Genomic DNA, 111,209 nt, shown 5'->3' on the forward strand with positions numbered 1-111,209 from the left:
GTAACTAACCCAAGGACTCTGGTCGCCGCTGGATGAAAACTCAGAGGCACGTCAGTGGATGGCCGACATTGTGGTGTCAGGCATAAATTCCGAACTCATCGTTCAGTGCGTCACGGCCCTTGGAGGCCTTGCCCTTGCTCTATGGACTTACAGTAAAACAAAAAAGTCCGAAGCGATGGCGCGCCATTTCCCAGAAAAAGCAAAAATATATGAAGGCCTTCTCGATCAGTTGAAACGCCTTCAAATCGCCGGCAAGCCCGAAATTGGTGGTCTTGCAATTGATGAGAATGAGATGGCGAAAACAATGCTCGACATCAAATTCAAAGCGATAATTTGGGGCGATCAAGGGCTTCTAGATGCACTTGCAGAGATAGAAAATGTCTCTGAGGACGACGATCTAGTGACGATGTTCGATCGCTGGGCGCGCCTATACGAACAGATGCGAAGAGAACTTGGTCACAAAGACCGGAATGGGTTTGGCTGGGACCTGATAGCACTCAACATACTTCGAGAAGAACGCGACCAATTCTACATGATGAAAAAGGTCGCGCTCTCCAGGCGGACGACTTCAGCCTAAATTATATGTGGATCACGCGTCCGTAGGCGTCCAGAGCCGCCTCATGCATGGCTTCAGACATGGTCGGGTGCGGATAGACGATGCCGTGGATGTCTTCTTCCGTCGCTTCCATGGTGATGGCGGTGACGTAGCCCTGGATCATCTCGGTCACTTCGTGGCCGATCATGTGAGCGCCTATCAGGGCGCCGGTCTGGGCGTCGAAGATGACCTTGACGAAGCCGTCGACCTCGCCCGCCGCCACGGCCTTGCCGTTCACGCGGAACGGGAAGCGGCCGATCTTGACCTCGCGCTTTTCGGCGCGTGCGCCCTGCTCGGTGATGCCGACCGAGGCGACCTGCGGCTGGGCGTAGGTGCAGCCGGCGATGGGCGAATGGACGTTCGGCGTCTTGTAGGTGGCGATATGCTCGGCGGCGTGGATGCCTTCGTGCGACGCCTTGTGCGCCAGCCAGGGCGCGCCGGCGCAGTCGCCGATGGCGTAGAGGCCCTTGACGTTGGTCTGGCAGTGGCTGTCGGTCTTGATGTGGCCGCGGTCCAGTTCGACGCCCAGCGCCTCCAGGCCGATGCCGTCGGTGTTGGCGGTGATGCCGACGGCCGAGATGCAGACCTCGGCTTCCAGCGTCTCGGCCTTGCCGTTCACTTCAACAGCGACCTTCACGCCCTTGGAAGCCTTGGATACCTTCGTGACCTTGGCGCCGATCTTGAACTTGATCCCGCGCTTCTCGAACGACTTCTGCGCGGCCTTGGAGACCTCTTCGTCCTCGACCGGCATGATGCGGTCGACGGCTTCGACGACCGTCACCTCGGCGCCGAGGGCGCGATAGAAGCTGGCGAACTCGATGCCGATGGCACCCGAGCCGATGACGACGAAGGTCTTGGGCAACTTCTTGGGAGCCAGGGCGTCGCGGTAAGCCCAGATCTTGTCGCCGTCCGCTTCCAGCCCGATCTGCGGCAGGGCGCGGGCGCGGGCACCGACGGCCAGCATGACGGTCTTGGCTTCGATGGCGCGCGTGCCGCCGGCCTTCAAAGCGACGACGACCTTGGGCGCAGCGGCGCCCTTTTCGAGCGTGGCAGACCCTTCGATCACCTCGATCTTGTTCTTCTTCATCAGATAGGCGACGCCCTTGTTCATCGTCGCCGCGACCCCGCGCGAGCGCTGGATGATGGCGTCGAAGTCGAAGGACGCGCCCGAAGCGGACAGGCCGTATTCTTTGAGGTGCGACAGGCTCTCGAACTTCTCCCCCGACTTCAGCAGGGCCTTGGTGGGGATACAGCCCCAGTTCAGGCAGATGCCGCCCAGGCTCTCGCGCTCGACGATGGCGACCTTCAGGCCCAGTTGGCTGGCGCGGATCGCCGCGACGTAACCGCCGGGGCCCGAACCGATGACGACGAGATCGAATTCAGCAGCCATGGTCAGATCAACTTCTCGATGTCGGCCTTGATGGCCGCGGGTTCAGTCTGGGGCGAATAGCGCGCGACGACGCGGCCTTCGCGGTCGGTCAGGAACTTGGTGAAGTTCCACTTGATGGCCTGGGAGCCGAGGAAGCCGCGCTTCTGCTGGGTCAGCCAGGCATAGAGCGGGTGCCGGTTCGGCCCGTTGACCTCCACCTTGTCGAACAGGGGAAAGGTCACGTCGAAGCTGGTGGCGCAGAAGGCGGCGATTTCCGCCGCCCTGCCCGGCTCCTGCTGGCCGAACTGGTTGCAGGGAAAGCCCAGCACCTCGAACGGCGCGTCGGCGAAGTCCCGATGCAGCTTCTCCAGCCCGTCATATTGACCGGTGAAGCCGCACTTGGACGCCGTATTGACGATCAGCAGCGCCTGACCGCGATAGCGGTCCAGGGCTACGTCCGTGCCGTCGATGGCGCGGGCGGAGAAGTCATAGACCGAGGTCATGACTTCCGCTCCACTAGGCCAGCATCGCCACGGGGTCTTCGATCAGCGGTTTGAACGCTTGCAGGAAGCGAGCGCCCGTCGCGCCGTCGACCACGCGGTGATCGCAGGTCAGGGTCACGGTCATGACGGTGGCCACGGCCAGTTGCCCGTCCTTGACGACCGGACGTTGCTCACCGGCGCCCACGCTCATGATGCAGCCCTGCGGCTCATTGATGATCGAGGTGAACTGCTTGATGCCGAACATGCCCAGGTTGGACACCGAGAAGGTGCCGCCCTGGAACTCTTCCGGCTTCAGCTTGCGTTCGCGGGCGCGCTTGGCCAGGTCCTTGGACTCGGTCGCGATCTGCGCCAGGCCCTTGGTCTCGGCCTTCTTGATGATCGGGGTGATCAGGCCGCCGTCAATCGCCACCGCCATCGAGACATCGGCGTTGTGGTGCATGGCGATGCCTTCCGGCGTGTAGGAGGCGTTCGCCTCCGGCACCATCTTCAGCGCCAGGGCGGCGGCCTTGATGACGAAGTCGTTGACCGAAACCTTGATGCCCTGCGGCTCCAGCATCTTGTTCACTTTCGCGCGGACGGCCATTAGCTGGTCGATCTCGACATCGATGAAGAGCGGGAAGTGCGGGACGTTCTGGATGCTGTCGACCATGCGACGCGCCACGGCCTTCTTCATCCCGTCCAGCGGGATCAGGTCGTAGCTGCCGTCCGGGATGCCCATCTGGGCCAGCGACGGGGCCTGACGCGGGGCGATGCCCGAGATCGCAGCGGCGGGCGCCGTCGAGGCTGCGGGTTGAACAGCCCCCTTCGGAGCCGCTTCAACGTCGCGCCTGACGATGCGGCCGTGCGGCCCGGTGCCCTTGATCGACTTCAGATCGACGCCGTTCTGGGCGGCGATGCGACGCGCCAGGGGCGACGAGAAGATGCGCTCGCCGCTGTCCGACTTCGGCGCAGCCGAGGCCGGAGTGGCAGGCGCTGCAGCCTTGGGCGCCTCAGCCTTGGCCGGTGCGGCTTCGGCCTTGGGGGCTTCTTCCGTCTTGGCCGTAGGCGCGGGAGCGGCAGCGCCGCCCTCGTCCTTCAGACGAGCGATCGGGGTGTTGACCTTCACGCCTTCCGTGCCTTCGGCGACCAGGATGTCGGTGACTTCGCCTTCATCGACGGCCTCGACTTCCATCGTGGCCTTGTCGGTCTCGATCTCGGCGATGACGTCGCCGGCGGAGACGATGTCCCCGACCTTGACGTGCCACTTGGCCAGGACGCCCTCTTCCATCGTGGGCGACAGGGCGGGCATCAGGATGTCGGTCATGCCATCACCTGCTTCACAGCCGCGATGATCTTGTCCACGCCCGGAAGCGACAGGACTTCCAGGTTGGCGGCGTAGGGCAGCGGCACGTCTTCCTGGTGCACGCGCAGCGGCGGGGCGTCCAGATAGTCGAAGGCGTGTTCGATCACGCGGGCCACGACCTCGGCGCCGACGCCCATCGGGCCCCAGCCTTCTTCGGCCGAGACCAGGCGGCTGGTTTTCTTGACGCTTTCGACGATGGTCTCGTGGTCGAGCGGACGTAGGGTGCGCAGGTCGATGACCTCGGCCTCGATGCCTTCCTCGGCCAGCTTCTCAGCGGCCTGGAGGGCGAAGCCGACCATGCGAGCGTGAGCCGTGATGGTGACGTCCTTGCCTTCGCGGCGGATCTTGGCCTTGCCGATCGGCAGGACGTAGTCATCGCCTTCCGGCACGTCGAACTCGGTGCCGTAGAGCATTTCGTGTTCGAGGAAGACGACCGGGTTCGGGTCGCGGATGGCGGCTTTCAGCAGGCCCTTGGCGTCAGCGGCGTCGTAGGGCGCGATGACCTTCAGGCCCGGAATCTGGGCGTACCAGGCCGAATAGTCCTGGCTGTGCTGGGCGCCGACGCGGCTGGCCGCGCCGTTGGGACCACGGAAGACGATGTCGGCGCGGATCTGACCGCCCGACATATAGAGGGTCTTGGCCGCCGAGTTGATGATGTGGTCGATCGCCTGCATGGCGAAGTTGAACGTCATGAACTCGACGATGGGCTTCAGGCCCGCCATGGCGGCGCCGACGCCAAGACCGGCGAAGCCGTGCTCGGTGATCGGGGTGTCGATGACGCGACGCTCGCCGAACTCCTGCAGCAGGTCGCGGCTGACCTTGTAGGCGCCCTGGTACTGGGCGACTTCCTCGCCGATCAGGAAGACGCGGTCATCACGGCGCATTTCCTCGGCCATGGCGTCGCGCAGGGCGTCGCGCACGGTCGTCTTGACCAGCTTGGCGTCAGCCGGGATTTCCGGGTCGCGCAGTTCGACCTTGGGCGCAGCCGGAGCGGCGGCGGCGGCGGGAGCCGCCTCGGCCTTGGCGGTTTCAGCCTTAAGCGCTTCGGTCTTGGACGCGGGCGCAGGGGCGCTGTCTTCACCGGCCAGACGCGCGATGGGCGTGTTGACCTTCACGTTCTCGGAGCCTTCCGGCACCAGGATTTCCAGCACTTCGCCTTCATCGACGGCTTCGACTTCCATCGTCGCCTTGTCGGTTTCGATCTCGGCGATCACCTGGCCGGCCGACACGGTGTCGCCCGCCTTGATGTGCCACTTGGTCAGCGTGCCCTCTTCCATCGTGGGGGACAGCGCCGGCATCAGAATGTCGGTCACGGTTCAGGCCTCCACGTAGACGTCAGTATAGAGCTCGGACGGGTCCGGCTCAGGGCTTTCGTGTGCGAACTGCACGGCTTCGGCGACGATGGCTTTCACCTCGTTGTCGATGGCCTTCAGTTCTTCCTCGGTCGCCTTGGCGGCGGCGAGCAGCATTTTCAGATGGTCGATGGGGTCGCGGGTCTTCTTGACCTCGTCGACCTCTTCCTTGGTGCGGTACTTGGCCGGGTCCGACATGGAGTGGCCGCGATAGCGGTAGGTCTTCACCTCAAGGATATAGGGACCTTCACCGGCGCGGGCGCGGGCCACGGCGCGGGCGGTGGCGTCACGGACGGCCAAAACGTCCATGCCGTCGACCTGCTCGCCCGGAATGCCGAAGCTGGCGCCGCGCATGTAGAGCTCGGTCGTGGACGACGAGCGTTCAATGCTCGTGCCCATGGCGTACTGGTTGTTCTCGATGATGTAGATGGCCGGCAGCTTCCACAGCTGGGCCATGTTGAAGCTCTCGTACACCTGACCCTGGTTCGAGGCGCCGTCGCCGAAATAGACGAACGAGACGCTGTCGTCACCACGGTACTTGCCCGCGAAGGCCAGGCCGGTGCCCAGCGCCACCTGGGCGCCGACGATGCCGTGACCGCCGTAGAAGCCGGTCGCGGTGTCGAACATGTGCATCGAACCGCCCTTGCCCTTGGACGAGCCGCCGATACGGCCGGTCAGCTCGGCCATGACAGCGTTGGGGTCCATGCCCGCGGCCAGCATGTGGCCGTGGTCGCGGTAGCCGGTGATGATCTTGTCGTGGCCCTGCTTGACGCTCTCCTGAACGCCCACCGCCACGGCCTCCTGGCCGATGTAGAGGTGGCAGAAGCCGCCGATCAGGCCCATGCCGTAAAGCTGGCCCGCGCGCTCCTCGAAGCGGCGGATGAGGACCATCTCGCGGTAGAAGCGCAGCAGGTCTTCTTTCGAAGCCTGGGGCGTGTTCGGAATCTTGGTGTCGTCCGCGCTGGACGAGGATTTATGAGCGGCGGCTTTCGCCATCCGGCATCTCCCGGCTGCGCCCCCAGTTTCAGGGACTCTTATCGTTACGGAAAGGGGCTTTAGCAGCCTTCGTTCCCGAAACGCAAAGCGCGCCGGCCTGGCTGTAACAATAGTTCAGGAGGTCTGGATCGCGTCAGGATTGTGCGCGACCGGGGCGCTCAGGCGAACCACGTAGTCGCGCGGATCGGCAAAGCCGAGCACCGCCCTCGCCCGCTCTTCCAGCAGATCCTTGGACAGGCTCTCGGTCCGCAGGTAGCGCACGCGCACTTCCAGATCGCGGCGTTGCTCCGTCAGGTGGGCCAGTTGAGCCTCGCGTTTGGCGAGAAGCGCGTCCCGCTCGCCGCCGCTCAACAGGCCGCGCTGCCCCGTCAGGGCCTGGACCCCCAGGTAAAGGATCAGGAACAGCAGGAAGGCGGACGGAAGGTAGGGCTTCATCTGCTCGGGCACGACGGACGCTCCTTCTGAGCGTGAACACAGTTTCCCGATCCTGACCGAAAATGCCTAACGAACCGTAGCTTGGCCGTAATTGCGAACGCCGCCTCCGAGGTTCGGAGACGGCGCTGCGCACATCTTTGTGAGGCGGTTTATTTCAGCAGCATGCCGTCGCCGAAATAGGCGGCCTGGTCGCCCAGCATCTCTTCAATGCGCAGCAACTGGTTGTACTTGGCCGTCCGGTCCGAACGAGCCAGCGAGCCGGTCTTGATCTGACCGCAGTTGGTGGCGACCGCCAGGTCGGCGATGGTCGAGTCCTCGGTTTCGCCTGAACGGTGGCTCATCACCGAGGTGTAGCCGGCGCGGTGCGCCATATCGACGGCGTCCAGGGTCTCGGACAGGGTGCCGATCTGGTTGACCTTGATCAGGATGGAGTTGGCCAGGCCTTCGCCGATACCGGCGGCCAGACGACGCGGGTTGGTCACGAACAAGTCATCGCCGACCAGCTGAACGCGGTCGCCCAGACGGTCCGTCAGCAGCTTCCAACCGTCAAAGTCGTCCTCGGCGCAGCCGTCCTCGATGGAGACGATCGGGAAGCGCTCGACCAGATCGGCCAGATAACCGACCATGCCGTCGGCGTCGAAGGCCTTGCCCTCGCCCGTCAGGTTGTACTTGCCGTTCTTGAAGAACTCGGTCGAGGCGACGTCGAGCCCCAGGTGGAAGTCCTCGCCCGCCAGATAGCCGGCGGCCTGACCGGCCTTGGTGATGAAGGCCAGGGCTTCTTCGGCCGAGGCCAGGTTCGGGGCGAAGCCGCCCTCGTCGCCGACGTTGGTGTTGTGACCGGCGTCTTTCAGCGCCTTCTTCAGGGCGTGGAAAATTTCAGCGCCCATGCGTAGGGCGTCCGAGAAGCTGTCGGCGCCGGTCGGCAGGATCATGAACTCCTGGATGTCGATCGGATTATCGGCGTGGGCGCCGCCGTTGATGATGTTCATCATCGGGGTCGGCAGGACGCGGGCCGAGACGCCGCCGATGTAGCGGTGCAGCGGCAGGTTGGCGCTGATGGCGCTGGCCTTGGCCGCAGCCAGCGACACGCCGAGGATGGCGTTGGCGCCGAGGCGCGCCTTGTTGTCGGTGCCGTCCAGTTCGATCAGGGCTTCGTCCAGACGGCGCTGGTCCTCGGCGTCCATACCGGACAGGGCGTCGAAGATCTCGCCGTTGACGGCGTCGACCGCCTTCTGGACGCCCTTGCCGCCCCACATGTCCATGTCGCCATCGCGCAGTTCGACGGCTTCGTGCGCGCCGGTCGAGGCGCCCGAGGGCACGGCGGCGCGGCCAAAGCTGCCGTCTTCCAGGGTCACATCCACTTCAACCGTCGGATTGCCTCGGCTGTCGAGAATCTGGCGGGCGACGATGTCGGCGATGTCAGTCATGAGGAAGGCGCTCTGTCAGGAGAAGAAGGTGCGACGGCCGGTTTAGACCAGCCGCCGCCGAATCGCCACCGGGCGCCGCGCCTTCCCTGATTTCGGCGTCAGCTGCAGCCTTCAACGTTCTGAATGCTGGGTCCGCCCGCATGGATGAAGGCGACCTTGCCGTCGTCACCGATCTCGAACACCAGACCGCGCGCGGTCGGGTCGGTGACATAGGCGCCCTGCAGCTGAGGCTTGCCCGGCCAGAGGGTCACATAGGCCGACGGCGCGCCCTGATACTTGTGCGGCGTCACGGTGGCGGCAGCGTAGCGGGCCTTCAACTGCTCGCCGTCATCGCCGACGCCGACGCCGTCCTCGGTCTTGATGGTCGAGTCCCTGGTGGCGGTCAGCCGCGTCAGGACCCCGTTCTCCACCATGACCAGCAGGCCCTCGGGGGCGCGGGGCGGATGGTAGTAGCGACACTCGGAAGGTTCGGCTTCGGCCGCATTGGCGGGCGGCGGTCCGACCGCAGCGTCCGCCTCGGCCTGGGTCATGCCGATCTTCATCGGGCCATAGCCTAGCGGCGTCAGGACGTTGGCCGAGGCCGCGTCGGCGGGGGCTACGGGCGTGGCGGCTTCCGGGGCCTTCGCTTCGGGCGTCTTGGCGGTTTCGGGGGCGTTGCAGGCGGCCAGGGCCAGCAGGGCGACGGAACAGAGGACGGCGTTACGGATCATGCGGAGCGCTCCAGAGGTTTAGCTTCACCGCACACAACGCACGAAAACGGCGCGCGATATCATCGCGCGCCGTTAAATCTATCGTCCGGCCGAAGCCGAGGCCGTAATGAAGACTAGTCTTCCTTCGGCGTGATGACCTGACGGCCGCGATAGGTGCCGGTCTTCAGGTCGATGTGGTGCGGACGCTTCAGCTCGCCCGTGTCCTTGTCTTCGACATAGGAGTTGGCGCCGAGGGCGTCGTGTGCGCGACGCATGTTGCGACGCGAGGGGGATACTTTGCGTTTCGGAACGGCCATGTCCGTCTCAATCTCTAAGTCGGTGCGCCGTGAAGACGCGAAAACATACAGTGGCGGCCCCCCGATAAGAGCCGCCACGCGAGGGCGGGCTTATGCATGAAGATGTCGCCGATTTCAAGAGCGCCCGACGGATGAGCGCCGCTTGAAGGCGTGGGCCCGATTTCCGTAGCGAATACGGCCGTTTCCGCACCGATTATGGGTCATGCGGACCAGTTCAGGTGGCCAAGACCGCAACGCGTCTCGCCCTTCGCTGGCCCAGGTGATTCGCTCAGGTCCTGGTCAGCGCCTCCGCCACGGCTTCGCCGATGGCCAGGGAACTGGTCAGGCCCGGGCTCTCGATGCCGAACAGGGCCATCAGGCCGTCGATGCCGTGATGCTCGTGCCCATGCAGTTGGAAGTCCGGCTGCGGCTCCCCCGGCCCGTGCAGCTTGGGCCGGATGCCGGCGTAGTCGGGCGTCAGCCGCTCGACCGTCACGCCCGGCCAGAAGCGGCGGATATAGCCCGCGAACCCCTCGGCCTTGGCCGGATCGACGGAATAGTCCTCGGTCTCGACATAGGCCAGGTCGGGGCCAAACACCCCCTGCCCGCCCAGATCCTTGCGGTAGTGGGTGCCCAGCGCCCCCGGAATGGGCGGCGGGTAGATCAGTCGGTTGAACGGCGCCGGGCCTGTCAGGCGGAAATAGACGCCCTTGCCCAGATGGCGCGCCGGAATGTCGGCGGCGGGATAGCCGTCGATGGCGGCGGCGACGGTCTGTGCCGACAGGCCGGGAGCCGTGACCAGCAGGCGGGTCGTCAGTACCGCCCCGCCTTCCCCCGAATCTGGGCCGCCCGCCGTGATCCTGAAACCGCCGTCGGACAGAGGTTCGGCGCGCTCGAACGGCGTGGAGACCACGACCGATCCGCCCGCGTCCTCGATCTCGCCTTGCAGGGCCAGCATATAGCCGTGGCTGTCGAACAGGCCGCTTTCGGGCGACAGGACGGCGGCGTGGGCGTTCAGTTCCGGTTCCAGCGCCCGCGCCTGGGCGCCGGTCAGATGTTCCAGCCCCTCGACGCCGTTGGTCGTGGCCTGCTGAAAGATGGCCTCGATGCGCTCGACCTCGGCCTCCTCGGTCGCCACGACCAGCTTGCCGCACTTCCAGTGGTCAATCTTGTGGCTGCTCAGAAAGTCATAGAGGCCGCGACGCCCCTCGACGCAGAACTTCGCCTTCAGCGAGCCGGTCGGATAGTAAAGCCCGCCGTGGATGACCTCGGAATTGCGCGAGGACACCCCCTGGCCGATGTGGGGTTCCTTCTCCAGCACCAGAACCGACAGACCGCGTTTCGCCAGCGCCCGCCCGCAGGCCAGCCCCACAGCCCCCGCCCCCACGACCGTCGCATCGAAGTCGAAAGGCGCAGTCATGGGCCTACCTCTTGCCGTAAAGGGCCTTCGCCCGCGTTTCGAAACAGTGGATCAGCTTGTCGACCGCACGATCAAAGTTGGCGTGCAGCATCATGTCCAGCATCCGCGATTTGAAGGCGAAGTCGATGAAGAACTCCAGCCGCGTCCCTTCGGGATGGGGGTGAAACTCCCAGCGGTTCTTCAGATGCTTGAACGGGCCGCGGATCAGACCGACCTCGACCTTGGGCGCGTGGATGTCATGCCGGACCCAGGTCGAGAACCGCTCGCTCAGGAAGGCGAAGCCCACGCCCGCCTCGGCGTCAAGCAGGCGGACGCCCGGCGCCTCCTCGCGCTTGTTCCACACGCGCATGGATGTGATCCACGGCACGAAGGCCGGATAGGACTCTACGTCCGCGACCAGGCTCGCCAGTTGCTCGGGCGCATAGGGAAGAATGCGCGTAACGCGATGGACCGCCATTCAGGGCTTAGCGGGCCGAACGGCCTGCCTGGGCCTGACGCGCAGCCTTCAGGCGGGCGAAGTCGTCCCCGGCGTGGTGCGACGACCGCGTCAACGGCGACGACGACACCATCAGGAAGCCCTTGGCGCGAGCGATGGCCTCATAGGCCTTGAACTCTTCCGGCGTGACGAAGCGGTCGATGGCGGCGTGCTTGCGCGTCGGCTGGAGGTACTGGCCGATGGTGATGAAGTCGACGCCGGCGGAACGCATGTCGTCCATCACCTGCATGACCTCTTCCTTGGTCTCGCCCAGGCCGACCATGATGCCGGACTTGGTGAACTGGTTCGGGTCGCGCTCCTTGACCATCTGCAACAGGCGCAAGGAGTGGAAGTAGCGGGCGCCGGGGCGGATCTTCAGATAGAGGCGCGGAACAGTCTCGAGGTTGTGATTGAAGACGTCGGGCGTGGCGTCGATCATCACCTCGGCCGCGCCGTCCTTGCGCAGGAAGTCGGGCGTCAGAATCTCGATGGTGGTGTTGGGCGCCTGAATGCGGATCTGGCGCACCACCTCGGCGAAGTGGGCGGCGCCGCCGTCGGCCACGTCGTCACGGTCCACCGAGGTGATGACCACGTGGTTCAGACCCATCTGCTGCACGGCCAGGCCGACCTTGGCCGGCTCTTCCGGGTCCAGGGCCTGCGGCAAGCCGGTCTTGACGTTGCAGAAGGCACAGGCCCGCGTGCAGGTGTCGCCCATGATCATCAGGGTGGCGTGCTTCTGGCTCCAGCACTCGCCGATGTTGGGACAGGCCGCCTCTTCGCAGACCGTCACCAGACCCTTGGAGCGAACAATCTCCCGGGTCGCATTATATTGGCCCGAGCCGGGCGCCTTGACGCGCAGCCAGTCAGGCTTCTTCAGCACCGCCGATTCCGGGCGGTTCTGTTTTTCCGGGTGACGCAGCTCTGAAGGCTTCTTCGTCAGGGTGTCGATCAGCGTGACCATAGCCGGCGGTCGGGCTCCTGTGCAGAAGGGCGGTATGTCGGCTTTCCGACCGCCGATGGCAAGCCACAGACGGTTTCAGTGATGGAGATGCGACGTTCACGCGACGTTACGCATCTTTTCAAGGCGACCTTACGTCACTAGGTTCCGGCCTCTTGTAACCGAGAGAGCCGTCTCAGAGCTCTCCGAAGGAGGACGTGCTTGCGGGCTGCCCTGGACCCCAAGGTCTATGACGAATCCCTGTTCGACGCGCTGATCGATGCGCGCGCCCGCTATGGCGACAAGGAGATCCTGGAAGACCAGGATCGTCATCCCCTGACCTATACCGGCCTGATCCGCGCCGCCTTCGTGCTGGGGCGCAAGATCGCCGCCATGACCCAGCCGGGCGAGCGCGTCGGCGTTCTGCTGCCGTCCAGCGCGGGCGTGGTCGTGACCTTCTTCGGCCTGCACGCCTTTGGGCGGGTGCCGGTCATGCTGAACTTCACCTCGGGCGAAGCCAATCTGAAGGCGGCGCTGAAGACGGCGGGCGTCACCAAGATCCTGTCGGCCAAGCGGTTCGTCACCCAGGCCAAGCTGGACGACCTGATGACGGCCCTGGGCGAAGTCGCCGAGATCATCTGGCTGGACGACGTGCGCAAGACCATCGGCCTGGCTGACAAGCTGTACGGTCTCAGCGCCGGCATGGCCCCGCGCCGCTTCCGCGTGAAGACCGATCCCGATTCGCCGGGCGTGGTCCTGTTCACCTCCGGCAGCTTCGGCGCGCCCAAGGGCGTGGTGTTGAGCCAGCGCAATCTGGTCGCCAACGCCCGCCAGGTCGCTGCCCATATCGAACTGAAGCCCGAATGGGTGATGTTCAACCCGCTGCCGACCTTCCACTCCCTGGGCCTGACGGGCGGGGTTCTGCTGCCGCTGCTGCAAGGGATGAAGGCGTTCGAATACCCCTCGCCCCTGCACGCCAAGCAGATCACCGACCTGCTGCCCCAGGTGAAGGCCTCGATCCTGTTCGCGACCGACACCTTCCTGAACCAGTACGCGCGTGTGGCCGAGCCGGACGATTTCACCACCCTGCAATTCGTCGTCGCCGGCGCCGAAAAGGTCCGCGACGAGACGCGTCAGATGTTCAACACCAAGTTCGGCGGCGTGGAACTGCTGGAAGGCTATGGCGCGACCGAGGCGGCGCCCGTCGTCGCCGTGAACCACCCCGACCGCAACCGCCCCGGCACGGTCGGCCAGATCATGCCCGGCATGGAATATCGCCTGGACACGGTTCCGGGCATCGAGGGCGGCGGCCAGCTGTTCCTGCGCGGGCCCAATGTCATGGCCGGCTATATCTCGCCGAACGATCCCAAGGGCATAGAGCCGCTGGCGGGCGGCTGGCATGACACCGGCGACATCGTCGACATCGACGACGAGGGCTACATCACCATCCTCGGACGGGTGAAGCGCTTCGCCAAGCTCGGCGGCGAGATGGTGTCCTTGCTGGCGGTCGAGGACATGGCCGGCGCCGTCTGGCCCGACAACCGCCACGCGGCGGTCTCGGTGCCGGACAGCAAGAGGGGCGAACGTCTGATCCTGGTCACAGACCACGAAGGTGCGGCCTCGGCCGAGCTGTCGGAGTGGGCGCGCGACAACGGCGCACCCGAACTGGCGGTGCCGAAAAAGATCATCAAGATCGCCGTCATTCCGGTCCTGGGCACTGGCAAGACCGACTATGTCGCCATCCAGAAGCTGGTCGAGGACGCCCTGAAAGCCGTCTGATCAGGACGGCTTGCAGAGCGCACAGCTTCGCCTAACCTCCGCCTTTGCGCGCTGCGTCGGTCCAGTCCCTGGACCTGACGGACAGGCGTGATCGGGAGGAAAAAAGAATGGCGAGTGCAGCGTCGCTTTCGAGCTGGGCCCCGCGTTTCCAGAGCATTCTGCGGATCGTGGCCGGTCTGCTGATCCTGCAGCATGGCGCGCAGAAGATCCTGGGCTTCCCGCCCGGCGGCCAGGGCGGCGGCTTTGACGTCTCCAGCCTGTCCACGCTGGCCGGTTGGTCCGGCCCGATCGAACTGGTCGGCGGCGTCCTGATCGTGCTGGGTCTGTTCAGCCGCCCGACCGCCTTCATCCTGTCCGGCTTCACCGCCGTGGCCTACTGGATGGTGCACGCGCCGCAGAGCCCATATCCGATCAACAATGGGGGCGAGCTGGCGGCGCTCTACTGCTTTGTCTTCCTGTATCTGTTCTTCGCGGGCCCCGGTCCGATCGCCCTGGACAGCATGATGCGCGGCGGTCGTCGCCGCTGACCGATCAGATCGGCGCCTGGATCAGCCGATCCGGGCGCCGGTCATCGAGATCGAACCGCCCTCGATGGCGTCGGTAAAGAAGCTGACCGCCTCGCCCGGCGCCTGCTGGGCCGCGACGTAGAGCAGCGGCAGATAGTGCTCGTCGGTCGGCACGCTGAGCTGGGCCTCCTCGGCCAGGTTCACCCAGTCGATAAGAGCGTCGTGGTTCCCGGCGACAAAGGCCCGCTTCACCGCCTCGTTGAAATCTACGGCCCAGGCATAGGGCTCGCCGCCCGCACGCTTCCACGTTCGCAGATTGTGCACGAAGTCGCCCGACCCGGCGATGAGGACGCCTTCGTCCCGCAGAGGCCGCAGCGCCTTCGCCAGCTCATAATGACCGCGCGCATCCAGCGTCCGATCCAGCGACAGCTGGACGATGGGCACATCGGCCTCGGGCCAGACATGGGCCAGAACCGACCATGTGCCATGATCCAACCCCCATTGAGTCGTCGCTTGCGCGCCGGTCAGTTCCGCCACCCGAGCCGCCAGCGAGGGCGACCCGGGCGCGGGATACTGCATGGCGTGAAGTTCAGGCGGGAAGCCCCCGAAATCATGAATGGTTTCCGGCTGCTCCTGCGCCGTCACCGCCAGCCCGCGCGTCTCCCAGTGGGCCGAGATCATGACCACGCCCCTGGGCTTGCCGATCTGCTCTCCCAGCGCGCGCCAGGCGTCGGCATAGGGTCCGCCCAGAGCGTTCATCGGAGAACCGTGGCCAAAAAAGACGGCGGGCTGGCGCATGATCCTAACCGTGCAGCTTCTTGGCGATTTCCGCCACATGCTGACCCTGGAAGCGGGCTCCGTCCAGTTCGTTCGGGCTGGGCATGCGCGAGCCGTCGCCCTTGGTCAGGGTGGTGGCGCCATAGGGGGTGCCGCCGGTGATCTCGTCCATGTTCATCTGACCGGCGAAGGAATACGGCAGACCGACCACCACCATGCCCTGGTGCATGAAGTAGTTGTGCAGGCCGGCGAAGGTGGTTTCCTGACCGCCGTGCTGGGTCGCCGAGGCGCTGAACGCGCTGCCGACCTTGCCGATCAACTTGCCCTGCCCCCACAGACCGCCGGTCTGGTCGAGGAAGGCGCGCATCTGCGACGCGGCGGTGCCGAAGCGGGTTCCGGCGCCCAGGATGATGGCGTCGTAGTCGGCCAGTTGGTTCACCTCGGCGATCGGCGCGACCTGATCCATCTTGTAGCCTGACGCCTTGGCCAGCTCGGCAGGCACGGTTTCCGGCACGCGCTTGATGTCCACGACAGCGCCTTCGACGCTGCGCGCGCCCTCGGCGACAGCTTCGGCCATCTGCTCGATGTGGCCATAGGTCGAGTGATAGAGGACGAGAATCTTGGGCATCAAACGCTCCGCTAAATCTGACTGATACAAAAGCAACTGCATCAGTGTCTGATTTAGCGAGATGTTGCGACGCCGCAAGCCCCGGCGGTCAAATTTCCATGCGATGCGCCAAGGGGCAGACCCGGTCGTAGAAGGCCTGCGTCGCGGGCGCGCGCCCCCCGTGCGACAGGATGAAGCGATGCTCGACCACCATGGCCTGCTGTTCGATGTTCAGACCGCTCCAGGCGCACAGGTCGTCCAGCGGATAGGCGTAGGCGGCGGGGCCGTCGCCCGCCCGAAGCTTGCTCATCAGCAGGTTCAGACCGTTCTGCGCCTGCCAGACATGGACCAGTTCATGAACGAAGACGGCCTGGGTACGCAGCGCCGTGCGCGACAGATCCGGCTCCAGCGTCTTTTTCGGCCAGACGATCCAGTCGCGACCGAACCAGCGCCCCGGCACAAAGGCCCGGTCGAACGGCCAGGGCGAGGCCAGGAAGCGTATGTCGTCCAGCCTCAGCGCTGCGCCGAACACCTCGCGCGCCAGCGCCGCCTCACCGTCCGCCAGCGGCCGTATCATCGCCAATCCATTCCCAATGCCAGGGTTCGAACACATAGGGGGTGAAGCCGAAACGGGAAGCATTGGCCACCAGCCAGCGGTAGGCCGGGCCTTCCGCCATGTGGCGGCGGCTCAAAGGATCGGTCGAATCCACCCCCATGCCCTCGACATGGCCGACGTGGATATCAATGGCGGTTCCGGTCCGGTGCGGCGAACAGACGGCGCGGCGCAGGCCGTCGCAGTTCCCTTGTGCGGCGCATCGTGCGGCGTCGGCCTCTGGGTCACGGAAGCCCGAGAAGATCTGCATCAGTTCGGGATCGGCGGCGATGGCGGGAACCTCGGCGCGGGCGGCGGCGGCCATGCGACGATAGGCGTCCAGCACGTCGCGGCGCAGCAGACGCGTCATCCGCTCGGCATGCTCTTCCTGCGGCGACAGATAGGCCAGCAGGCTGATGGGCGGCGGCTCGGGGCACTCCCCCCTTACCCGCGCCATGACGAAGGGGCGCCGTTCCTGCCACAGACCCCGAAACACCTGAAAGGTCGGTTGGTCGAACCGGCCCGTCGCCATCAGCCCATAGCGCGCCTGAAACCCGGCCAGGGCCTCGGCGAAGGCGGGCGACGCCGGATCACACGGCGACCCGATCTCCCGCTGAATCAGGGGCGTATAGGTCTCCCATCCCCACTCCGCCGATCCGAACGGCGACCATTCCAGGGTATAGAGCGAAATGCCGTTGGCCTGGGCCGCATTGTCCCAGGCGTTGGTGGGCCGGTCGCAAATCTGGGCATCGGCCTTCGCCACTCCGGCGCCGCCGAGCGCTGCAAGAACCACTGCAGCAAGGATCGCAAATCGCACTGACATGGCGCCAGCAGGCCTCAGCTTGCCGGGAACCGCAAGGGCGTCTTCGCCTGTTCGCAGAAAACCGGCATGGTGAAGCTGCGGCCGACTCAGGCCGACCATGTTCGGACGCCTGATGTCATCTGTTGCCGCCGCTGACGCACCTCGCCGTTCCAATGCTGTTCTGGCCGCCTTTTCCGGGCCATGCCTGCCGCTGGCGGCTTTCGGCGTGGCCCTGCCCGTCACCCTGCCGGAGTTCTACGCCACGCACGTCGGGCTGGAGCTGGGCGTGGTGGCCGCCGTCTTCATGGCCGTGCGGCTGATCGACATCGTCTTCGACCCCTTCATCGGCTGGGGCATGGACAAGACCAAGACGCGGTTCGGCCGCTATCGTCCGTGGATGATCGTCTCGACGCCCATTCTGATGCTGTCGGCGCTGATGATGTTCGTCCTGGTCCAGCCGGGCGCCGGACCCGCCTATCTGTTCGCCTGGTTGCTGGTCCTCTACCTCGGCTTCTCCATCGGCACCCTGGGCCAGCTGGGCTGGGCGGCGGTTCTGGCGCCGCAATACGACCAGCGTAGTCGCGTCTATGGCTGGTGGCAGGTGTTCAACATCATCGGCGTCATCCTGATCCTGATCCTGCCGACCCTGGTGGTGAAGACCGGCATCGGCGACTACGCCGACGGTGTGCGGATCATGGGCTGGGCCATCCTGATCGCCCTGCCCGTCACCATCGGCCTGGCCATGGTGGCCGTGCCCGAACCGATGAACGTCGGCGCCCCGCCACACGGTGGCCCCAAGGCCTATCTGGCCCTGTTCGGCATGAAGACGGTGCGCAAGCTGCTGATCGCCGACCTGCTTCTGGGCATTGCGCCGGGCATCACCGGCTCGCTGCTGTTCTTCTTCTTCGGCCAGATCAAGGGCTACGACCACACCCAGGCCTCGCTGTTCATGCTGTTCTATTTCGTGGCGGGGCTGGTCGGGGCGCCGATCTGGGCCTGGCTGGCGACCAGGATCGGCAAGGACAAGGCCCTGGCCGTCGCCAGCCTGATCTTCGCCGGCCTCTATATCGCCGCCACCCTGGTCCCCGGCGGCAACTTCGCCCTGACCGCCGTGGTCATGTTCATCGCCGGTCTACCCTATGCAGCGGGCCTGTTCCTGCTGCGAGCCATGATGGCGGACGCGGGCGACGAGGTTCGCCTGGAGACAGGCGTGGACCGCACCGGCCTGATGTTCTCCATCCTGTCGGCCACGACCAAGATCGGCCACGTCGTGGCGCTGATCCCTTACCTGATCCTGCAATGGGTGGGGTTCAAGGCCCTGCCGGGACCTGAGGGCAACAGCGAGTTTTCGCTGCTGGCGCTGCAAATCCTGTTCATCGCCGTCCCGGGCCTGCTATTGGCCGCGACCGCCTGGGTGCTGAAGGGCTATCCTCTGACGCCCAAGCGCCACGATGAAATCCGCGAGGCCTTGGCTGCCCGCGACGCCGGGACCGCCTGAATGACCCACTCCGTCGACCGCCTGAAAGAGATCATGGTTCGCCTGCGCGATCCGAACGGCGGTTGCCCCTGGGACGTCGAGCAGACCTTCGCGACCATCGCCCCCTACACGATCGAGGAGGCCTACGAGGTCGCGGACGCCATCGAGCGCGCCGACATGGAGGAGTTGAAGGTCGAACTGGGCGACCTGCTGTTTCAGGTCGTCTTCCACGCCCGCATGGCCGAGGAGGCTGGGCATTTCGCCTTTGACGACGTGGCCGACGCCATGGCGGACAAGCTGGTCCGCCGTCATCCTCACGTCTTTGGCGAGGAAGCCGCCAAGCCCAGCGGCTCGGCCCAGAAAGCCCGCTGGGAGGACATCAAGGCCGCCGAGCGTCAGGCCAAGGCGCAGCACGGCGTGCTGGACGATGTTCCGGTCGGCCTGCCCGCCCTGACCCGCGCCGCCAAACTGACCAAGCGCGCGGGCCGCGTCGGCTTCGACTGGCCCTCGACCGACGAGGTCTTCGACAAGCTGGCCGAAGAGGTCGAGGAACTGCGTGTCGAGATCGCCGCCGGCGACAAGGACAAGGCGCGCGAGGAACTGGGCGACCTGCTGTTCGTCGTCGCCAATCTGGCCCGCAAGCTGGAGGTGGAACCCGAAGACGCCCTGCGCGCCGCCAACGCCAAATTCATCCGCCGCTTCGGCTTTATCGAAGCCGAACTGGCCAAGGACGGCCGCACCCCGGAACAGTCGAACCTGGCCGAGATGGACGCCCTGTGGGACGCCGCCAAGGCGGCGGAGAAGAGCTGATTCACCTGCCGTGCTGTCATCCCGGAAGCGGCGTAGCCGCTATCCGGGACCGCTAAAAACGCAAACGGCCGTATCTTGAGCGGTCCCGGCTCTCCGCCTGCGGCTGCGGCCGGGATGACGGGGCAGGATCACACGTAGCGCAGTTCCTGCAGATCGATCTCGCGGATCAGGCGGCGCGCGGTTTCTTCATCCACTAGTCTCTGTCGCCCCAGACGGACAAGTTCGTCGCGTTCGGCGGCCAGCCCGGCCAGCCGCAGCTGGCGCTCGATCTCGTCGCCGCGCTGGGCGCGGGCCAGATCATCGCCCTCGCTGTGGCTGCGGCTCTCGATTCGGCGACGATAGACCTCCATCAGACGGGCGGCGGTCTCGGCATAGAGATCAGGGTCCGACTTGCCTTCCGCCATGAAGTGCTGTCGGTCCTCGATGGCGCGCATGGCCGCCGTGGCCGCAGCAACCCTCGACCGATCTTCTTCCTCGAGGTGTGACGGCTCGGGCGGCAGTTCGACGTTCTTCAGTAGACGCGGCAAGGCGATGGTGGCCAGCACCAGGGAGACAATGATGACCCCCGCCGCCAGGAAGATGGCCAGGTTGCGCGCCGGCATGGGCGTGCCGTCGCTCAGAACGAAAGGCAGAGTCAGGATGCCAGCCAGGGTGATGGCCCCGCGCACGCCCGCCAGAGACATGACGGCGACGAGGCGCAATCCCACCCGAGGCGGCGCGCTACGCCCCCGCCTGCGGTACAGGGTCAGCTTCAGCGAGGTCCACACCCAGACGAAGCGCAGCGTCGCCAGCGCCGCCACGATGGCGAAGACATAGACCGCCAGCCACCAGACCTCCTTGTGCTGGGTCGTCTGGATGACCTCGGCGGCGCGGGCCATGATTGACGGCATCTGCTCGCCGAGGATGACGAAGATCAGGCCGTTGGCGACGAACTGCACCGTGTCCCAGACCACGGCCCGGCGAATGCGGGTGGCCGCCTGGGCCATGCCGCTACGCTCGGTGAAGCTCATGGTCACACCTGCGGCCACCGCCGCCAGAATGCCCGATCCATGCACGGCTTCGGCGGCCAGATAGGCCGCAAAGGGGATCAGGAGGCTGATCAGGATCTGCCCGCCGACATCCTCGCCCCAACGGCGGCTGATCCAGCCCTTGAGCAGGCCGATGGCCAGGGTCACGACGACCCCGACCGCGATCCCTGACACGGCCAGCCAGGCGAAGGTGCCGACGGCGTTGGTCAGGGAAAACGCCCCGGTCGTCGCCGCGACCACGGCGATCCGCATACAGGTCAGGCCGGTCGCATCGTTGAGCAGCGATTCGCCCTCGAGGATGTGCATCAGGCGCTTGGGGATCGGCGCGCGGGCCGCCACCGCCGACACTGCGATGGGATCGGTCGGCGACAGGATGGCTGCCAGAGCGAACGCCACCGCCAGCGGCATGGCCGGGATCATCCAGTGGATCAGGAAGCCCACCCCCAGAACGGTGAAGACCACCAGCCCCAGCGCCAGCTCCAGAATCACGACCCGATCTCGGAACAAGGCCTCGTTGGGAATGCGCCAGCCGTCCACGAACAGCAGGGGCGGCAGGAAAAGCAGGAAGAAGATGTCCGGCTTCAGATCGACCGATTGCCCTGTGATCAGGACCACGCCCGCCCCTAGACCGATCTGCACCAGAGGCAGGGCGATCCGGGTCATCCGCGCCACCCAGCCCGAGACCACGACGGCCAGGAGCAGGAAGAGGATGGTCTCGATCAGGTGCATGGAACTAGTTGATGATGTCCGGGTAGAGGCGCTCCAGTCGTCCCAATGCCGAGGGATGCAGTCGCACCACCATATGCGTCCGACCGTCAGCGTCCGTGTCCCGGAAGGTCACGCGGCCGTTCTCGTACAGCCAGGCCAGAGCTTCGCCCTGGTCCGGTTGCAGCGTCAGGCGCGTCTCGGGATCGTCGTCGATCAGGCCGGCGATGGCTTCGCGCAAGGCCTCGATCCCCTCGCCCGTCCAGGCCGAAACCGCGACAGCCTTGCCCTCGCGCGCCAGACGTTCAGCCTGGCCCGTAACCGCTTCACGCACGTCGGGGTCCAGCAGGTCGATCTTGTTCCAGACTTCGAGGATGCGACGCGGCTTCTTTTCGCCATTGGGGCCCTCCGGCGTCGGGATCTGCTCCAGCACCGCCTCGACGTCCTTGGCCTGGGCGTCGCTGTCGGGCGAGGCGATGTCGCGGACGTGCAGGATCAGGTCGGCCTCGCCCACCTCTTCCAGCGTGGCGCGGAAGCTCTCGACCAGTTCATGCGGCAGGTCAGAGATGAAGCCCACGGTGTCGGCGATGATGGCCGGACGGCCCTGCGGCAGACGAATGGTGCGCTGGGTCGTGTCCAGGGTAGCGAACAGCAGGTCCTTGGCGAAGACCTCGGACCCCGTCAGACGGTTGAACAGGGTCGACTTGCCCGCATTGGTGTAGCCAACCAGGGCCACCGAGGGGAAAGGCACCTTCTTGCGGGCCTTGCGGTGCAGACCGCGCGTGCGGCGCACCTCTTCCAGTTCGGCCTTCAGGCGCACGATGCGGTCGGCGATCAGGCGTCGGTCCAGTTCGATCTGGGTTTCGCCGGGGCCGCCGGTTGAGCCGGTGCCGCCGCGCTGGCGCTCCAGGTGGGTCCATGTGCGGACCAGACGCGAGCGTTCATAGTCCAGCCGGGCCAGTTCGACCTGCAACCGCCCCTCCTTGGTGCGCGCACGGCGACCAAAGATTTCCAAGATCAGGCCGGTGCGGTCGATGACCTTCACCTCCCACGCCTTTTCCAGATTGCGCTGCTGCACCGGCGACAGGTCGTCGTCGATGACCACGGCCTCGGCGTCGGCGGCGCGAACCAGGGCGGCCAGTTCCTCGACCTTGCCCGAACCGAACAGGGTCGCGGGCGTGGTGGAGCGCAGACGCACGATCTCTTCGGCGCGCACGTCGAGGTCCAGCGCGCGGGCCAGGCCCGCGGCTTCCTCAAGACGCTCTGAGGCCAGCCTTGGGCTGTCCGAGCGGCGGTCGGGGTGGATGACAACCGCCCGGATCAGCGGAACGGTGTGGTCGATGTGTTTGGAGGTCAATCAGTCTTCTTCGGCGTCCGGCTCGTACAGCTGCACGGGCGCGGACGGCATGATGGTCGAGATGGCGTGCTTATAGACGAGCTGCGACTGGCCATCGCGACGCAGCAGCACACAGAAGTTGTCGAACCAGGTCACGATGCCCTGCAACTTGACGCCATTGACCAGGAAGATGGTCAGCGGAGTCTTGGTCTTGCGGACGCTGTTGAGGAAGGTGTCCTGAAGGTTCTGGCGTTTGTCTTGCGACATGGCAGGTTTGTCCTGTTCTTGGTTCTTTTTCGCCGGCCAAGGCAGCCGGTGCGGACTCGACGGCCCGCACACAACCTTAGACGCCCCTTCGCCGTCGCGGCAACGCCCTAAATGGCCTCGCGGCGCGCCTGTTCAAGATAGACCTCTCGCAGTCGGGTCGCGACCGGACCAGGCTTGCCGTCGGCGATCTTCGCGCCGTCCAGAGACACGATGGGCATAACGAAGGAACTGGCGGCGGTGACGAAGACTTCCTTCGCGCGCTTGGCCTCGTCCACGCTGAACGGACGTTCGTCCAGCTCAATGCCCTCGGCCTCGGCCAGCTTGAGGATGGCCGTGCGGGTGATGCCCCGCAGGATATTGGCCTGGGTGTCGCGCGTGCGCAGCTTGCCGTTCTCATCGACAATCCAGGCGTTGGTGGACGAACCTTCCGTCACCAGTCCCATCTCATCGACCATCAGGCATTCATAGGCGCCCTTTTCGCGCGCGGCCTGCTTGGCCAGGACGTTGGGCAGCAGGCCCACGGTCTTGATGTCGCAACGGCCCCAGCGGATGTCGGGCATGGTCACGCCCGCGGCGCCCCTGGCGGCCAGGGCATCGCCCTTGGCCAGGTCGATGGTCTTGGAGGTGACGATGACGCTGGGCGGCGTGTCCTGCGGGAAGGCGTGGTCGCGCGGCGAGGTCCCGCGCGTGACCTGCAGATAGACGATGCCGTTGCGCACCCGGTTACGCCGGATGGTTTCCTTGAGCACGCGCTCCAGCGCCTGGGCGGTCATCGGAATCGGGATGCGAAGCTCGGTCAGGCTGCGCGCCAGACGGCTCATGTGGCCATCGAAATCGGCCAGCCGGCCGTCGAACACCGACCAGACCTCATAGACGCCGTCGGCGAACTGGAAGCCGCGATCCTCGATGTGAACCGTGGCGCCGCTATGGGCCTGATAGGTTCCGTTGACATAGGCGATCCTGGACATCAGGCCCCCTCTCCCTCTTCGTCGTCTCCGCCGCGAGCGGGCGAAACGCCCAGCGACTTCAGTTTGCGGTGCAGCGCGGATCTTTCCATGCCGATGAAGGCGGCCGTGCGCGAGATATTTCCACCAAAACGCATGATCTGCGCCGCCAGATAGTCCCGCTCGAACACTTCGCGCGCCTCGCGCAACGGCAGGGCGATGATTCGATCGGCGCCCAGCGACGAGGCCCCGCCCGACGAGGCCACCTCCTGCGGCAGCATGTCGGCCGTGATCGGCTCGTCTGCATCGCCCGTCGCCAGGATCAGCAGGCGCTCGACGTTGTTGCGCAGTTGGCGGACATTCCCCGGCCAGGGGTGGACCTGCAGTACGGCCAGGGCGTCGTCGGCGATGCGGCGATGCGGCAAGCCCTGAGACGACGAAAGATTATCGACGAAATACTCGATCAGTTCGGCGATATCCTCGCGACGCTCGGAAAGAGGCGGCACGCGGATCGGCACCACGTTTAGGCGATGGAACAGATCCTCGCGGAAGCGCCCTTCTGCGATCTCGACCTTCAGGTCGCGGGCGGTCGAGGTGACGACCCGGACATCGACCTGAACATCCTGTTCGCCCCCGACCCGGCGGAATCGCTGCTCGACCAGGACGCGCAGGATGCGGCTCTGGCTCTCGCGCGGCATGTCGCCGACGTCGTCCAGGTAGAGAGTGCCGTTGTGAGCGCGTTCAAAGACGCCGATCTTGCGCGGACGGCCGTCGCCGCCTTCCTCGCCGAACAGTTCGACGTCCAGGCGTTCCGGGGTCATGCCGGCGGCCGAGATGGCGACGAACTCGGATCGGGCGCGCGGACTGGCGTCGTGGATCTGACGCGCCACCAGCTCCTTGCCCGAGCCCGGCGGACCCGAGATCAGCACGCGGCTGTTGGCCGGGGCGACCTTGGCGATGGTGCCCCGCAGCAGTTGCGCCGCCGCCGACTTCCCGATCAGGCCGGTCGGGGCCATGGTCTGCGCCCGCAGGCGACGGTTTTCGCGCTTCAGCGACGCGGATTCCAGCGCGCGCTCGACCACGACCACCAGTCGGTCCGACTTGAACGGCTTCTCGATAAAGTCATAGGCGCCGCGCTTCAGGGCGCTGACGGCGGTTTCGATATTGCCGTGCCCCGAGATCATGACGACCGGCAGGTCCTGGTCCAGTTCTTTGACCACGTCCAGCAGTTCCAGCCCGTCCAGACCGCCGCCCTGCATCCAGATGTCAAGCACGGCCAGCGACGGCTTGCGCGCCCGGATCGCGGCCAGGGCCTCGTCCGAGTTGGCGGCCGTGCGGACCGAGTGGCCCTCGTCCTCGAGCAGGCCAGAGACCAGTTCGCGGATATCCGCCTCGTCGTCCACGACCAGAATGTCGGCACCTGTATTGCGCATGACGCCTCTCTTACTCCGCCGCTCGCGCCGCGCCGGTGGCACGGTGAGCAGCCTTGCTGTCTTGGGTCAGGGGGAAGGTCAGGCACACGCGTGCGCCCGACAAGGTTTCGGCGTCGGCCAGCTTCAGCTCACCGCCGTGGTCTTCACAGATACGCTTGACGATGGCCAGGCCGAGGCCCGTGCCCTTCTCGCGCGTGGTGACATAGGGTTCCGTCAGCCGGTCGCGATCCTTGATCGGCAGGCCGATCCCGTCGTCCTCGATGACGAAGGTGGCGATGCCGCCCTCGACCGTCAGCCGGGTGATGATGCCGGTCGCGCCCGCCGGCACAGGCTCGCGCACGCGCTTGGCGGACACGGCTTCGCCAGCGTTCTTCAGGATATTGGCCAGGGCCTGCCCGACCATGCGCCCGTCGCACTGCAGGACCACGTCCGGCAGGGGTTCGATCAGTTCGACGCCGATGTCCGCCGCCGCGACGCGCTGAGCGAAGACGGCTTCGCGCAGCATCTCGGCCGGGTTCTCGCGGGTGAACCGCGGCGCCGGCATCCGGGCGAAGGAGGAAAACTCGTCCACCATGCGGCCAATATCGCCGACCTGACGGATGATGGTCTCAGTGCAGCGGTCGAAGACCTCGACATCGTCGCCGATCTGAGCGCGGTATTTGCGACGTAGACGTTCCGCCGACAGCTGGATCGGCGTCAGGGGGTTCTTGATCTCATGGGCGATGCGGCGCGCCACGTCGCGCCAGGCGGCGTTGCGCTGTGCCGTGACCAGGCGGGTGATGTCGTCGAAGGTCAGCACCATCTCGCCGCCCTGCCCGCCCTCGATACGAACCCGGAGACGACGCGTATCGCCATCCCGACTGACGTCGATGTCTTCCTCGATATGGGCCTCGGCGCGTTCGGACAGCTCGGCCAGTTCCGGCGCGACCTCGGCCAGCAGCCGCCCCTGCACATCCGCCTCTTCGATCGCCAGAAGCTGGCTGGCGCTGTCGTTGATGGCCGAAATCCGGCCCACGCGGTCCAGACCGATAACCCCGGCGCTGACGCCCGACAGCACAGTCTCGATGAAGCGGCTGCGCCCCAGGGCGTCGTCGCTGGCGGCCTTCAGCGCCGCCTGCTGGGTCATGATGTCGCCCGTCATCCGATTGAAGGCCTCGGACAGGACAACCAGTTCGGCCGGTGCGCCCGCATTGTCGACGCGCGCGCTCAGGTCGCCGCCAGCCACCTGATCCGCCGCCTTCACCAGCCGCCCGATGGGGGCCGAAATCGAACTGGCCGCCGACATGGCCAGCCAGACGGCGCCGACCAGCACCAGCAGGGCCGTCTCCAGATAGCTCAGTGCAAAGGCCGCCTGAATCCGCGCCCGGCTTTCCTCAGCCGCGCGATAGGCGGCGATGGATTCCTCGCCGTTGCGCATCCGCTGGATCAGACCCGGCGCCAGGGGGCGCACGACATAGAGATAGGCGTCGCCATAGTCGGGCAGCGGATACAGGGCCCGAACCATGTCCGGGTTCTCGGTCACGGTCGTCGGCGCCACCTCGCCGCCGGCCACCGTCTCGAACGCCTCACGCGGCGGGGCGACATAGGGCGGCGCGCCGGGCTGTTCGCCGCTGGCCAGAACCTCGCCGTCGCCGTTCAGGATATAGAGGGCGGGATAGCCAAAGAAATCGCCGATCTGCGCCAGAGCCCGCGAGAACTGAATCCGGTTGTCGAACAGGCTCCGAACGCCGCCCAACTCGGTCGACATGGTCTCCAGATCGACTTCCAGCCCCGCCCCGACATCGGCGACATAGGCGCGGCCGATCTCAGCGCCGTTCTCGACCGCCGAACGCACATTGGTGCTGAACCACTGATCCACGCCCCGGTTGACCAGTACCCCGAACACCAGGGCGATCAGCACCGCCGGCACGACCGCCACCAGCGAGAACAGGGTGACGAAACGAAGATGCAGCCGTGCGCCCGGATCATTGCGGTTCCGCGCCAGGCGCAGCACCCGCCCGCCGATCACCGTCGCCAAGCCCCCGATCAACACCAGATTGGCCAGCAGAATGAAGAGAACGACCTGGCTCGCCGCCGTGCGCGCGTCGCCGCCCGCCGTGGTGCCCGGCGCGATGGCCACCAGCCAGATGGCGGCGGCTGTAATCAGGAAAGCGATGGCGTAGGCCGTCACGAACAAGGCCCGGGCGCGACCGCTGGCCAAACGCCCCCAGAGCGAACGCTCGGGGCCGTGGCCTTCAGTCTGCTCGGCAGGGAGGTCCGTCATTACCTCGCAGCTTTGACCAGCTGTGGCGTGTTTTCAACACCAGAGTTGCTGAATTGATCCACCGCAGGCGACCAAAGCGCCGAAAGCGCCTGTTCGACCTCGTTGGGCGTCTCCAGCCGACAGAGCCGCGCCTTGGCGGCGCGCCGTTCCAGCGGGTCTTCGGGCCAGGGCGCCTGCTCGACGTACCAACCCAGATGCTTGCGGAACATCTTCAGCCCCAGCGGCAATCCGTAGAAATCGACCGAGGCCCGCAGGTGCTCGACGACGATGTCCAGCCGCTCTTCCCGGCCCGGCTCCTGCAACCGCGTCCCGTCGGCCAAGGCCCGCTCCAGATGCGCCGCCAGCCAGGGACGGCCATAGACGCCGCGTCCCAGCATAAGGGCGTCCGCGCCCGATTGGCTCAAGGCTTCGCGCGCCTGTTCCGCGGTGATGATGTCGCCGTTGACGATGACCGGGATGGCCGACACCGCCGCCTTGACCTCGCCCACCGCGCCCCAGTCGGCCTGGCCGGTGTAGAACTGTTTGCGGGTGCGGCCGTGGACCGTGACCGCCTGGACGCCCAGGTCCTCGGCCCGGCGCGCCAGCTCGGCGGCGTTACGGCAGTCGTCGTCCCAGCCCAGCCGCATCTTGACCGTCACCGGGCGGCTGACGGCCTTGACCGCCGCCTCCATCAGGCGACAGGCCAGATCCGGCGTTCGCATCAGGGCCGAGCCGCAGGCCGAGCCTGTGACTTCCTTGGCCGGGCAGCCGAAATTCAGGTCGATGATGTCCGCGCCCGCCGCCTCGGCCATGCGCGCGCCCTGGGCCATGATCTCGGGATCGCGCCCGACCAACTGGATCACCGTCAGCGGCAGACCGCCGCCGACCGCCGCCCGTCGCACCACGTCGGGACGTCCCCGCGCCAGTTCAGCCGAAGCCACCATCTCGGTCGCGACATAGGCCGCGCCCAGCTTCGAGGCGAGCAGCCGAAACGGCAGGTCCGTGATCCCGGTCATCGGGGCCATCAGCACCCGCCCGGCGATCCGCACGTCTCCGATTTGCAATCCTGCGTTCATGCCGCCCTTACCGCCGACTGTTGAGCCTCTCGTCAAGCGGAACTGGGGCGCTTAGAAGGCCGCAATGGGATTTGCAGCAATCGTAGTGGCAGCCGGTTCAGGCTCTCGGGCCGGTGGAGACAAGCAGTGGCGGGTCGTCGGCGACCGACCGATGGTGCGCTGGTCGGTGGACGCCCTGCTCACGGCGGGCGCCGATTCGGTCGTCGTCGTGGTCGCGCCCGGGGCCGAGGCGCGCGCGGCTGAGGCCCTCGCCGGTCTTTCAGGCTGGCGTACGGTCGCGGGCGGCGCCGCGCGCGCAGATTCGGTGCGCGCCGGCCTCGCCGCGCTGGAGGTCGCTGACGATACGCCGGTCCTGATCCACGACGCGGCTCGCCCCTTCCTCAACTCAGCCGTGATCAACCGTCTGCTGGCGGCGCTGAATGACGCCGACGGCGCCCTGCCCGCCCTCCCAGTGGCCGACAGCCTGCGCCGCGGCGTGGAGGGCCTGGTGGTCGGCGGAATCGACCGCGACGGCCTGTGGCGCGCCCAGACGCCGCAAGCCTTCCGCCTGAAGACCATCCGCGACGCCTACGTCGCCTGGACCGAATCCGAGGCCCCCACCGACGAAGCCGCCGTCGTGGAACGCGCCGGGGGACGTGTGCGCCTAGTCGAAGGCGACGCCCACCTCATGAAACTCACCTATCCCGAGGATTTCGCCATGGCCGAGGCCCTGCTGCCCAAGACCACCCGCATAGGCCAGGGCTATGATGTCCATCGCTGGGGACCGGGCGCATCCGTCTGGCTTTGCGGCGTCGAGATCCCGCACGACCAGACCCTGATCGGTCATTCCGACGCCGACGCGGGCCTGCACGCCCTGACCGACGCCATCCTGGGGGCTATCGCCGACGGCGACATCGGCGACCATTTCCCGCCTAGCGATCCGCAGTGGAAAGGCGCCTCGTCCGACCGTTTCCTCGTCTACGCGGCTGATCGCGTGACGGCGCGCGGCGGGCGCATCGTCAATGTGGACGTCACCCTGATCTGCGAACAGCCCAAGGTGAAGCCGCATCGCCAGGCCATGCGCGAACGCCTCGCGGACCTGCTGAAGCTTCCGCTGGACGCTGTCAGCGTCAAGGCGACCACGACCGAAGGCCTGGGCTTCACCGGGCGCGGCGAGGGCCTGGCGGCCCAGGCTGTCGTGCTGGTCGAACTGCCCGCCTAGCGACCGTCTTTCACCCGCCAGATCGAAATCCAGATGCCCTAAGGTCAAGATCCTTATCGACCCGCTTTGCGTCTGGCTCGACCTGAGCTACAACGCCCGACCGAATCCGCGCGGTCGTGAGCGCCAGTTTTCCGAGCGAATGCCCGAAGCCCCTGTCCTCTACGTCCTGAACGGCCCCAACCTGAACCTTCTCGGGGTTCGGGAACCGGACATCTATGGCCACGAGACCCTGGCCGACGTCCAGGCGCTGTGTGAGGCCGCCGCCGGCGACACGCGTGTCGTGTTCCGCCAATCGAATCACGAAGGCCAGTTGGTCGACTGGATCCATGAGGCGCGCCATGAAGCCTGCGCCCTGGTGATCAATCCCGCCGCCTTCACCCATACTTCGGTGGCTTTGCTGGATGCGTTGAAGACGCTCAGCGTCCCCGTCGTCGAATGCCACCTGTCGAACCCCGCCGCGCGCGAGGATTTCCGGCGTCATTCCTATGTTTCGCTGGTCGCGACCGGCGTCATTTCGGGCTTCGGCCCCCACAGCTACGAACTGGCCGTCAAGGCCGCCCTTCGGCTGGCGCAAGACCGTTCCAAGGAACGCGCCGAGGCCGGGGCTCGTTCGCCCAAGATCTGAAGAGAGACGCACCATGTCCGACGACAAGCACAAGAACGACGCCATCGACGCCGGCCTGATCCGCAGCCTGGCCGACATCCTGAACGACACCGACCTGACCGAGATCGAAGTCGAGCGCGGCGATCTGAAGATCAAGGTTAAGCGCGAAGTCACCGTCGCCGCCGCCCCGATCCATTACGCCGCCGCCCCGGCCCCGGTCGCTCACGCCGCGCCCGCCGCCGCACAGGCTTCCATGCCGTCGGACCCGGCCACCATCGTCTCGCGCAAGGGCGAAGAGGTGAAGTCGCCGATGGTCGGCACCGCCTATCTCCAGCCCTCGCCGGAGGCTCCGGCCTTCATCAAGCCCGGCGACAAGGTCAAGAAGGGTCAGACTCTGCTGATCGTCGAGGCCATGAAGACCATGAACCCGATTCAAGCGCCGCGTGACGGCGTCGTGTCGGAAATCCTCGTCGGCGACGCCCAGCCCGTCGAATACGGCGAAGCTCTGGTTCTGCTGGAAGCCTGAGACCCGTCATGTTCACCAAGGTCCTGATCGCCAACCGCGGCGAAATCGCCCTGCGCATCCACCGGGCGTGCAAGGAGATGGGCATCTCCACCGTCGCCGTGCACTCCGAGGCCGACCGCGGCGCCATGTGGGTGCGCCTGGCCGACGAAAGCGTCTGCATCGGCCCCGCGCCGGCGGCCAAGTCCTACCTGAACATCCCGCAGATCATCGCGGCGGCGGAAATCACCGGCGCCCAGGCGATCCACCCGGGCTATGGCTTCCTGTCGGAAAACGCCCGCTTCGCCGAGATCATCGAGGCCCACGGCCTGACCTTCATCGGTCCCAAGCCCGAGCATATCCGGGTCATGGGCGACAAGATCACCGCCAAGAAGACCGTGATGGAGGCGGGCATCCCCTGCGTCCCCGGGTCTGACGGCGAGGTCGAAACCGTCGAAGCCGCCATCGAGGCGTCCAAGACCATCGGCTTCCCGCTGATCGTCAAGGCCGCCGCCGGCGGCGGCGGGCGCGGCATGAAGGTCGCCCTGACCGCCGATGATCTGGTCGAGGCCGTGCAGACGGCCCAAACCGAGGCCAAGGCCGCCTTCGGCAACGGCGCCGTCTATATGGAGCGCTACCTCCAGAAGCCGCGCCACATCGAGATCCAGGTCATCGCCGACAGCCACGGCAACGTCGTCCACCTGGGCGAACGCGACTGCTCGCTGCAACGCCGCCACCAGAAGGTGCTGGAAGAAGCCCCCTCTCCCGCCCTGTCGGCCGAGGGTCGCAAGCAGATCGGCGAGACGGTCAACAAGGCCATCGCCGCCATCGGCTACCTGGGCGTCGGCACCATCGAGTTCCTGTGGGAGGACGGCGAGTTCTTCTTCATCGAGATGAACACCCGCCTGCAGGTCGAGCACCCGGTCACGGAAATGATCACGGGCGTCGATCTGGTCCGCGAACAGATCCGCATCGCCGCGGGTCTTCCGCTGTCCTTCACGCAAGAGGATATCCATTTCGACGGCCATGCCATCGAGGTGCGGATCAACGCCGAGAACGCCGAGACCTTCACCCCGTCGCCGGGCACGATCACCGACTTCCACGCGCCGGGCGGCCTGGGCGTGCGTCTGGATAGCGCCATCTACGCCGGCTATTCGATCCCGCCCTACTACGACAGCCTGATCGGCAAGCTGATCGTCCACGGCCGCGACCGCGAGGAAGCCCTGGCTCGCCTGAAGCGCAGCCTGGGCGAGATGGTCATCGGCGGCGTCGACACCACCATCCCCCTGTTCCAGAAACTGTTGCAGGAGCCCGACATCCTGTCCGGCGACTACGACATCCACTGGCTGGAAAAATGGGCCGCCGCCCAGAAGGCCAAGGCCTAACCCCTCTTGGACGACCCCGAGTTCAGCGCCAGCAGCCCCTCCAGCGTCTTCGGGCCTGAAGAGCTGCTGGCCTGCTACGCTCGGGGCGTCTTTCCCATGGCCGAGGCGCGCGACGATCCGCGCGTCTTTCTGGTCGAGCCGGATCAGCGGGGCGTTGTGCCGCTGGATCGCTTCCACATTCCCACGCGACTGCGCCGCACCGTTCGTGGCGAGCCGTTTCAGGTGCGGGTCGATACGGCCTTCGCCGCCGTGTTAGACGCCTGCGCCGCCTCCATGCCGGGACGCGAGGACACCTGGATCAATGATCCGATCCGCCGCCTCTATCTGGAACTGCACGAGCGCGGCCACGCCCACAGTATCGAGTGCTGGCAGGACGAGGTTCTGGTCGGGGGCCTCTACGGCGTCACGCTAGGCGGCGCCTTCTTCGGCGAGAGCATGTTCAGCCGGGCGCGCGACGCGTCAAAGGTCGCCCTGGTGCATCTGGTGGCGCGCCTGCGTCAAGGCGGATGGGGCCTGCTGGACGCCCAGTTCCTGACCGAGCATCTCAGCCAATTCGGCGCCGTGGAAACGCCGCAGGCGGCCTATCTGCGCCTTTTGAAGCCTGCTCTGCGCCTGACGCCGGACAAGTCGGCCCTGACCGCGCCCCTGACAGGCGCGGAGGCCGTGACCTATGCCTTACAGCCGACCACCCAGGCGTCGTAAATCGGGTGTTGCAGGCCGCTGATGGCGGGCGATGAGGCGAACATCCAGCCCTTGAAGATCTGGCGCGCCTCGGTCGGCACGGCGATACCGCGCGGCTGAACCCCGACTTCCAGGTAGGCGATGGCGTCTTCGGTCAACTCATCCGGCGCCGAGACCTCGCAGGCGCGGACGCTGAAGATCAGGGTCTTGTTGAAGCGGACGGGACGACCGCCGACCTCGACCTCGAACAGCATGGATTCGGCCGTGACCTTGTCGATGGCGTGGATGACGGCGACCGGGCGACGCTGACGGCGACCCGGCGCAGCCACGGGCGCGGCCTCGACCTTGGGCGCTTCGGCAGCGGCCTCGGGCGGCGCCTCCTCCTGAACGGCGGCAATCTCGGCCTCAGGCGTCACGATAACGACAGGCGCGCCGGGCGCCGCCGTCGGAACGGTCGAAGGCGATCCCGACGCCGGCGTCGCCGGGGCCTGGGATGAAGGGGACGCAGGGGTCTGAACAGGCGCCCGGTTGGCCTCGCGCAGGGCGTCGCCGACCGGGTCTTGAACCGGAACAGCGTCCTGCGGCAGGTCCATCAGGACGCTGGTCATGCCGGCGCCCGCGACCGCCAGTCCCGCCACGGCCACGCCGATCAGCAGGACGCGTCGGTTCATTCCGGGCTCCAGGCCTGATAATCGCCGGTAGCGGCGGGGCGCTTGCCTTCATTGGCCAGCGAGCCCTGCGGACGCCAGGCCATCGGCGTGCCGGTCATGTTCGGCAGGTGATCCTTTTCCCAGGCGCGGCGCGGCAGCGGCTTCTCGACCGGGGTCTCGTCATAGGTGTAGCGCAGCCAGCCCTGCCATTCCGGCGGAACCTTGGTGGCTTCGGCGTAACCGTCATAGATGACCCAGCGGCGCTTGCGCCCGTCATAGCTGACGTTATCGCGCGACTGGTAATAGCGGTTGCCGAACTCGTCCGTGCCGACCAGTTGGCCGCGCTTGCCGATGGTGAACAGGGTGCCGATCGTGGCGCCGTTCCACCAGGTGAAGATCTTGCTCAGCACGTCGTCGTACTCACTTGTATCCCGCCGCTCGGGGAGGTCCGACGACGCAGCGCGATCATAGAAACCACAGCCGCCCGCGTCCAGCCCGCCAGCCCAACAGAGCGCCGCCGCTCAACATCAACATCTTGGGGGTAACATGCCCCACAGGCCCAAGATTTATTGAAACGCCTTCAGAGGCGTCGTTAATGTCGCGATCAGGACACGCGCGGAGACGTCTGATGCGCATCAAGCCCCGTTTTGCCCCCCTCGCCGCGACCGTGGCGATGGACCTCCGCCAGATCGAACGCCCCGGCGCCATGACGGCGACGCTGGCGCCCGCTGACTGGTCCGATGCGCGCGTGGAGGCCTGGCTGGACTGGGCTGAAAGCCTGCCGACCGACCTGCCGGAAGACGCCGCGCCTCTGGACCAAGATCACGCCGCCTGGCTGCGCGGCGCCGCCGACCGCTGGGCCCATCGGCTCGGGGCCTGGGGCCGCGACCTGGGCCTGTTCGACAATGCCGACGAAGCCGAGATCTTCGCCGACGAACTCTGGGCGTCTCTGCTGCTCGGCCTGGCCGCGCCCGAGACAGAGCGGACCACGCCCGCCGTCCCGACCTGTCTATCATTCAGCGAACCCGGCGCCGCCCGGCGTCTGGCCGATCTGACCGCAGCCCGACGCGGCGAGCGTCTGGCCGGACGCGCCGCCGAGGCCCTGTCCGACGCCCTGCGGGCCGTCGCAGACGCGGTCGACCGCTGCGAAGGCCCGCGCGAGGCCTGCGCCGATCCCGCCGCCAATCCGGCCCTGGCCCGCGCCGCCCTGATCGCCCGCCGCTGCGGGGCGAGCGACGCGGACATCATTCGCGCCGTCGAGGGCGAAACCCAGACCGTCGCCCTGGCCGCGCCCGCCGTCCGCATCCTGACGCCCGTCCTGGCCCCGCGCGACGCCATCGCCTCGGGCGGCCCTGAGGCTCTGGCTGTGGCCGAGGCCATGCTGGAAGGCGATCTGGCCCTGACCTTCACCCCTCGCGACGCCGAGACCCTGACCGACGCCGCGTTCGAGGCCCGCGCCGCCTTCCACTTGCCGAGTCTGGCCGCCTTCACCGGCGAAGCCTTCGACGAGGCTCTGGACGACCTGACCCGGCTCTGGGTCATGGCGCTGGAGATCGAGACGGCCATCGGCGTCTCTGCGACGCGACGCGAAGCGGCCAGGCCCGTCGCCCTCGGCCTTTCTGGTCTGGCCGACTGGACCGTCGCGACCGACGCCGCAAAATCCCTTCCTCTCGCCGCCACGGTCGGCGCGCGGGTTTCGGCGGCGGCCGGCGCCGCCTCTGTCGAACTCGCCGCCCTGCTCGGCCCCTGCTCTGAGTGGGACGCCGTCGCCGACGAGGTCGTGGACGCCGCCGTCTTGCGTGGTCAGGAGACCAAGGCCCTGAAACGCAGCGGCCGTCGCCACGCCGCCATCAACCTGTTCGTCCGCGACGCGGAGCTTGAACTGCGCCTCGGCGCCTCGCCCTTCGGCGCGACCGACCTGTTCCAGACCGAGGACGGGGAGACCCAGCGGCGCCTGCGCCCCTCGCTGGCCCGCGCCATCGCCCGCGCGGGCGGCGACGCCGAGGACGCCGAGCGCCGCCTGTTCGGCCGTCGCACCCTGATCGGCGCGCCCGGCGTCAACCACTCCGCCCTACGCGACCTGGGTTTCACCGACGTGGAGCTGGAGGCCGTCGAGCTCGCATTGGGACAAACAGACCAACTCGCGGCCGTCTTCGCCCCGCCCGTACTGGACGCGGGCTTCATCGACGACGTTCTGGGCCTGTCGTGCGAGGACGGCGCCGATATGTTGCCGCGACTCGGCTTTGACGCCACCGCCATCGAGGCCGCCCGCGCCGCCGCCTTCGGCTACGCTGATCTGTCCAGCTGGGAGGCCGCGCCTGAGGCCCTGCGCGGTCTGCTGGCCGCTGATCCCGCCACCTACGAGGCCGAGCTGCGCCGCGCGATCGAGCCGTTCAGCGATGTCCCCGACGTCACGCCCGACCTGATCGACTGGCGCGCCGGATCGCTTCAGGTCGCCCGCGCCCTGGGCGAGGCCGCGCGCGAGGGCCGCCGCGCCGTCGTCCTGCGTCGCGCCGCGCCGCCCGCCGACTTCCGCCTGGACCTGCCCGAGGCAGACGCCCCCGGTCAGCGCCGCGCGGAACCTGAGGCCCCGCCCGTCGAGCGCGTCGTCGAGAAGGTCATCGAGCGCGATCGCACCCGTCGCAAACTGCCCGACCGCCGCAAGGGCTATATCCAGAAGGCGGCCGTCGGCGGCCACAAGGTCTATATCCACACCGGCGAATACGAAGACGGCGAACTGGGCGAGATCTTCATCGACATGCACAAGGAAGGCGCCGCCTTCCGCAGCCTGATGAACAACTTCGCCATCGCCATCTCGATCGGCCTGCAATACGGCGTGCCGCTGGACGAATTCGTCGACGCCTTCGTCTTCACCCGGTTCGAACCCGCCGGGCGCGTCACCGGAAATGATTCGATCCGCTCCGCGACCTCGATCCTCGACTACATATTCCGCGAACTAGGCGTCTCCTATCTGGAGCGTCAGGAGTTGGCCAACGCCGAGCCCGAGGGCAATCCAGACGGTCTGGGCGCGGCGACGAACGACGCCGAGCCGGTTCCCGCCGCCCGCTTCATCTCCAAGGGCTTCGCGCGCGGGGCCGCCCCCGACAACCTCGTCGTCGTCCCATTTGGGCGCAAGGCCGAGACGCCGCGCGACGCCGCCCCGACCGAAGCCGTCGCCTGTCCGGCCTGTGGCGATCTCAGCCTGCAAAATCGCGGCGGCGGCTGGATTTGCGACACCTGCGGCGCGGCCCCGCAGATGCAGGGCTGACAGCGGCGCGGTTGCGGCCCGCTTCTTGCTGTGAAGGGGTCAAATCCCGGAGCTTTCGCATGAACCGTCTCGCAATCGCACTCGTCGCCTCGCTGATCGCCGCCACGGCCTTGCCGGCGGTCGCCCAGAACGCCTCGCAGATCAGCCGCGTGCGCGGCGGCGCCAGCTGCCCCGGCTGCAACCTGTTCCAGGGCGATTTCTCGGGCATGGAGGTGCGCGGCCTCAACCTGGCGGGCGCCCGTCTGCGCCAGGCCGACCTCAGCCTGACCGTCATGAACCGCACTCGCTTCTCGCGCGCCGACATGCGCGATGTCGAGGCCTATGGCGGCGTCTTCTCCAGTTCGAACTTCGCCGGCGCCGACCTGACCAACGCCAGCTTTGTTGGCGCCTATCTGGACGGCTCGGTCATGTCGGGCGCCAAGCTCAGCGGGACCAATCTGTCGGGCGCCCGACTGGCGCGCGCGGTCGGCCTGACCCAGAGCCAGCTCAACCAGGCCTGCGGCGACGACGCCACCGTCCTGCCGTCGGGCCTGCGCATTCCGGCCTGCTGAAGGTCGCCATCGTTACCACGATTTAAGTAGGGTTTTGCAGGCGACAGGCGCATCTAGACAGCGTGATGAAACGCCCGCTCGCCCTCCTCCGTCGCTTGGCCCCCGCCGCCGCCCTCACCGGCGGACTGGCCGGCGTGCTGGTCGCCGCCCCCGCCTTCGCCGGGGTGGTGAACCTGTCGCAGATGCAGGATCGTGACGTGGCCCGCATGGTTTCGCTGGGCGGCAGCTGCAATCGCTGCGAGCTGTCCGGTCGCGACCTGTCGGGCGCCACCTTCACCGGCGCCAGTTTCACCAACGCCACCTTGGTCGGCGCCACCCTGCGCGGAGCCGAACTGCTCGGCTCGAACTTCGCCGGCAGCGACTTCAGCCGCGCCGACATGCGCGGCGTCGAAATGATGGGCGCCAACTTCACCGGCAGCACCTTCATCAGCGCCAATCTGACCGGCGCCGAGGCCACCGGCGCCAACCTGATCAACACGAACTTCCAGGACGCCAACCTGTCCTCGGCCGAGCTGAACGGCGCCAACTTCAATCGAGCGGTCCTGACCCGCACCAGATTCAACAGCAGCGAGATGTTCGGCGCCACCCTGGCCAATGTTCGCGCGACGGGCGCCGACTTCTCCAACGCCGAGATCAACGCCTCCAACCTGACCAATGGCGTTTTCGACAGCGCCAAGTTCAACAACGCCTCGCTGGACAGCGCCCGCCTGACCGGCGCCAGCTTCGACCGCGCCAACTTCTCGGGCGCCTCGATGAACCGGACCGACATTCGCGGCGCCGACCTGTCCGGCGCGCGCGGCCTGACCCAGGATCAGGTGCATGACGCCTGCGGTGACGGCGCGACCCGCCTGCCTAACGGCCTGACCGTGCGTTCGTGCGGCGGCGCCCGCATCCGCGTCATCCGCACGCCCCCGGCCCCGCCCTCGCCGCCCATTCCGCCGCGTCAGCGCAATCTGGTCGTCGCCTCGGGCCACTAGGTCCTCCGGCCACACCTACACCCTCGTCATCCTCGCCCTTGTGGCGAGGATCCAGACACGCTGCCGAAGCCACTTTGAACGACCTGCATAATCAGGCCCACGTCGAGGTTCTGGATCCTCGCCACAAGGGCGAGGATGACGCGGAAAGAAAGTGACGCAAATGAAGCCGTCGGTTCAGCCTACAAAAAAGGCGGCTCGCGAGAGCCGCCCTTTCCATTTCAACGCCGCAAGGCCGCCTATTTGAGCGGCAGGGCCGTGCGGATCGACAGTTCCTTCAGCTGCCTGTCAGCGGCCTCGGCGGGCGCGCTCATCAGCAGGTCCTGGCCCTGCTGGTTGAGCGGGAAGGCGATGACCTCGCGGATGGCCGTCTGGTTGGCCAGCAGCATGACGATGCGGTCGATGCCGGGGGCCAGACCGCCGTGCGGCGGGGCGCCGAAGCGGAAGGCGTTCAGCATGCCGCCGAACTGCTCCTCGACCACCGAGGCGTCGTAACCGGCGATCTCGAAGGCCTTGAGCATGATCTCGGCCTTGTGGTTACGGATCGCGCCCGAGCACAGCTCATAGCCGTTGCAGACGATGTCGTACTGATAGGCGCGGATGGTGAGCGGGTCCTGCGTCTCCAGCGCCTCCATCCCGCCTTGCGGCATCGAGAAGGGGTTGTGGCTGAAGTCGACCTTCTTCTCTTCTTCCGACCATTCGAACATCGGGAAGTCGACGATCCAGCAGAACTTGAACTGCGCCTCGTCGACCAGCTTCAGCTCCGTGCCGACGCGGGTGCGGGCCAGACCGGCGAACTTGGCGAAGACGGCGGGGTCGCCGGCGGTGAAGAAGGCGGCGTCGCCCTTGCCCAGACCCAGCGCGGTCATCAGGGCCTCAGTCGGCTCCTGACCCAGGTTCTTGGCGATGGGACCGCCCCAGGCCTGCTGATCGTCCGACCAGAAGATGTAGCCCAGGCCCGGCTGGCCCTCGCCCTGCGCCCACGAGTTCATGCGGTCGCAGAAGGCGCGCGAACCGCCCGTCGGGGCCGGGATCGCCCAGACGGCGTTCTTGGCGTCCGCGCCCAGGATCTTGGCGAACAGACCGAAACCGCCGTCGCGGAAGTGGTCCGACACGTCCTGCATCTTGATCGGGTTGCGCAGGTCCGGCTTGTCCGAACCGTACCACTTCATCGACTGGGCATAGGTCAGACGCTCAAAGCCCTTGTGCTCGAACGTCTCGCCGAAGTCGTTGGTGAAGGTGTGGACGCCGTCGATCGGCGAAACCGGCTTGCCCTCGCCGAACTCGTTGAAGACGCCGTTCATCAGCGGCTCGATGGCGGCGAAGACGTCTTCTTGCGTCACGAAGCTCATCTCGACGTCGAGCTGGTAGAATTCCAGCGAACGGTCGGCGCGCAGGTCTTCGTCGCGGAAGCAGGGCGCGATCTGGAAATAGCGGTCAAAGCCCGAGACCATCAGCAGCTGCTTGAACTGCTGCGGGGCCTGCGGCAGGGCGTAGAACTTGCCCGGATGCATACGCGACGGGACCAGGAAGTCGCGCGCGCCTTCCGGCGACGAGGCCGTCAGGATTGGGGTCTGGTACTCAAGGAAGCCCTGCTCGACCATGCGCTGGCGGATTGAGTGGATCACCTTGGAGCGCAGGACGATGTTCTTGTGCAGGGTTTCGCGGCGCAGGTCGAGGAAGCGGTTCTTGAGGCGGATTTCCTCAGGATACTCCGGCTCGCCAAAGACCGGCAGCGGCAGTTCGGCGGCTTCCGACAGCACTTCAATGGCCAGGACGCGGACTTCGATCTCGCCGGTGGGCAGGTTGGCGTTGGTGGTTTCGGCCGAGCGGCTGACCACTTCGCCGTCGATCTTGATGACGCTTTCGGCGCGCAGACGCTCGACGGCTTCAAAGCCCGGCGTCTCCGGGTGCAGCACCAACTGGGTCAGGCCGTAGTGGTCGCGCAGGTCGATAAACAGCAGACCGCCGTGGTCGCGCTTGCGGTGAACCCAGCCCGACAGACGAACATTCGCGCCCGCATCCGTCGAACGGAGGGCGCCGCAGGTATGGGTGCGATAGGCGTGCATGATCGGATATCGTCTGAAAACGGCTGTAGAACAGCGTGAATTAGGAGGGGCGAAAGGCCCATCATCGCCCCGGAAAGTCAAGGCTGGCGGCTAAATCCACAGCGCTGCGCGGTTGTCCACCGCCCCAGGGAACCTGCCCACAGCGCTTCCGGCGGCCTCTGCTATGGTTCACGGCATGACGGCCCTGGGTTCGGACATTCAGCAACTGCGCCTGCCCCTGCGGCAGGAGGCGTCGCAACGCGCGACGGATTTCGTCGTGTCCGAATCCAATTCTAGAGCCGCCGCGGTGCTGGCGACCTGGCCCGAGATGGCCGGTTCGATCCTGTCGATCTTCGGCCCGCCCGGCAGCGGCAAGAGCCATCTGGCCGCCGCCTGGGTCGAGCGCACCGGCGCCGTCGCCCTGCACGGCGCCGAGGCCGCCCTGGTCGATCCGCTGGAGCTTGAAGGCCAGTTCGTCCTGCTGGACCGCGCCCAGGACGCCGACGACGAGAGCCTGTTCCACCTGATCAACCTGACCCAGTCGGGCGGCGGCGCCCTGTTGCTGGTGTCGCGCGATCCGCCGGCAGCCTGGGCGTGCAGCCTTCCCGACTTGCGCTCGCGCCTGAACGCCATTCGCACCGTGGGCGTCGAGGCGCCCGACGACGCCGTCTTGGGGGCCATGCTGAAGCGCGCCTTCGCCACGCGCAACATCACGCCGAGCGACGAAGTGATCGACTATCTGGCCCGGCGCATCGACCGTTCAGCCGCCGCCGTCGAGAACATCGTGGACAGGTTGGACGCCTACCACCGCCCGGTCACGCGCGTTCTGGCCCGTCAGGTTCTGGGCGACAGCGACGAACTGTCTGACTGATCCGGCCAGATCACGGTTGCAGCCGTCACAGGCCCGCGCGACAACAGTCAAATGACTGAAATCGCGCCCATCGCCGTCGACACCACCGGCGAGGAAGTCCCCTCGTCGCGCGCCCCGCAGCTGGAGCTGTCGGAGGCGCTGATGAACTCGCCCGAACGCTTCATCAATCGCGAGCTGTCCTGGCTGGCCTTCAACGGGCGCGTGCTGGAAGAAGCCGCCAACGAGGGCCACCCGCTGCTGGAGCGGGTTCGCTTCCTGTCGATCTCGGCCAACAACCTGGATGAGTTCTTCATGACCCGCGTGGCGGGCCTGAAGGGTCAGGTGCGCGAGCGCGTCCGCGTCGTCTCGCCCGACGGCCTGACTCCCGCCGAACAGTTGGAACAGGTCAACGCTGCCGCCGGGGGCCTGATGGCCGAGCAGCAACGCCGCTGGCGCGTCCTGCGCAAGGAAATGGCCGCCGCAGGGATCGAGGTCGTCGAAAGCTCCAAGATCACCCGCACCGAGCGCGAACGACTGGAACCCGAGTTCCTCAATCAACTGTTCGCCGTCCTGACCCCGATGGCGATTGATCCGGCCCACCCCTTCCCCTTCCTGCCCAACCTTGGCTTCTCGCTGGCGCTGAAGCTGCGCCGCAACAGCGACCACCGCATCCTCTACGCCATGGTGCCCGTGCCGACCCAGGTGAAGCGCTTCTGGCCTCTGGCGACGGACGGACGCTCGGCGCCGGGCCGCAAGCGTTTCGTCTCGCTGGAAAACCTGCTTCTGCTGTTTATCGACCACCTCTTCCCAGGCTGTGAAATCCTGGAAAAGGGCCTGTTCCGCCTGATCCGCGACTCGGACATCGAGATCGAGGAAGAGGCCGAAGACCTGGTCATGGAGTTCGAGGAGGCGTTGAAGCAGCGCCGCATGGGCTCGGTCGTCAGGATCAAGATCCAGGCCTCCATGCCCGAGGACCTGCGCAACTTCATCATCGCCGAACTGCACGCCCAACCTCAGGACGTGGTTCTGGTCGAGGGGATGCTGGGGCTGGCGCAACTGGCCGAACTGATTACCGGCGGCCACCCTGACCTGAAGTTCAAGGGCTATGAACCACGCTATCCCGAGCGGGTGCGCGATAACGGCGGCGACATCTTCGCCGCGGTGCGCGAAAAGGACATGCTGATCCACCACCCGTTCGAGAGCTTCGACGTAGTGGTCCAGTTCCTGCGACAGGCCGCGCGCGATCCCAACGTCATCGCCATCAAGCAGACCCTGTACCGCACCTCCAAGGACAGCCCCATCGTCGCCGCCCTGATCGAGGCGGCCGAGAACGGCAAGAACGTCACCGCCCTGATCGAGCTGAAGGCGCGCTTTGACGAAGAAGCCAACCTGCGCTGGGCGCGGCAGATGGAACGGGCCGGCGTCCACGTCGTCTTCGGCTTCGTGGAGTGGAAGACCCACGCCAAGCTGAGCGTGGTGGTCCGACGCGAGGGCGAGGCCTTGCGCACCTACTGTCACTTCGGCACCGGCAACTATCACCCGACGACGGCCAAGATTTACACCGACCTCAGCCTGTTCACCTGCGAGCCCGTGCTGGGCCGCGACGCCACGCGGGTGTTCAACTACATCACCGGCTATGCCGCACCCGACGAGTTGGAGGCCCTGGTCGTCTCGCCGCTGAACATGAAGACCAGCCTGATCGAGATGATCGGCAAGGAGATGTCCGCCGCCGCCAAGGGCAAGCCCGCCGCCATCTGGGCCAAGATGAACGCCCTGGTCGATCCCGAGATTATCGACGCCCTTTACCGGGCCAGCCAACAGGGCGTGCGGATCGAACTGGTCATCCGGGGCATCTGCTGCCTGCGCCCCGGCGTGCCGGGCCTGTCCGAGAATATCCGGGTCAAGTCCATCGTCGGCCGCTTCCTGGAGCACAGCCGCATCATCGCCTTCGCCAACGGCCACGACCTGCCCAGCAACAAGGCCCGCCTCTACATCTCGTCCGCCGACTGGATGCCGCGCAATCTGGATCGCCGGGTCGAACTGATGACGCCGATTCTGAACGCGACCGTCCACGATCAGGTGCTGGATCAGATCATGGTCGCCAACCTGAAGGACGACGCCCAGAGCTGGGTGCTGGAGGCTGACGGAACCTATCGTCGCGTCACGCCCTCCGGTCCTGAACGTCCCTTCTCGGCCCACAAGTATTTCATGACCAATCCCAGCCTTTCGGGACGCGGCCGCAAGGTGAAGACCCTGCCCGGCGCCCTGTCCTATTCGGGTCTCAAGCCCCGGAAGCAGCGCTGATGGGCGTCGAGGCCGAATACCCGTCGCGTCAGATCGCGGTCATCGACATCGGCTCCAACTCGGTCCGTCTGGTGCTCTACCGGCTGGAAGGCCGGGCGGTCTGGACCATGTTCAACGAAAAGGTCCTGGCCGGCCTGGGCCGTGATCTGGCCGCCACCCGACGCCTGTCCGTCCCCGGCGTGGTCTCGGCCATGACGGCGCTGCGCCGCTTCGCCGCCGTGATCGAGGGCGTCCAGCCGGATCAGACCATCATCGCCGCCACCGCCGCCGTGCGCGAGGCCGAGGACGGACCCGACTTCTGCGCCCGCGTGGCCGCCGAGACAGGTCTGCAGGTCCGCGTCCTCAGCGGCGAGGAAGAAGCCCGCTATTCCGCGCTCGGCGTCCTGGCCGGCGCGCCCGGTTCAAGCGGCGTGGCCGCCGACATGGGCGGCGCCAGCCTGGAACTGACCCGAATCGGCAACGGCGGCCGCAACCGTCCGCTGGACAAGGGCGTGACCCTGCCGCTGGGGCCGTTCTCCCTGGCCGACCCCAAGGGGTTCGATGTCGAGCGTCTGCGCGCCCGCATCGCCAGGCGCCTGGCCCCGGTCGCCGACGTCTATGCCACGACCGACCTGCACGCTGTCGGCGGGGCCTGGCGCAGCCTGGCCCAGATGCACATGGCCATGACCGAGCATCCGCTACGGATCGTCCACGAATACGCAATGACCGCCGCCGACGTGCGCGATCTGACCCGTCTGGTGGCGCGTCAGTCCAGGGCCTCGCTGGAGAAACTGCCGGGCGTGTCCAAGCGCCGGGCCGAGACCCTGCCTTACGCCGCCCTGGTGCTGGACGGCCTGATCGACGCGCTTGGTCTGAAGTCCGTAACATTCTCGGCCTGGGGCGTGCGCGAGGGTCTGCTCTACGCCGGTCTGTCGCCCGAGATGGCGGCGGTCGATCCCTTGCTGGCCGGTTGCTCCGCCTGGGGCGGTCGGCAAGGCGTGGACCCGGCCCTGCCGCGCGCTCTGGACGGCTGGCTGCAACCCGTCGTCTCGGCCATGCCCGAGGCCTTTGGCGAGGAACGCGACGCGGTTCTGACCTCGTCGGTCTGCCGCCTGGCCGACCTCGGCGCGCGCCTGCATCCTGACCATCGGGTCGATCTGGTCTTTAATCAAGTGCTGCGCTCGCCCATTCCGGGTCAGACCCACGCCGAACGCGCCTTCCTGGCCGTGGCCATGAACGCCCGCTATGGCGGCGAGGCCAAGACGCCCTCGCCGGGCGCTATCGATCGCCTGCTGTCGGAAACGGGCCAGAAGCGCGCCCGCGCCCTGGGCCTGGCCATGCGCCTGGCCTGCGATCTGTCGGGCCGCTCGCCGCAGCTCCTGGCCAACGCCGCCGCCACGGTCGAGAAAGGCGCGCTGCGCATCACCGCAGCCGACGGCTATGCCGACATGCTGCTGGGCGAGCAGACCCGCCGCCGCGCCAAGGCCCTGGCCGAGGCCATGGGACTGGGGCTGAAGATGCAGGAAGCGACGCCGCACTGACGTCCAAACGAAAGAGGCCGGCGTTTCCGCCGGCCTCTTCTTCGCTGGTTCCGAAACTCAGCCTTCGATTTCGACGACTTCGACCCGCGAGCCGTTCAGCACCAGGGCGATCTCGCCCTTCTTGAGCTTCAGCGCGTCTTCGCCGAACAGCTGACGACGCCAGCCCTTCATGGCCTCGACGTCGGCGTTGTCGTCGTTGGCGATCTTTTCCAGATCGGCGACGTTGGCGATCAGCTTGGTGGCCACGCCGGCGTTGTCGCTCTTGGCCTTCAGCAGCACCTTCAGCAGTTCGACCACCGAGGGCGGCGCCGGCTGGCTGTGCGCCGGACGCTCCAGCTTGGGCGCATGAGCTTCCGGGTCGGCCAGAACACGTTTCAGTTCGGCGGCCAGTTCGATGCCCAGGCGCGAACCGCCAAAGCCCTTGGGCACCGAACGCAGACGGTTGAAAGCCTCGGGATCGGTCGGGGCCTGGGTCGCGATCTCATCGATGCCCTCATCCTTCAGGATGCGGCCGCGCGGCTGGTCGCGTTCCTGCGCCGCGCGTTCGCGCCAGACAGCCGTGGCGACAAAGGCGGACAGATACTTGGCGCTGAACTTCTTGGGCTTCAGTCGCTTCCACGCATTCTCGGGCGTGGTGTCATAGAGGGCCGGATCGGTCAGGGCGCCCATTTCGGACATGACCCAGTCCAGACGACCTTCCTTCTGCAGTCGATCACGCAGCTTGGGATAGAGGGCGGCCAGATGGGTCACGTCGCCCAGGGCATAGACCAGTTGCGCGTCCGACAGCGGGCGGCGCGCCCAGTCGGTGAAGCGGCTGCCCTTGTCCAGTTCCTGGCGCAGCATCTGGCGGACCAGCTGTTCATAGCTGACCTGATCGCCGAAACCGGCGGCCATGGCGGCGACCTGGGTGTCGAACATCGGCTTGGGCATCGCGCCCAGGCGGTTGAAGATCTCCACGTCCTGGCGGGCGGCGTGGAAGACCTTGAGGATCGATTCGTCGCGCAGCAGGGCGAGGAAGGGCTCCAGGTCCAGATCCTCGGCCAAGGGGTCGATGATCGCGGCGTCCGTCGGCGAAGCGGCCTGGATCAGGCAAAGCTTGGGCCAGTAGGTCGTTTCGCGCATGAACTCAGTGTCGACCGTGACGAACGGGGCCTTGGCCAGCCGTTCACAGAACTCGATTAGCGCGTCATTGGTGGTGATTGGCGTCATTCCGATGCTATAGCCCCGCGCGACGCCGTTGTGGCAAGAGCGCCGCGACAGATTTTCGCCCCCGATATCGAGCCGTGACCGATGAGCGACACCCCCGAAGCCCTGAAAAACGGCCTCACCTACGCCGATGCAGGCGTGGATATCGACGCCGGAGAAATGTTGGTCGACGCGATCAAACCCCTGGCCAAGTCGACTCGCCGCCCCGGCGCCGAGGCTTCGCTGGGCGGATTCGGCGCCCTGTTCGACCTTAAGGCCGCCGGTTTTGAAGACCCGCTGATCGTCACCACCACGGACGGCGTCGGCACCAAGCTGAAAATCGCCATCGAGACCGGCCGTCATGACGGCGTGGGCGTCGACCTGGTCGCCATGTGCGTCAACGACCTGCTGGCGCAAGGCGCCGAGCCGCTGATGTTCCTGGACTACTACGCCACGGGCAAGCTGGACGTGGACGCCGCGCGTCGCGTCGTCGCTGGGATCGCCGAGGGCTGCCGCCAGTCGGGCAGCGCCCTGGTCGGCGGCGAGACGGCCGAAATGCCGGGCATGTATTCGGGCGGCGACTATGATCTGGCCGGCTTCTCGGTCGGCGCGGTCGAGCGCGGCCAGGTCCTGCCCTATCTGGACCAGCAGAAGGCCGGCGACATCATCATCGGCCTGGCTTCGTCCGGTCCGCACTCGAACGGCTATTCGCTGATCCGCAAGGTGGTCGAGAAGTCCGGTCTGGCCTGGGGCGACGACGCCCCCTTCGCCAAGGACCGCACCCTGGCTCAGGCCCTGATGGAGCCGACCCGCATCTATGTGAAGCCGGTCCTGCCGCTGATGAAGGCCGGTCTGATCAAGGGCGCGGCCCACATCACCGGCGGCGGCCTGATCGAAAACCCGCCGCGCTGCATCGCCGAGGGCCTGCAAGCCGCGTTCGACTGGAACGCCTGGGCCCTGCCCCCGGTCTTTGAATGGCTGGGTCAGGTCGGCGGCATTTCCGACCACGAACTGCGCCGCACCTTCAACTGCGGCGTCGGCTTCATGCTGATCGTCTCGCCTGAAAACGCCGAGCCGGTCCTCGCCGCCCTGCTGAACGCCGGCGAAGAAGCCTTCATCTGCGGACAACTGGAAGCCGCGTGATACGATCTGGCCCCGGTCGCACGCCGGGGCCGTTCGCTCTTGTCTCGCCAGAGCCGCCCCATGCCGACTGAAACCGCCAAATCCAAGACCCGCGTGGCCGTGCTGATCTCCGGCTCAGGCACCAACATGGCCTCGCTGATCGCGGCGGGTCAGGCGGCGGACGCCCCCTATGAAGTCGTGGTGGTCATTTCCAACGTCGCCGACGTGGCGGGACTGGAAAAGGCCCGCGCCGCAGGCGTCGAGGCCCTGACCGTCGAGCACAAGCCGTTCGGCAAGGACCGCGAGGCGCATGAGCGCGCCATCGACGCCCTGCTGGTCGAACGAAACGTCGAGGTCATCGCCCTGGCCGGCTACATGCGCCTGCTGACGCCCTGGCTGGTGCAGAAATGGGCGGGGCGCATGGTCAACATCCACCCCTCGCTGCTGCCCCTCTATCCCGGCCTGAACACCCACGCCCGCGCCATCGAGGCGGGCGACGCTGAGGCGGGCTGCACCGTCCACGTCGTCACTGAAGGCGTCGATGAGGGCCCGGCCCTTGGTCAGGCCCGCGTGGCTATCCTGCCCGGCGATGACGCCGACACCCTGGCTGAACGGGTCAAGGCGGCGGAGCACGCCCTGTATCCGCAGACGCTGGCCGCATTCGTCGCCCGTCAGGTCCAAGCCCAACCTTAACGATTTTTAATGCGACAGCCGGTCGCAGGCGGGAGCAGTTTCCCCGTCAAGATCGGCCCGGCCAAACCTGACATGGTCGGCGACCGCTCGCCTGTTTCCACATGGGAAGACCCGATGTCCAAGACCCGCCTGATGGGCGCCGCCGGCCTGGCGCTCGCCTTCGCGCTCTCCGCCCAAGCCGCTTCCGCCCAGAACGCCCACGCCGGCCACGCCGCGCCAGCCGCCGCCGCTGACGCGCCGCAGATCCATCCCTGGGGCTTTGACCTGAACGGTCGCGACCTGACCGTGAAGCCGGGCGACGACTTCAACGCATACGCCAACGGAACCTATTTACGGGATACCGAGATCCCTGCGGACAAGGCCCGCTTCGGCCCGTTCGACGTCCTGTACGAAAACGCCCAGAGCCAGCTGAAGTCCATCATCGAGACCAGCGCCGCCACCCCGACCAACGCCAATGCGCAAAAGGTCGGCGCCCTCTACGCCAGCTTCATGGACGAGGCCCGCGTCAACCAGCTGGGAGCCCAGCCGCTCGCCGCTGACCTGGCCGCCGTCCGCGCCGTCGCCGACCACAGCGGCATGGCTCGTCTGATGGGCGAAAGCCACGCCGGTTTCGGCGGCTCCCTGTTCGGCGTCGACGTGTTCGAAGACCTGCAGAACCCCAACCTCAACTCGGCCTATATGGGCCAGGGGGGCCTGGGCCTGCCTGACCGCGACTACTACCTGAAGGCCGACTTCGCGCCACAGCGTGAGGCCTATGTCGCCTACATCACGCGCGCCCTGACGGCCGCCGGCTGGTCCAGCCCGGCCCAGGCCGCCGCCGACATCCTGGCCTTCGAAACCAAGGTGGCCGAAAAGCACTGGACCACGGTCGAGCGTCGCCAGATCGACAAGATCTACAACCCGGCGCCGACCGCCGACCTGACCCGGCTGGCCCCCGGCTTTGACTGGACCGCCTTCCTGCAAGGCGCCCAGATCGGCGACGTGAAAAACATCGTCCTGATGGAAAACACCGCCTTCCCCGGCATCGCCCAGGTCTTCGCCGACACCTCGCTGGACACGCTGAAAGCGTGGGAAGCCTTCCAGATCGTCGATCAGGCCGGCCCCTACCTGTCCGACGCCTTTGTCGATTCGCGCTTCGAGTTCCGCGGCAAGACCCTGCGCGGTCAGCCCGAGAACCGTCCGCGCTGGAACCGCGGCGTGGCCCTCGTCGACGGCCAGCTGGGCGAGGTTCTGGGCCAGGAATATGTGCGCCTGCACTTCCCCGCCTCGTCCAAGACCCAGATGGAGGCCCTGGTCGCCAACCTCAGCGCCGCCATGACCGAGCGCCTGAAGAAGCTGGACTGGATGAGCGAGCCGACGCGCGAGCAGGCCCTGCTCAAGATGTCCAAGTTCGGCGTCAAGATCGGCTATCCCGAGAAATGGCGCAGCTATGACGGCCTGGAACTGTCGGCCGGCGACCTCTACGGCAACGTCGAACGCTCCTCGGCCTTCGACTGGGCCTGGAAGCGCAGCAAGATCGGCCAGCCGGTCGATCCGCTGGAATGGGGCATGACCCCCCAGACGGTGAACGCCTATTACAATCCGCCGCGCAACGAGATCGTCTTCCCGGCCGCCATCCTGCAACCGCCCTTCTTCGACCCGAAGGCCGACCCGGCGGTCAACTACGGCGGTATCGGCGCCGTCATCGGCCACGAGATCACCCACGGCTTCGACGATCAGGGCCGCAAGTCGGACGCCAACGGCGTCCTGCGCGACTGGTGGACGCCGGAAGACGCCGCCCGCTTCGAGGAACGCGCCAAGGTCCTGGGCGCCATCTACGACGCTCAGGAGCCCATTCCCGGCACGCCCATCAACGGCGAGCTGACCATGGGCGAGAATATCGCCGACCTCGGCGGTCTGCTGATGGCGCTGGACGCCTATCATCGCAGCCTGAACGGCCAGCCGGCGCCCGTCATTGACGGCCTGACCGGCGAACAGCGCGTCTTCCTCGGCTGGGCTCAGGTCTGGCGCGAGAAGTCGCGTGAGGCGGCGCTGAAGGAGCAGCTGACGACCGACCCGCACTCGCCGGGCGCCGCCCGCGCCTCGACCCCGCCGCGCAACATCGACGCCTGGTACGCCGCCTTCGGCGTGACCCCGGATCAGGCCCAGTACATCGCCCCGGAAAGCCGCGCCCGCATCTGGTAAGCGGCTCGGTCCTATCGGACACGAAAACGGCGTCAGCTTCGCAGCTGACGCCGTTCTTGTGTCCGGGGACGCCCGGATAAGGTCAGTTCGGCTTCTTCGGCGTGGTCACAGCACCGCCGATCGCGCCGATGGCGGCGCCGGCGACGGTTGCGCCAGTATTGCCGCCGATGGCCTGACCGGCGACTGCGCCGCCGATGGCCCCCGTGGCGGCGCGTTGTTCCGTGGTCGTGCCGCAAGCGGCCAGCAGGCCTGCGAGGCCGATAACCGGAGCCAGTTTGAGGATCGTCTTCATGGCGGTCTTCCTTGATGGCTAAACAGGTAACAGGACCGTGAAAACGAAACGGCCCGCCTCCGGTTCCGGAGGCGGGCCGCTTTATTGCAGAGCTAGGCCGCGCTAGGCGGCCGCTCAACATTTAGCCAACGATATCGGCGTCCGTGAAGAACTGCGCGATTTCGATGCCGGCGTTTTCCAGCGAGTCCGAACCGTGGACCGAGTTTTCGCCGATCGACAGGGCGAACAGCTTGCGGATCGTGCCTTCGGCGGCGTCGTTCGGGTTGGTGGCGCCCATGACTTCGCGGTACTTGGCGACGGCGTTGTCGCCTTCCAGCACCTGCACGACGACCGGCTCAGCGATCATCTGCGACACCAGTTCGCCGTAGAAGGGACGCTCGGCGTGCACTTCGTAGAATTTCTTGGCTTGTTCTTCGGTCAGCTTGATGCGGCGCTGAGCGACGATGCGCAGGCCAGCGCCTTCGATGACGGCGTTGATCGCGCCGGTCAGGTTGCGGCGCGTGGCGTCGGGTTTGATGATCGAGAAAGTGCGTTCGGTCATGGGAAGACTCTTTGCGGTTTGGTAGTTTGAGGGTCGCGGGCTTATAGCGGCGCCCTCCCCGCTTTCCAACCGCCACCTCAACGTCAGTCGTTTTCCATGCTCCAGATCACCAACCTGACGTTCAACGCCTGGGGCCGCCAGTTCCTCGACGACGCCTCTGTCAGCCTTCCGCCCGGCGCAAAGGTCGGCCTGGTCGGCCGCAACGGCATCGGCAAGTCGACCCTGTTCAAGCTGATTCTGGGCGAACTGGCCGCCAACGGCGACGAGGTCAGCCTGCCCAAGACCGCCCGCGTCGGCTCGGTCGATCAGGAACACCCCGCCACGCCCGACAGCGTGCTGGACACAATTCTGGAAGCCGATGTGGAGCGCCACACCCTGCTGACCCGGCTGGAAACGGCTCCGCCCGAGGAAATGGGCGAGATCTGGGCGCGCCTGATAGACATCGACGCCGACTCAGCTCCCGCCCGCGCCAGCGAAATCCTGGCCGGTCTGGGCTTCAGCCAGGAGGACCAGCAGCGTCCCATGTCCGAGTTCTCGGGCGGCTGGCGGATGCGCGTGGCCCTGGCCGCCGCCCTGTTCTCCGAGCCCGACATGCTGCTGCTCGACGAACCGACCAACTACCTCGACCTGGAAGGCGCCCTGTGGCTGGAAAGCCGGTTGCAGAAATATCCGCACACGGCCCTGATCATCAGCCATGACCGCGAACTGCTGAACAACAGCTGCACCCACACCCTGCACCTGGCGAACCGCAAGCTGGAGCTCTACACCGGCGGCTACGACATGTTCGAAAAGGCGCGCGCCGAGAAGGCCCGTCTGCAACTGTCGGCCAAGGCCAAGCAGGACGCCGAGCGCGCTCACCTGCAAGCCTTCGTGGACCGCTTCAAGGCCAAGGCCTCCAAGGCCGCCCAGGCACAGTCGCGGATGAAGCGTCTGGCGAAGATGGAGCCCGTCTCGACCACCATCGAGGAACGCGTCGCCCCCTTCACCCTGCCCTCGCCGCCGCGCCCCCTGGCGCCGCCGCTGATCCGCCTGGAACGCGCCAACGTCGGCTATGAGACCGGCAAGCCCATCCTGCGCAACCTGAACCTGCGCATGGACCTGGACGACCGCATCGGTCTGCTGGGCGTCAACGGCGCGGGCAAGTCGACCTTCGCCAAGATGATCGCCGGCGCCCTGAACGTCTCCGAGGGCGAACTGCACCGCGACAAGAAGATGCGCGTGGGCTGGTTCCACCAGCATCAGATCGAAGCCATGGACCCGACCGACACCCCGCTGGAAATCATCCGCCGGGCCATGCCGGACGCCAATGAAAGCAGCCGTCGCTCCAAGTTGGCCCAGTTCGGCCTCGGCTACGAAAAGCAGGAAACCACGGTCGAGAGCCTATCGGGCGGCGAACGCGCCCGTCTGCTGCTGAACATGGTGGCGATGGATGCGCCCCACGTCCTGATCCTCGACGAGCCGACCAACCACCTGGACATCGACAGCCGCCGCGCCTTGCTGGACGCGCTGAACGACTACAACGGCGCCGTCATCCTGATCACCCACGACCGCTCGCTGATGGAGATGGTCGCTGACCGCCTGTGGCTGGCCGCCGACGGCACGGTGAAGCCTTATGACGGCGACATGGACGACTATCAGAAGTTCGTCCTCGACCGCGCCAAGGCCGCCGCCGTCAAGCCCAGCCAGATCAAGCAGGAGGCCGCAGCCGCGGCCCCCGCTCCAGGCGGCAAGAAGAAGAACGACAAGAAATCAGGCCCCTCGCCCTCGACCCTGCGTCATGCGGTCAAGAAGGCCGAAGAGCGCATGGCCGCCCTGAGCGCCGAGGTCGCCCGCATCGACGACGACCTGGCCAACGCCGCCGTGTCGAACCCCAAGGCGCTGGAAGGCCTGACGCGCGCCCGCGCCAAGACTCAGACCGATCTGGACGCCGCCGAGGCCGCCTGGGTCGAGGCCGAAGAAGCCTTGGCCGCCGTGTCCTGATGAGCAAGAAGGCCCAGCCCTCGGCCCTGACCCGCGACGAAATGCAGGAGGCCGCCAGCCGCCTGCGAACCTATCTGCGCGAGGAAATGGACATCGAGGCGGGCCAACTGCCCGCGGAAATGCTGGTCGAGTTCATCGAACGCGACATAGGCAGGCTGTTCTACAATCGGGGTCTGCGCGACGCCGAGACCGTGGTGCGCCAGAAGGTCGAGGACATCGCCGACGCCCTCTACGGCCTTGAACGCTAACGAAGGACGTCATCCCGGCCGAAGCCTCGCGGAGCGAGGCGCAGAGCCGGGACCGCCCAGGACGCAGACATCAGAGCATCCTGCGGTCCCGGATAGCGGCTTCGCCGCTTCCGGGATGACGATCCGTTCAGCCCAGCCCCCTGAACCCGCGTCGTCGGAAGGTCGCAGACAGCCTTAGCCGCAATCGACCTTTTCTATGATCCCGGTCTTCTCGTTGAAGCGGACATTGGTTCGCTCGGCCCGATAATCCGTTGTGGCCGGGCAGGTCGTGCAGATGATCCGAACATTGGCGTTGGATGCGAAATCCACCGCCCCGACGTGGCTGCCGATCAGCGACTGGCCCGCCGCTGAATCACAACGCTGGGCCAGATCAACCGGCTCTACCGTCTTGGGAGCGCAGGCCCCAAGGGCGACGAACGCCACCCCCAAGATCAGAAACGCCCTCATCCGCACGAAACGCGCGTCACGACATTGGTCGTATCGTCATAGGTGAAGGTCACGCGGTTATCGCGGTAATCCATGGTCGCGGCGCAGCTGCTGCACAGGACGCGGAAGATGCGGCCCGCCGGGGCGGTCGGGATCGTCGAGCGATTGCGCCCGACATACTCCTGATAGTCGCTGGCCTTGCACATGACGGGCGTCGGCTCGCCGCCGGGGGCGGTCATGCTCGGCGCACAGGCCGAGAGCGCCACGGCGCCGGCAAATGCCGTCAGCATCAGAATCGTCTTCATGGCGTCTCTCCGTTTCGGCCTAGCCGCAGCTCACGCGCTCGACGATGCCGGTCTGCTGATTATAGAAAATATTCAGTCGGTAAGGCGAATAGTCTTCAGTGACAGGACAGGTGCTGCACACCACGCGACGGTTCACCACATCCACCGGAACGGGGATCTCGCTTCTCGGTTTCCCGACCAGCCACTGAAGCTCGCCCGCCTTGCAGACGTCGGCGTCGTTCTGAGGCATGCGTGTGCCGACCGGCTGGCTCTGGCGCGCCTGTTCAACAATGGCCGGCGCCGAGGGGCGCGTCGACGGCGACGAGGACGAGCAGCCGGCGATGGCCAGCAGCCCCAGAACGATCAGGCCGCCTTTTCCCAGCGCCCTTCGTCCGTCTGTTTCCAATAGGCCAGATTGGCCTTGGCAGTTTTCAGCGTGCGCCAGCGCTCGCGCGCCTGCTGCAAGGCCTGTTCGTTCCGACCGTCGAAAATGATGAAGCACCGCTCGTACCCTTCCGTAGCCCCCAGCTCTGACTCATCGACGATGAACAGCGCCTGAGCAGCATTCAGGTTCTCACCCGATTCGGACAGAAGGATCGGTTGCCGGGCCGCGTGAGCCTCCGACGCCAGGCCATGCGGCAGGAAGCTGTCGGGGCGGTAGGTCCACAGCTGTTCGTCGATCTCGTCGAGGCGGTGGGACGCCGCCCCGCGCACCACGGCGCGCCAACCCCGCTGGAGGGTCTTCTCCAGCAGGCCCGGCAGCACCTGATCCAGCGTCGAGCGCTCCAGGTGGTAGAACCAGATTTCCGGCTTGGCGTCAGACACCCGGCTCTACCCCCAGAAGCTTATCGGATCAGGCTTCGTATTTGTCAGCGACCATGCGGTCCAGCAGACGCACGCCATAGCCCACGGCGCCGTCCGGCACGGTCGGGTTGCGGCTGTCCTTGACCCAGGCGGTCGGGGCGATGTCGATATGCGCCCACGGCGTGCCGTTGGTGAAGCGTTGCAGGAACAGGGCGGCGGTGATCGAACCCCCGGCGCGGCCGTTGCCCATGTTCTTCACATCAGCAATGGGGCTGTCGATATGACGCTCGTAGGCCGCCGGGATCGGCATGCGCCAGACGTTTTCGCCGACCTTGGGACCGGCGGCCAAAATGGCGTTGGCCACGTCGTCATCATTCGAAAAGACGCCTGCATATTCCAGACCCAGCGACACAATCATGGCGCCCGTCAGGGTGGCCAGGTCGATCATGAATTTCGGCTTGAAACGCTCCTGCGTGTACCAGAGCGCGTCGGCCAGAACGAGGCGGCCCTCGGCGTCGGTGTTCAGCACCTCGACCGTCTGGCCCGACATCGATACGACCACGTCGCCCGGACGCTGAGCCTTGCCGTCCGGCATGTTCTCGACCAGGCCGAGCACGCCGACCACGTTGACCTTGGCCTTGCGCCCCGCCAGGGCGTGCATCAGACCGGCCACGGCGGCGGCGCCGCCCATGTCCCACTTCATTTCTTCCATGCCGTCAGCGGGCTTCAGCGAAATGCCGCCGGTGTCGAAGCAGACGCCCTTGCCGACGAAGGCGATGGGGGCCTCGCCTTCCTTGCCGCCGTTCCACTTGATGACGGCCAGCTGGCTTTCACGCTCCGACCCGACGCCGACGGCCAGCAGGGTGTTCATGCCCAGCTTTTCCATCTCGGCCTCGCCCAGGATCTCGACTTCCAGACCCAGGCGCTCCAGTTCCTTCACCCGACGCGCGAACTCGGCCGGATAGAGGACGTTGGCGGGCTCGGCGACCAGATCACGCGAGAACAGCACGGCGTCGGCAACCGCCGACAGCGGGCCGAAGGCGGCCTCAGCGGCGGCCACGTCAGACGTCACGACACGGACGGTCGTCACCGACGGAATCTTGTCGGCCTTCTGCTTGGTCAGGTATTTGGCGAAGCGGTAGGCGGCCAGGCGCACGGCGAAACCGGCGCGCGCGGCCTGCTCGGCCGACAGGTGGGCGGCGTCGATGGTCAGGACTTCGGCGCCCGACAGCTTGGACGCGTGATAGGCGGCGGCGGCGGCGGTCTCGACCGCCAGATCGTCGAACTTGTCCGCCGCGCCTGCACCGACCAGCAGCACCGAGTTGGCGTCGACTCCCGCCGGGGCCGCAACCATCAGGCTGCTGTTGGCGCCGCCGGTGAAGCGGCTGTTCGTCATCGCCTTGGTCAGAGCGCCCGACGCGGCGGCGTCGAGGGCCGAGCCCGTGCCGGCCAGCGCACGGCCGTCATGGACCAGGACGGCAAGGATTTCGGCGGCGCTGGGGGAAGCGACGAACTCGATTTTCATGAAATCTACTCCAGGCCGAGGTTTTGTGCCCCGGTCGTGCTTGAATCGGACATGGACGCACCAGCAGTTTCGCCGCTGCGTCCGGATGTGTATTACATGGCCCGCATCGCTCGCGGCTGCAACTCGCTCGCCCCCCGAAACGCTTTTTCCCGATCATGACGCTGATTCAAGGCTACCTTTTCCGCCAGATCGGCCTGCCTGTCGTGGCGGCCTGCGCGGCGCTGGCCGGAATCGGCCTGCTGAGCCAGAGCCTCGATCAGCTCGAGGTCATCGTCGAGCGCGGCCAGAGCATCTGGGTCATGGCCAAGCTGACCCTGCTGACCCTGCCGCAACTGATCGCCGTCATCCTGCCCATCGGCCTGTTCGTCGGTGCCCTGATCGCCCTGACGCGGCTGCAACGCGAGCAGGAGCTGACCGCCGCCTACGCTGCGGGCGTCAGCCGCTGGTCGCTGATCCGACCTGCAGTTCAGATCGCCGTCATCGTCGCCGTCGTCGCTCTGATCACCAATGTCTTCGTCCAGCCCTGGGCCCAGCGCGAGGCGCGGCGTCAGGCCTTCGCCATCCGCACCGACCTGGCCGCCCTGTTGGTCGAGGAAGGCCGCTTCGTCCAGGGGCCAGGCGGCCTGACCGTCTATGTGCAGCAGATTGAACAGAACGGCCTGCTGAAGAACCTGTTCGTCTATCTCGACAACGGCAAGACGGTCACCACCTGGGACGCCGAAACCGCCCGCTTCGGCCGCATCGACGGGGTGCCGGTCCTGACCATGCAGAACGGCTCGATGCAGCGCTATTCGTCGCGCGACGTGCTGAACCAGCTGTCCTTCGACCAGCAGGTCTTCGACCTGTCGCCCTATACCAAGACGACCGAGCGCATCCGCTTCAAGCCGTCCGACCTTTGGCTGACCGAACTGTTCAACCCCACGCCCGCCCTGCTGGAAAGCGCCGGGACGCGCGGCGAACTGCTGGCCGAGGCCCATTCGCGGCTGGCCTCGCCGCTTTACGCCCTGGCGGCCATGGCCCTGGCCCTGACCGCCATCCTCGGCGGATCGTTCAGCCGCACGGGATACAGCGGCCGCATCGCCAAGGCCGCGGGCGTCTTCCTGGTGGTGCGCGTCGTCGGCTACGGCCTGGTCGCGGCCAGCGCCTGGAACGGCGCGCTGAACCTGCTGCAATACCTGCTGCCGCTGGCCACTTGTTTCGTGGCCCTGCGCCTGCTGTTCCGCGCGCTGAAGCCGCATCGACGGCGCGTCTGGGCGCCCTATGAACGTTTCAAGGCGAGGTTCGCATGAGGCTCCGTCTCGGCCGCATCGAACGCTATGTTCTGGTCCAGCAGTTCCGCGCCCTGGCCGTCGCCCTGGCCATCATCTCCGCCCTGGTGATGCTGATCGACTTCGTCGAGGTGTCGCGCGGGCTGAACTCGTCCGGCGAACTGTCCGGCGCCCGCATCTTCGGCCTGGTGCTGCTGAAATCGCCCAGCGTGATCGTCCAGCTTCTGCCCTTCGTCTTCCTGTTCGGAACGCTGGCGGCCTTTGTCGGGCTGAACCGGCGCAGCGAGCTGATCGCCATGCGGGCGGCGGGCATATCGGCCTGGCGCTTCGTCCTGCCGGCGGCGGCCGCCGCCCTGGTGCTGGGCGTGCTGACCGTCACCGTCTTCGGCCCGATGGCCGCGGCGGGCGACGGCTTGTGGCAGCTTGAGCGCGGGCGGATTTCCGGCTCCACCCCCGGCACGGACGCCCAGCAAGCCGTCTGGCTGCGCGAAGGCGACGCCAATCGGCAGATGATCATTCGCGGCGCACAGCAAGACCCCGCCAGCGGTCGCCTGCTGGACGCCAGCTTCTTCATCTACACCACCACCGCGGACGGTCGCCGCACCTTCACCGAGCGGATCGACGCGACCACGGCCTCGCTGACCGCCGGACGCTGGCGCCTGACTGACGCCACAGGCGCCCAGACGGGCCAACGCGCGGTGCGCTACGCCACGCTGGACCTGCCCTCGAACCTGGCCGACGAAGAAGCCTTCCAGCGCTTCGCCCGCCCGCAGTCGACGCCCTTCTGGTCGCTGCCGAACCAGATCCAGCGAATCGAGGACGCCGGTTTCGCCTCGACCGCCTACCGTCTGCGCCTGCAACAACTGCTGGCCACGCCGCTGATGTTCGCCGCCATGTCGATTCTGGCGGCGGCCTTCTCGTTGCGCCTCATGCGTCTGGGCGATCTCGCCAAGATGACGGTGGCGGCCGTGGTGCTAGGCTTCGCCTTCTTCTTCGTGAACCAGTTCTCCTCGGCCATGGGCTCGGCCGAGGTCGTGCCGCCCTTCCTGGCGGCCTGGCTGCCGCCTGTGTTGACGGCGCTCGCCGCCTTTACCTTGCTGTTCTATACCGAAGACGGCTAATCGGACGGCTTCCGGTCGCCCGGCAATTGAGTGGATTCCGCATGAGTGATCGCCGCATTCCCCGTGAGGGAGCCCTGCGCGTCCGGCTCCTGGCCGGCGCGGCGCTGATCGCGTGCCTGCCGGCCTTGCCGACGATGGCCCAGGTCGCCGCCGCCTCTCCGGTTCAGGCCCCCGCCGCCAGCCCCCAACCTGCCCCGAATACGCCCGGCGCCGACGGCCTGACGCCGGGCGGACTTTACGTGAACGCCGACGCCGCCGCCCGCGAGGGCGATGTCGTGACCGCCAGCGGCACGCCGGATGACCGCGTCTTCGCCCGTACCCGCGACCACAGCATTCGCGCCGAAGAAGTCACCTATGACCTGAAAAGCGGCGTCGCCACCGCCTCGGGCCAGGCCGAGGTTGTCGCCCCCGACGGCTCGGTCCTGCACGCCAGCCGCGTCGAACTGGACGCGGACTTCAAGGCTGGCGTCGCCACCGATCTGGCCCTGCGCCTGGCCAATGGCGCCAGCCTGATGGCCGCCACCGCCGTGCGCCGCTCGGAAAACGTCAGCGAACTGAACCGGGTCATCTTCACCCCCTGCCCGATCTGCGACGTCGACGGTCCCAAGCAGCCGACCATTTCGATCCAGGCGGACAAGGCGGTTCAGGACGAAAATCTGCGCGCCATCCTGTATCGCAACGCGGTCTTCCGCGTCGGCGGCGTGCCGGTCTTCTATCTGCCGGCCTTCGCCCACCCCGACCCCAGCGTCGATCGCGCCTCCGGCTTCCTGATCCCGCGCGTGGATTGGGACGAGGGCCGAGGCGGCTCGGTCGAAATCCCCTACCTGCTGGTGGTCTCGCCGTCCGAGGACTGGCTGTTCAGTCCGCAGATCAACACCAAGGTCGCGCCCTTGCTGAACCTGCAATGGCGCCGACGCTTCGAGAACGGGACCATCGTCGCGCGCGGCGGTTACACCTATGGCCGCAACTTCGGCGACTTCGACCTGGACGGGGACGGCGATACGGAAAGCAACGTCCGCTTTGGCGACCGCACCAGCCGCAGCTATCTGCTGGCCCACGGCAAGTTCGATCCCGACGGCCCGTGGCGCTATGGCTTCACCGCCGAGCGCGTGTCCGACAAGACCCTGTTCGACCGCTATGACGTCAGTTCCACCTATCAGGACAACGGCCTCTACTACGGCGACCGACGTCGCCTGATCAGCCAGGTCTACGCCGAGCGTCAGACCGAACGGTCCTATCTTTCGGTCGCCGCCTTCTCGATCCAGAGCCTGCGGCTGGACCCGCGCTATTCGGCGACGGACTTCCGCGACCCGAACGGCTTCAAGATCTTCGAGCGCGAGAGCACCCTGCCCCTGGTCGCGCCCATCGTGGACGCCCGGTGGGAGCCGGAAGGCCCTGTGTTCGGCGGACGCCTGCGTCTGCGCGGCTCGGCGGTCGCCCTGACCCGCGACGCCTATGTCGGCTTCCCCACCCTGCGCCCCGAGTTGATCCCGCCCGCACCGACCGACGCGCTGCCGGGCGTCGACAGCCGCCGTCTCACAGGCCAGGTCGACTGGCGGCGGACGATCATCACGCCCATGGGTCTGCGCTGGGAGCCGTTCATCGACGGCCGGCTGGATGTCTATTCTGTGGACGACCTGCCGCCGATGCTGGGCAAGACCTCCGACGTCCTGTCGCGTGGCCGCGCCAGCGCCGGGGTCGATGTCAGCTATCCGCTGTACCGTCGCCTCAGCGGCTCGTCAGACCTGGTGCTGGAACCGATGGCCCAGCTGTCGGCCTCGACCGACGCAGATCTGGACCCACGTATTCCCAACGAAGACAGCCAGACGCTGGAACTGGACGAAACCTCCCTGTTCCGCATGGATCGTTTCCCCGGCTACGACCTGATGGAAGGCGGGCTGCGCTTCACCGCCGGCGCCCGCGCCACCCTGCGCTGGGACGAAAAGCGATCGGCCAGCCTCTTTGTCGGACGCAGCATGCGCGCCGACGACCAGCGCGAGTTTCTGACGCCGATCCCGGATGATCCCGCTCGGCTCTATGACCCGTCCGGCGTCGCCTCGCGCACGACCGATTGGGTGGTCCAGGCGACCTTCGCGCCTTCTGATCGTATGCGCGGCTGGTTCCACGCCACCGTCGATGGGAACGGCGAGATCCGCCGGGCGGAAACGACCATTGATGGACGCTGGAGCCGCCGCAACGCCGCCAGCCTGAGCTACATCATCGACCGCTCCCATCCGGTCAACGGCCCGCTCAACCGCAACTATGAATTCGTTCAGCTTTCCGGCCAGCAGTTCATTCGCGGCAACTGGGGCGTGGCCGTCAACGGCATCGCTGACCTGGAGCGCGACATCATTACACGGTCCGAAGTCGGCCTGCTGTTCGACGACGATTGTTTCCGATTCGAACTCGGCTGGCGGCGTGATAACACCCGCGTGCGCCCGACCGGGCCATCCGAGGGCGTCTATGTCCGACTTAACCTCGCCACTTTCGGAGGTTCAGGTTATGATCGAAATGATATGCGGTAAGCATGGCGTGCAGGGGCGTGCGCCCTACATGGCCCGGAACGTTTAATGACGCTGCTGGGACCGGGTCGAGACCGCTTTAGGGAATCAGGACTGACGATGCGTTTGATGCGTTATACGACGGGCGTGGCCATGGCCGCCCTTATGGCCGGCACGACTATCGGACAGTCTGCGGCCCAGACGGCTCCGGCGCAGCCTGCGCCCGCTGCTGGAACGCTGAACCCTGCGGCGGAAGAAGCGCCTCAGCGCGCTGCCCCCGCCCCCCAGTTCCGCCTGTCCGACGGCATCATCGCCACCGTCAATGACCGGATCATCACCGGCTACGACCTGCGTCAGCGGATGCTGGTGCTGATGGCCATGACTCAGGTTCAACCCACCGAAGAGAACATCGGCGCCATCCAGCAGCAGGCGTTGAACGACCTGATCGAGCAGCACCTTCAGGCCGCCGAGATCGCCAAGTTCGAACAGCTGAAGATTTCCGACGCCGAAGTCGATCAGGAAATCGCCGGCATGGCCCGCGAGGCCGGCGCCACCCCGGAAAGCTATATGGCCTTCCTCGAACAGGGCGGCATCCGTCCCCAGCCCTTCCGCGAACAGCTGCGCACCGAAATCGGCTGGCGCGACCTGGTCGGCGGGCGTTTCCGCGACCGCGCCAAGGTCACGCGCACCCAGGTCGAGCAGGCCATGCGCCAACTGACCGAGTCCGCGACCAAGCCCCAGTATCTGGTCGGCGAAATCTACATCGAGGCCAACCGCGTCGGCGGCATGCAAGAAGCCGTCAACGGCGCCCGCCAACTGGTGCAACAGATGGTTCAGGGTGCCCCCTTCATGGCCGTCGCCCGCCAGTTCTCGGCCGCGCCTTCGGCGGCCCGCGGCGGCGACGCCGGCTGGGTGGTTCAGGGCACGGTCCAACCGGCCCTGGAGCAGGCGATGGCCTCGCTTGAGGTCGGCCAGCTGTCCAACCCCATCCCCGTCGATGGCGGCGTCTACATCCTCTATATGCGCGACAAGCGTTCAGGCGCGGCCACCAGCCTGGTTCAGATGAAGCAGGTCATGATCGAACTGCCGGAGACGGCGAGCGAGGCCGAAGTCGCGGCGGCGTCTCAACGTCTCGAAGCGCTCCGCAGCGGCACGACCTGCGACAACATCATCGAGCGCGCCCGCGCCGAGCAAGGCATGCTAGGCGCCGACCTGGGCGAAAGCGACGTCGCCAACCTGCTGCCGCAGTTCCAACAGGTCGCCCGCTCGGCCGAAGTCGGCACGGTCAGCAGCGTCGTCCGCACCCCGCTGGGCGTCCACATCCTGGCCGTCTGCGGTCGTCGCCTGGGCGGACCCGAGGCCCCCTCGGCGCAACAGGTCGAAGCCCGTCTGCAAAATCAGAACTTCGCCATGCTGGGCCGTCGTTATCTGCGCGACCTGCGGGCCGACGCCCTGATCGAAATCAAGCAGTGATGAGCGGGCGGCCGCTCATCGTCACGATGGGCGACCCCGCCGGCGTGGGGCCGGAAATCATCGCCAAGGCGTGGCCGGTTCTGGCCACGCCGCCCGGCCCGCTCGCCCCCGTCACCCCCTTCGCCGTCATCGGCGACGGCGACGTATTGGCGGCCCTCGGCGCGCCGGTGCAGCAGATCTTCAGCCCGTCCGAGGCCGCCGCCGTCTTCGGCCGCGCCATCCCGGTCCTGCACCACCCGGCCCCCGCGCCGGTGACGCCGGGCCAGCCCGATCCCCGCAACGCCATCGCCGTCGCCGACTGGATCGAGCGCGCCGTCGACCTGGTCATCTCGGGCGAAGGCTCCGGCGTCGTCACCGCCCCCATCGCCAAGGCGCCCATGTACGCCTCGGGTTTCCGCTTCCCTGGCCACACCGAGTTCATCGCCGAACTGACCGCCGACATGCCGTTTTCCGGCACGCGCGGCCCGGTCATGATGCTGACGGCCAAAGACCTGCGTGCCTGTCTGGTGACCATCCACGTCGCCATCGACCAACTGCCTGAGCTTGTGACCGCCGAACGCGTCATGCGCGTCGCCCGCGTCGTCCACGAATCGATGAAGCGCGATTTCGGCATTGCCGCCCCGCGCCTGGCCATGGCCGCCCTCAACCCCCACGCGGGCGAAGGCGGATCGATCGGCCTGCAGGAAATCGAGGTCCTGCGCCCCGCCGCCGCCGCCCTGCGCGCCGAGGGGCTGAACATCACCGACCCCCTGCCCGCCGATACCCTGTTCCACGATGAGGCTCGCGCCCGCTATGACGCGACCGTCTGCCTCTATCACGATCAAGCCCTGATCCCGGTCAAGACCCTGGACTTCTGGGGCGGGGTCAACGCCACCCTCGGCCTGCCCATCGTCCGCACCTCGCCCGACCACGGCACCGGCTTCGACATCGCCGGCAAGGGGATCGCCCGCGCCGACAGCTTCATCGCCGCCGTGCGTCTGGCTTCAGAGATGGCGGCGGCGCGCGCCACGCGCTAAGGCCTCCGTATGACGGACCTTCCCTCCCTTCGCGAAACGCTCGACGCCCACGGCCTGCTGGCCAAGAAGAGCTTCGGCCAGCACTTCCTGCTGGACCTCAATGTGACGCGCAAGATCGTCCGCTACGCCGGTCCGTTCGACGGCCGCGCCGTGATCGAGGTCGGCCCCGGCCCCGGCGGCCTGACCCGCGCCATTCTGGAAAGCGACGCGGGCAAGGTAGTGCTGGTCGAGAAGGACCCGCGCTTCATCCCCCTGCTCAGCGAGTTGGACGATGGCTCCGGCCGCCTGACCATCGTCGAGGGCGACGCCCTGAACGTGCGCGAGGCGCAACTGACCGAGGGCCCCACCCATCTGGTGTCGAACCTGCCTTACAACGTCGGCACGCCCCTGCTGATCAAGTGGCTGACCGGCCCGTGGCAGCCCTGCGCCCTTACCTTGATGTTCCAGAAGGAGGTGGCCGAGCGTATCGTGGCCGCCCCCGGCGACGACGCCTATGGCCGCCTGGCTGTCATCACCCAGGCTGTGGCCGAAGCCCGCATCGTCATGCACCTGCCCGCCGCCGCCTTCACCCCGCCGCCCAAGGTGGCCTCGGCGGTCGTCCATGTGGTGCCGCTGGCCGACCGCCCGTCGCCCGAGCGGCTGAAGAAGCTTGAACGCGTCACCGCCGCCGCCTTCGGCCAGCGCCGCAAGATGCTGCGCTCCAGCCTGAAACAGCTCGGCGGCGGCGATCTGTGCGAAGCCGCCGGCATCGAACCCGACGCCCGCGCCGAAGTCATCGACATCGCCGGCTTCCTCCGCCTGGCCGACGCCCTCAAGTAAAGCCTGCCATGACCGTTGAAATCGAACCCTTCCGCGCCATCAGCGTCAGCCGCCTGGCCCATGAACTGAAGGCCCAGGGCCGCTCCATCATCCACATGGAGTTCGGCCAGCCCTCGACCGGCGCGCCCGACGCCGCCATCGCCGAGGCGCACCGCATTCTGGACTCAGAGCCCGGCGGCTACTGGGAAAGCCCAGCCCTGCGCGCTCGCATCGCCAAGCTTTACGAGGACCGCTACGGCGTGGCCGTTGATCCCGAGCGGATCGTCATGACCGCGGGCGCCTCGCCCGCCTTGGTGCTGGCCCTGATGATGCGGTTCCAGCCCGGCGACCGGGTGGCCATCGCGCGGCCCGGCTATGTCGCTTACCGCAACACCCTGAAGGCCCTGCACATGGAGCCGGTCGAGATCGACTGCGGCCACGAGGTGCGCTTCCAGCTGACCGCCGAGGCCCTGCGCGCGCTGGACCCGGCCCCAGCAGGCGTCATCATCGCCAGCCCCGCCAACCCGACCGGGACCATCATCCCCGAGGCGGAACTGAAGGCCATCGCCGAAGTCTGTCGCGAGCGGAACATCTCGGTCATCTCGGACGAGATCTACCATGGCCTGTCCTACACCGGCCCGACGCCGTCCATGCTGCAGTTCGAGCCGAACGCCCTGATCGTCAACAGCTTCTCCAAATACTGGAGCATGGCCGGCTGGCGTCTGGGTTGGCTGCTGCTGCCCGAGGCTGAGGTGCCCCAGGCCCGCGCCCGCGTCGGCAACATGTTCCTGACCCCCGCCACCCTCAGCCAGCACGCCGGCCTGATCGCCATGGACTGCGAAACCGAGCTTGAGGCCAACATCGACGTCTATCGCGCCAACCGCGCCCTGATGCTCGACGCCCTGCCGGCCATGGGCCTGCGCTCCATCGCCCCGCCCGACGGCGCCTTCTACATCTACGCCGACATCGGCCACCTGACCGACGACAGCATCGGCTTCTGCGAGGCCCTGTTGCGCGAAACCGGCGTGGCCACCGCCCCCGGCGTCGACTTCGACCCGGTCAACGGCCACCGCTTCATCCGCTTCAGCTTCGCCGTCTCAACGGCGCAGGTCGAGGACGCCCTCGCCCGCATCAAACCCTTCTTCGCAGCCCGAGCCTGATCCTCCCCCGTTTACGGGGGAGGGGGCGGACATAGCCGCAACTCCAACCCTGTCGCCGCCCTACCTGTCTTCGCCCCCTCCACCATGCTCCGCATGGTCCCCCTCCCCCGCTACGCAGGGGAGGATGGCAGGACGGAACGGTCTTCCGCTTGAAGACGTTCGGCAAGTCCCGAAACCATCGGAACTTTCATGCCCAAATCGCGTCTCGCCGCCTCCGTCGCCCTGCCCCTCGCCCTGGTCTTCCTGACCGCCTGCGGCTCCCCCGACGAGACGCCCAAGCCCGAACAGCCGTCCGCCTCGGCACAGGCTCCGGCATTGACTCGCGACGCGATTGAGACGGCGGTGTTCGCCGCCGCCCCGCCTCCGGTCGCAAACGGCCAAGCGACGCCCTCCGCGCCTGATCCGGCCATCGCCCGCGCACAAATCCTTCTGGACCGCGCCAACTTCTCGCCCGGCGTCATCGATGGTCTGGGCGGCGACAACACGCGTCAGGCCATCGCCGCCTTCGAGAAGGCCGCTGGCCTGCCCGAGGACGGCGTTCTCGACGCCGAGGTCTTCCAACGGTTGACCGCAGGCGATGCCGGCAAGGCCATGGCCGACTATACAATCACAGCCGCCGACCTGGCCGGCCCCTTCATCGGCCAGGTCCCGTCGGACCTTCAGGCCATGTCCAAGCTGGCCGCCGTCGGCTACGCTACGCCCCTGGAAGCCCTCGCCGAGAAGTTCCACATGACCGAGGGCCTGCTGCGCGCCCTCAACCCCGGCGTCGATTTCAGCAAGGCGGGCCAGACCATCGTCGTCGCCGCTGTCGCTCAGACCGACCTGACCGCAGACGTCGCCCGCATCGTGGTGGACAAGACCGAACGCTCGGTCCGCGCCTATGACGCCGACGACCGGCTGCTGGCCTTCTATCCCGCCACCATCGGCAGTTCAGCGCGTCCCGCGCCGTCGGGCGACCTGACCGTGGTCGGCGTCGCGCCCGAACCCAACTATACTTACGATCCCGACCGGGTCAGCTATGACCGGGGCGACCGCAAGGTCATCGTGCCGGCAGGGCCGAACAATCCAGTCGGCTCGGTGTGGATCGACCTGTCGCGCGACACCTACGGCATCCACGGCACGCCGGACCCGTCCAAGGTCGGCAAGACCTTCTCCAGCGGCTGCGTGCGCCTGACCAACTGGGACGCTGAACAGTTGGCGTCGCGGGTTAAACCGGGCGTGAAGGTGAGCTTCCGCTAATCGCCGTTTCCTGCCCCTCTCCCAATGGGAGAGGGCTTGAGCGCCCAAGAGCCGACGGCGATTGGTTGCGCGAAAGGGTGAGGGTTGGACTTGTCAGTCGGCGGTAGCCGTGGCGCTCGGTTTTAGGTGGGAGCTGAAGCGCCCATATGGTTTGGGCGGGCGGCTTTGGCGGACGAACCTTCGGCTTACGCCGACGAACGCCGGGAAACCCTCACCCTTTCGCCTTGGCGGATCGCCTTCGGCTCTCCGAGGCTCAAGCCCTCTCCCATTGGGAGAGGGTGAAGCGATCAGGTCAGACCACTTCCTTCAGCAAGGCGTCCTTGTAGCCCTCAACCCAAAGGTTGCGCGTCCGGCAGCTGCGCTCAGCGTGATAGATGTGCGCCAGCTCCGCATAGCTGCTGTCGAAATCCTCGTTGACCAGGACGTAGTCGAACTCGTCGCAGTGTTCGATCTCGCCCTTGGCGTTGGCGACGCGGCGTTCGATCACGTCGTCAGCGTCCTGCGAGCGCGTCACCAGGCGGCGACGCAGTTCTTCCAGGCTAGGCGGCAGGACGAAGACGCGCACGGCGTCGCCGGGGCATTTCTCGGCCACGTCGCGGGCGCCCTGCCAGTCGATGTCGAACAGGACGTCGCGACCCTCGGCCAGGGCGCGGTTCACCGGCGCGGCGGGCGAGCCGTAGCGGTTGCCGTGCACGTCGGCCCATTCCAGGAAGGCGTCCGCGTCGATCAGACGCTGGAATTCCTCCTGGCTGACGAAGTTGTAGTCGCGGCCGTCGACCTCGCCCGGACGAATGCCGCGCGTCGTCATGGAGACCGACAATTCCAACCCCTTGTGATCGGCCATCAGGCGGCGGCACAGAGACGTCTTCCCGGCCCCCGACGGACTGGCGACGATCAGCAGGACGCCACGGCGGGGGGTGCGGTTATTCGACATTCTGAACTTGTTCTCGAAGCTGCTCGATGACGGCCTTCAGTTCGAGGCCGATTCCGGTGAGCGGCGTGGTAGCGGATTTCGAGCAGAGCGTGTTCGCTTCCCGCATGAATTCCTGCATCAGGAAGTCGAGTTTTCGCCCGGCGGGGGGTTGCTGCAACAGTGTCCGTGCGGAATCGACGTGGGCGGTCAGGCGATCCAGTTCCTCGCGCACGTCCGCCTTGGTCGCCAGGGCCGCCGCTTCAAGGAAGATTCGCTCCTCCAGACCGGGCGCATCCGGGGCCAGTTCGCTGATCCGGCGGGTGAAACGTTCGCGGATCGCCTCGGTCTGGCTCGAGGCTTCCAGTTCCGCCCGCGCGATCAGGGCCTCGATGGTCCCGACAAAGTCGCGGATCACGGGCGTCAGCTGCTCGCCCTCGCGCTGACGCGACAGCTTCAGGGCGTCCAGCGCCTGTTCGATGGTGACGGCGATGGCCGCCTCGACGGCGGCGCGGGCCTCGGGATCTTCGTCCTCCTCGGCGACTTCGATGACGCCGCGCAGGGCCAACAGGCCGTCAGCCGAGGGCGGAACCGCCCCCTCTTCCGCCAACTGGTTCGCCAGTTTCAGATAGTTGGCCAGCACCGCCTCGTTGACGCGCGGGGCGGGTTCAGAACCCTCGGCGCGCTTGGCCTGAACCCCCAGCGTCACCTGCCCCCGGTTCAGCCGTCCTTGCGCCGCCGCCTTGGTCAGCCTCTCCAGATTGTCGAAGCCGCCGGGTCCGCGATAGCGCACCTCCAGCGTGCGTCCGTTGACCGAACGGGCCTCGACCGTCCAGGTCCAGCCGTCCAGCGCCCCGTCGGCCCGGCCAAAGCCGGTCATGCCTGAGATCTGGCTCATCGTGCCGGTCCGGGGTTCATGGTGATAACGGCGGCGCCCGCAGGCGTCTCGACCACAGCCCCCTCGCCCATCGGCGTCGTCGCCGCGCCCGGAACAGAAGCCGTCTGGCCGGGCGGCAGGCCCGCCTTGCGGCGTTCGATCTCGCGCCAGCGCGCCACGTTGAGCAGGTGCTCGGGATAGGTCCGCGCGAAGACGTGACCGCCTGTGCCGTCCGCGACGAAGAAGACGTATTCCGAACGCGGCGGGTTCAGCACCGCCTTCAGCGCCTCCTCGCCGGGATTGGCGATGGGCGTCGGCGGCAGGCCGTCGATCAGATAGGTATTCCACGGCGTCTGGGCCCGCAGCTCCGAGGCGCGGATGCCACGTCCCAGCGGCCGCCCCTTGGTCACGCCATAGACAATGGTCGGGTCGCTCTCCAGCCGCATTCCCAGTCGCAGACGGTTGGTGAAGACCGCCGCCACCTGGGGCCGCTCCGAGGCCAGGCCCGTCTCCTTCTCGACGATGGAGGCCAGGACCATGGCCTCTTCCGGCGTGGTGACGATGGTGTTGGGCGAGCGCTGCGCCCACAGGGCGGCCAGCTTGCTCGTGGCGGCGCGCTGCATCCGGGCGACGACCGAGGCGCGGGTCTCGCCGCGCGACACCTCATAGGTGTCGGGCCACAGGCTGCCCTCAGGCGGAACCTCGACCTCGCCGGTCAGGACCGGCTGCTTCATCAGGATGTCGACCGCCTGGGCCGAGGACCAGCCCTCGGGCAGGGTCACGTAGTGGCGCACCGCCTTGCCGTCGACCAGCAGGCCGACCACGGTCGCCAGCGAGGCGCCCGACGGCACCTCATACTCGCCCGCGCGGATCTTACGGTCGGCGCCGCTCAGGCTGACGGCGGCGCGGAACAGGTCGGTCGAGCGGATCACGCCCGCCGATTTCAGATTGGCGGCGATGGCCGAGACGCCCGCCCCCGACGGCAGGGTGACGATGGTCGCCTCGCCCTCCCTGGCTGACGGTCCAGGCCCCCAATAGACCACCCACAGGCCGATCAGGGCCGCCGCCACGAAGACGCCCAGCGTCCCGGCGGCGGTGATCAGGCCGACGCCGAGGCTGGATTTAGCCCCCCCGCCGCCGCCCCGCTTCGGTACGCGCGACTTGGGGATGCGAACCTTGGGCGTGGGACGACGCGACGGAGCCTTGGCCAAATCAGTCGACCTTCTTGAAGATCACGGCCGCATTGGTGCCGCCGAAGCCGAAGCTGTTGGACATGGCGACATCGATCTTCATCGGCTTGCCCTTGTGCGGCACCAGGTCGATGGCTGTCTCGTGCTCGGGATCGTCCAGGTTGATGGTCGGCGGCGCGATCTGATCGCGGATAGCCAGAACCGAGAAGATGCTCTCGATGGCCCCGGCGGCGCCCAGCAGGTGCCCCGTCATCGACTTGGTCGAGGACACCGCCACGTCCTTGGCGTGATCGCCGACCAGACGCTCGATGGCCCGCAGCTCGATCCAGTCGGCCATGGTCGAGGTGCCGTGGGCGTTGACGTAGTCGAGGTCCGACGGCTCCATCCCGGCGCGCTTCAGCGCCATCTTCATGGCCCGCAGACCGCCGTCGCCATCCTCGGACGGGGCGGTGATGTGATAGGCGTCGCCGCTCATGCCATAGCCGACGACCTCGGCGTAGATCTTGGCGCCCCGCGCCTTGGCGTGTTCGTACTCCTCCAGCACCATGATGCCGGCGCCCTCGCCCATGATGAAGCCGGCGTGGCCGCGGTCATAGGGACGCGAGGCCTTCTCGGGCGTGTCGTTGTAGGCTGTGCACAGGGCCTTGCAGGCCAGGAAGCCGGCGATGCCGATCGGCACGACCGAGCTTTCGGCCCCGCCCGCCACCATGACGTCCGCGTCGCCCAGGGCGATCATGCGGGCCGCATCGCCGATGGCGTGGGCGCCGGTGGCGCAGGCGGTGACGACCGAGTGATTCGGTCCCTTCAGCCCGTGGCGGATCGAGATCTGACCCGAGGCCAGGTTGATCAGGGCCGAGGGAATGAAGAAGGGGCTGACGCGACGGACGCCCTGTTCCTTCAGCACGATGGCCGTCTCGGCGATGGGGCCCAGGCCGCCGATGCCGGAGCCGACCATGACGCCGGTCGCTTCCTTGTCGTCCTCGGTTTCGGGCTTCCAGTTCGCATCGGCCAGAGCCTCGTCGGCGGCGGCGATGGCGTACAGGATGAAGTCGTCGACGCGCTTCCTGTCCTTGGCCGACATCACCTGATCGGGATCGAAGACGCCCGGCTGATCCGACGCGCCGCGTCCACGACCGTCCACGGACGGCACTTCACCCGCGATGGTGCAGCCATAGCCCTCGGTGTCGAAGCAGGTGATCGGACCAATGCCCGAGCGGCCCTCGACGATGCCCTTCCAGACATGTTCCACGCCCGAACCGAGCGGGGTGACAAGGCCGAGGCCCGTGATGACGACGCGGCGCATGGTTCGCGCTCCTTGGACTATAAGAATCGTGACCGAAAACAATAATGGCCGCCGGACGGTCCCGCTAGGGTCCCGTCACGGCGGCCATCATTTGGAAGTGCGACGGATCGCAGCTGGATTAACCAGCCAGCTTCTCGTCGATGAACTTCACAGCGTCGCCGACGGTCTGGATGTGCTCAGCGGCGTCATCCGGGATTTCGACGTCGAATTCTTCTTCGAAGGCCATGACCAGCTCGACGTTGTCGAGCGAGTCGGCGCCCAGGTCGTCGATGAAGGAGGCTTTTTCCGTGACCTTGTCCGGATCGGCGTCCAGGTGGTCGATAACGATCTTGCGGACGCGTTCGAGGGTGTCGGACATGAGTGTCTCTCTGCCTGTTTGTTGTCGCCGTGAAGGCGGGGTCTCAGTGTTCGCCGTGTCACGGCAGCCGGTTGGAAGCAAGACCCGAGGGACTCACCGCCGCGAAGCATTCCCGCCCTTTAGCACAGCCATCGGGGCGGGAAATAGATTGTTGCGCGTCGTGATGGCGACGCGCAACGCTTTAGATCATCGCCATGCCGCCGTTCACGTGCAGCGTCTGCCCGGTGACATAGGCGGCTTCGTTGGACGACAGATAGACGGCGGCGGCGGCGATTTCCTCGCCCGTGCCCAGTCGGCCTGACGGAATCTTGGTCAGGATGGCCTCGCGCTGCTGGTCGTTCAGCACGTCCGTCATCGGCGAGGCGATGAAACCGGGCGCGATGCAATTCACCGTGATCCCGCGCGAACCGACTTCCTGAGCCAGCGACTTGGAGAAGCCGATCATGCCCGCCTTGGACGCCGAATAGTTGGTCTGGCCGGGGTTGCCCGTCACGCCAACCACCGAGGTCACGCCTATGATGCGGCCCGAACGGCGCTTCATCATCCCCTTCACCGCCGCGCGGGTCAGGCGGAAATAGCTTTCCAGGTTGATCTGGATGACGGACTGGAAGTCCTCGTCCTTCATCCGCATCAAGAGGCCGTCCTTGGTGATGCCGGCGTTGGCGACCAGGATGTCCAGCGGTCCGCCGGCGGCTTCTTCAGCCCGCGCCACCAGCCCATCGACCGAGTCCGCATCCGACAGGTTGGCGGCGGCGAAGAAGGCGCGCTCGCCCAGCTCCTTGGCCAGATCAGCCAGCACGGCCTCGCGCGTGCCCGACAGCACCACCGTCGCGCCCTGGGCGTGCAGCGAACGCGCAATGGCCCCGCCGATGCCGCCGGTCGCGCCGGTCACCAGGGCGATCTTTCCCGAAAGGTTGAACATTATGTCTCTCCGTAGTGGCGAGTGATTAGTGGCGAGTGGCGAGGAAAAGCAGAGTGAAGGGGCGAATGTCTCGCCACTCGTCACTCGCCACTCGTCACCGCCTTCGCGAAGGCTTCCAGGTCTTCCGGCGTGTTCAGCGCCAGGCTCTCGGCGTCGGGCGCGATGCGCTTGGCCATGCCGGTCAGGACCTTGCCCGAACCGATCTCGGCGAAGCGGGTCACGCCGCCTTCGCCCGCCATCCACTCCATGCTCTCGCGCCAGCGCACGCGGCCCGTGACCTGCTCGACCAGCAGGCGACGCAGAACCTCGGGGTCCGTTTCCGGGCGAGCCGTGACGTTGGCAACAACGGCGACCAGCGGCGCGACGATCTTCGCCTCCCCCAGGGCATCAGCCATTTCGTCAGCGGCGGGCTGCATCAGCGGGCAGTGGAAGGGCGCCGAGACGTTCAGCGGGATGGCCCGCGCGCCCAGTTCCTTGGCCTTCTCGATGGCGCGGTCCACGGCGGCCTTGTCGCCCGAAATCACCACGTTGCCGTTGTTGTTGTCGTTGGCGACGACGCAGACGCCGTCTTCCGAACCGGCTTTCGCGGCGGCTTCGGCCAGGGCCAGGTCGGTCTTGGGTCCGATCAGCGAGGCCATCGCGCCCTTGCCCACCGGCACGGCGCGCTGCATGGCCTGACCGCGCAGCTTCAGCAGGCGCGCCGTGTCCGACAGGCTGATCGCGCCGACAGCGGCCAGGGCCGAATATTCGCCCAGGGAGTGACCGGCGACAAAGCCCGCCTTGGTCACGTCCACGCCGAACTCGACCTTCAGCACCCTTGCCGCCGCCGCCGACACGGCCATCAGGGCCGGCTGGGCGTTTTCGGTCAGGGTCAGCTGGTCTTCCGGGCCTTCGCGCATCAGGTCGAACAGCTTCTGGTTCAGCGCGTCGTCGACCTCGGCGAAGACCTCGCGGGCGCTGGCGAAGGCGTCCGCCAATGCAGCGCCCATGCCAACGCTCTGGCTGCCCTGTCCGGGGAAGAGAAGCGCGAGGGTCATGCGAAACGATCCGTGGTCCGTTGATTCAAGGCGCCGAGGCGTAGGCGAAACCCGCCCCTACGGCAAGAACTCGCCCCCTCGAACCGGGACCTTGCGCACGACTCCCCGCCCCAATCCCAGTGAATCACAGGGATTGGACGGCTCTGGCTTCGATCAACGCACGCCCCCCGAAACCTGAGCCACAATAGCCTCATGACCCGCACCGCCGCCCTCTTGAAGTCCTCCCCCGCTACGCAAGGGAGGATCGCAGACCTCGCCGATTGCACTCATTGCACCAATTGCACTGTTTTTTTCGTCGCGCAGTGCAATCGCCGCCCCTCAGAACAACCCCGCCAACTCCTTGCCGGCCAGCACGGCGAACAGCAGCCCTCCCGCCGCCAGCAGCGTGTTCGACAGCCCATGACTGCGCCACTCCCTCGGCACCCGGTCGCTGTTCAGCAGCCACAGAAGCGTCCCCGCCAGGAAGGGCATGAACAGGCTGCCCAGCACGCCATAGGCGACAATCAGACCGAAGGGCCGGTCCATGAACAGCAGGGCCATGGGCGGGAAGGTCAGCCACAGAGCGAACCCTCTGAACGCCCGGCTGCGGTCGCCGCGCACCGCCTCCTCGCCCGCCCGACCCCGTACATGGGCGGTGAAGTCGGCGAACATCAGGCTGACGCCCTGCCAGACGCCCAGCAGGCTTGAGAAGCTGGTGGCCCAAAAGCCGACCAGGAACAGAATGGAGATCGGTCGCCCGAACCGCTCCCTCAACACCTGATCCAGATCCAGCAGCCCCCGCTCGCCGCCTTGCAAGGCTATGCCCACCGCGTACAGCAGCTCGGCCCCGACGATCAGCATGGCCACCACGAAGACCCCGGTGACGATATAGGCGACCCGGTTGTCCAGCCGCATCACCGCCATCCAGCCAGGCCCCTTCCAGCCCTTGGCGTTCAGCCAGTATCCATAGGCCGCCATGGTGATGGTCCCGCCCACCCCGCCGATCAGGCCCAGGGTGTAAAAGACCGACCCCTGCGGCAGGGTGGGCCACAGTCCGGTCATCAGGGCCGGAATATCCGGCGTCACGATCACGGCCAGGCCGACCACGGTGACGAACATCACCCCGACGCAGGCCGTCATCACCTTCTCGAACACGCCGTATCCGCCGAACCAGACGAAGGTCAGCCCCGCGATCCCGCTCAGCATCCCCCAGACCTTCAGGTCCAGCACCGGGAACAGGGCCGCCAGCGGCAGGGCCGTGGCCGTCATGGCCGCCGCCCCGTACACAAAGCCCCAGATGACGACATAGAGGCCGAAATAGAGGCCGGCCCAGTTCAGCCGCCCGCCTATCGCGCCGGGCAGCAGCCCCCGCCCCAGGCTCGACCAGCCGTCAAAGATCGTCCGCTCGCTGGCCAGGGTCCAGCGCCCCACCGCCTCGGCCAGGGCGATCTTCAGCACCGTCCCTATGATGGCCGCCCAAAGCAGGGCGTAGCCGAAGCGCGAGCCGGCGATCAGGGTCGCCACCAGATCGCCCGCCCCGACGCCCGTCGCCGCGACGACGATGCCCGGCCCGATCAGGGACCAGCGCCTTTTCAGGGCGACGTTCGGCTCGGTCGAGGTCATGCGGCGTCTCCGATCAGGCGAAAACCCTCCCCTGCTTCGGCCCCGCTTGGCAATGCAGACCCGCGCGCGGCGCGCCATCCTTGCCCTGTCGGCCTTTTTCCCCTATACGCGCCGCCTTTCCAGGGCTTCGGTCCTGATGCGGAACGCCAAAGGGTTCGGGAAGTCCTCCCGGCCGCCGCTTCAGGAGCCATCGTGGACAGGACTTACCCGGTCCGTTTCACGCCGATGCCCACAAGGGAGACTACCGCATGGCTCTTTACGAGCACACGGTCATGACGCGCCAGGATATCTCGGCGCAACAGGCCGAAGCGCTGAACGACACCATCAAGGCTCTGATCGAAGAAGGCGGCGGCGCCGTCGCCAAGATCGAGTACTGGGGTCTGCGCAACCTGACCTACCGGGTCAAGAAGAACCGCAAGGCTCACTATTCCCTGCTCGCCATCGACGCCCCGGCTGCCGCCGTGGCCGAAGTCGAACGTCAGCTGTCGCTGAACGAAGACGTCCTGCGCTGGCTGACCGTCCGCGTCGAGGAACTCGACCTGGAACTGTCGCCCCTGCTGGCCCGTCGTGAACGTGAGCGCGATCGTGATCGCCCCGCGCGCACCGACGAAGCTGCGGCTTCGGAATAAGGAACCGGATCATGACCGACACAACCGCTCCCTCCCCGGGCGCCCCGGCCGGCTCCGGCGCCGCCGGACGTCGTCCCTTCTATCGTCGTCGCAAGGTCTGCCCCTTCTCGGGCGCCAACGCACCGAAGATCGACTACAAGGACGTGAAGCTGCTGCAGCGTTACGTTTCCGAACGCGGCAAGATCGTGCCCTCGCGCATCACCGCCGTTTCCGCCAAGAAGCAACGCGAACTGGCCAAGGCCATCAAGCGCGCTCGCTACCTGGCCCTCCTGCCGTACGTGGTGAAGTAAGATGAAGGTCGTTCTGCTGGAACGCGTCGAGAACCTCGGCGCCATCGGCGACGTCGTCACCGTCAAGGACGGCTTCGCTCGTAACTACCTGCTGCCGCGCGACAAGGCTCGTCGCGCGACCTCGGCCAACCTGAAAGCGTTCGAACTCGACCGCGCGGCTATCGAAGCCCGCAACGAGAAGAACAAGGCCGACGCACAGAAGGTCGCCGACAAGATCGACGGCCAGACCTACGTCATGATCCGTCAGGCCGGTGAAACGGGTCACCTGTACGGTTCGGTCGCCGGTCGCGACGTGGCTGAAATCATTCAGTCCGAAGGCGGCAAGGTCGAGCGTTCGCAAGTCGTGCTGAACGTCGCGATCAAGGCCCTGGGCGTCCACGAAGTGCCGGTTCGCCTGCACCCCGAGGTCCGCGCCACGGTCAAGATCAACATCGCCCGCTCGGCCGAAGAAGCCGAACGTCAAGCCAAGGGCGAGGATGTCATCCGCGCCCAGTTCGACGACGAGCGCAACGCAGCCGAGCAGTCCGCCAAGGAACTGATCGAAGGCGGCGCTGGTCAGCAAGAAGGCTTCGGCGACGAAGCCTGATCTGTCGACTGACGGTATCGATCAAGGGGCGCGTCCTTCGGGACGCGCCCCTTTTTCTTGGCCGGTCTGTTTAGTTTTTCTGGGCACAGCACCACATAATCTCGATATCCCGCGCCGTTTTCGCACCGCAATATGGTCACAGCTCATCCTCCTTCGATGGGCGGGAGATGACGATGCGAATGCGCTTCTACGCGGACACCCATCGCCCGGTCGCTCGACCGGGACGATGTCCGGCCCGCCGCTGACCCGACTAAGGTCGGTCCGCCGCCGGCCTTGACGACCAACGTTACTGACGCACAGTTCCATCGTCGCTGCTCAACGGCGCGGCGCGATTCCTTGCGTCCAATCAGAAAAGCAGACCTCTCGAGATGAACCGAACCCCCGCCTTCCGCTCCGCCCTGTTCCTGGCGTCCTCCAGCGTCACGCTGCTGCTCGCCGGCGCCGCCGCCGCCCAGCAAGCCTCGGTTGACCCCACCGCCGTTGACGACATCGTCGTGACCGGCACCCGCGTCGCCAACCGCTCGCGCCTCGACACCGTCGCGCCCGTGGACGTGGTCACGGCGGAAACTCTGGAGCAACGCGGCACGACCGAGTTGGCGGCCCAGCTCGCGGCCTCGGTGCCCGCGCTGAACTTCCCGCGCCCCTCGGCGACCGACGGCACCGACTCCATCCGCCCGGCCACCCTGCGCGGGCAGGGTCCTGATCAGACCCTGGTTCTGGTCAACGGCGTGCGCCGCCACCAGACCGCTCTGGTCAATCTAAACGGCTCGGTCGGGCGGGGCTCCTCCGCCGTGGACCTGAACGCCATCCCGTCCTCGGCGGTCGAGCGCATCGAGGTGCTGCGCGACGGCGCGGCGGCCCAGTATGGCTCCGACGCCATCGCCGGGGTTCTGAACCTGCGTCTGCGCGAAGCGCGCGACGGCGGCGGCGCGACCGTCACCTATGGCCAGTATGTCACCGACTATGACGGCTTCTACGGCCGCAAGGGCAAGATCCGCGACGGCGACACCCTGACGGTATCGGGGTGGCAGGGCTTCGCCATAGGCGATGAAGGCTTCCTGACCGCCTCGGTCGAGTATCGTGACCGCGACCGCACCAACCGTTCGGACATCAACCCGACCCTGGGCCGCATCACCGGCGGTCAGGGCGACGCCCAGGCCGAAGATCTGTCGGTCTATCTGAATGCTGGCGTCCCGCTGGCGGCCGGCTGGGAAGCCTATGGTTGGGCCGGCTATCAGAAGCGCGACGCCTCAGCCGCCGCCTTCTATCGCACCCCGACGGACGCCACCCAGAACCCCGACTATGGCTCGGGCCGCAAGTATCCGAACGGCTACCTGCCCGAGATCCTGACGGACACGACCGACTGGACCGCTGCGGGCGGCGTCCGTGGCTCTCTGGGCGAATGGGGCATCGACATCAATCTCGGCTACGGCTCGAACAAGATCGAGTTCGGCGCCGAGAACACCATGAACCCGACCTACGGCATCGACGGTCCGACCCAGTTCGACGCCGGGTCGCTGCAGTATGATCAGCTCGTGTTCGGCGTCGACGCCAGCCGCGAGTACGACCTGGGCTGGCACGGCCCTCTGAACGTGGCCGTCGGCCTTGAGGCCCGTAGCGAAAACTATCAGATCGGAGCCGGCGAAGAAGCCTCCTACGCTCGCGGCCCAGTTCTGACAGCCGGAGGCGCCACCCTCGCCTTCGGCTCGCGCGGCTTCACCGGCTTCACGCCGAGCAACGAGGTGGACGAAGATCGCAACAACGTCGGGGTCTATCTGGACCTGGAAGGCGAGGTCATCGACGGCCTGACCCTGTCGGGTGCCGTTCGCTACGAGAACTATTCGGACTTCGGCGACAACGTCTCGGGCAAGTTCGCGGCCCGCTACGACTTCACCCCCCATTTCGCGGTCCGCGGCGCGGTCTCGACCGGCTTCCGCGCCCCCAGCCTGCAACAGCAGTACTATACCCAGACCTCGATCCTCTACATCGACAACGTGCCCTACGAGACCGGCACCTATCCGTCGATCAGCGAGGTCGGCGCAGCGCTCGGCGGCACGCCGCTGGATGCCGAGGAGTCCGTCAACTATTCGCTGGGCTTCGTGGCCCGCAACGGCCCGTTCGAGCTGACGGCTGACGCCTATCGCATCGACATCAAGGACCGCATCATCCTGTCAGAAACCCTGACCGGCAAAGCGCCCGGCACAAAGGACGCAACAGCCAACGAGCTTGCGATTTTCGGCATTCTCCAACCCTATGGCGCATCGGCCGCGCGCTTCTTCATCAACGGCGTGGACACTGAAACAACGGGTCTGGACGTCGTCGCCCGCTATCGCGCCGAGACCGCTGTCGGCCACCGCCTGGACTTCACCCTGGCGGGCAACGTCAACGACTTCAAAGTCACCAAGACGCCGGTGACCGAGAGCCGCGTCCTGCCCACGCCGACCAGCCTGTTCGGGCGTCAGGCCGTGGCCCGCTTTGAAGAAGGCTCCCCGCCTTGGAAGGTGGTGTTCCAGACCGACTGGGAAGCCCAGCGCCTGGGCGGCACGGTTCGCCTGACCGGCTATGGCGACGTTCTGGCGGCCGGCTCCTCCGAGGCCACTGACCTGGAACTGGGCGCCGCCCTGGTGGCCGATTTCGAGGCGCGTTACCGCCTCACGGACAAGGTCATCATCTCGGTCGGGGCCGACAACATCCTGGACCAGTACCCGCGCCAGAGCCTGCGCGCCAACAATACGACCGGCGCCTTTCCCTTCTCCAACTTCTCGCCCTACGGCTTCAACGGCCGCTTCGTCTATGGCCGCATCGCGGTGAAGTGGTGATCGGAACCTCAGCCTAGGCGGCAGTCCCCGCGAGGAGGGCCTTCTTCCCTCCTCGCGCCGGACGCTGTTGCTGAGGGGCGACGTGGCGGCTGCGGCGGCCCCCGCCGCGGCCGTCTCGTCAGCCATTGTTCCGCCACAGACATCGAACCAAGCTGGGCCATTCCAATCGGAGGGGTCCGTATGAAGAAAGCCGCGCTTGTCCTCGCCGTCGCCGCCAGCCTGTGGGTCGGCAGCGCCAGCGCCATGACGGTTCAAGAGTTCCTGACTTCGGCCAACCGCATCCCGCGCAATCCGACCGCCCTGTTGCGGTCGGACACGCGGCGGCTAATGAACGAGATCAACGGCGCCTTCAAAACGGTCGGCGAGGAGCAGAAAGCGGCCCAGGCATCGAACCGGCGCGCCGCCACCTGCATTCCCGAAGGCGCCAAGATCAGCCTGTCGCCCGACATGATCCTGACCCGCTTCAACGCCATACCGGCGGCGCGGCGCAATATCAGCGTGACCCAGGCGGTGCGGGAATGGATGGCGGCGGAGCATCCCTGCCCGGCCTGAAGCCTGGCCCGACCGCTGATCCGACAGGGGTTTTCAGGACCGTCCACAGACGCCGTCGAATGTCCACGATCAAGGCCATGGCCGGGTCTGACGCAGGCGTCGCTTAGGGCTATGGCTAGTCCCATGAACGCCTTCGCTCCCATGCCCTACGGAAACACAGACCAGGTCTCCGTCTCGTCCATGCCCCACAACCTGGAGGCGGAGCAGGCGCTGCTGGGCTCGCTGATGTTCGACAACGCCGTGTTCGAGCGGCTGAGCGACCGCCTGCGCGGCTCGCATATGTACGAGCCCTTCCATCAGCGGCTGTTCGAGGCGATCGAGGATCACATCCGTCAGGGCCTGCTGGCCGAGCCGACCATCCTGATGGAGCGGTTCAAGCAGGACCCGGCCTTCCACGAGTTCGGCGGTCTGCGATACCTCGCCGACCTTGTCGACCGCGCCCCCCCGGCCGCCAACGCCCCCGACTACGCCCGCGTCATCTATGACCTGGCCCTGCGTCGCGACCTGATCCGTATCGGCGGCGAGATGATCAAGCAGGCGCCCAACCCAGAGACGCCCGCCGACGAACAGATCGAACAGGCGGAACAGACCCTCTATTCGCTGGCTGAAACGGGCAAGCCGTCGTCGGGCTTCGTCAGCTTCTCGACCGCCCTGGCCGGGGCCGTCGAAATGGCGGGCGAAGCCTATCAGCGTGAGGGCAAGCTGGCGGGTCTGGCCACCGGCCTGAACGACCTGGACCGCAAGCTGGGCGGCCTGCACCCCTCCGACCTTCTGATCCTCGCGGGTCGTCCGTCGATGGGCAAGACGGCGCTCGCCACCAACATGGCCTTCAACGTGGCCCGCGCCTATCAGTGGGAACCGACGCCCGAGGGCCGCAAGACGGTCAACGGGGGCGTCGTCGCCTTCTACTCGCTGGAAATGAGCGCCGAACAGCTGGCCATGCGTATTCTGGCCGATGCGTCCGGCGTGTCCTCGGACAAGCTGCGCAAGGGCGAGATCGACGCCTCGGACTTCGGTAAGCTGCGCGACGCGGCGGTCGAGATCGGCGAGAGCCCCCTCTATATCGACGCCACCGGCGGCATCTCCATCTCCAAGCTGGCGGCGCGGGCGCGACGTCTGAAGCGGATGGAGCACGGCCTGGACCTGATCATCGTCGACTACCTGCAACTGGTGACGACGGGCGAAGGCGGCGGTCAGAAGAACCGGGTGCAGGAAGTGTCCGAGATCACCGGCGGCCTGAAGGCCCTGGCCAAGGAACTGGGCGTGCCGATCATCGCCCTGTCGCAGCTGTCGCGTCAGGTCGAGCAGCGCGAAGACAAGCGCCCGCAACTGTCCGACCTGCGTGAATCAGGCTCGATCGAGCAGGACGCCGACTGCGTCATGTTCGTCTATCGCGAAAGCTACTATCTGGGCCGCGCCGAACCGCGCGAGGGCTCTGAGGAGCACCTGCAATGGCAGCAGGACATGGACCGGCTGCAGGGCCAGGCCGAGGTGGTCATCGGCAAGCAGCGTCACGGCCCCATCGGCATCGTCAAGCTGGCCTTCGACGCGGACACCGTCCGCTTCGGCAACCTAGCCCACGACGACCGCTACGGCAGCGCCTTCGCGGACATCCCTGAGTAGGGATCGGGGGCTATTGCACTGGGCGAAGAAAAAAACAGTGCAATTGGTGCAATGGGCGGAGAGACGCGGATCGCCTCCTGCGCTCATCCCTTAAGGACGGCGCCCTCACCCCCATCCCCGGCCCTTCCCCCCTCGAGGGGGAAGGGAGAGAAATTCGTGGTTGGCGGACGGCGGCGGATGGCGATGTCAAAGACCGGCAAGCGCCAATCTAGGCCAGAGGCGGACTACGGCGCGCTGGCGGGCGGCGGCGGCGCGCAATCCCGGGCGGTTCAAGGGATTGGAGGCGAGTGATAGGCGAGCAGACGGCGGAAAGCCGCGCAAAGCCGGTGGCGCCGCACGAAACTTGCGGCATAAGGGGGCTATGTCCCTCCCCGCCTCTCTCACCGTCGATCTCAGCGCCCTGGCGCGCAATTTCCACACCCTGCAAGGCCTGATCGGCGTGCCGGTCAATCCGGTCGTGAAGGCCGACGGCTATGGCCTGGGCGCCGCCGCGGTGGCCAGGCGGCTGATGGCTGAAGGGGCGCGGACCTTCTTCGTCGCGCGGGCGGCCGAGGGCGTGGCTCTGCGTGAGGCCCTGGGGGCTGAGCCGGTCATCTATGTGCTGGACGGCTGTCACGGCGCGTCAGCGAGTCTGATCAAGGCGGCGAACCTGCGCCCTGTGCTGAACCAGCCCGGCCAGATCGCGGCCTGGACGGCGGCGGGCGGCGGCGCCTGCGGGCTGCAACTGGACACCGGCATGAACCGGCTGGGCTTCCGCGTCGAGGACGCGCCCGAGCCGTTCGAGGGGCTGGAGCTGGTCATGACCCACCTGGCCTGCGCCGACGAACCGGCCAACCCGATGAACCGGGCCCAGCGCGATGCCTATGCCGCCGCAGTCACCCGATATCCGGGCGTGACGCGGTCGTTCGCCAACTCGGGCGGCTGCTTCCTGGGGCCGGACTTCGCCTTTGACGCAGCCCGGCCCGGCATCTGCCTGTTCGGCGGCGGGCCTGAGGGCAAGCCCGACAGGCGCATCGCCCCGGTGGCCACGCTGAACGCCCAGATCATGCAGGTGCGCGACGTGCCGGCGGGCGAGACGGTCGGCTATTCGCAAGGCTATCGCGCCGAGGCGCCGATCCGCGTGGCGACCTGCGGGACCGGCTATGCCGACGGGGTCATGCGCAGCAATAGCCCGAACGGCCAGGTCTGGGTGGCGGGGGCCTTGCGTCCCATCATCGGCCGGGTGTCGATGGACGTGCTGGCGGTGGACGTCACCGGCCTGGACGTGGCGGCGGGCGACACGGTCGAGATCTTCGGCGCCAACCGTCTGGTGGACGACGCGGCGACGGCGGCGGGAACCATCAGCTATGAGATGCTGACCTCGATCACGCCGCGCGTGCCGCGCCTCTACGTCGGCTGAGGGGTCAGCTGAGGGCCAGCGCGCCCAGACCGACCGTGCCGACCACGAAGCTGGCGACGACGCCAGCGGCGATGGCGCCGACGACCATCCACAGCACGATGGCGGAGACGACGACGACCGCCGTATAGCCCAGGGCCTTGTCCTGCGGCGCCTTCATCACGGTCGGCAGACCGAGGTAGAGCAGGTAGAAGCCGTAGAGGCCCAGCAGGCCGCCCAGCCAGGCCAGGGCCGGGAACAGGTTGAAGATCGACGCCACCCAGGCGGCGGTCATCGAATAGACGGCGACCTTCATCGCCTGCACCTTGTCCCTGGTCCCGTTGAAGGTCGGCGCCAGGGCGTCGATGATCAGGCCCAGAACGAAGACCGAGAGCAGCGACAAGCCCCAGGTGACGATGGCGCCCAGAAGGCCGCCGACCACGGGCGTGCGCATCACCGAGCCGAAGATGTGGATCGGGAACAGCTGTCCGCCGATCAGGCTGGCCACCGGGCCGATCGCGGCCAGCAGCATGGCGTAGCGGGCGAACAGGCTGCGCGTCGTGGCGTATTCGGCGTCGATGACCGGCCACTCCAGCTTGGGCCGCATCAGGATGTTCTGCACGCGGGCGACGAGGCCCGGATCAATGGCGGGCGGGTTCGGAGCGGTCATGGGGGCCTCGGCGGGGGGTGAGTCGTATCAGCGCTATAGCTTGGCAGGATGACGGGCATATGAGGCCTAATGCAACCCGCGCGCCCGCCTTGCGTCAAAGCCGGTCGCAGCCGCGCGCATGACCCCTCGCCCGCGCCGCGATTCCTGCTAGGTCAGGGTCATGGCGCGCGATACCCTTCTCTATGTCTGTCAGTCCTGCGGGGCGGTTCACACCAAGTGGGCGGGGCAATGCTCCGGCTGCGGCGAGTGGAACACATTGGCCGAGGAATCGAAGTCGGCCCCGCCCGGCGCGATGAAGCCGAGCTCCACGGCGCGCGGACGGGGCCTGCAGTTCGAGACCCTGCAATCCGACACGCCCGAGCCGCCGCGCATCGTCACCGGCGTGACCGAGTTCGACCGCGTCTGCGGCGGCGGCGTGGTGCCGGGCTCGGCCATCCTGCTGGGCGGCGACCCTGGCGTGGGCAAGTCGACCCTGCTGCTGGAGGTCACGGCCAAGGCGGCGCGCAACGGCGCCCGCGTGGCCTATATCTCGGGCGAAGAAGCCATTGAACAGATCCGCGCCCGCGCCAAACGCATGGGCGTGGCCGACGCCGCTGTGTCATTGGCGTCTGCGACCGCGCTGCGCGAAATCCTGACGACGCTGAAGCGCGACAAGTTCGACATCGTCATCATCGATTCCATCCAGACCCTGTGGTCCGACGCGCACGAGGCCGGGCCAGGCTCCGTGACCCAGGTCCGCGCCTGCGCCGCCGAACTGGTGCGGCTGGCCAAGGACAACGGCCCGGCCATCGTCCTGGTCGGCCATGTCACCAAGGACGGCCAGATCGCCGGGCCGCGCGTGGTCGAGCACATGGTCGACGCGGTGCTCAGCTTCGAGGGCGAGCGCGGCTATCCCTTCCGCATCCTGCGCGCCGGCAAGAACCGTTTCGGCGCCACGGACGAGATCGGCGTCTTCGAGATGAGCGACGTCGGATTGCGTGAAGTGACCAACCCGTCCGCCCTGTTCCTGGGCGAAGGCAAGGAGCGGGCGCCGGGCGCCGCCGTCTTCGCAGGCATAGAAGGGTCGCGGCCTGTTCTGGTTGAAATACAGGCGCTTGTCGCCCCTTCTGCATACGGCACGCCAAGGCGCGCCGTCGTCGGCTGGGACAATGGCCGCCTGGCGATGCTGCTCGCCGTGCTGGAGGCGCGCTGCGGTCTCGGCTTTGGGGACAAGGACGTCTATCTGAACATCGCCGGGGGTTTGCGGATCAGCGAGCCCGCCGCCGACCTAGCCGCCGCCGCGGCCCTTATTTCCTCGGCGCTGGACATGCCCCTGCCCCAGGGCTGCGTCGTCTTCGGCGAGATCGGCCTGTCGGGCGAGGTCCGCGCCGTCAATCGCGCCGAGGCCCGGCTGAGAGAGGCGCAGAAGCTGGGCTTCGACCGCGCCCTGGCCCCGGCGCAGGCCAAGGGCAAGGTCAAGAAGGGCGACGTCGCCATCACCTCCGCCGGCCTGCTGACCGAGGTGGTCGAGCGAATCTCCCAAAACCGCTATTGAGACGGCCTCTGTTCCTCCAGCGCCCCCTCTTCTAAGGACCTCAGCGCGCGTGACCGGCTACGACGTCTTCGTCATCCTTGTGCTTCTGGCCTCCGGCGCCGCCGGCTGGTTCCGGGGCGGCGTGCGCGAGCTGACGGCCCTGTTCAGCTTCTTCCTGGCGGGGTTGCTGGCTCTGATCACCCTGCCGTGGACCGCGCCGTTCGGGCGGTCGCTGGTCGATCCTGACTGGGCCGGGTCGGTGCTGGCCGTGGGGCTGACCTTCCTGATTCTCTATTTCGGCCTGCGCTTCCTCGGCTCGGCCCTTTCCAAGGGCGCGCGCGGGAATGCGCTGGGCGCCTTTGACCAGACCTTTGGTCTGTTGCTTGGACTGGTGCGGGCCCTGGCCCTGATCGGCGGCGCCCACCTGACCATCATGGGGGTGATGACCGACAATCCCCCGCGCTGGCTGACCCAGGCCACCCTGGCCCCGGTCAGCGCCAAGGCCGCCGAGATCATCCAGATCGTGCTGCCGACGCTAGGAAAGGGCGCAGACGCGCTCACGCCCGTCGTCGGATCTTCCGTCCGCGAAGGGTTTTCCGATCAATGAGCCTTGCCCTCGACGTAATGGCGGACTACGTGCGCGGCGCCACCGCCTGAGTTACCCTGTTCCCGGTCATCGGAGCCTGACGATGCGCCACCATATCGCCGATCCCATCATTCACCGCGAACACTGGCGCGAGCCGGAGGATGATCAACTCCGCTTGGAGTGCGGCGTCTGCGGCGTCTGGGGGGCGCCCGAGAACGAAGCCTCCTCCATCGTGGCCCTGGGTCTGCACGCCTTGCAGCATCGCGGTCAGGAAGCGTGCGGCATCGCCAGCGTCCATGACGACCGCTTCTACACCGAGCGCCATCAGGGCCTGGTGGGCGAGGCCTTCGGCAACGCCGAGCTGACCACCCGCCTGCCCGGCGGGGCCGCGGTCGGCCACACCCGTTATTCCACCGCCGGCGGCAGCTTCCTGCGCAACATCCAGCCGATGTTCGCCGATCTGGACCAGGGCGGCATCGCCATCGCCCACAACGGCAACCTGACGAATTTCAAGCACCTGCACGGACAACTTGTGTCCGAAGGCGCGATTTTCCAGTCCACCTCGGACTCCGAAGCCATCCTTCACCTGATCGCCCGCAGCCGTAAGGCCAAGATCATCGAGCGCTTCATCGACGCCCTGGGCCGGATCGAGGGCGGTTACGCCCTGGTCGCCCAGACGCGGTTCAAGATGATCGGCGCCCGCGACCCCCTGGGCATCCGTCCGCTGGTGCTGGGCAAGGTCGGCGAAGCCTGGGTGCTGGCGTCCGAGACCTGTGCGCTGGACACCATTGGCGCCACCTTCATTCGCGATGTCGAGCATGGCGAAGTCGTCGTCATCGACGAGGAAGGCCTGACCTCGATCAAGCCCTTCCCGGCCCGCGCCGCCCGCCCCTGCCTGTTCGAATATGTCTATTTCGCCCGCCCCGACAGCGTGGTGAACGGCCGCTCAGTCTATAACGTCCGCAAGGAAATGGGCCGCCGTCTGGCGCGCGAGTTCCAGGTCGACGCCGATGTGGTCGTGCCGGTGCCGGACTCCGGCGTGCCGGCGGCCTTGGGCTATGCCCAGGAAAGCGGCATTCCCTACGAGATGGGCATCATCCGCAGCCACTATCTGGGCCGCACCTTCATCCAGCCCAGCCAGGGCGCCCGGCAGAAGGGCGTGCGCATGAAACACAGCCCCAACCGCGCCGCGCTGGAAGGCAAGCGCGTGGTCCTGATCGACGATTCGATCGTGCGCGGCACCACCTCGCTGAAGCTGGTGCGCGCCGTCCGCGCGGCCGGTGCCAAGGAGGTCCACCTGCGCTCGGCCAGCCCGCAGATCCTCTTCCCCGACTTCTACGGCATCGACATGCCCGAACGGACGCAGCTGATGGCCGCGACACATTCCATGGACGAGATGCGCGCCATCCTGGAAGTCGATTCCCTCGGCTTCCTGTCCATTGACGGGTTGTACGACGCCATGGGCGTGGGACCGCGCGATCCGGCCCAGCCGCAGTTCACGGACCACTATTTCACCGGCGACTATCCGACCCGTCTGGTGGACCGCGAAATCGAAGAAGGCGGCCGCGACGCACGCGGTGCGCAACTTTCCCTGCTGGTGACCGCTTAAGGCGGGATGATCCAGCTCGGCTACTTCACCCTCGACACGCCTGACGTCGAAAAGGCCCGCGCCTTCTATGCGGGTCTGTTCGGCTGGATGTTCGACGAAGCCGACTCACACCCGACCTACGCCCACGTAAAGGGATCAGACCCCGCCTTTGGCATCACCAAGGGGGAGCACAGGGCCTTTCCCCATCTCTACTTCCGCGTGGACGACATTCACGCGGTCTGCGCCCGCGTACGAGAACTGGGCGGACACGCCGCCATCCCCGCCGAAAGCCCCTCCGGCCTGTCCGCCATTGTCGCCGACGATCAGGGCGTCAGCTTCAGCCTGTGGCAGCCGGCGCCGGGGTACTAATTTTGCCTTCCCTCTCCCAATGGGAGAGGGCTTGAGCCTCCAAGAGCGTAGCGATTGGCAAGGCGAAAGGGTGAGGGTCGCCGTCAACCGTCGGCGTAAGTCATCGCTCCACGGCTTGCGCCGAATGGACCCTCAGCCCCTCACCCTTTCGCGCAAGAACGATCGCTTGCGCTCTCGTGCGCTCAAGCCCTCTCCCGCCGGGAGAGGGATCAGGCTGCACCAATCTCAGCCCCCTCCTTCCAACCCGCGACGGGTCGCGCTATCAGCCCACCATGTCCGAACACGCTTCCCTCCCCCTCGCCAACCGTATCGCCCTGGTCGTCGGCGCCTCGCGCGGCATCGGCTATGAGACCGCCCTCGCCCTGGCCAAGGCCGGCGCCCACGTCGTGGCGACCGCCCGCACCCAAGGCGGCCTGGAAGAGCTGGACGACGCCATCTTCGCCGCCACCGGCCAGCACGCCACCCTGGTCCCGTTCGACCTGGTCGACGGCGGCGCCATCGACCGCCTGGGCGGCGCCCTGTTCGAGCGCTTCGGCAAGCTGGACATCTGGATTCAGGCCGCCGCGACCATGGGGCCGTCGGGCCTTACGCCGGTCGCTCACGCCGAGCCGCGCGAGTTCGCCAAGATCGAGAAGATCAATTTCACTGGCGTCTATCGCCTGATCCGCTCGCTGGAGCCGCTGCTGCGGGCCTCAGACGCCGGGCGCGCCGTTTATCTGACCACCAGCGTCGCGGCCAATCCCCGCGCCTTCTGGGGGATGTATGCCGCGACCAAGGCCGGAGCCGAGGCCCTGGTCAAATGCTGGGCCGACGAGATCGAAAGCACCTCTGTCCGCGCCGCCATCGTCGATCCCGGTCGGATGCGCACCCAGCTTCGCGCCCAGGCCTTCCCGGGCGAAGACCCCGAGGGCCTGCCGCATCCCTCCGAGATCGGCCCCTTGATGGTCGAGCTGACCCGCCCCGACCTGACCCCGCCCCTGACCGTCAGCTTCAAGGACTGGAAGCAGGCTCAGTCGGCCTAGTTCGCCTCCCTCTGGGCTTGCAGAGGGGCAGGAAGCCGTCTGCGAAATTTAAAAGGGCGAGCCGTCATTGCCGACGGCTCGCCCTTTGTCTGTTTGAGGCCTTGGCGGCTCTACTTCTTAGGCGCGTGCTTCTGGCCGGTGCGGACCCGGCCCGAGCGCGAGACCTGCCGCGCGCCGCCGCGGGCGCCCTTTTGCACCGCGATGGACTGGCCGGCCTTCTTGCTGGAGCTGGCCTTCAGACCGCCCAGGGCCTTCACCTTGGGCTTGATGCCCGACTTCTTCTGCTCCAGCGCCTTGCCGGGCAGGTTCGACAGGGCCTCGGCGGCCTTCTCGGCCTTCAACACCTTGCGCGGCGCGGTCTTGGCCGTGCCCTTGTAGCGTTCAGGACCCGACTTGGCGCCGCCCTCGGCATAGGGGTTGGGCGCGCCCGACTTGACCGTCAGCCGGATCGGCGTGCCGGGCAGGTCGAAGCTCTCGCGCAGGCTGTTCACCAGATAGCGCTGGTAGTGCTCCGGCATGTCCGAGGCGCGGCTGGCCATCAGCACGAAGGTGGGCGGACGGGCCTTGGTCTGGGCCATGTACTTGGGCTTCACGCGCTTGCCGTTGACGGCGGGCGGCGGGTGCCTCTGGGTGGCCATGGCCAGCCAAGTGTTCAGGTCCTTGGTCTTGACCTTCACCGACCAGGTTTCATAGGCCTTGATGATGGCCGGCATCAGCCGTTCGACGCCGCGACCATTGTGCGACGACAGGGCGACGAAGGGCGAACCCTTCAGCTGCGGCAGCTTGTTCTCGGCCAGGGACTTGAGCTCGGCCATCTTGGCCTGCGGCTCTTCTTCCAGGTCCCACTTGGACGCGACATAGACCAGAGCGCGGCCTTCGCGCTCGACCAGGTCGGCCAGTTGCAGGTCCTGGGTGTCGAAGGCGTCGTCCTTGTCCATCACCAGCACGACCACCTCGGCGAAGGTGATGGCGCGGATGGTGTCGGCGACCGACAGCTTTTCCAGCTTCTCCTGGACGCGGGCCTTGCGGCGCATCCCGGCGGTGTCGACGAAGCGGATCGCCTTGCCTTCGTATTCCCAGTCGACCGAGATCGAGTCGCGGGTGATGCCGGCCTCAGGCCCGGTCAGCAGCCGGTCTTCGCCCAGCATACGGTTGATCAGCGTCGATTTGCCCGCATTGGGCCGGCCGATGATGGCGATACGGATCGGCTTGTCCGGCTCGTCGATCTCTTCGATGAAGATGTCGGCGGAGGCGGCCAGCAGGGCCTGATACAGGTCGGCCATGCCCTCGCCGTGCTCGGCCGAGATGGCGACCGGCTCGCCGAACCCCAGGGCGTGGGCTTCGCCAACGCCGCCGCCGCTCTCTCGGCTTTCGGACTTGTTGGCCAGCAGGATGATCGGCTTATGCACCTTGCGCAGACGTTCGGCAAAGATGCGGTCCAGCGACGTCACGCCCTCGCGGGCGTCCATCATGAACATGACCACTTCGGCGTCGTCGAGCGCGGCTTCGGTCTGCTCGCGCATACGCGCTTCCAGGCTGTCGTCGGTGACGTCTTCGTAGCCGGCCGTGTCGATCAGCGTCAGATCCATGTCGCCGATATTGCCGTCGGCATAGCGACGGTCACGGGTCACGCCCGGGCGATCATCGACCAGCGCCAAACGCTTGCCGACGAGTCGGTTGAACAGTGTCGACTTGCCCACGTTGGGCCGGCCGACGATGGCGACTTTTAGAGCCATGTCGGCTTTCTAACTCAAAAACAGGAAAAAGGTCAGCGGATGCTGACCAGCTCGCCCTTGTCCGTCAGGACATAGAGGGCGCCGTTATAGGCGGCGGGGGCGATATAGGCCGCCGCGCCCAGCTTGACGCTGGACTGCTGTGCGCCGGTCTTCGGATCAAAGGCCACGGCCTCGCCGTCCGAATTGACCAGCACCAGACGGTTGGAGGCCAGGATCGGGCCCGACCAGGTCGGACGCACGGTGCGCTTGCCGAAGCCCAGAACGCCGCCTTCCTGGCGAACGCGGCCCTCGTTCAGGTCGCGGGTCCAGTAGACCTGGCCCGACTCGCGGTTGACCACGGTCAGTTCGCCCGCCTTGGACACGACATAGACCACGTCGCCGACCGGCAGGGGCGCATTGACGCCCGCGACCGGCAGGGACCACTTGGGCTGGCCCGAGCGGATGTCCATGGCCTGCAGAACGCCCGAGTGGCTGATGGCGTAGACCGAGCCGCGGCTGATGACCGGACGTCCGGCGATGTCGCGGATTTCCGACAGGGCGCTGGTGCGGCTGGTCCGGGACAGGACCTCCTGCCACACGGGCTGGCCGTTCGAGGCGCGCAGGGCGACCAGTTCGCCCGAGGAGAAGGGCGCGATCACCGTGTCGCCGCTGACCGCCGGGCTGGAGGCGCGCATGATGCGGGCCGGCTCGGTGATGCCGCGATAGGACCAGTCCTGCTGGCCGGTGTTCACGTTGAAGGCGATCAGCTGATTGTCGACGTCGATGACGAAGACGCGCTGGCCCGAGACCGTCGGCGCGCCGTGGATCGGCAGATCGACCGTCGAGCGCCAGACCACGGCGCCCGTCGCGGCGTCCAGCGCCGTCATGGTGCGATAGCCCGAGGAAACGAAGACCTTGCCGTCGCTGACGGCCACGCCGCCGCCGAAGCCGCCGCCGCCCGCGCCGCCGCCGAAGCCGATGCCCAGGAAACGCTTGCCCTTGTCCTGCTCGTCGACCTTGACGTCGGCCTTCCACAGCACGGCGCCCGTGCCGGAGTCGACGGCGGTCACGCCGGCCTCGCCATCCAGCACGAAGACCTTGCCGCCGTCAGCGACGACCGGGGCCATGACCTGCCGCGTGTTACTGGACCCGGCGCCGATGTTGCGCTTCCAGGCGACCGAGAATTCCGGCGCGGCGATGACGTGTTCGACCGAGTTTTCCGCGTTGCCGCCGGGCTGGGTCCAGGCCGTGGCGGCCTGTGGACCCGGCAGGAAGAAATCACGACCCGACAGGGCCGCCGAGGGGGCCAGCTGCTGTTCGAACTCCAGGATCGAGATGCGCTGGCCTTCGGACGCCCTGGCGACGTCTTCCTTGGGCTTGCCCAGGCCGAACGGCAGGGCGTTGCGCACAGTGCCGCACGACGCGACGGTCAAAGCGAGGCCGCACAACAGGGCGACTTTCAGCGTACGATTCATGAATGGCGTCCTGAAAGCGTAGATTACGGGCGGGCGGCGGCGGGCGCCGCCTCAGCAGCGGGAGCCGGAGCAGCAGCGGGAGCAGCAGGAGCCGGGGCCGCAACGGGCGTCGGCGTCGCGGCGGCGGCCTTGACGATGGCGGCCAGACCGGCGGCGGTGCCGGAATCGACGGCCTGAACGCCGGCCTGGGCGCGCTGGCGAATCGAATCAGGCACGTTCTGACCCAGTTGCAGCTGCACGAAGATCTGACGGGCGTCGGCGGTCTTGCCGTGTTGCAGCAAGGCCATGGCCTGGGCTTCCTGGGCGAAGGCGTGCAGCGGGCGCTTGTCGTTCGCCAGCGGCTCCAGACGCTTCTGGATGTCGGCCAGGGGCGCGGTGTCCATGATGAGGAAGACGGCCTTCAGCGCGGCGGCGTCGGCGATGATCGGGTCGCGCGAGGCCTTGGCGGCGTCGTCGAACAGCTTGACGGCGTCCTCGGTCTTGTTCGCCGAGACGGCGATCCCGGCCTGCTGCATCAGGGCCAGGGCCTTGTAGGCTCCGTTGCCCGTCTTGGCGGCTTCGGCGAAGGCGGCGTCGGCCCCCGACGGATTGTCAGCCTGCAAAGCGATCATGCCGCGGTCATAGGCGGCCGAGGCCTTGTCGGCTTGATTCGTCTGATAGCTCTGCCAGCCCCACCAGGCCAGGGCGGCGACAAGGGCGACCGCCAGCAGGCCGGCGCCGATGGGCAGCCAGGTGCGGGCCATACGCTTGTATCGATCGGAGCGAAGCTCCTCCTCGACCTGTTCGAAGACATCAACCACGAAACGTCGCCCCAAAAACCGCTGCCAAGACTGGTCGCTAAACCGGCGCGACCCTAGAGGGTCGGCGTCGCGCCCGCAACGCAGGCGTTTACGCCGCGACCCGAAATTTCAGCAGTAGGTCGCGACTTCGTCAGGAAAACGGCGGTCAGATTTCCTGAGACAGTTTCACCACCCCGGCCGCCAGGAGGGCGACCAGCACCCCGGCGGTGGCCCAGAACATCTGCATCCCGCCCATGGCGCTCATGTCCAGGCCGGTCAGGCCCAGCCTGTCCAGCAAGGATTGGGCGGCCTGTGCGGCGTCCACGCCCGCCATGCTCAGCCCCTGGGGAGCCGGCTGCGACCCGGCCGATGCGGACACCGCCGAGGAAGCGAAATTGAAATCGACGTTCAGGACTTCACGCACGGCGATGACGCCGCCGACCAGACCTGCGACCGACAGGGCCATGGTCCTGAAACGCGACGACGTGTTCAGTTTCGCGGCCAAGGCGGCCTCGAACTGGGCCGAATCGGGGAAACTCGGCGCCCGAGCAAACAGGCGCTCGATGGCAGGGTCGAATTCATCAACCGACATGGGACGCGCTCCCGTGAGCAACCGGCGCCGACTGGAGCCGGGCCCGAAGTTTATCCAGACCACGCTTGACATGAGATTTCACCGTTCCAAGCGGCAAATTGATGGCGGCCGCGATTTCGGGATGGGACAGGCCCGCCCCGTGACACAGGGAGACGCACAAGCGCTCCGGTTCAGTCAGCCCCTTCATCGCCTCGTCCAGGTCCATGCGCCCCGCACTGTCGACACTGGGCGCGACCTCGTCGTTTTCGATTTCAGCCACATAGCGCGCGTCCTTCGAGCGACGTTTCAAATAGAGGCGCGCGGCGATCCGCTTGATCCAGGCGCCGAAGGTCCCCTCGCCCCGAAACTCGGCGCATTTCTCGAACGCCAGCAGGAAGGCGTCCTGAGCCACGTCATCAGCCAGGGCGGCTTGCGCCCCCATACGACGCAGCAGGCCGCGCACCGCCGGACTGTGGCGGCGCACCAGCTCCCCGAACTCGCGACGCCCGCCCGCCGCCGACAGGGCGGCGAGCTCGACATCGTGCAGATCGCGTAAAGGCTTGGCCATGACGGTTTCCCCTCCCCGTCGCCCCTCAGCCCTTGTTCTTGTTGAAGATGCTCAGGATGATGAAGGCCAGACCGATCATGCCGGGCACCGCGGCGCTGCCGGCGATCGGATAGAAGGCGTCCATCTCGGCGAAGCTGACCATGTAGCCGAAGAGGGCGATGCCCAGGCTGACCGCCAGCAGAATGACGCCGACGCGCAGGTCGCGGGCCGCCGTCGCCGGCGCCTTGATGTTTTCCTTGCTGAGTGCGTCGATGACTTCGGGCGGCAGCGGCTGGCCCTTGTCGATGGCCGAACGCAGGGTCGCCTGCATCTCCTTGCGCTCTTTGCTCTTCAGCCAGTTCGGCACGATCACGATCGCGCCGATCATGATGAAGAACGCTATGGGAATGAACTCTTCCATGGGTTTCGCCCCTTCTTGAATAGTGGAGCCGAGCGTGACGCTGCGGCCTTCTGATAACAAGAGGCGGTGATCGCGCCGATCAGATGCAGGATCGCGCATGAACTCTTTGTAAGGTGGGGGCGCTCGTCACCACAGCGTGACTCGACTTCGGGCGCGCGGAGGCCAAGCGTCAGCCATCCTCAATCGACAGAGTGGCCCATGACCCGCATCATCTATCGCATCGTCCCCCACGACGGCGGCTGGGCCTACAAGCTGGGCGACAGCTTTTCCGAGACCTTCGCCACCCATGACGCCGCGCGCGCCGCCGCCGTCGCCGTCTCGCGCGAGCAGCAGGTGCCCGACCGCACCTCGTGGATCGAGTTCGAGGACAGCTCAGGTCAGTGGATCACCGAACGCGCGGACGGCCACGACCGCCCGGAAACCACCGTCGAGGATTAGGCGACGCCTAAGACTGAAGGAGCGCCTCGGCGTAGCGTTCCGGCTTGAAGCCGACCAGGGTCCGGCCGTCGCCCAGATCCAGCACCGGCCGCTTGATCATCGACGGCTGGGCCAGCATCAGGGCCACGGCCTTGTCGGCGTTCAAGTCGGCCTTGTCGGCGTCCGGCAGCTTGCGGAATGTGGTCCCGGCGCGGTTCAGCACCGCCTCCCAGCCATGCTCGGCGATCCAGCGCTCCAGATCCGCCTTGTTGGCGCCGGCGACCTTGTAGTCGTGGAAGACGTAGTCCACGCCGTTTTCATCCAGCCAGACCCGCGCCTTCTTCATCGTGTCGCAAGCCTTGATGCCGTACAGGGTGATGGTCATGGGGCGCTCCCTCGCTTGCTGAGGGCCGCGATCTGGCATCGGTAGGCGGAGGGGTCAAATTCCGGCTTTGATCTTGTCGAGGCGCTTCTGAGCCAGGCAGGCCCTCAGCAGCATTATCGACGTCACGACGCTGAGGATGCCAAAGCTGATCGGCATGGTGCCGGAAAACAGCCAGATCGACACCGGGAATAACAGGAACAGGGTCGCCCAAAGCACGACAATCCAAGCCAAAATCAGGGATCGCGTCCTGCGAACCCGAAAGAACAGAAGGGCCGCAAGCAGGCTCAGAACGACATTGACCCAGCCGACAAGCCCTCCATCGCTTCCAAGCGCGCCGGCTGAGCCTATGCCATTGAAGGCGCCCATGGCGATGAAGGCATGGAACAGGCCGATTAGAAAGAGCGACATCGATCCTGAGTTGGTCGCCACATCCACCTTATGAAGCGTGTCGAGACGGGCAAACGGGTTCCAATCCGCTTCAGGGATGCGAGGCCTTGGCCGCTCTCAGACCGGCACTGTCTTTTGATCTTCGGTGGACATCTTGGCCCCCATTGCACCGCTGATCGTACTAGCAGAACGTTAATCGATAAGCACACCGAACGTCACCGCGGACGCGGGCTAGAGCCGCCCATAAAGCTCTACGTCCATCCCAGGATCAGGCCGCCTTCTGGCTCCACAGGTCGAGATCCGCCTCACGGCCGATCAGGGCCAGGCCGGAGGCGATGGATTCGAATTCGCCGCCGGTCTCGATGCGGTCGGCGCCGAAGCGGCGGATGAAGATGTCGCGCACCGCGGGGACGAAGGAGGTGCCGCCGGTCAGGAAGACGCGATCGATCTGTGCGCCCTCCAGACCCGACTGGGCCATGGCCTCGTCGACGGCGGCCTCCATGGCCTGAAGCTCAGGCGCGATCCAGCCCTCGAAGTCCGTGCGTTTGACCGGCTTCTCGATCCGCACCGATCCGGCTAGGAAGGAGAAGACCGCCTCCTCGTCCCGCGACAGGGCTTCTTTCAGACCCGAGACGGCGCGGTAGAGGGCATAGCCGTGGTTGTCGTCCAGCACCTCGATCAGGCGTTCAATCTTCTCGGGCTCCAGCGCGGTGGAGGCCAGGCCGCGAATGTCGCGCATGTCCTTGGAGGCGCGCAGCAGGGCCAGTTGGTCCCAGCGGGCGAAGGCGCTGTAATAGCGCTGCGGGATGGGCAGACGGTTGTCGAAGGCGCGGTACAGGCTGCCCTTGCCCAGTTCCGGCGAGACCAGCTGGTCGATGATCCGATAGTCGAAGGCGTCGCCCGCCACGCCCACGCCCGAGCGCGCCAGCGGCGTGGACTTCAGCGCGCCGTCGGCCCGCTCGAACCGCACGATGGAAAAGTCGCTGGTGCCGCCGCCGAAGTCGGCGACCAGGACATTGGCGTCCTGCTTCAGCGCCCGCGCAAAGAAAAAGGCCGCGCCGACGGGTTCATAGGCGTAGCGGATGTCGGTGAAGCCCAGACGGGCAAAGGCCGCCTCATAGCGCTCCAGCGCCAGGGCCTCGTTGGGATTGCCGCCGGCGAAGGTGACGGGACGGCCGACGATGATGCGCGGCGGCAGGTCGTCCATCGCCCCGTCGGCATGGTGCTTCAGCCGCAGCAGGAAGGCCGACAGCAGGTCCTCGAAGCGATAGCGGCGGTTGTCGATGCGCGTCTCGGTAAAGGCGGCGCTGGCGGCGAAGGTCTTGAACGACTGGATGAAGCGGGTGTCCAGCGGGTCCTCGACATAGGCGTCGATGGCCCAGGGCCCGGCCTCGATCACGCGCTCGGGCGAGCCGCCGTCGCGGGCCTCATGCAGTTGGAAGCTCAGCGCCGAGCGGAAGGCGAACAGGTCCTTCTCGTCAGTATGAAACCGCACCAGGGTCGCGGGGCCGTCGCCGTGGGTCAGCGACACCACCGTATTGGTCGTGCCGAAGTCGATGCCGATGGTGGCGGGCGTCGCGGACGTCATGGGAAAACCTGCGGGGAGAGGGGCCGGGGTTCGTAGCCCCCTGCCCGCTCACGTCAAGGGCGACAGTACCCTTGTCTCAGCATCGGCGACCAACCTAGCCGCCGTACCCCCGACCGCCGCCGCCGAATCCGCCGCGCGAGACGACCGTAGTGCGGCTCTGCACCCGGCTGGGGGCCTGACGAGCCACGTCGCCGTATTCCCGGCCGTTGGTCAGGGTCTTGCCGGTGCGATAGTCGCGATAGGCGTAACCGCCGCCGTAGCCGTTGGAATACTGGTTGTTGCGATCCCGGTAGATCGGGCCGCCCCCGCGATAGCCGCCGCCGTTCAACATCTGGCCGACGACGAAACCGGCCAGCAGCGGCGTGAAGAAGGAGCCCCCGCCGCTGTTGTTCGGCTGGCACTGCGACGGGCCCCACTGACCTTCGCATTCGGACTGGGTGGCGTAGCGCGGCGCGGTCTCGGCGGCGGCCTTCTGGGCGGCGGCCTGGGCGGCGTCGCACTCGGCGTCCGAAATGTCGTTGGCGGCGCGGCACTCGTCCAGCGAGGTATAGACCGGGGTGGGCTCCGGCTCCGGCGCGGCCACGCGTTGGGGCGACCCGCAGGCGGCCAGAGAGAAGCTGGCGGTGGCCATCAGGCTGCTGACGTGCAGGACGCGCGAGCGCTTCATCCGGCGCATCGTCGCGGTCTTCGGCAAGTCCTTGGGATCAGTCATCGCGGTCACGCCGTCATGCAGGCGGCGTTCAGCAGCCCGACGCAGATGGAGATGGCGGCCAGATAGACCGCCGCCGCGATCTCGCCCGCCTCGATGCGAACGACCAGGTTGCGGAACGCCATGCGGCTGATGGTGACGAAGACCAGGATCTGGATCACGCCGGCCAGCAGGGCCCAGGCGGCGAACTCCATCAGGCTGACGGTATGCGACAGGGCCGAGGCCAAGGGCAGGACGTAGCCGATCAGGGCGCCCCCGAGAGCAATGGAAGCGGCGGTGTTGCCTTCCCGGATCAGCGTATGCTCGTGATAGGGCGTGACCCACTGGTAGATCAGCTTGAACGCCAGGGTGAAGACTCCGGCCATGGCGAAGGCGATCAGGAAGGCGATCGCCCCCTGCTGAAACGTGAACCAGTCGAACATCTGCTGCATCTCCCCAGGCGCCGTCAGGCGCGAAACTCGGCCATTTCCAGCGGAATGCCGATCATGATTTCGTGTGTCGTCTCGCCGCCCTCGGGCTGCTGCTCCAGGGCGATCATCAGTTCGCGTCCGCCCGCCAGATCACGGCCGTACAGCATGCAGGTCTGGAAGATCTTCGCATAGGGCGTACCCGCCGTGCGGTCGTCCCAGATGGTCTCCCACAGGGTGACGGGCGGCTGGACGGCGTCGCTTTCAGAGAACCAGAAGCGCGGATAGTCGGGCAGTTCCTCAGCCGCGCCATGAAACACCGGCGCCGACAGGCGGTCGCGCCAGATACGGCGTTCGCGCTCACCCGGCGGATAGGCCGAGGTCCAGGGGATGAACAGGCTGAAGTCGTAGCTTTCGGTGCCCACCTCATCGTCGCTCATGGCCTGAAGCATGACGTGGTCGTCAGTATAGAAGCGGTGAACGAACTGCCCGCCGTCCAGCGTGACCAGACCCTGGGCCGTGATGTCCAGGACGTCGCGGTCCAGGGTGAAATGGGTCTCGTCGCCCAGCCGACGCCAGGCCAGCGGGTCCAGCGCCACGGTGCGGCCCACGGTGATATTGCGCACCGTCGCCAGACGCGACGCGGGCGCGGCCTTGTCCGACTGTCCGAAAAGCTTCTTGAACATGGGTGACTATCTAGGCCTGCCGCGAGCCGACTGCGAGAAAACACAGACGGTGCGACCGAATGATGCGGGTCATGGTCCGAAATTCCGTCCTGCATTGCCCGATGTCAAGCGTTCATGTTACGCGTTACATGAAACATGACCAAGCCCCCCGCACCTTCCTCCGCCGCGACCGAGCGCATTCGTGCGTGGCGACAGGCGCGCCGCGAGGCCGGGCTGGTCAAGCTGGAGCTCTGGGTGCCCGAGGCCGCACGCGACGACGTCAAGGCGGCCGTCCGCGCCATCATCACCGATTCGACCCGCGGCCCCCATCTTGCCGGACGAGACCTTGCCGGCCGGGCGCGCCGCCCCACTTCTGACCCCATCACTTCTGGAGACGACCACCACATGGACGCCGTGATCGAGACCCCCTGGACCGTGCCGGCCATCAAGGAGGCCATGGACGCCTCGCCTCTGGTCCGCGACGGCGAAATGACCCTGCGCGTGCTGGAAGGCGCCGAGCCGGTCCTGCTGGCCACCATGCACGAATACGGCGACCTGCCGGTCTATCTCAGCGTCGGCGGGGCGCAGATCGTCTGTTCGGTGCTGCTGTGGCCGGTGGCCGAACAGGCCGACCGTCACGCCTTCAATGAGTTCCTGCTGAAGGCCCAGCGCGTGGTGCCGCTGTCGAACTTCGCCATCACCAATGTGGGCGGCGAGGATGTCTATGAGCTGATGGGCGAGCTGTCGTGCAAGACGACGCTGCAGACCATCCTGATCGAGTTGCGCACCCTGGCGGAAAACGCCATCGACGCCACCGAACTGCGTGAAACCTTCGGCGCCGACGCCGCCTGATCCCGGAGACCCCACCATGTCCATGCTCAGAAAACTCTCCGCCCTGTTTCGCGGCACCGCCCATGACGCGGCCCAGGGCGTCGTCGACGCCAATGCGCTGAAGATCCTCGATCAGGAAATCCGCGACGCCGACAACGCCCAGGGCAAGGCGCGCGACGACTTGGCCGGCCTGGTGGCGCGCCGCCGCATGGCCGAGAACGAAATGGCCAGCTTCCACGACCAGATCGCCAAGTATGAAAGCTCGGCGCGCTCGGCCCTGGGTCAGGGCAAGACCGATCTGGCGCGCGAAGTCGCCGGCCGCATCGCCGAACTGGAAGTCGAGATCAACAGCCGCGGCCCGCTGATCGAGGATATGAAGACGGCTGAGGCGCGGCTGCGCACCGCCATCGCCTCGACCGACCAGAAGATCGAGACGCTTCGTCGCGAGATCGACATCGTCAAGGTCAACGAGTCCGTCCAGCGCGCCCAGACCTCGGTGGCGCTGAACTCGGCCGGCGCCCAGTCGCGCATCGGCTCGGCCGCCGACAGTCTGCAACGCATCAAGCAGCGCCAGGCCGTGCAGGAAGAAAAACTGCGCGAGAACCAGGCCCTGGAAGACCGCCGCACCGGCGCCGATCTGGACGCCAAGCTGCGCGACGCCGGCATCCTGCCCGGCCATTCCTCGGCTGACGACGTTCTGGCTCGCCTGACCCAGAAGGACGTGACCATCGTCACCCCGCGCATCGGCCAAGCAACGCCCGACAAGGACCCGGCCTGATCCATGCAACGTCTGCGCCTTGATCCCCGCCCTGACTGGGACGCCCAGGCCGACAGCCTCGGCTTCACCTGGCGTCACACCGGCGGTGAACTCTATTGGGACGAAACCGCCGCCTATGCCTTTACGATGGCCGAGGTCGAGGACGGGATCGAGGCGCCGACCGAGGAATTGCACGCCATGTGCCTGGATCTGGTCGCCGAGGCGGTCCAGTCCGAACGGCTGATGGAGCATCTCGACATCCCGGAGTCCATGCGGGACTACGTCGCCGCCAGTTGGAACCGGGGCGATCCGTCGCTCTACGGCCGCTTCGACTTCGCCTATGACGGCACGGGTCCGGCCAAGCTCTATGAATACAACGCCGACACCCCGACCAGCATCTATGAGACGGCGGTGTTCCAGTGGTTGTGGCTGGAGGATCAGATCAAGGCCGGCGTCCTGGCCGCCGACGTCGATCAGTTCAACAGCCTGCACGAGAAGCTGGTTGAGCGCTTCCGGGCCATCTTCCCCAACGGCGGCTTCGTCCACTTCAGTTCGGACGCCGACTTCGTCGAGGATCGCCAGACCGTGCGCTTCCTGGAAGACCTGGCCCAGCAGGCCGGGCTGGACCCGCAGTTCGTCGCCATCGACCAGATCGGCCTGAACGCGGACGGACAGTTCGTCGACCACGAGAACTGGATCATCCAAGCGATGTTCAAGCTCTATCCGTGGGAGCAGATGCTGCGCGACGACTACGCCGCGCCCCTGCCGACCGCGGGGGTGACGGTGCTGGAACCCGCGTGGAAGAGCATCCTGTCCAACAAGGCGATCCTGCCCCTGCTGTGGGAACGCCATGCCGGCCACCCCAACCTGCTGGAAGCCTATTTCGAGGACGATCCGGCGCATTCAGCCCTTGGATCATCCTACGTCCGCAAGCCCTTGTTTTCACGCGAAGGCGCCAATGTCGAACTGATCGACCAGGGCCGTAGCGTCGCCGAGATCATCGACGGCGGCTATGGCGAGGGACGCTGGATCCGTCAGGCGCTTTGCAATCCGCCGAGCTTCGACGGCAACCACGTCATCGTCGGCTCGTGGGTCGTCGGAGACGAGGCCGCCGGCATGAGCCTGCGAGAGGATGTCAGCCTGATCACCCGCAACACCTCTCGCTTCCTGCCCCACTTCATCCGCGACTGAACAGGCCGGACAGCAGGCGTCAGTCGCCGTTGGGCAGTCGCGCGATGAAGTGGCCCTTGATGCCTTCGGGCCAGTCGCGATAGGCGACGGCGCCCTCGGGGCTGGCGGCGTAGAGGCGGGCGAAGTCGACAACGGCCTGGGCGTCTTCTGGCGTCGGCGCGAACCGTCCCGCCAGATAGCCGGGCTTGTTCTGCCCGGACAGATAGACGGAACAGCGGCTGGCGCAGGCCCAAAGACAGGCCTGTTCCTCGACACGAAGACCGTCGATGCCCGCCCCCGCGGCTTCAATCAGACCGAGCAGACGCTGGCCGCCGGTGCGGCCTTCGGCGTCCACGGGCTCCTCGTCCGAATGGCGGCAGGTGGTGCAGACGATCAGGCGCGCCGTCATCAGAACTCGACCCCGGCCTGCGCTTTCACGCCGCTGCGGAACGGGTGCTTGACCATCTGCATATCAGTAACCAGATCCGCCGCCTCGATCAGCTCGGGCGGCGCATTGCGGCCGGTGATGACGACGTGGGTGTCGGCCGGGCGGGCGGCCAGCACCGCCAGCACCTCTGCGACCGGCAGATAATCATAGCGCAAGGCGATGTTCAGCTCGTCGCAGACGACCATCTTCCACTCCGGGTCCATGATCCGCGCCTTGGCGGCGTCCCACGCCTCGCGCACCTTGGCGATGTCGCGGGTGCGGTCCTGGGTGTCCCAGGTGAAGCCCTCGCCCATGGGTCGCATCTCGACCAGATCGGGAAAGGCGTCGAACAGGTTCTGTTCGCCCGTCTCCATCGCCCCCTTGATGAACTGGATGATCGACGTCTTCATCCCGTGGCCTATCATGCGGCAGACCATGCCCAGCGCCGCCGTGGTCTTGCCCTTGCCGGTCCCGGTATGGACGATGACCAGGCCGCGCTCGACCGTCTTGCCGGCCATCATCCGGGCGCGGGCGGCCTGAACCTTCTTCATCTTCTCGGCGTGGCGGGCGTTCAGTTCAGCTTCGGTCATCGGCGCGTTTCTTTTTCAGGCGACAGGTCGAGTTCAAAGGCTTGGCCCCAGGCGGTCTCGGCCCCGCGCCCTATGGCGGCGACGGCGCGGGTCATGGCGCCGTCTCGGTTCAGAAGACGGTCGGCCAGGGCCACGATCATGGGATTGGGCGTGGCGGTCGGGGCCAGGCTACGCAGGCGCACGGCCCAGTCCGCCTCGCGGCCCGGCGCGGTGCGGTCACAGGCGATTACATAGGCCGCCGCCGTCGAGCGGCTGACCCCGGCCCAGCAATGGATCAGCAGGGGCCGCGTCCCGTCCCAGCTTGCCGCAAAGGCCAGCAGGGCGGCGACATCCGTCTCGGTCGGCGGCGTCAGGCCTTCACGCGGCTCGACGATGTCGTTGAACCTCAGGTCCAGCCGGTGCGACGGAGCCGGGGCCAGGGGCGCATCGACATGGCCGGGCGAGGCCAGGCTGATCAGGTGCGACGGTTGATGACGCGCCACCAGACCCGCCACCTCATGCAAGGGCGCAATGATCAGCTTCATTGCACCGCTAGCCCGGCAACGGCCAGCAGGAAGCCGACCTCGAACGCCTGCTCGACCGCGCCCAGAACATCTCCGGTGCGCCCGCCGATCAGTCGCCAGGCCAGCCAGGCGGGAACGGCGGCTGCCGCCAGTCCCAGCGCCACAGCCCCTGCCCCCGTGGTCGGCGAGAAGAAGGTCAGCGGCCACAGGGCGATCAGAACGGCCACGGTCAGTCCGATCCAGGAGGCGCGATCCGGGCGGCCCTCCTTGGCCATGCCGGGGTCGCCGCCATAGGGCATGATCGCCATGGCCCCGACCGCCGCCGCCCGCCCCAGGCCATGCGAGGCCAACAGCGCAACCGCCGCGAACAGGGGCGAGGCCTGGGTCAGCATGGCCAGGGCCGCCACGCGCAGGGCCAGGGTCAGCCCCAGCGCCAGCGCCCCATAGGAGCCCAACCGGCTGTCCTTCATGATCTCCAGTCGCCGCGTACGGGTCAGGCCGCCGCCCAGCCCGTCCGCCGTATCGGCCAGTCCGTCCTCGTGAAAGCCGCCGGTCAGCACGACCCCCGCCGCCACCGCCAGCAGGGCCGCGATCCACGGGTTCCAGACCTGGGCCGCGCCATACAGGATCAGGGCCGAAACGCCTCCGACGAGTTGGCCGACCAGGGGGTAGTAGCGGGCGCTCTGCTGAATCCACTCCGGCTGGAAACCGGCCAGTTGCGGCGTCGGGATGCGCGTCAGGAACTGCACGGCGCAGACGAACAGGCGCGCCTCATGCCGGATCACCCTGCGGCCTCCAGCACGTCGGTCAGTTCGGCGACCTCGGACAGCAGGGCGCAGGCGGCCTTGACCAGCGGGACAGCCAGAAGGGCGCCCGTTCCCTCGCCCAGCCGCATGTCCAGTTCCAGAAGGGGCCGGGCGTTCATCGCGTCCAGCATCAGGCGATGCCCCGCCTCGGCCGAGGCATGGGCGAACAGGCAATAGTCGCGGGCGGCGGGGGCCAGACGCACCGCCAGCAGGGCCGCCGCCGTGCCGATGAAGCCGTCCACCAGAACCGGGACCCCGGCCCTGGCCGCCGCCAACAGGGCCCCGGCCATCATGGCGATCTCATAGCCGCCGAACTGGGTCAGCACATCGAAGGGCGCGGTGACATCGGTTCGGGCCGCAGCCCTGGCCAGAACCGCGCGCTTCCTCGCCATGCCTTCCGGCGAGTGTCCGGCCCCCTGCCCGACGCAATCGTCCAGCGGCGCAGGGGCCAGGCGATGCATCAGCAGAGCCGCCGAGGCGCTGTTGCCGATGCCCATTTCGCCCAAGGCGATCAGATCAGCGCCGTCGGCGATCGCGGCTTGCGCCACACGCGCGCCCGCCAGCAGCGCGGCCTCGGCCTGAGCGGACGTCATGGCCGGTTCGACCGAGGCGTCCTGCGTGCCCCATGCGACCTTGGCGTGGATCAGGCCCGCCCGGTCCGACAGGTCGGCGGCCACGCCCGCGTCGATCACCTGGACCTCGGCCCCGACCACGCGGGCGAAGGCGTTGGCGCTGGCCCTGCCCGCCAGCAGGGCATCGACCATGGCCACGGTCACGCCGGACGGAAAGGCCGCCACGCCCGAGCGGGTCAGGCCATGGTCGCCGGCAAAGACCAGCAGCATTGGGCGCTCGACGACCGGCTTCAGCTGCTGCTGGATCAGACCCAGCGTCAGGGCCAGTTCCTCGATCCGTCCCAGGGCGTCCGGCGGCTTGGCCTTGCCGTCCAGCATCTGCTGCAAAACGGACTGGGACGCCCGTTCCAGGGCGGGCACGGCGAACAGGTCGGTCAAGGTCAATGCGGCCATGCCAAGCCTCCTACAATCAAGAGCAACATCAGGGCTGCGCAGGCCAGGCCATAGACGCGAAGACCCCGGTTCAGATCATGGGCGCGCGGCGGCGCCCAGTCGCCGAAATCGGGGCGGTAGGCGGTGATCCCGTCATAGCGAACCGGCCCGCCCAGCCGAACCCGAAGCGCGCCCGCCATGGCCGCCTCGGTCCAGCCGGCGTTGGGCGAAGCGTGCTTGCCCGCATCGCGCCACATGACGCGCCAGCCCTGCCAGCCGCCCAGCGCGATCAAGGCCCCGGCGATCCGCGCAGGAATCCAGTTCATCACATCGTCGGTGCGCGCCGCCGCCCAGCCGAAGGCGCGCCAGCGCGGCTCCATGTGGCCGATCATGCTGTCGGCGGTGTTGACGGCCTTGTAGGCGAACAGACCCGGCAGACCGCCGACCACGAACCAGAAGACGGGCGCGACCACGCCGTCGCAAAAGCTCTCGGCCAGACTTTCCAGCGCGGCGGCCGCCACCTCGCCTTCGTCCATCGCCTCGACGTCGCGACCGACGATCATGCTGACGGCGAGGCGCGCAGCGGGCAGATCGCCGGCCGCCAGCGGACGAGCCACGGCGCGGACGTGGTCGTAAAGGCTGCGCGCCGCCAGCCCCGTCGCCCCCCAGATCAGCAACAGGGCCAGTCCCGGCCAGAAGGGCGCCGTAGCGGCCAGCCGCTCAAGGCCCCAGCCCGCGCCGCCCGCCACGACCACCAGGATCAGAACCGTCAAGACGCCAAGCGCGCGCCGTGACTTCGCCGACCACGCCGCGCAGTTCCAGCAACGTTCCAGGGTCGCGATCAGACCGCCGATCCAGACGACCGGATGGCTCAGGCGGCGCGGCCAGCCGAGCGCCCCCTCGACCAGCAGGGCGCCCGCGACGATCCAGGGGGTCGGTACGCTAGCGGGCACGGCCGACCATCTCCAGCACCGGGCCGCACAGGCCGTCCAGCGTGCGGGCCTCGACGCCATAGGCCGCCTTCAGCACGGCGGGCGACAGGGCCTCCGCCGGCGCGGCGTCGGCCAGCACCCGCCCCTCGGCCAGAACGATCACGCGGTCTGCAACCCGCAGGGCGGCGTCGAGGTCATGCAGGGTGAGGATGACGCCGCGCCCCTCTTCATCCGCCAGCCGCCGGAACAGGGCGCAGGCGTCCAGCACATGGCCGGGGTCCAGCCCCGCCAAAGGCTCGTCCGCCAGCAGCCATTGCGGATCACCGGCCAGGGCGCGGGCGATCAGGACGCGCGCCCGCTCGCCGCCCGACAGGGTCGAAACCACACGGTCGGCGAAGGCCTGAACGCCTGTGACGGTCAGGGCGCGATCCACCGCCGCGCAGTCCTGGGCGGTCAGGCCCCAGGCGCCGACATAGGGCGTGCGGCCCAGACCCACGAAGGTCCGCCCGTCCACCGCCCAGGCGATCTCGGCGTTCTGCGGCAGATAGGCGATGCGGCGCGCCCGCTCGCGCGGCGGCAGGTCGCCCAGCGCCCGTTCATCCAGCGTGACGCGCCCGGCATCGGGCTTCCTCAGCGCCGCCAGACAGTCCAGCAGGGTCGACTTGCCCGCCCCGTTCGGCCCGACCACCGCCGTCACCAAGCCCGGGGCGAAGACCGCGCCGACGGCCTCCAGAACCGCCTTGTCGCCCAGCCGGACCGACAGATTGTCCGCGCTCAGAATGCTCATGCCAGCTTCCTCCGCATGCCGATCAGCAAGGCCAGGAAGAAGGGGCCGCCCAGGGCCGCCATGGCCACGCCCAGCTTGATCTCGGCCGCCGACGGCGTCAGCCGCACCAGTATGTCCGCCGCCAGCACCAGGGCCGCCCCGCCCAGCGCCGAGGGCAGCAGCAGACCGCCGGGCCGGGCGCCGATCAGAGGCCGCAGCAGGTGCGGCACGATCAGGCCCACGAAACCGATGGACCCGGTCACCGACACCGCCGACCCGACCGCCAGCGCCGCGCCCAGCGCCAGCATCAAGCGCCCTATATCCAGCCGAACTCCCAGCGACCGCGCCCCGGCCTCGCCCAGGGTCAGGGCGTCCAGCGTCCGCCCCTGGGTCATCAGCAGCAGACAGCCCAGAACCATGCCCGGCGCCGCCAGCTTCAGCTCGACCAGGCTGCGGTCCGCCAGCGACCCCATCAGCCAGTTGACGATCTCGTTCACCGCCCAGGGGTTGGGGGCCAGGTTCAGCGCCAGCGCCACCCCGGCGCCCGCCATGGTCTGGATCACCACGCCCGCCAGAATGAAAGTGACGACGCTGCTGGTCGCCCCCGCCAGAGCCAGCAGCAGCAGGACGCCGACGCCCGCCCCGATCATGGCCGCCCCCGGCAGAACCCAGGGGGCGCTGGCCGCCGCGCCCAGATAGAAGGTCAGAACCGCCCCCAGCGCCGCCATGGTCGAGACGCCCAGCATCCCCGGATCGGCCAGAGGGTTGCGCGTATAGCCCTGCAACGCTGCCCCGGTCAGGCCCAGCACCGCCCCGACCATCAAGGCCAGAACAGTGCGCGGCAGGCGCAGTTCGAACAGGATGGCCCAGGCCGGATCGCCTCTCTGGCTGGCCCACTCGCTCCACGGCACCCAGACGCGGCCCGCGCTCATGCTGGCGACGGACAGGGCGACGATCAGGGCCAGCAGCCCCGCCATGATCAAGGGACGCGGCAAGGTCTTCATAGGGCCTCCAGCGCCGTGCGGCGCGCCTCGCCAAGGGCGGCGGCGGTCTGGATCAGCACCGGCCCGCCGCAATAGAGCAGCTTCTCTTCCAGCTGCGCCTGAACCATCCGACCGGACAGCGAGGCCAGCGCCGGGTGACGCATCACCCGGTCGGCCCAGGTGCGCGAACCTTGAACCGGCACGCCGCTGAGCAGGACCTGGGGCGGGTCGGCCAGCAGGCGCTCGACCGGGACATTGCCCCACTTGCCCAGGCCGTAGCGTCCGGCGACGTTCTCGAACCCGGCGCGCGTCATCATCTCGTCCATCAGGGTGCCGCGCCCGGCGGCGAAGCCGTTGGGCTGATAGATCAGGGCCTTCAGCGGGCGCGCGCCGGGCGGCGGAGCTGAGGCGGCGATGGCGGCTTCGATGCGGGCGATCAGAGCCTCGCCTCGTGCCGGGCGACCGACCAGACGGGCCACATCGCGCACCTGATCCAGACTGGCCCCCACGCTTTCGGGCACGGCGAACAGCGCGGTCGGGATGTTCATCCGGCCCAGAGCATTGCGGGTGGCCAGGGCGCTGTGACGGCTGGTCAGGACCAGATCGGGCCGCAGGGCGATCACTTCCTCGGCGGTCTCCCAGGTGAAGGGCAAGGTCTTCGCCACCTCGGAAATGGTCGAGCCGACCGGCTCGCGGGCATAGTGGCTGAGCGCCGCGATCTGACCCCGGTCGGCGACGTGGACCAGGATGGCGTCGAGACAGGCGTTCAGCGAGACGACGCGACGCGGCGCCGGCTTGGCCAAGGCGGGCGCGGCGATCAGGGCCGCGGCTGCACCGACCATTGCGCCCCGCCGCGTCGTCCTCACGAGAAGGTCTCCAACGCGCGGGCCAAACGAGGCAGATCTCGTTCGGTCGGCACGCCGAACCGCAAGGCGTCGGGCGTATGGTCAAACGGGCGGGTCAGGATGCCCGCCCGACACAGATGCTGGAACCAGGGCGCGGCGTGCGGCGTGCGCGTCATGCGGAACAGGCTGGTCCCGCCGATGATCTGAAACCCGGCGTGGACCAGCAGATCATCGAGCCGATCAGCGCGATCCGCCAGGGCCGTCTGGGTCCGCCGCCGCCATCCGCTGTCGGCATAGGCGCCCCGCCCCATGATCAAAGCATCGGCGCCGACCGGCCAGTCGCCCAGCAGGGCGCGCAGGCGAGAGATCAGGTCCGGCGCGGCCAGCATGAAGCCCAGCCTTACCCCCGCCAGGCCATAGAACTTGCCGAACGACCGCAGGACGATCAGGCCCGGTTCGGCCAAATCCGACACGCTTTCGTCGGGCGCGCATTCGATGAAGGATTCGTCCACCACCAGCCAGCGGCCCGCCGCTGAGCGCGCACGCGCCATGGCGATCAGGTGGGCGCGCCGGGTCAGGCGTCCGTCGGGGTTGTTCGGGTTGACGATCACCAGCACGCCTGCCTGCGACGTCGCCGCCTGATCTGGCGCGATCAGGCGCGTCGCCACCCCCGCCGCCCGCCAGGCCTCGGCATGGGCGCCATAGGTCGGGCCGACGATCTCGACCGAGCGCACGCCCAGCAGCAGGGGCAGAAGCCGGATCGCCGCCTCGGCCCCGGCGGTCGCCGCCGTCCGTTGCGGCGCACAGCCGAAAGCAGACGCCGCCGCTGTCTCCAGCGCCTGTAGGGCGCCTGGATCGGGCAGACGGTTCAACTCGGCCTCCGCCGCACGCGCCCCCCGCCACGGTTCGGGATTGATCCCGGTGGACAGGTCCAACCAGGGGCGCGGCGCGTCGGGATAGGCGGCGGCGGCCCTCATCAGACCGCCGCCGTGCCGGGTCGCCGTCGTCAGAAACGCGGCGTCATGCATCGGATCAGAACCGGACGCGAACGCCGCCGAACACGCCGCGACCGGCCGTGCCGTAGTTCAGGACCGTCTGATAATCCTCGTCGAAGGCGTTCTCGACCCGACCATAGACTTCGAGATTGTCATTGATCGGGTAGGAGGCGCGGAGGTCGACCAGGGTGTAGGGGTCGACCTTCACCTTGTTCTCAGCGTCATTGAAGGTTTCGCCGACATAGCGAACCGACACGCCGGTCTTCAGCCCGAAGGCGAAGGCGTAATCGACGTTCAAATTGCCCATATGCTCGGGGCGGCGGGTCAGGCGCTTGCCGTCTATATCCTTGCCAGAGGCGTTCTTGGCGTCGGTCCAAGTGTAGTTGGCGCTGAGGTTCAGGCCCTCGGTCACATCGATGCGGCCGATCAGCTCAACGCCTTGGGCCTCGGTCTTCTGAACGTTCTTGTAATAGCCCCCGCGGTCCACGCCGTTGACGGTGCACAGCGCATCGGTCGTGGGCGGCGTGCAGTAGTTGTAGCGGATCTCATTGTCAGCCTGACGGTTGAAGTAGGTGGCCGAGACCACGGCGCGATCAAAGAGGCGCTGTTCGACGCCAACCTCCCAGCTGTCGAATGCTTCCGGTTGCAGGGTGAGATTGCCGTACTGGCTATAGAGCTCAAACAGGCCCGGCGCGCGGAAGCCCTGTCCCCAGCTGGCGCGCACCATGGTGTCGCCGTCGTTCAGGGCCCAGGCCGCCGCGACCTGACCCAGCAGGTTGTCGCCGTACTGGGCATGGTCGTCATAGCGCAGGCCGCCCGTCAGCGTCAGGCCCGGCGCCGCCGTCCATTGCACCTGGGCATAGGCGCTGTTCAGTTCGGCCTCACCCTTATGGAAGGGGGCGTTGGGGTCCCAATCGCTGGCTGAGCGGACGCTCATTTCCGACTTTTCATGCTCCAGACCAAAGGTCGTGGACAGATCCTCGCTCACGGCGAAGACGCCCTGATACTCCCAACGACGGTTTTCGCCCGCCGCGTCATAGGTGCGCTTTTCAAGTTTGTTGTCGGGGTTGATGTTCAAGCTTTCGGTGTTCGTCGCCGCATAGCCGATGCGATTGCGGAAACGGCCATCCAGCAGGTCGAAGTTCAGCCCCGCATAGGTAACAAGTTCATCGGTGTTGCCGTATTCACGGTTGTCCACGCCGAAGCCGTCGATGTCCACTCGACCGGCGGACCAGACTGAACGCAGGTCCAGCGAAACCGCGTCCGTGATCTTCAGATTCAGTCGTCCGGAGAGGCCGGTGTTCGAATATCCGTCATCCTCGGTTCCGGGTGCATAGGCGGAGAAGCCGTCGGTGTTGTAGCGGCTGGCGGCCAGACGCCAGCTCAGACGGTCGTTGGCGCCGCCGATCCCGCCCCGGAAATAGGTCGTCCCGCGCGCGCCGGCCTCTGCGTCGAGGCTGCCTTGCAAGGCTTTCGTCGGCTCGGCGGTGACGATGTTGACCACCCCGCCGATGGCCTGGCTGCCCCACAGGGTCGACTGGGCGCCGCGCAGCACTTCGATGCGGGCCGTGTCGCCGACCAGCAAGTTGCCGAAGTTGAAGCCCCCCTGGGTCGAAGCTGGGTCGTTCAGCTTGACCCCATCGATCAGGACGACCGTATGGTGGCCCTCTGCGCCGCGGATACGCAGGCTGGTCGTCGTGCCGACGCCGCCGTTGCGGGTGAAGCTGACGCCCGGCGTCTGGGCCAGAAGCTCGGCCACGGCGGGGGTCTGGCGGGCTTCGATAGCGGCCTGGGTCAGGACGGTGACAGAGGCGCCGACGCGCTCGATCGGCTGGGCCGAACGGTTGGCGGTAACGATGACGTCAGCCACGGCGGTGGCGCCGGCGCGGCCCGCCACGTCAGGCGCGGCGGCCTGCTGGTCAGTGACTTCGGCGACGGCGGGGAATGCGGCCAGAAGGCTGGCGGCAGCGAGAGAGGCATAGGCGATCCGGTTCATCCGGCGGCTCCTTTGACGACGCCGGCCAACGACCTCTCGCGCGTCGATCAGACACGCGGAAGGGACCGCTGGCGCGGCTGGTTTCCACTTGTCGTCACACGA

Annotated in this window: 111 protein-coding genes; 45 read left to right on the plus strand and 66 right to left on the minus strand. The window is 67.1% G+C overall.

The genetic code is table 11. The annotated features are described in order from the left end of the window. Positions 1-58 precede the first annotated feature (58 nt). Positions 59-577, plus strand: coding sequence for a hypothetical protein (locus tag DXK21_RS04635; RefSeq protein ID WP_114816611.1), 519 nt, complete (start codon positions 59-61; stop codon positions 575-577). A gap of 1 nt (position 578) precedes the next feature. Here DXK21_RS04635 and lpdA read toward each other — a convergent pair whose 3' ends face one another. From lpdA to lipA, 12 genes are all read right to left on the minus strand, one after another. After that, positions 579-1,985, minus strand: coding sequence for a dihydrolipoyl dehydrogenase (gene lpdA, locus DXK21_RS04640; RefSeq protein ID WP_114816612.1), 1,407 nt, complete (start codon positions 1,983-1,985; stop codon positions 579-581). 2 nt (positions 1,986-1,987) lie between these two features. Further along, positions 1,988-2,467, minus strand: a complete 480-nt coding sequence (locus tag DXK21_RS04645; protein ID WP_114816613.1) for a glutathione peroxidase — start codon at positions 2,465-2,467, stop codon at positions 1,988-1,990. A 13-nt stretch (positions 2,468-2,480) separates the two neighbouring features. Continuing rightward, entirely contained in the window at positions 2,481-3,770 is a 1,290-nt protein-coding gene (locus tag DXK21_RS04650) for a pyruvate dehydrogenase complex dihydrolipoamide acetyltransferase (RefSeq protein WP_114816614.1), read from the minus strand. Further along, positions 3,767-5,122 (minus strand): pyruvate dehydrogenase complex E1 component subunit beta, encoded by a 1,356-nt coding sequence (locus DXK21_RS04655; protein WP_114816615.1) that lies wholly within the window; start codon positions 5,120-5,122, stop codon positions 3,767-3,769. Before DXK21_RS04655 ends, DXK21_RS04650 begins: the two co-directional genes overlap by 4 nt. Before the next feature lie 3 nt (positions 5,123-5,125). Next, positions 5,126-6,157, minus strand: a complete 1,032-nt coding sequence (gene pdhA, locus DXK21_RS04660) for a pyruvate dehydrogenase (acetyl-transferring) E1 component subunit alpha (protein ID WP_114816616.1) — start codon at positions 6,155-6,157, stop codon at positions 5,126-5,128. A 114-nt stretch (positions 6,158-6,271) separates the two neighbouring features. Further along, positions 6,272-6,592, minus strand: a complete 321-nt coding sequence (locus DXK21_RS04665) for an FtsB family cell division protein (RefSeq protein WP_114816617.1) — start codon at positions 6,590-6,592, stop codon at positions 6,272-6,274. Between the two features lie 149 nt (positions 6,593-6,741). Continuing rightward, on the minus strand, positions 6,742-8,019 hold the full coding sequence (gene eno, locus DXK21_RS04670) for a phosphopyruvate hydratase (protein WP_114816618.1): 1,278 nt from the start codon (positions 8,017-8,019) through the stop codon (positions 6,742-6,744). 98 nt (positions 8,020-8,117) lie between these two features. Beyond that, positions 8,118-8,729 carry a hypothetical protein gene (locus DXK21_RS04675; protein WP_114816619.1) on the minus strand — a complete coding sequence of 204 codons (612 nt, stop codon included), beginning with the start codon at positions 8,727-8,729 and terminating at the stop codon, positions 8,118-8,120. Between the two features lie 113 nt (positions 8,730-8,842). Beyond that, positions 8,843-9,025, minus strand: coding sequence for a 50S ribosomal protein L32 (gene rpmF, locus DXK21_RS04680; protein ID WP_114816620.1), 183 nt, complete (start codon positions 9,023-9,025; stop codon positions 8,843-8,845). A gap of 268 nt (positions 9,026-9,293) precedes the next feature. After that, the gene (locus tag DXK21_RS04685; RefSeq protein WP_114816621.1) at positions 9,294-10,424 is read right to left on the minus strand and encodes an NAD(P)/FAD-dependent oxidoreductase; all 1,131 of its coding nucleotides are present in this window, start codon (positions 10,422-10,424) and stop codon (positions 9,294-9,296) included. A 4-nt stretch (positions 10,425-10,428) separates the two neighbouring features. Next, positions 10,429-10,881 carry a type II toxin-antitoxin system RatA family toxin gene (locus DXK21_RS04690; protein WP_114816622.1) on the minus strand — a complete coding sequence of 151 codons (453 nt, stop codon included), beginning with the start codon at positions 10,879-10,881 and terminating at the stop codon, positions 10,429-10,431. Between the two features lie 7 nt (positions 10,882-10,888). Further along, positions 10,889-11,860 carry a lipoyl synthase gene (gene lipA / locus DXK21_RS04695; protein WP_114816623.1) on the minus strand — a complete coding sequence of 324 codons (972 nt, stop codon included), beginning with the start codon at positions 11,858-11,860 and terminating at the stop codon, positions 10,889-10,891. Between the two features lie 198 nt (positions 11,861-12,058). Here lipA and DXK21_RS04700 point away from each other — a divergent pair, with 198 nt between their 5' ends. Together DXK21_RS04700 and DXK21_RS04705 are read left to right on the plus strand one after the other, a co-directional pair. Further along, on the plus strand, positions 12,059-13,615 hold the full coding sequence (locus tag DXK21_RS04700; protein WP_114816624.1) for an AMP-binding protein: 1,557 nt from the start codon (positions 12,059-12,061) through the stop codon (positions 13,613-13,615). 107 nt (positions 13,616-13,722) lie between these two features. Continuing rightward, entirely contained in the window at positions 13,723-14,142 is a 420-nt protein-coding gene (locus DXK21_RS04705) for a DoxX family protein (RefSeq protein WP_114816625.1), read from the plus strand. Positions 14,143-14,163: 21 nt separating this feature from the next. Here the strand turns inward: DXK21_RS04705 and ygiD are convergent, their stop codons facing one another. The 4 genes from ygiD to DXK21_RS04725 form a co-directional block, all read right to left on the minus strand. Further along, the gene (gene ygiD, locus DXK21_RS04710) at positions 14,164-14,919 is read right to left on the minus strand and encodes a 4,5-DOPA-extradiol-dioxygenase (RefSeq protein WP_114816626.1); all 756 of its coding nucleotides are present in this window, start codon (positions 14,917-14,919) and stop codon (positions 14,164-14,166) included. A gap of 4 nt (positions 14,920-14,923) precedes the next feature. Then, positions 14,924-15,526 carry an NAD(P)H:quinone oxidoreductase gene (wrbA, locus tag DXK21_RS04715; RefSeq protein WP_114816627.1) on the minus strand — a complete coding sequence of 201 codons (603 nt, stop codon included), beginning with the start codon at positions 15,524-15,526 and terminating at the stop codon, positions 14,924-14,926. 88 nt (positions 15,527-15,614) lie between these two features. Then, on the minus strand, positions 15,615-16,082 hold the full coding sequence (locus DXK21_RS04720) for a hypothetical protein (RefSeq protein ID WP_114816628.1): 468 nt from the start codon (positions 16,080-16,082) through the stop codon (positions 15,615-15,617). Next, complete coding sequence (locus tag DXK21_RS04725) at positions 16,057-16,860, minus strand: D-alanyl-D-alanine carboxypeptidase family protein (RefSeq protein WP_245945106.1); 804 nt, start codon at positions 16,858-16,860, stop codon at positions 16,057-16,059. Before DXK21_RS04725 ends, DXK21_RS04720 begins: the two co-directional genes overlap by 26 nt. A gap of 172 nt (positions 16,861-17,032) precedes the next feature. Between DXK21_RS04725 and DXK21_RS04730 the strand changes: the two genes are divergently transcribed. Both DXK21_RS04730 and mazG read left to right on the plus strand, forming a co-directional pair. After that, a complete protein-coding gene (locus DXK21_RS04730) occupies positions 17,033-18,397 on the plus strand; it encodes an MFS transporter (protein WP_211305968.1) in 1,365 nt (454 codons plus the stop codon). Further along, positions 18,398-19,186, plus strand: a complete 789-nt coding sequence (mazG, locus tag DXK21_RS04735; RefSeq protein WP_114816630.1) for a nucleoside triphosphate pyrophosphohydrolase — start codon at positions 18,398-18,400, stop codon at positions 19,184-19,186. It begins immediately after the preceding gene. A gap of 128 nt (positions 19,187-19,314) precedes the next feature. On the opposite strand, the gene DXK21_RS04740 is transcribed toward mazG, so the two are convergent. The 7 genes from DXK21_RS04740 to dusB form a co-directional block, all read right to left on the minus strand. Next, positions 19,315-20,943, minus strand: coding sequence for a Na+/H+ antiporter (locus DXK21_RS04740; protein WP_114816631.1), 1,629 nt, complete (start codon positions 20,941-20,943; stop codon positions 19,315-19,317). Positions 20,944-20,947: 4 nt separating this feature from the next. Beyond that, positions 20,948-22,276, minus strand: a complete 1,329-nt coding sequence (hflX, locus tag DXK21_RS04745; RefSeq protein ID WP_114816632.1) for a GTPase HflX — start codon at positions 22,274-22,276, stop codon at positions 20,948-20,950. Then, positions 22,277-22,522 (minus strand): RNA chaperone Hfq, encoded by a 246-nt coding sequence (hfq, locus tag DXK21_RS04750; protein WP_003164861.1) that lies wholly within the window; start codon positions 22,520-22,522, stop codon positions 22,277-22,279. Between the two features lie 107 nt (positions 22,523-22,629). Beyond that, the gene (locus DXK21_RS04755) at positions 22,630-23,490 is read right to left on the minus strand and encodes a D-amino-acid transaminase (RefSeq protein ID WP_114816633.1); all 861 of its coding nucleotides are present in this window, start codon (positions 23,488-23,490) and stop codon (positions 22,630-22,632) included. Next, a complete protein-coding gene (gene ntrX / locus DXK21_RS04760) occupies positions 23,490-24,899 on the minus strand; it encodes a nitrogen assimilation response regulator NtrX (RefSeq protein ID WP_114816634.1) in 1,410 nt (469 codons plus the stop codon). The genes DXK21_RS04755 and ntrX overlap by 1 nt, the downstream gene beginning before the upstream one ends. Before the next feature lie 10 nt (positions 24,900-24,909). Beyond that, positions 24,910-27,162 carry a sensor histidine kinase NtrY-like gene (locus tag DXK21_RS04765; protein ID WP_114816635.1) on the minus strand — a complete coding sequence of 751 codons (2,253 nt, stop codon included), beginning with the start codon at positions 27,160-27,162 and terminating at the stop codon, positions 24,910-24,912. Then, a complete protein-coding gene (dusB, locus tag DXK21_RS04770; protein ID WP_114816636.1) occupies positions 27,162-28,217 on the minus strand; it encodes a tRNA dihydrouridine synthase DusB in 1,056 nt (351 codons plus the stop codon). The genes DXK21_RS04765 and dusB overlap by 1 nt, the downstream gene beginning before the upstream one ends. Before the next feature lie 64 nt (positions 28,218-28,281). On the opposite strand from dusB, the gene DXK21_RS04775 reads away from it, so the two are divergent. The 5 genes from DXK21_RS04775 to aat all read left to right on the plus strand — a co-directional run bounded on the left by DXK21_RS04775 (position 28,282) and on the right by aat (position 32,611). Next, positions 28,282-29,418 (plus strand): bifunctional 2-C-methyl-D-erythritol 4-phosphate cytidylyltransferase/2-C-methyl-D-erythritol 2,4-cyclodiphosphate synthase, encoded by a 1,137-nt coding sequence (locus DXK21_RS04775; protein ID WP_114816637.1) that lies wholly within the window; start codon positions 28,282-28,284, stop codon positions 29,416-29,418. A 139-nt stretch (positions 29,419-29,557) separates the two neighbouring features. Then, positions 29,558-30,043: a type II 3-dehydroquinate dehydratase gene (aroQ, locus tag DXK21_RS04780; RefSeq protein ID WP_114816638.1), complete on the plus strand. Its 486-nt coding sequence runs from the start codon at positions 29,558-29,560 to the stop codon at positions 30,041-30,043. 13 nt (positions 30,044-30,056) lie between these two features. After that, positions 30,057-30,548, plus strand: a complete 492-nt coding sequence (accB, locus tag DXK21_RS04785; RefSeq protein WP_114816639.1) for an acetyl-CoA carboxylase biotin carboxyl carrier protein — start codon at positions 30,057-30,059, stop codon at positions 30,546-30,548. 8 nt (positions 30,549-30,556) lie between these two features. Then, a complete protein-coding gene (gene accC, locus DXK21_RS04790; RefSeq protein ID WP_114816640.1) occupies positions 30,557-31,909 on the plus strand; it encodes an acetyl-CoA carboxylase biotin carboxylase subunit in 1,353 nt (450 codons plus the stop codon). Positions 31,910-31,915: 6 nt separating this feature from the next. Continuing rightward, on the plus strand, positions 31,916-32,611 hold the full coding sequence (gene aat, locus DXK21_RS04795) for a leucyl/phenylalanyl-tRNA--protein transferase (protein WP_114816641.1): 696 nt from the start codon (positions 31,916-31,918) through the stop codon (positions 32,609-32,611). Here aat and DXK21_RS04800 read toward each other — a convergent pair. Then, the gene (locus DXK21_RS04800; RefSeq protein ID WP_114816642.1) at positions 32,578-33,261 is read right to left on the minus strand and encodes a DUF2155 domain-containing protein; all 684 of its coding nucleotides are present in this window, start codon (positions 33,259-33,261) and stop codon (positions 32,578-32,580) included. The genes aat and DXK21_RS04800 overlap by 34 nt on opposite strands. Then, a complete protein-coding gene (locus DXK21_RS04805) occupies positions 33,258-33,650 on the minus strand; it encodes an NADH:ubiquinone oxidoreductase subunit NDUFA12 (protein ID WP_211305969.1) in 393 nt (130 codons plus the stop codon). The genes DXK21_RS04800 and DXK21_RS04805 overlap by 4 nt, the downstream gene beginning before the upstream one ends. Positions 33,651-33,868: 218 nt before the next feature. On the opposite strand from DXK21_RS04805, the gene DXK21_RS04810 reads away from it, so the two are divergent. The 3 genes from DXK21_RS04810 to DXK21_RS04820 all read left to right on the plus strand — a co-directional run bounded on the left by DXK21_RS04810 (position 33,869) and on the right by DXK21_RS04820 (position 38,036). Then, positions 33,869-36,508 carry a TSCPD domain-containing protein gene (locus DXK21_RS04810; protein WP_114816644.1) on the plus strand — a complete coding sequence of 880 codons (2,640 nt, stop codon included), beginning with the start codon at positions 33,869-33,871 and terminating at the stop codon, positions 36,506-36,508. A 59-nt stretch (positions 36,509-36,567) separates the two neighbouring features. Then, the gene (locus DXK21_RS04815) at positions 36,568-37,059 is read left to right on the plus strand and encodes a pentapeptide repeat-containing protein (RefSeq protein ID WP_114816645.1); all 492 of its coding nucleotides are present in this window, start codon (positions 36,568-36,570) and stop codon (positions 37,057-37,059) included. Positions 37,060-37,124: 65 nt separating this feature from the next. Further along, on the plus strand, positions 37,125-38,036 hold the full coding sequence (locus DXK21_RS04820) for a pentapeptide repeat-containing protein (protein ID WP_114816646.1): 912 nt from the start codon (positions 37,125-37,127) through the stop codon (positions 38,034-38,036). Between the two features lie 236 nt (positions 38,037-38,272). Here DXK21_RS04820 and aspS read toward each other — a convergent pair whose 3' ends face one another. After that, positions 38,273-40,102 carry an aspartate--tRNA ligase gene (gene aspS, locus DXK21_RS04825; protein ID WP_114816647.1) on the minus strand — a complete coding sequence of 610 codons (1,830 nt, stop codon included), beginning with the start codon at positions 40,100-40,102 and terminating at the stop codon, positions 38,273-38,275. Positions 40,103-40,277: 175 nt separating this feature from the next. Here aspS and DXK21_RS04830 point away from each other — a divergent pair, with 175 nt between their 5' ends. The 3 genes from DXK21_RS04830 to DXK21_RS04840 are packed head-to-tail and all read left to right on the plus strand — an operon-like array spanning position 40,278 to position 44,755. Further along, positions 40,278-40,952, plus strand: coding sequence for a P-loop NTPase family protein (locus tag DXK21_RS04830; protein WP_114816729.1), 675 nt, complete (start codon positions 40,278-40,280; stop codon positions 40,950-40,952). Positions 40,953-41,003: 51 nt separating this feature from the next. Next, positions 41,004-43,235 (plus strand): RNA degradosome polyphosphate kinase, encoded by a 2,232-nt coding sequence (locus tag DXK21_RS04835; RefSeq protein ID WP_114816648.1) that lies wholly within the window; start codon positions 41,004-41,006, stop codon positions 43,233-43,235. Continuing rightward, on the plus strand, positions 43,235-44,755 hold the full coding sequence (locus tag DXK21_RS04840) for a Ppx/GppA phosphatase family protein (protein WP_114816649.1): 1,521 nt from the start codon (positions 43,235-43,237) through the stop codon (positions 44,753-44,755). Before DXK21_RS04835 ends, DXK21_RS04840 begins: the two co-directional genes overlap by 1 nt. A 57-nt stretch (positions 44,756-44,812) precedes the next feature. On the opposite strand, the gene rnd is transcribed toward DXK21_RS04840, so the two are convergent. Further along, positions 44,813-45,964 carry a ribonuclease D gene (gene rnd / locus DXK21_RS04845; RefSeq protein WP_114816650.1) on the minus strand — a complete coding sequence of 384 codons (1,152 nt, stop codon included), beginning with the start codon at positions 45,962-45,964 and terminating at the stop codon, positions 44,813-44,815. A gap of 81 nt (positions 45,965-46,045) precedes the next feature. Here rnd and purM point away from each other — a divergent pair, with 81 nt between their 5' ends. From purM to DXK21_RS04860, 3 genes are all read left to right on the plus strand, one after another. After that, positions 46,046-47,083 (plus strand): phosphoribosylformylglycinamidine cyclo-ligase, encoded by a 1,038-nt coding sequence (gene purM / locus DXK21_RS04850; RefSeq protein ID WP_114816651.1) that lies wholly within the window; start codon positions 46,046-46,048, stop codon positions 47,081-47,083. 60 nt (positions 47,084-47,143) lie between these two features. Continuing rightward, entirely contained in the window at positions 47,144-47,755 is a 612-nt protein-coding gene (purN, locus tag DXK21_RS04855; RefSeq protein ID WP_114816652.1) for a phosphoribosylglycinamide formyltransferase, read from the plus strand. Between the two features lie 114 nt (positions 47,756-47,869). Beyond that, on the plus strand, positions 47,870-49,939 hold the full coding sequence (locus tag DXK21_RS04860) for a M13 family metallopeptidase (RefSeq protein WP_114816653.1): 2,070 nt from the start codon (positions 47,870-47,872) through the stop codon (positions 49,937-49,939). 82 nt (positions 49,940-50,021) lie between these two features. Here DXK21_RS04860 and DXK21_RS04865 read toward each other — a convergent pair whose 3' ends face one another. Beyond that, positions 50,022-50,231 (minus strand): hypothetical protein, encoded by a 210-nt coding sequence (locus DXK21_RS04865; RefSeq protein ID WP_114816654.1) that lies wholly within the window; start codon positions 50,229-50,231, stop codon positions 50,022-50,024. 121 nt (positions 50,232-50,352) lie between these two features. After that, positions 50,353-50,772 carry a nucleoside-diphosphate kinase gene (gene ndk / locus DXK21_RS04870; protein WP_114816655.1) on the minus strand — a complete coding sequence of 140 codons (420 nt, stop codon included), beginning with the start codon at positions 50,770-50,772 and terminating at the stop codon, positions 50,353-50,355. 96 nt (positions 50,773-50,868) lie between these two features. On the opposite strand from ndk, the gene DXK21_RS04875 reads away from it, so the two are divergent. Continuing rightward, positions 50,869-52,752 carry an ABC-F family ATP-binding cassette domain-containing protein gene (locus DXK21_RS04875; protein WP_114816656.1) on the plus strand — a complete coding sequence of 628 codons (1,884 nt, stop codon included), beginning with the start codon at positions 50,869-50,871 and terminating at the stop codon, positions 52,750-52,752. Then, a complete protein-coding gene (locus tag DXK21_RS04880) occupies positions 52,752-53,000 on the plus strand; it encodes a DUF2164 domain-containing protein (RefSeq protein ID WP_114816657.1) in 249 nt (82 codons plus the stop codon). Before DXK21_RS04875 ends, DXK21_RS04880 begins: the two co-directional genes overlap by 1 nt. A gap of 174 nt (positions 53,001-53,174) precedes the next feature. Here DXK21_RS04880 and DXK21_RS04885 read toward each other — a convergent pair whose 3' ends face one another. The 5 genes from DXK21_RS04885 to DXK21_RS04905 are packed head-to-tail and all read right to left on the minus strand — an operon-like array spanning position 53,175 to position 56,039. After that, positions 53,175-53,423, minus strand: a complete 249-nt coding sequence (locus DXK21_RS04885) for a hypothetical protein (RefSeq protein WP_162790581.1) — start codon at positions 53,421-53,423, stop codon at positions 53,175-53,177. Positions 53,424-53,443: 20 nt separating this feature from the next. Beyond that, positions 53,444-53,731 (minus strand): hemolysin, encoded by a 288-nt coding sequence (locus DXK21_RS04890; RefSeq protein WP_114816659.1) that lies wholly within the window; start codon positions 53,729-53,731, stop codon positions 53,444-53,446. Positions 53,732-53,750: 19 nt separating this feature from the next. After that, positions 53,751-54,116, minus strand: a complete 366-nt coding sequence (locus DXK21_RS16865) for a hypothetical protein (protein WP_245945107.1) — start codon at positions 54,114-54,116, stop codon at positions 53,751-53,753. Beyond that, positions 54,074-54,535 carry a DNA polymerase III subunit chi gene (locus DXK21_RS04900; RefSeq protein WP_114816660.1) on the minus strand — a complete coding sequence of 154 codons (462 nt, stop codon included), beginning with the start codon at positions 54,533-54,535 and terminating at the stop codon, positions 54,074-54,076. The genes DXK21_RS16865 and DXK21_RS04900 overlap by 43 nt, the downstream gene beginning before the upstream one ends. 28 nt (positions 54,536-54,563) lie before the next feature. Then, positions 54,564-56,039 carry a leucyl aminopeptidase gene (locus DXK21_RS04905; protein WP_114816661.1) on the minus strand — a complete coding sequence of 492 codons (1,476 nt, stop codon included), beginning with the start codon at positions 56,037-56,039 and terminating at the stop codon, positions 54,564-54,566. 155 nt (positions 56,040-56,194) lie between these two features. Here DXK21_RS04905 and DXK21_RS04910 point away from each other — a divergent pair, with 155 nt between their 5' ends. The 8 genes from DXK21_RS04910 (at position 56,195) to DXK21_RS04945 (ending at position 66,615) form a co-directional block, all read left to right on the plus strand. Beyond that, positions 56,195-57,328 carry an LptF/LptG family permease gene (locus DXK21_RS04910; protein ID WP_114816662.1) on the plus strand — a complete coding sequence of 378 codons (1,134 nt, stop codon included), beginning with the start codon at positions 56,195-56,197 and terminating at the stop codon, positions 57,326-57,328. Further along, positions 57,325-58,428, plus strand: a complete 1,104-nt coding sequence (gene lptG / locus DXK21_RS04915) for an LPS export ABC transporter permease LptG (RefSeq protein ID WP_114816663.1) — start codon at positions 57,325-57,327, stop codon at positions 58,426-58,428. The genes DXK21_RS04910 and lptG overlap by 4 nt, the downstream gene beginning before the upstream one ends. 41 nt (positions 58,429-58,469) lie before the next feature. After that, positions 58,470-60,953 (plus strand): LPS-assembly protein LptD, encoded by a 2,484-nt coding sequence (locus tag DXK21_RS04920; protein ID WP_114816664.1) that lies wholly within the window; start codon positions 58,470-58,472, stop codon positions 60,951-60,953. 96 nt (positions 60,954-61,049) lie between these two features. Further along, positions 61,050-62,402: a peptidylprolyl isomerase gene (locus DXK21_RS04925; protein WP_178827489.1), complete on the plus strand. Its 1,353-nt coding sequence runs from the start codon at positions 61,050-61,052 to the stop codon at positions 62,400-62,402. Then, the gene (gene pdxA / locus DXK21_RS04930) at positions 62,402-63,418 is read left to right on the plus strand and encodes a 4-hydroxythreonine-4-phosphate dehydrogenase PdxA (protein ID WP_211305970.1); all 1,017 of its coding nucleotides are present in this window, start codon (positions 62,402-62,404) and stop codon (positions 63,416-63,418) included. Before DXK21_RS04925 ends, pdxA begins: the two co-directional genes overlap by 1 nt. A gap of 9 nt (positions 63,419-63,427) precedes the next feature. Then, positions 63,428-64,237, plus strand: a complete 810-nt coding sequence (rsmA, locus tag DXK21_RS04935; protein ID WP_114816666.1) for a 16S rRNA (adenine(1518)-N(6)/adenine(1519)-N(6))-dimethyltransferase RsmA — start codon at positions 63,428-63,430, stop codon at positions 64,235-64,237. Between the two features lie 8 nt (positions 64,238-64,245). Continuing rightward, positions 64,246-65,376: a pyridoxal phosphate-dependent aminotransferase gene (locus DXK21_RS04940; protein ID WP_114816667.1), complete on the plus strand. Its 1,131-nt coding sequence runs from the start codon at positions 64,246-64,248 to the stop codon at positions 65,374-65,376. A gap of 189 nt (positions 65,377-65,565) precedes the next feature. Then, entirely contained in the window at positions 65,566-66,615 is a 1,050-nt protein-coding gene (locus DXK21_RS04945) for a L,D-transpeptidase family protein (RefSeq protein ID WP_114816668.1), read from the plus strand. 292 nt (positions 66,616-66,907) lie between these two features. On the opposite strand, the gene gmk is transcribed toward DXK21_RS04945, so the two are convergent. The 8 genes from gmk to DXK21_RS04985 form a co-directional block, all read right to left on the minus strand. After that, positions 66,908-67,549: a guanylate kinase gene (gmk, locus tag DXK21_RS04950; RefSeq protein WP_114816669.1), complete on the minus strand. Its 642-nt coding sequence runs from the start codon at positions 67,547-67,549 to the stop codon at positions 66,908-66,910. After that, positions 67,539-68,423: a YicC/YloC family endoribonuclease gene (locus tag DXK21_RS04955; protein WP_114816670.1), complete on the minus strand. Its 885-nt coding sequence runs from the start codon at positions 68,421-68,423 to the stop codon at positions 67,539-67,541. Before DXK21_RS04955 ends, gmk begins: the two co-directional genes overlap by 11 nt. Beyond that, positions 68,420-69,613, minus strand: a complete 1,194-nt coding sequence (gene mltG / locus DXK21_RS04960) for an endolytic transglycosylase MltG (RefSeq protein ID WP_114816671.1) — start codon at positions 69,611-69,613, stop codon at positions 68,420-68,422. Before mltG ends, DXK21_RS04955 begins: the two co-directional genes overlap by 4 nt. Position 69,614: 1 nt before the next feature. Next, complete coding sequence (gene fabF, locus DXK21_RS04965; protein ID WP_114816672.1) at positions 69,615-70,895, minus strand: beta-ketoacyl-ACP synthase II; 1,281 nt, start codon at positions 70,893-70,895, stop codon at positions 69,615-69,617. Between the two features lie 118 nt (positions 70,896-71,013). Continuing rightward, positions 71,014-71,253, minus strand: a complete 240-nt coding sequence (locus DXK21_RS04970) for an acyl carrier protein (RefSeq protein WP_105564338.1) — start codon at positions 71,251-71,253, stop codon at positions 71,014-71,016. A gap of 181 nt (positions 71,254-71,434) precedes the next feature. Beyond that, the gene (gene fabG, locus DXK21_RS04975) at positions 71,435-72,175 is read right to left on the minus strand and encodes a 3-oxoacyl-[acyl-carrier-protein] reductase (protein WP_114816673.1); all 741 of its coding nucleotides are present in this window, start codon (positions 72,173-72,175) and stop codon (positions 71,435-71,437) included. 80 nt (positions 72,176-72,255) lie between these two features. Continuing rightward, positions 72,256-73,212: an ACP S-malonyltransferase gene (gene fabD, locus DXK21_RS04980; RefSeq protein ID WP_114816674.1), complete on the minus strand. Its 957-nt coding sequence runs from the start codon at positions 73,210-73,212 to the stop codon at positions 72,256-72,258. Positions 73,213-73,530: 318 nt separating this feature from the next. Further along, the gene (locus DXK21_RS04985) at positions 73,531-74,814 is read right to left on the minus strand and encodes an Nramp family divalent metal transporter (protein ID WP_114816675.1); all 1,284 of its coding nucleotides are present in this window, start codon (positions 74,812-74,814) and stop codon (positions 73,531-73,533) included. Positions 74,815-75,062: 248 nt separating this feature from the next. Here DXK21_RS04985 and rpsF point away from each other — a divergent pair, with 248 nt between their 5' ends. The 7 genes from rpsF (at position 75,063) to alr (ending at position 82,712) form a co-directional block, all read left to right on the plus strand. Further along, complete coding sequence (rpsF, locus tag DXK21_RS04990) at positions 75,063-75,443, plus strand: 30S ribosomal protein S6 (RefSeq protein WP_114816676.1); 381 nt, start codon at positions 75,063-75,065, stop codon at positions 75,441-75,443. Positions 75,444-75,454: 11 nt separating this feature from the next. Then, a complete protein-coding gene (rpsR, locus tag DXK21_RS04995) occupies positions 75,455-75,733 on the plus strand; it encodes a 30S ribosomal protein S18 (protein ID WP_114816677.1) in 279 nt (92 codons plus the stop codon). A gap of 1 nt (position 75,734) precedes the next feature. Beyond that, entirely contained in the window at positions 75,735-76,319 is a 585-nt protein-coding gene (rplI, locus tag DXK21_RS05000) for a 50S ribosomal protein L9 (protein WP_114816678.1), read from the plus strand. A gap of 368 nt (positions 76,320-76,687) precedes the next feature. Further along, the gene (locus DXK21_RS05005; protein ID WP_114816679.1) at positions 76,688-79,138 is read left to right on the plus strand and encodes a TonB-dependent receptor plug domain-containing protein; all 2,451 of its coding nucleotides are present in this window, start codon (positions 76,688-76,690) and stop codon (positions 79,136-79,138) included. Positions 79,139-79,318: 180 nt separating this feature from the next. Continuing rightward, complete coding sequence (locus tag DXK21_RS05010; RefSeq protein WP_114816680.1) at positions 79,319-79,690, plus strand: hypothetical protein; 372 nt, start codon at positions 79,319-79,321, stop codon at positions 79,688-79,690. A 123-nt stretch (positions 79,691-79,813) separates the two neighbouring features. Further along, positions 79,814-81,313, plus strand: coding sequence for a replicative DNA helicase (locus DXK21_RS05015; RefSeq protein ID WP_114816681.1), 1,500 nt, complete (start codon positions 79,814-79,816; stop codon positions 81,311-81,313). A gap of 361 nt (positions 81,314-81,674) precedes the next feature. Beyond that, the gene (gene alr / locus DXK21_RS05020; protein WP_114816682.1) at positions 81,675-82,712 is read left to right on the plus strand and encodes an alanine racemase; all 1,038 of its coding nucleotides are present in this window, start codon (positions 81,675-81,677) and stop codon (positions 82,710-82,712) included. A 4-nt stretch (positions 82,713-82,716) separates the two neighbouring features. Here alr and DXK21_RS05025 read toward each other — a convergent pair whose 3' ends face one another. Continuing rightward, entirely contained in the window at positions 82,717-83,358 is a 642-nt protein-coding gene (locus DXK21_RS05025) for a YIP1 family protein (RefSeq protein ID WP_114816683.1), read from the minus strand. A gap of 160 nt (positions 83,359-83,518) precedes the next feature. Here DXK21_RS05025 and radA point away from each other — a divergent pair, with 160 nt between their 5' ends. The 5 genes from radA (at position 83,519) to DXK21_RS05050 (ending at position 88,436) form a co-directional block, all read left to right on the plus strand. Continuing rightward, positions 83,519-84,892 (plus strand): DNA repair protein RadA, encoded by a 1,374-nt coding sequence (radA, locus tag DXK21_RS05030; protein ID WP_114816684.1) that lies wholly within the window; start codon positions 83,519-83,521, stop codon positions 84,890-84,892. A 49-nt stretch (positions 84,893-84,941) separates the two neighbouring features. Further along, positions 84,942-85,478 carry a CvpA family protein gene (locus DXK21_RS05035; protein WP_114816685.1) on the plus strand — a complete coding sequence of 179 codons (537 nt, stop codon included), beginning with the start codon at positions 84,942-84,944 and terminating at the stop codon, positions 85,476-85,478. An 82-nt stretch (positions 85,479-85,560) separates the two neighbouring features. Beyond that, positions 85,561-87,066: an amidophosphoribosyltransferase gene (purF, locus tag DXK21_RS05040; protein WP_114816686.1), complete on the plus strand. Its 1,506-nt coding sequence runs from the start codon at positions 85,561-85,563 to the stop codon at positions 87,064-87,066. Positions 87,067-87,072: 6 nt separating this feature from the next. Further along, positions 87,073-87,414, plus strand: coding sequence for a VOC family protein (locus DXK21_RS05045; protein ID WP_114816687.1), 342 nt, complete (start codon positions 87,073-87,075; stop codon positions 87,412-87,414). Between the two features lie 272 nt (positions 87,415-87,686). Next, positions 87,687-88,436: an SDR family NAD(P)-dependent oxidoreductase gene (locus DXK21_RS05050; protein ID WP_114816688.1), complete on the plus strand. Its 750-nt coding sequence runs from the start codon at positions 87,687-87,689 to the stop codon at positions 88,434-88,436. A 110-nt stretch (positions 88,437-88,546) separates the two neighbouring features. On the opposite strand, the gene der is transcribed toward DXK21_RS05050, so the two are convergent. The 6 genes from der to DXK21_RS05080 form a co-directional block, all read right to left on the minus strand. Beyond that, positions 88,547-90,172 (minus strand): ribosome biogenesis GTPase Der, encoded by a 1,626-nt coding sequence (gene der / locus DXK21_RS05055; RefSeq protein WP_114816689.1) that lies wholly within the window; start codon positions 90,170-90,172, stop codon positions 88,547-88,549. A gap of 32 nt (positions 90,173-90,204) precedes the next feature. Continuing rightward, positions 90,205-91,626 (minus strand): PQQ-like beta-propeller repeat protein, encoded by a 1,422-nt coding sequence (locus tag DXK21_RS05060; protein WP_114816690.1) that lies wholly within the window; start codon positions 91,624-91,626, stop codon positions 90,205-90,207. Positions 91,627-91,649: 23 nt separating this feature from the next. After that, positions 91,650-92,369, minus strand: a complete 720-nt coding sequence (locus tag DXK21_RS05065) for a tetratricopeptide repeat protein (protein ID WP_245945108.1) — start codon at positions 92,367-92,369, stop codon at positions 91,650-91,652. Between the two features lie 202 nt (positions 92,370-92,571). Further along, complete coding sequence (locus DXK21_RS05070; protein ID WP_114816691.1) at positions 92,572-92,997, minus strand: hypothetical protein; 426 nt, start codon at positions 92,995-92,997, stop codon at positions 92,572-92,574. Continuing rightward, a complete protein-coding gene (locus DXK21_RS05075) occupies positions 92,987-93,544 on the minus strand; it encodes an RNA polymerase sigma factor (protein ID WP_114816692.1) in 558 nt (185 codons plus the stop codon). The genes DXK21_RS05070 and DXK21_RS05075 overlap by 11 nt, the downstream gene beginning before the upstream one ends. 25 nt (positions 93,545-93,569) lie before the next feature. Then, a complete protein-coding gene (locus DXK21_RS05080; protein WP_326969792.1) occupies positions 93,570-94,043 on the minus strand; it encodes a DUF6249 domain-containing protein in 474 nt (157 codons plus the stop codon). Between the two features lie 99 nt (positions 94,044-94,142). Here DXK21_RS05080 and DXK21_RS05085 point away from each other — a divergent pair, with 99 nt between their 5' ends. Then, entirely contained in the window at positions 94,143-94,382 is a 240-nt protein-coding gene (locus DXK21_RS05085; RefSeq protein WP_114816694.1) for a DUF2188 domain-containing protein, read from the plus strand. 7 nt (positions 94,383-94,389) lie between these two features. Here DXK21_RS05085 and DXK21_RS05090 read toward each other — a convergent pair whose 3' ends face one another. The 6 genes from DXK21_RS05090 to DXK21_RS05115 form a co-directional block, all read right to left on the minus strand. Then, positions 94,390-94,746 carry an ArsC family reductase gene (locus DXK21_RS05090; RefSeq protein WP_114816695.1) on the minus strand — a complete coding sequence of 119 codons (357 nt, stop codon included), beginning with the start codon at positions 94,744-94,746 and terminating at the stop codon, positions 94,390-94,392. A gap of 54 nt (positions 94,747-94,800) precedes the next feature. After that, complete coding sequence (locus DXK21_RS05095; RefSeq protein WP_162790582.1) at positions 94,801-95,175, minus strand: hypothetical protein; 375 nt, start codon at positions 95,173-95,175, stop codon at positions 94,801-94,803. A gap of 226 nt (positions 95,176-95,401) precedes the next feature. Then, positions 95,402-96,721, minus strand: a complete 1,320-nt coding sequence (locus tag DXK21_RS05100) for an Hsp70 family protein (RefSeq protein WP_114816697.1) — start codon at positions 96,719-96,721, stop codon at positions 95,402-95,404. Positions 96,722-96,815: 94 nt separating this feature from the next. Continuing rightward, on the minus strand, positions 96,816-97,433 hold the full coding sequence (locus tag DXK21_RS05105; RefSeq protein ID WP_170136950.1) for a DUF1190 domain-containing protein: 618 nt from the start codon (positions 97,431-97,433) through the stop codon (positions 96,816-96,818). Positions 97,434-97,438: 5 nt separating this feature from the next. Next, positions 97,439-97,852 (minus strand): DUF350 domain-containing protein, encoded by a 414-nt coding sequence (locus tag DXK21_RS05110; RefSeq protein WP_114816733.1) that lies wholly within the window; start codon positions 97,850-97,852, stop codon positions 97,439-97,441. Between the two features lie 23 nt (positions 97,853-97,875). Further along, on the minus strand, positions 97,876-98,523 hold the full coding sequence (locus DXK21_RS05115) for a DUF2491 family protein (protein WP_114816699.1): 648 nt from the start codon (positions 98,521-98,523) through the stop codon (positions 97,876-97,878). Between the two features lie 135 nt (positions 98,524-98,658). On the opposite strand from DXK21_RS05115, the gene DXK21_RS05120 reads away from it, so the two are divergent. The 3 genes from DXK21_RS05120 to DXK21_RS05130 are packed head-to-tail and all read left to right on the plus strand — an operon-like array spanning position 98,659 to position 101,281. After that, the gene (locus tag DXK21_RS05120) at positions 98,659-99,354 is read left to right on the plus strand and encodes a YjfI family protein (RefSeq protein WP_114816700.1); all 696 of its coding nucleotides are present in this window, start codon (positions 98,659-98,661) and stop codon (positions 99,352-99,354) included. 16 nt (positions 99,355-99,370) lie between these two features. After that, positions 99,371-100,111: a PspA/IM30 family protein gene (locus tag DXK21_RS05125; RefSeq protein WP_114816701.1), complete on the plus strand. Its 741-nt coding sequence runs from the start codon at positions 99,371-99,373 to the stop codon at positions 100,109-100,111. A 3-nt stretch (positions 100,112-100,114) separates the two neighbouring features. After that, on the plus strand, positions 100,115-101,281 hold the full coding sequence (locus DXK21_RS05130) for a glutathionylspermidine synthase family protein (protein ID WP_114816702.1): 1,167 nt from the start codon (positions 100,115-100,117) through the stop codon (positions 101,279-101,281). 19 nt (positions 101,282-101,300) lie between these two features. On the opposite strand, the gene DXK21_RS05135 is transcribed toward DXK21_RS05130, so the two are convergent. The 11 genes from DXK21_RS05135 to DXK21_RS05185 are packed head-to-tail and all read right to left on the minus strand — an operon-like array spanning position 101,301 to position 111,107. Next, entirely contained in the window at positions 101,301-101,669 is a 369-nt protein-coding gene (locus tag DXK21_RS05135; protein WP_114816703.1) for a DUF1636 family protein, read from the minus strand. Further along, the gene (gene cobO / locus DXK21_RS05140; RefSeq protein ID WP_114816704.1) at positions 101,669-102,277 is read right to left on the minus strand and encodes a cob(I)yrinic acid a,c-diamide adenosyltransferase; all 609 of its coding nucleotides are present in this window, start codon (positions 102,275-102,277) and stop codon (positions 101,669-101,671) included. Before cobO ends, DXK21_RS05135 begins: the two co-directional genes overlap by 1 nt. Then, positions 102,274-102,801 (minus strand): tyrosine phosphatase family protein, encoded by a 528-nt coding sequence (locus DXK21_RS05145; RefSeq protein ID WP_114816705.1) that lies wholly within the window; start codon positions 102,799-102,801, stop codon positions 102,274-102,276. Before DXK21_RS05145 ends, cobO begins: the two co-directional genes overlap by 4 nt. Beyond that, the gene (cobS, locus tag DXK21_RS05150; RefSeq protein ID WP_245945109.1) at positions 102,798-103,565 is read right to left on the minus strand and encodes an adenosylcobinamide-GDP ribazoletransferase; all 768 of its coding nucleotides are present in this window, start codon (positions 103,563-103,565) and stop codon (positions 102,798-102,800) included. The genes DXK21_RS05145 and cobS overlap by 4 nt, the downstream gene beginning before the upstream one ends. After that, the gene (cobT, locus tag DXK21_RS05155; protein WP_114816706.1) at positions 103,562-104,611 is read right to left on the minus strand and encodes a nicotinate-nucleotide--dimethylbenzimidazole phosphoribosyltransferase; all 1,050 of its coding nucleotides are present in this window, start codon (positions 104,609-104,611) and stop codon (positions 103,562-103,564) included. The genes cobS and cobT overlap by 4 nt, the downstream gene beginning before the upstream one ends. Continuing rightward, on the minus strand, positions 104,599-105,543 hold the full coding sequence (gene cbiB, locus DXK21_RS05160; RefSeq protein ID WP_245945110.1) for an adenosylcobinamide-phosphate synthase CbiB: 945 nt from the start codon (positions 105,541-105,543) through the stop codon (positions 104,599-104,601). Before cbiB ends, cobT begins: the two co-directional genes overlap by 13 nt. Further along, entirely contained in the window at positions 105,533-106,309 is a 777-nt protein-coding gene (locus tag DXK21_RS05165; RefSeq protein WP_114816708.1) for an ABC transporter ATP-binding protein, read from the minus strand. The genes cbiB and DXK21_RS05165 overlap by 11 nt, the downstream gene beginning before the upstream one ends. Next, positions 106,306-107,292, minus strand: a complete 987-nt coding sequence (locus DXK21_RS05170; protein ID WP_114816709.1) for a FecCD family ABC transporter permease — start codon at positions 107,290-107,292, stop codon at positions 106,306-106,308. Before DXK21_RS05170 ends, DXK21_RS05165 begins: the two co-directional genes overlap by 4 nt. Then, complete coding sequence (locus tag DXK21_RS05175) at positions 107,289-108,113, minus strand: ABC transporter substrate-binding protein (RefSeq protein ID WP_114816710.1); 825 nt, start codon at positions 108,111-108,113, stop codon at positions 107,289-107,291. The genes DXK21_RS05170 and DXK21_RS05175 overlap by 4 nt, the downstream gene beginning before the upstream one ends. Before the next feature lie 20 nt (positions 108,114-108,133). Then, positions 108,134-109,144 carry a threonine-phosphate decarboxylase CobD gene (gene cobD, locus DXK21_RS05180; protein WP_114816711.1) on the minus strand — a complete coding sequence of 337 codons (1,011 nt, stop codon included), beginning with the start codon at positions 109,142-109,144 and terminating at the stop codon, positions 108,134-108,136. A 4-nt stretch (positions 109,145-109,148) separates the two neighbouring features. Next, entirely contained in the window at positions 109,149-111,107 is a 1,959-nt protein-coding gene (locus tag DXK21_RS05185) for a TonB-dependent receptor plug domain-containing protein (RefSeq protein ID WP_114816712.1), read from the minus strand. Positions 111,108-111,209 lie beyond the last annotated feature (102 nt).

The sequence above is a fragment of the Brevundimonas bullata genome, assembly GCF_003350205.1.
Classification (GTDB): Bacteria; Pseudomonadota; Alphaproteobacteria; order Caulobacterales; family Caulobacteraceae; genus Brevundimonas; species Brevundimonas bullata.

What these genes read in the sequence shown, in the direction of transcription:
- DXK21_RS04635 (WP_114816611.1), top strand. Translation starts at nt 59, where the DNA reads ATGGCCGACATTGTGGTGTCAGGCATAAATTCCGAACTCATCGTTCAG.
- lpdA (WP_114816612.1), bottom strand. Translation starts at nt 1,985, where the DNA reads ATGGCTGCTGAATTCGATCTCGTCGTCATCGGTTCGGGCCCCGGCGGT.
- DXK21_RS04645 (WP_114816613.1), bottom strand. Translation starts at nt 2,467, where the DNA reads ATGACCTCGGTCTATGACTTCTCCGCCCGCGCCATCGACGGCACGGAC.
- DXK21_RS04650 (WP_114816614.1), bottom strand. Translation starts at nt 3,770, where the DNA reads ATGACCGACATCCTGATGCCCGCCCTGTCGCCCACGATGGAAGAGGGC.
- pdhA (WP_114816616.1), bottom strand. Translation starts at nt 6,157, where the DNA reads ATGGCGAAAGCCGCCGCTCATAAATCCTCGTCCAGCGCGGACGACACC.
- DXK21_RS04665 (WP_114816617.1), bottom strand. Translation starts at nt 6,592, where the DNA reads ATGAAGCCCTACCTTCCGTCCGCCTTCCTGCTGTTCCTGATCCTTTAC.
- eno (WP_114816618.1), bottom strand. Translation starts at nt 8,019, where the DNA reads ATGACTGACATCGCCGACATCGTCGCCCGCCAGATTCTCGACAGCCGA.
- DXK21_RS04675 (WP_114816619.1), bottom strand. Translation starts at nt 8,729, where the DNA reads ATGATCCGTAACGCCGTCCTCTGTTCCGTCGCCCTGCTGGCCCTGGCC.
- rpmF (WP_114816620.1), bottom strand. Translation starts at nt 9,025, where the DNA reads ATGGCCGTTCCGAAACGCAAAGTATCCCCCTCGCGTCGCAACATGCGT.
- DXK21_RS04685 (WP_114816621.1), bottom strand. Translation starts at nt 10,424, where the DNA reads ATGACTGCGCCTTTCGACTTCGATGCGACGGTCGTGGGGGCGGGGGCT.
- DXK21_RS04690 (WP_114816622.1), bottom strand. Translation starts at nt 10,881, where the DNA reads ATGGCGGTCCATCGCGTTACGCGCATTCTTCCCTATGCGCCCGAGCAA.
- lipA (WP_114816623.1), bottom strand. Translation starts at nt 11,860, where the DNA reads ATGGTCACGCTGATCGACACCCTGACGAAGAAGCCTTCAGAGCTGCGT.
- DXK21_RS04705 (WP_114816625.1), top strand. Translation starts at nt 13,723, where the DNA reads ATGGCGAGTGCAGCGTCGCTTTCGAGCTGGGCCCCGCGTTTCCAGAGC.
- ygiD (WP_114816626.1), bottom strand. Translation starts at nt 14,919, where the DNA reads ATGCGCCAGCCCGCCGTCTTTTTTGGCCACGGTTCTCCGATGAACGCT.
- wrbA (WP_114816627.1), bottom strand. Translation starts at nt 15,526, where the DNA reads ATGCCCAAGATTCTCGTCCTCTATCACTCGACCTATGGCCACATCGAG.
- DXK21_RS04720 (WP_114816628.1), bottom strand. Translation starts at nt 16,082, where the DNA reads ATGATACGGCCGCTGGCGGACGGTGAGGCGGCGCTGGCGCGCGAGGTG.
- DXK21_RS04730 (WP_211305968.1), top strand. Translation starts at nt 17,033, where the DNA reads ATGTCATCTGTTGCCGCCGCTGACGCACCTCGCCGTTCCAATGCTGTT.
- mazG (WP_114816630.1), top strand. Translation starts at nt 18,398, where the DNA reads ATGACCCACTCCGTCGACCGCCTGAAAGAGATCATGGTTCGCCTGCGC.
- DXK21_RS04740 (WP_114816631.1), bottom strand. Translation starts at nt 20,943, where the DNA reads ATGCACCTGATCGAGACCATCCTCTTCCTGCTCCTGGCCGTCGTGGTC.
- hfq (WP_003164861.1), bottom strand. Translation starts at nt 22,522, where the DNA reads ATGTCGCAAGACAAACGCCAGAACCTTCAGGACACCTTCCTCAACAGC.
- DXK21_RS04755 (WP_114816633.1), bottom strand. Translation starts at nt 23,490, where the DNA reads ATGTCCAGGATCGCCTATGTCAACGGAACCTATCAGGCCCATAGCGGC.
- ntrX (WP_114816634.1), bottom strand. Translation starts at nt 24,899, where the DNA reads ATGCGCAATACAGGTGCCGACATTCTGGTCGTGGACGACGAGGCGGAT.
- DXK21_RS04765 (WP_114816635.1), bottom strand. Translation starts at nt 27,162, where the DNA reads ATGACGGACCTCCCTGCCGAGCAGACTGAAGGCCACGGCCCCGAGCGT.
- dusB (WP_114816636.1), bottom strand. Translation starts at nt 28,217, where the DNA reads ATGAACGCAGGATTGCAAATCGGAGACGTGCGGATCGCCGGGCGGGTG.
- DXK21_RS04775 (WP_114816637.1), top strand. Translation starts at nt 28,282, where the DNA reads ATGGGATTTGCAGCAATCGTAGTGGCAGCCGGTTCAGGCTCTCGGGCC.
- aroQ (WP_114816638.1), top strand. Translation starts at nt 29,558, where the DNA reads ATGCCCGAAGCCCCTGTCCTCTACGTCCTGAACGGCCCCAACCTGAAC.
- accB (WP_114816639.1), top strand. Translation starts at nt 30,057, where the DNA reads ATGTCCGACGACAAGCACAAGAACGACGCCATCGACGCCGGCCTGATC.
- accC (WP_114816640.1), top strand. Translation starts at nt 30,557, where the DNA reads ATGTTCACCAAGGTCCTGATCGCCAACCGCGGCGAAATCGCCCTGCGC.
- DXK21_RS04800 (WP_114816642.1), bottom strand. Translation starts at nt 33,261, where the DNA reads ATGAACCGACGCGTCCTGCTGATCGGCGTGGCCGTGGCGGGACTGGCG.
- DXK21_RS04810 (WP_114816644.1), top strand. Translation starts at nt 33,869, where the DNA reads ATGCGCATCAAGCCCCGTTTTGCCCCCCTCGCCGCGACCGTGGCGATG.
- DXK21_RS04815 (WP_114816645.1), top strand. Translation starts at nt 36,568, where the DNA reads ATGAACCGTCTCGCAATCGCACTCGTCGCCTCGCTGATCGCCGCCACG.
- DXK21_RS04820 (WP_114816646.1), top strand. Translation starts at nt 37,125, where the DNA reads ATGAAACGCCCGCTCGCCCTCCTCCGTCGCTTGGCCCCCGCCGCCGCC.
- aspS (WP_114816647.1), bottom strand. Translation starts at nt 40,102, where the DNA reads ATGCACGCCTATCGCACCCATACCTGCGGCGCCCTCCGTTCGACGGAT.
- DXK21_RS04830 (WP_114816729.1), top strand. Translation starts at nt 40,278, where the DNA reads ATGACGGCCCTGGGTTCGGACATTCAGCAACTGCGCCTGCCCCTGCGG.
- DXK21_RS04835 (WP_114816648.1), top strand. Translation starts at nt 41,004, where the DNA reads ATGACTGAAATCGCGCCCATCGCCGTCGACACCACCGGCGAGGAAGTC.
- DXK21_RS04840 (WP_114816649.1), top strand. Translation starts at nt 43,235, where the DNA reads ATGGGCGTCGAGGCCGAATACCCGTCGCGTCAGATCGCGGTCATCGAC.
- rnd (WP_114816650.1), bottom strand. Translation starts at nt 45,964, where the DNA reads ATGACGCCAATCACCACCAATGACGCGCTAATCGAGTTCTGTGAACGG.
- purM (WP_114816651.1), top strand. Translation starts at nt 46,046, where the DNA reads ATGAGCGACACCCCCGAAGCCCTGAAAAACGGCCTCACCTACGCCGAT.
- purN (WP_114816652.1), top strand. Translation starts at nt 47,144, where the DNA reads ATGCCGACTGAAACCGCCAAATCCAAGACCCGCGTGGCCGTGCTGATC.
- DXK21_RS04860 (WP_114816653.1), top strand. Translation starts at nt 47,870, where the DNA reads ATGTCCAAGACCCGCCTGATGGGCGCCGCCGGCCTGGCGCTCGCCTTC.
- DXK21_RS04865 (WP_114816654.1), bottom strand. Translation starts at nt 50,231, where the DNA reads ATGAAGACGATCCTCAAACTGGCTCCGGTTATCGGCCTCGCAGGCCTG.
- ndk (WP_114816655.1), bottom strand. Translation starts at nt 50,772, where the DNA reads ATGACCGAACGCACTTTCTCGATCATCAAACCCGACGCCACGCGCCGC.
- DXK21_RS04875 (WP_114816656.1), top strand. Translation starts at nt 50,869, where the DNA reads ATGCTCCAGATCACCAACCTGACGTTCAACGCCTGGGGCCGCCAGTTC.
- DXK21_RS04880 (WP_114816657.1), top strand. Translation starts at nt 52,752, where the DNA reads ATGAGCAAGAAGGCCCAGCCCTCGGCCCTGACCCGCGACGAAATGCAG.
- DXK21_RS04890 (WP_114816659.1), bottom strand. Translation starts at nt 53,731, where the DNA reads ATGAAGACGATTCTGATGCTGACGGCATTTGCCGGCGCCGTGGCGCTC.
- DXK21_RS04905 (WP_114816661.1), bottom strand. Translation starts at nt 56,039, where the DNA reads ATGAAAATCGAGTTCGTCGCTTCCCCCAGCGCCGCCGAAATCCTTGCC.
- DXK21_RS04910 (WP_114816662.1), top strand. Translation starts at nt 56,195, where the DNA reads ATGACGCTGATTCAAGGCTACCTTTTCCGCCAGATCGGCCTGCCTGTC.
- lptG (WP_114816663.1), top strand. Translation starts at nt 57,325, where the DNA reads ATGAGGCTCCGTCTCGGCCGCATCGAACGCTATGTTCTGGTCCAGCAG.
- DXK21_RS04920 (WP_114816664.1), top strand. Translation starts at nt 58,470, where the DNA reads ATGAGTGATCGCCGCATTCCCCGTGAGGGAGCCCTGCGCGTCCGGCTC.
- DXK21_RS04925 (WP_178827489.1), top strand. Translation starts at nt 61,050, where the DNA reads ATGCGTTTGATGCGTTATACGACGGGCGTGGCCATGGCCGCCCTTATG.
- pdxA (WP_211305970.1), top strand. Translation starts at nt 62,402, where the DNA reads ATGAGCGGGCGGCCGCTCATCGTCACGATGGGCGACCCCGCCGGCGTG.
- rsmA (WP_114816666.1), top strand. Translation starts at nt 63,428, where the DNA reads ATGACGGACCTTCCCTCCCTTCGCGAAACGCTCGACGCCCACGGCCTG.
- DXK21_RS04940 (WP_114816667.1), top strand. Translation starts at nt 64,246, where the DNA reads ATGACCGTTGAAATCGAACCCTTCCGCGCCATCAGCGTCAGCCGCCTG.
- DXK21_RS04945 (WP_114816668.1), top strand. Translation starts at nt 65,566, where the DNA reads ATGCCCAAATCGCGTCTCGCCGCCTCCGTCGCCCTGCCCCTCGCCCTG.
- gmk (WP_114816669.1), bottom strand. Translation starts at nt 67,549, where the DNA reads ATGTCGAATAACCGCACCCCCCGCCGTGGCGTCCTGCTGATCGTCGCC.
- DXK21_RS04955 (WP_114816670.1), bottom strand. Translation starts at nt 68,423, where the DNA reads ATGAGCCAGATCTCAGGCATGACCGGCTTTGGCCGGGCCGACGGGGCG.
- fabF (WP_114816672.1), bottom strand. Translation starts at nt 70,895, where the DNA reads ATGCGCCGCGTCGTCATCACGGGCCTCGGCCTTGTCACCCCGCTCGGT.
- DXK21_RS04970 (WP_105564338.1), bottom strand. Translation starts at nt 71,253, where the DNA reads ATGTCCGACACCCTCGAACGCGTCCGCAAGATCGTTATCGACCACCTG.
- fabG (WP_114816673.1), bottom strand. Translation starts at nt 72,175, where the DNA reads ATGTTCAACCTTTCGGGAAAGATCGCCCTGGTGACCGGCGCGACCGGC.
- fabD (WP_114816674.1), bottom strand. Translation starts at nt 73,212, where the DNA reads ATGACCCTCGCGCTTCTCTTCCCCGGACAGGGCAGCCAGAGCGTTGGC.
- DXK21_RS04985 (WP_114816675.1), bottom strand. Translation starts at nt 74,814, where the DNA reads ATGACCTCGACCGAGCCGAACGTCGCCCTGAAAAGGCGCTGGTCCCTG.
- rpsF (WP_114816676.1), top strand. Translation starts at nt 75,063, where the DNA reads ATGGCTCTTTACGAGCACACGGTCATGACGCGCCAGGATATCTCGGCG.
- rpsR (WP_114816677.1), top strand. Translation starts at nt 75,455, where the DNA reads ATGACCGACACAACCGCTCCCTCCCCGGGCGCCCCGGCCGGCTCCGGC.
- rplI (WP_114816678.1), top strand. Translation starts at nt 75,735, where the DNA reads ATGAAGGTCGTTCTGCTGGAACGCGTCGAGAACCTCGGCGCCATCGGC.
- DXK21_RS05005 (WP_114816679.1), top strand. Translation starts at nt 76,688, where the DNA reads ATGAACCGAACCCCCGCCTTCCGCTCCGCCCTGTTCCTGGCGTCCTCC.
- DXK21_RS05010 (WP_114816680.1), top strand. Translation starts at nt 79,319, where the DNA reads ATGAAGAAAGCCGCGCTTGTCCTCGCCGTCGCCGCCAGCCTGTGGGTC.
- DXK21_RS05015 (WP_114816681.1), top strand. Translation starts at nt 79,814, where the DNA reads ATGAACGCCTTCGCTCCCATGCCCTACGGAAACACAGACCAGGTCTCC.
- alr (WP_114816682.1), top strand. Translation starts at nt 81,675, where the DNA reads ATGTCCCTCCCCGCCTCTCTCACCGTCGATCTCAGCGCCCTGGCGCGC.
- DXK21_RS05025 (WP_114816683.1), bottom strand. Translation starts at nt 83,358, where the DNA reads ATGACCGCTCCGAACCCGCCCGCCATTGATCCGGGCCTCGTCGCCCGC.
- radA (WP_114816684.1), top strand. Translation starts at nt 83,519, where the DNA reads ATGGCGCGCGATACCCTTCTCTATGTCTGTCAGTCCTGCGGGGCGGTT.
- purF (WP_114816686.1), top strand. Translation starts at nt 85,561, where the DNA reads ATGCGCCACCATATCGCCGATCCCATCATTCACCGCGAACACTGGCGC.
- DXK21_RS05045 (WP_114816687.1), top strand. Translation starts at nt 87,073, where the DNA reads ATGATCCAGCTCGGCTACTTCACCCTCGACACGCCTGACGTCGAAAAG.
- DXK21_RS05050 (WP_114816688.1), top strand. Translation starts at nt 87,687, where the DNA reads ATGTCCGAACACGCTTCCCTCCCCCTCGCCAACCGTATCGCCCTGGTC.
- der (WP_114816689.1), bottom strand. Translation starts at nt 90,172, where the DNA reads ATGGCTCTAAAAGTCGCCATCGTCGGCCGGCCCAACGTGGGCAAGTCG.
- DXK21_RS05060 (WP_114816690.1), bottom strand. Translation starts at nt 91,626, where the DNA reads ATGAATCGTACGCTGAAAGTCGCCCTGTTGTGCGGCCTCGCTTTGACC.
- DXK21_RS05065 (WP_245945108.1), bottom strand. Translation starts at nt 92,369, where the DNA reads ATGGCCCGCACCTGGCTGCCCATCGGCGCCGGCCTGCTGGCGGTCGCC.
- DXK21_RS05070 (WP_114816691.1), bottom strand. Translation starts at nt 92,997, where the DNA reads ATGTCGGTTGATGAATTCGACCCTGCCATCGAGCGCCTGTTTGCTCGG.
- DXK21_RS05075 (WP_114816692.1), bottom strand. Translation starts at nt 93,544, where the DNA reads ATGGCCAAGCCTTTACGCGATCTGCACGATGTCGAGCTCGCCGCCCTG.
- DXK21_RS05080 (WP_326969792.1), bottom strand. Translation starts at nt 94,043, where the DNA reads ATGCGCGATCCTGCATCTGATCGGCGCGATCACCGCCTCTTGTTATCA.
- DXK21_RS05085 (WP_114816694.1), top strand. Translation starts at nt 94,143, where the DNA reads ATGACCCGCATCATCTATCGCATCGTCCCCCACGACGGCGGCTGGGCC.
- DXK21_RS05090 (WP_114816695.1), bottom strand. Translation starts at nt 94,746, where the DNA reads ATGACCATCACCCTGTACGGCATCAAGGCTTGCGACACGATGAAGAAG.
- DXK21_RS05100 (WP_114816697.1), bottom strand. Translation starts at nt 96,721, where the DNA reads ATGACGTCCGCGACGCCCGCCACCATCGGCATCGACTTCGGCACGACC.
- DXK21_RS05105 (WP_170136950.1), bottom strand. Translation starts at nt 97,433, where the DNA reads ATGACTGATCCCAAGGACTTGCCGAAGACCGCGACGATGCGCCGGATG.
- DXK21_RS05110 (WP_114816733.1), bottom strand. Translation starts at nt 97,852, where the DNA reads ATGTTCGACTGGTTCACGTTTCAGCAGGGGGCGATCGCCTTCCTGATC.
- DXK21_RS05115 (WP_114816699.1), bottom strand. Translation starts at nt 98,523, where the DNA reads ATGTTCAAGAAGCTTTTCGGACAGTCGGACAAGGCCGCGCCCGCGTCG.
- DXK21_RS05120 (WP_114816700.1), top strand. Translation starts at nt 98,659, where the DNA reads ATGACCAAGCCCCCCGCACCTTCCTCCGCCGCGACCGAGCGCATTCGT.
- DXK21_RS05125 (WP_114816701.1), top strand. Translation starts at nt 99,371, where the DNA reads ATGTCCATGCTCAGAAAACTCTCCGCCCTGTTTCGCGGCACCGCCCAT.
- DXK21_RS05130 (WP_114816702.1), top strand. Translation starts at nt 100,115, where the DNA reads ATGCAACGTCTGCGCCTTGATCCCCGCCCTGACTGGGACGCCCAGGCC.
- DXK21_RS05135 (WP_114816703.1), bottom strand. Translation starts at nt 101,669, where the DNA reads ATGACGGCGCGCCTGATCGTCTGCACCACCTGCCGCCATTCGGACGAG.
- cobO (WP_114816704.1), bottom strand. Translation starts at nt 102,277, where the DNA reads ATGACCGAAGCTGAACTGAACGCCCGCCACGCCGAGAAGATGAAGAAG.
- DXK21_RS05145 (WP_114816705.1), bottom strand. Translation starts at nt 102,801, where the DNA reads ATGAAGCTGATCATTGCGCCCTTGCATGAGGTGGCGGGTCTGGTGGCG.
- cobT (WP_114816706.1), bottom strand. Translation starts at nt 104,611, where the DNA reads ATGGCCGCATTGACCTTGACCGACCTGTTCGCCGTGCCCGCCCTGGAA.
- DXK21_RS05165 (WP_114816708.1), bottom strand. Translation starts at nt 106,309, where the DNA reads ATGAGCATTCTGAGCGCGGACAATCTGTCGGTCCGGCTGGGCGACAAG.
- DXK21_RS05170 (WP_114816709.1), bottom strand. Translation starts at nt 107,292, where the DNA reads ATGAAGACCTTGCCGCGTCCCTTGATCATGGCGGGGCTGCTGGCCCTG.
- DXK21_RS05175 (WP_114816710.1), bottom strand. Translation starts at nt 108,113, where the DNA reads ATGGTCGGTGCAGCCGCGGCCCTGATCGCCGCGCCCGCCTTGGCCAAG.
- cobD (WP_114816711.1), bottom strand. Translation starts at nt 109,144, where the DNA reads ATGCATGACGCCGCGTTTCTGACGACGGCGACCCGGCACGGCGGCGGT.
- DXK21_RS05185 (WP_114816712.1), bottom strand. Translation starts at nt 111,107, where the DNA reads ATGAACCGGATCGCCTATGCCTCTCTCGCTGCCGCCAGCCTTCTGGCC.